Source organism: Caldifermentibacillus hisashii, from assembly GCF_039654145.1.
Taxonomy (GTDB): domain Bacteria; phylum Bacillota; class Bacilli; order Bacillales; family Caldibacillaceae; genus Caldifermentibacillus; species Caldifermentibacillus hisashii.
Genome location: NZ_CP155467.1, coordinates 911,029 through 1,026,371 on the forward strand (window position 1 = coordinate 911,029; position 115,343 = coordinate 1,026,371).

At 37.3% G+C, this 115,343-nt stretch carries 98 protein-coding genes, 1 tRNA gene, 1 pseudogene, 2 riboswitches and 2 other annotated features (2 of these 104 only partly in view); of the genes and pseudogenes, 73 read left to right on the plus strand and 27 right to left on the minus strand.

The window, feature by feature from the left end:
* The 3 genes from sipW to NSQ14_RS04290 all read left to right on the plus strand — a co-directional run.
* Positions 1-32, plus strand: partial view of a signal peptidase I SipW gene (sipW, locus tag NSQ14_RS04280; protein WP_346216916.1) — the 3' end only. It extends 802 nt beyond the left edge of the window; the window shows 32 of its 834 coding nt (coding positions 803-834); the start codon falls outside the window, past its left edge; the stop codon is at positions 30-32.
* Positions 33-97: 65 nt separating this feature from the next.
* A complete protein-coding gene (locus NSQ14_RS04285; protein ID WP_346216917.1) occupies positions 98-775 on the plus strand; it encodes a hypothetical protein in 678 nt (225 codons plus the stop codon).
* Positions 776-874: 99 nt separating this feature from the next.
* On the plus strand, positions 875-1,408 hold the full coding sequence (locus NSQ14_RS04290; protein WP_346216918.1) for a dihydrofolate reductase family protein: 534 nt from the start codon (positions 875-877) through the stop codon (positions 1,406-1,408).
* Positions 1,409-2,100: 692 nt separating this feature from the next.
* Here NSQ14_RS04290 and NSQ14_RS04295 read toward each other — a convergent pair.
* The gene (locus tag NSQ14_RS04295; RefSeq protein ID WP_269919699.1) at positions 2,101-2,826 is read right to left on the minus strand and encodes a type II toxin-antitoxin system prevent-host-death family antitoxin; all 726 of its coding nucleotides are present in this window, start codon (positions 2,824-2,826) and stop codon (positions 2,101-2,103) included.
* A gap of 208 nt (positions 2,827-3,034) precedes the next feature.
* Between NSQ14_RS04295 and NSQ14_RS04300 the strand changes: the two genes are divergently transcribed.
* A complete protein-coding gene (locus NSQ14_RS04300) occupies positions 3,035-3,793 on the plus strand; it encodes a GNAT family N-acetyltransferase (RefSeq protein WP_269919700.1) in 759 nt (252 codons plus the stop codon).
* A 248-nt stretch (positions 3,794-4,041) separates the two neighbouring features.
* Positions 4,042-6,093: a DUF4179 domain-containing protein gene (locus tag NSQ14_RS04305; protein WP_346216919.1), complete on the plus strand. Its 2,052-nt coding sequence runs from the start codon at positions 4,042-4,044 to the stop codon at positions 6,091-6,093.
* Between the two features lie 84 nt (positions 6,094-6,177).
* Here NSQ14_RS04305 and NSQ14_RS04310 read toward each other — a convergent pair whose 3' ends face one another.
* Positions 6,178-7,542 (minus strand): MFS transporter, encoded by a 1,365-nt coding sequence (locus NSQ14_RS04310; protein WP_216405488.1) that lies wholly within the window; start codon positions 7,540-7,542, stop codon positions 6,178-6,180.
* A 214-nt stretch (positions 7,543-7,756) separates the two neighbouring features.
* Positions 7,757-8,461 (minus strand): GTP pyrophosphokinase, encoded by a 705-nt coding sequence (locus NSQ14_RS04315; RefSeq protein ID WP_216405486.1) that lies wholly within the window; start codon positions 8,459-8,461, stop codon positions 7,757-7,759.
* Positions 8,462-8,701: 240 nt separating this feature from the next.
* On the opposite strand from NSQ14_RS04315, the gene NSQ14_RS04320 reads away from it, so the two are divergent.
* A complete protein-coding gene (locus tag NSQ14_RS04320) occupies positions 8,702-8,905 on the plus strand; it encodes a hypothetical protein (RefSeq protein WP_346216920.1) in 204 nt (67 codons plus the stop codon).
* 61 nt (positions 8,906-8,966) lie between these two features.
* On the opposite strand, the gene NSQ14_RS04325 is transcribed toward NSQ14_RS04320, so the two are convergent.
* Positions 8,967-9,890 (minus strand): AEC family transporter, encoded by a 924-nt coding sequence (locus NSQ14_RS04325; RefSeq protein WP_346216921.1) that lies wholly within the window; start codon positions 9,888-9,890, stop codon positions 8,967-8,969.
* Positions 9,891-10,080: 190 nt separating this feature from the next.
* On the opposite strand from NSQ14_RS04325, the gene NSQ14_RS04330 reads away from it, so the two are divergent.
* The 5 genes from NSQ14_RS04330 (at position 10,081) to NSQ14_RS04350 (ending at position 14,242) form a co-directional block, all read left to right on the plus strand.
* The gene (locus NSQ14_RS04330; protein ID WP_346216922.1) at positions 10,081-10,338 is read left to right on the plus strand and encodes a hypothetical protein; all 258 of its coding nucleotides are present in this window, start codon (positions 10,081-10,083) and stop codon (positions 10,336-10,338) included.
* Between the two features lie 47 nt (positions 10,339-10,385).
* Entirely contained in the window at positions 10,386-11,018 is a 633-nt protein-coding gene (locus tag NSQ14_RS04335; RefSeq protein ID WP_346216923.1) for a hypothetical protein, read from the plus strand.
* Positions 11,002-11,868 carry a hypothetical protein gene (locus NSQ14_RS04340; protein WP_251242239.1) on the plus strand — a complete coding sequence of 289 codons (867 nt, stop codon included), beginning with the start codon at positions 11,002-11,004 and terminating at the stop codon, positions 11,866-11,868. The genes NSQ14_RS04335 and NSQ14_RS04340 overlap by 17 nt, the downstream gene beginning before the upstream one ends.
* Before the next feature lie 72 nt (positions 11,869-11,940).
* The gene (locus NSQ14_RS04345) at positions 11,941-12,840 is read left to right on the plus strand and encodes a hypothetical protein (RefSeq protein ID WP_041845286.1); all 900 of its coding nucleotides are present in this window, start codon (positions 11,941-11,943) and stop codon (positions 12,838-12,840) included.
* Positions 12,841-13,189: 349 nt separating this feature from the next.
* Entirely contained in the window at positions 13,190-14,242 is a 1,053-nt protein-coding gene (locus tag NSQ14_RS04350; protein ID WP_041845285.1) for an inorganic phosphate transporter, read from the plus strand.
* Between the two features lie 154 nt (positions 14,243-14,396).
* On the opposite strand, the gene NSQ14_RS04355 is transcribed toward NSQ14_RS04350, so the two are convergent.
* The 3 genes from NSQ14_RS04355 to NSQ14_RS04365 all read right to left on the minus strand — a co-directional run bounded on the left by NSQ14_RS04355 (position 14,397) and on the right by NSQ14_RS04365 (position 17,645).
* Positions 14,397-14,480, minus strand: a tRNA-Leu gene (locus NSQ14_RS04355).
* Positions 14,481-14,732: 252 nt separating this feature from the next.
* On the minus strand, positions 14,733-15,308 hold the full coding sequence (locus NSQ14_RS04360; RefSeq protein WP_227092517.1) for an HAD-IA family hydrolase: 576 nt from the start codon (positions 15,306-15,308) through the stop codon (positions 14,733-14,735).
* 276 nt (positions 15,309-15,584) lie between these two features.
* A complete protein-coding gene (locus NSQ14_RS04365) occupies positions 15,585-17,645 on the minus strand; it encodes a substrate-binding domain-containing protein (RefSeq protein WP_346216924.1) in 2,061 nt (686 codons plus the stop codon).
* Positions 17,646-18,102: 457 nt separating this feature from the next.
* On the opposite strand from NSQ14_RS04365, the gene NSQ14_RS04370 reads away from it, so the two are divergent.
* From NSQ14_RS04370 to glf, 8 genes are all read left to right on the plus strand, one after another.
* A complete protein-coding gene (locus NSQ14_RS04370) occupies positions 18,103-18,813 on the plus strand; it encodes a LytR/AlgR family response regulator transcription factor (protein WP_216405476.1) in 711 nt (236 codons plus the stop codon).
* Positions 18,810-20,132 (plus strand): GHKL domain-containing protein, encoded by a 1,323-nt coding sequence (locus NSQ14_RS04375; protein ID WP_346216925.1) that lies wholly within the window; start codon positions 18,810-18,812, stop codon positions 20,130-20,132. The genes NSQ14_RS04370 and NSQ14_RS04375 overlap by 4 nt, the downstream gene beginning before the upstream one ends.
* A gap of 361 nt (positions 20,133-20,493) precedes the next feature.
* On the plus strand, positions 20,494-22,263 hold the full coding sequence (locus NSQ14_RS04380; protein WP_034768508.1) for a methyl-accepting chemotaxis protein: 1,770 nt from the start codon (positions 20,494-20,496) through the stop codon (positions 22,261-22,263).
* 474 nt (positions 22,264-22,737) lie between these two features.
* Positions 22,738-25,623 (plus strand): glycoside hydrolase family 3 protein, encoded by a 2,886-nt coding sequence (locus NSQ14_RS04385; RefSeq protein ID WP_051988997.1) that lies wholly within the window; start codon positions 22,738-22,740, stop codon positions 25,621-25,623.
* 81 nt (positions 25,624-25,704) lie between these two features.
* A complete protein-coding gene (locus NSQ14_RS04390) occupies positions 25,705-28,152 on the plus strand; it encodes a glycoside hydrolase family 3 C-terminal domain-containing protein (RefSeq protein ID WP_346216926.1) in 2,448 nt (815 codons plus the stop codon).
* Positions 28,153-28,154: 2 nt separating this feature from the next.
* Positions 28,155-28,781 carry a hypothetical protein gene (locus NSQ14_RS04395; RefSeq protein WP_346200620.1) on the plus strand — a complete coding sequence of 209 codons (627 nt, stop codon included), beginning with the start codon at positions 28,155-28,157 and terminating at the stop codon, positions 28,779-28,781.
* 33 nt (positions 28,782-28,814) lie between these two features.
* A complete protein-coding gene (locus NSQ14_RS04400) occupies positions 28,815-29,831 on the plus strand; it encodes a glycosyltransferase family A protein (protein WP_328186165.1) in 1,017 nt (338 codons plus the stop codon).
* A gap of 502 nt (positions 29,832-30,333) precedes the next feature.
* Positions 30,334-31,443, plus strand: coding sequence for a UDP-galactopyranose mutase (gene glf, locus NSQ14_RS04405; protein ID WP_346216927.1), 1,110 nt, complete (start codon positions 30,334-30,336; stop codon positions 31,441-31,443).
* 219 nt (positions 31,444-31,662) lie between these two features.
* On the opposite strand, the gene NSQ14_RS04410 is transcribed toward glf, so the two are convergent.
* Complete coding sequence (locus tag NSQ14_RS04410) at positions 31,663-32,763, minus strand: 5-methyltetrahydropteroyltriglutamate--homocysteine S-methyltransferase (RefSeq protein ID WP_095141431.1); 1,101 nt, start codon at positions 32,761-32,763, stop codon at positions 31,663-31,665.
* 129 nt (positions 32,764-32,892) lie between these two features.
* Positions 32,893-32,996: riboswitch (SAM riboswitch) on the minus strand.
* A gap of 282 nt (positions 32,997-33,278) precedes the next feature.
* On the opposite strand from NSQ14_RS04410, the gene NSQ14_RS04415 reads away from it, so the two are divergent.
* The 3 genes from NSQ14_RS04415 (at position 33,279) to NSQ14_RS04425 (ending at position 35,294) form a co-directional block, all read left to right on the plus strand.
* Positions 33,279-34,436, plus strand: coding sequence for a DUF4317 domain-containing protein (locus NSQ14_RS04415; protein WP_034768519.1), 1,158 nt, complete (start codon positions 33,279-33,281; stop codon positions 34,434-34,436).
* Between the two features lie 229 nt (positions 34,437-34,665).
* On the plus strand, positions 34,666-34,875 hold the full coding sequence (locus NSQ14_RS04420) for a helix-turn-helix transcriptional regulator (protein WP_034768521.1): 210 nt from the start codon (positions 34,666-34,668) through the stop codon (positions 34,873-34,875).
* The gene (locus NSQ14_RS04425) at positions 34,872-35,294 is read left to right on the plus strand and encodes a hypothetical protein (RefSeq protein ID WP_051988998.1); all 423 of its coding nucleotides are present in this window, start codon (positions 34,872-34,874) and stop codon (positions 35,292-35,294) included. The genes NSQ14_RS04420 and NSQ14_RS04425 overlap by 4 nt, the downstream gene beginning before the upstream one ends.
* 328 nt (positions 35,295-35,622) lie before the next feature.
* Here the strand turns inward: NSQ14_RS04425 and NSQ14_RS04430 are convergent, their stop codons facing one another.
* A complete protein-coding gene (locus NSQ14_RS04430; RefSeq protein ID WP_034768523.1) occupies positions 35,623-35,853 on the minus strand; it encodes a hypothetical protein in 231 nt (76 codons plus the stop codon).
* Positions 35,854-36,166: 313 nt separating this feature from the next.
* Here NSQ14_RS04430 and NSQ14_RS04435 point away from each other — a divergent pair, with 313 nt between their 5' ends.
* The 13 genes from NSQ14_RS04435 (at position 36,167) to pulA (ending at position 54,587) form a co-directional block, all read left to right on the plus strand.
* Positions 36,167-37,039 (plus strand): dimethylarginine dimethylaminohydrolase family protein, encoded by an 873-nt coding sequence (locus NSQ14_RS04435; protein ID WP_231553289.1) that lies wholly within the window; start codon positions 36,167-36,169, stop codon positions 37,037-37,039.
* Positions 37,040-37,232: 193 nt separating this feature from the next.
* On the plus strand, positions 37,233-38,138 hold the full coding sequence (metA, locus tag NSQ14_RS04440; protein ID WP_041845955.1) for a homoserine O-acetyltransferase MetA: 906 nt from the start codon (positions 37,233-37,235) through the stop codon (positions 38,136-38,138).
* A gap of 632 nt (positions 38,139-38,770) precedes the next feature.
* Positions 38,771-39,853 carry a sensor histidine kinase gene (locus tag NSQ14_RS04445; RefSeq protein WP_251250568.1) on the plus strand — a complete coding sequence of 361 codons (1,083 nt, stop codon included), beginning with the start codon at positions 38,771-38,773 and terminating at the stop codon, positions 39,851-39,853.
* A 32-nt stretch (positions 39,854-39,885) separates the two neighbouring features.
* Positions 39,886-40,515 carry a response regulator transcription factor gene (locus NSQ14_RS04450; protein WP_251246225.1) on the plus strand — a complete coding sequence of 210 codons (630 nt, stop codon included), beginning with the start codon at positions 39,886-39,888 and terminating at the stop codon, positions 40,513-40,515.
* A gap of 307 nt (positions 40,516-40,822) precedes the next feature.
* On the plus strand, positions 40,823-41,755 hold the full coding sequence (locus NSQ14_RS04455) for an ABC transporter ATP-binding protein (protein ID WP_227092504.1): 933 nt from the start codon (positions 40,823-40,825) through the stop codon (positions 41,753-41,755).
* A gap of 17 nt (positions 41,756-41,772) precedes the next feature.
* On the plus strand, positions 41,773-43,026 hold the full coding sequence (locus tag NSQ14_RS04460) for an ABC transporter permease (protein WP_328186178.1): 1,254 nt from the start codon (positions 41,773-41,775) through the stop codon (positions 43,024-43,026).
* The gene (locus NSQ14_RS04465; RefSeq protein ID WP_346216928.1) at positions 43,023-44,123 is read left to right on the plus strand and encodes an ABC transporter permease; all 1,101 of its coding nucleotides are present in this window, start codon (positions 43,023-43,025) and stop codon (positions 44,121-44,123) included. The genes NSQ14_RS04460 and NSQ14_RS04465 overlap by 4 nt, the downstream gene beginning before the upstream one ends.
* Positions 44,124-44,444 carry a hypothetical protein gene (locus NSQ14_RS04470; protein WP_343190873.1) on the plus strand — a complete coding sequence of 107 codons (321 nt, stop codon included), beginning with the start codon at positions 44,124-44,126 and terminating at the stop codon, positions 44,442-44,444. It abuts the gene before it with no gap.
* Positions 44,445-44,562: 118 nt separating this feature from the next.
* Positions 44,563-45,543: an aromatic acid exporter family protein gene (locus NSQ14_RS04475; protein ID WP_216405470.1), complete on the plus strand. Its 981-nt coding sequence runs from the start codon at positions 44,563-44,565 to the stop codon at positions 45,541-45,543.
* 86 nt (positions 45,544-45,629) lie between these two features.
* On the plus strand, positions 45,630-45,875 hold the full coding sequence (locus NSQ14_RS04480) for a hypothetical protein (RefSeq protein ID WP_034768535.1): 246 nt from the start codon (positions 45,630-45,632) through the stop codon (positions 45,873-45,875).
* 36 nt (positions 45,876-45,911) lie between these two features.
* On the plus strand, positions 45,912-46,124 hold the full coding sequence (locus NSQ14_RS04485; protein ID WP_251250571.1) for a hypothetical protein: 213 nt from the start codon (positions 45,912-45,914) through the stop codon (positions 46,122-46,124).
* Positions 46,125-46,127: 3 nt separating this feature from the next.
* The gene (locus NSQ14_RS04490; protein ID WP_346216929.1) at positions 46,128-47,384 is read left to right on the plus strand and encodes a hypothetical protein; all 1,257 of its coding nucleotides are present in this window, start codon (positions 46,128-46,130) and stop codon (positions 47,382-47,384) included.
* Positions 47,385-48,218: 834 nt separating this feature from the next.
* Entirely contained in the window at positions 48,219-54,587 is a 6,369-nt protein-coding gene (gene pulA / locus NSQ14_RS04495) for a type I pullulanase (protein WP_346216930.1), read from the plus strand.
* A 490-nt stretch (positions 54,588-55,077) separates the two neighbouring features.
* Here pulA and NSQ14_RS04500 read toward each other — a convergent pair whose 3' ends face one another.
* From NSQ14_RS04500 to rsgA, 3 genes are all read right to left on the minus strand, one after another.
* Positions 55,078-55,665 (minus strand): DUF6036 family nucleotidyltransferase, encoded by a 588-nt coding sequence (locus NSQ14_RS04500; RefSeq protein WP_346216931.1) that lies wholly within the window; start codon positions 55,663-55,665, stop codon positions 55,078-55,080.
* A gap of 14 nt (positions 55,666-55,679) precedes the next feature.
* Positions 55,680-55,916, minus strand: a complete 237-nt coding sequence (locus NSQ14_RS04505) for a hypothetical protein (protein ID WP_034768545.1) — start codon at positions 55,914-55,916, stop codon at positions 55,680-55,682.
* A gap of 487 nt (positions 55,917-56,403) precedes the next feature.
* A complete protein-coding gene (gene rsgA, locus NSQ14_RS04510; RefSeq protein ID WP_346216932.1) occupies positions 56,404-56,805 on the minus strand; it encodes a ribosome small subunit-dependent GTPase A in 402 nt (133 codons plus the stop codon).
* Positions 56,806-57,271: 466 nt separating this feature from the next.
* On the opposite strand from rsgA, the gene NSQ14_RS04515 reads away from it, so the two are divergent.
* From NSQ14_RS04515 to NSQ14_RS04550, 8 genes are all read left to right on the plus strand, one after another.
* Entirely contained in the window at positions 57,272-57,640 is a 369-nt protein-coding gene (locus NSQ14_RS04515) for a GntR family transcriptional regulator (RefSeq protein ID WP_346216933.1), read from the plus strand.
* Entirely contained in the window at positions 57,637-58,338 is a 702-nt protein-coding gene (locus NSQ14_RS04520) for an ABC transporter ATP-binding protein (protein ID WP_346216934.1), read from the plus strand. The genes NSQ14_RS04515 and NSQ14_RS04520 overlap by 4 nt, the downstream gene beginning before the upstream one ends.
* A 7-nt stretch (positions 58,339-58,345) precedes the next feature.
* Entirely contained in the window at positions 58,346-59,167 is an 822-nt protein-coding gene (locus tag NSQ14_RS04525) for an ABC transporter permease (protein WP_034768551.1), read from the plus strand.
* 440 nt (positions 59,168-59,607) lie between these two features.
* Positions 59,608-61,023, plus strand: coding sequence for an IS21 family transposase (gene istA, locus NSQ14_RS04530; RefSeq protein ID WP_322107725.1), 1,416 nt, complete (start codon positions 59,608-59,610; stop codon positions 61,021-61,023).
* The gene (gene istB / locus NSQ14_RS04535) at positions 61,020-61,745 is read left to right on the plus strand and encodes an IS21-like element helper ATPase IstB (RefSeq protein WP_108897602.1); all 726 of its coding nucleotides are present in this window, start codon (positions 61,020-61,022) and stop codon (positions 61,743-61,745) included. Before istA ends, istB begins: the two co-directional genes overlap by 4 nt.
* Positions 61,746-62,290: 545 nt before the next feature.
* A complete protein-coding gene (locus NSQ14_RS04540; RefSeq protein ID WP_346216935.1) occupies positions 62,291-63,826 on the plus strand; it encodes an NADH dehydrogenase subunit 5 in 1,536 nt (511 codons plus the stop codon).
* Between the two features lie 20 nt (positions 63,827-63,846).
* A complete protein-coding gene (locus tag NSQ14_RS04545) occupies positions 63,847-66,435 on the plus strand; it encodes a DUF2309 domain-containing protein (RefSeq protein WP_428831590.1) in 2,589 nt (862 codons plus the stop codon).
* Positions 66,436-66,572: 137 nt separating this feature from the next.
* Positions 66,573-66,938: a DUF2294 domain-containing protein gene (locus tag NSQ14_RS04550; protein WP_034768556.1), complete on the plus strand. Its 366-nt coding sequence runs from the start codon at positions 66,573-66,575 to the stop codon at positions 66,936-66,938.
* 339 nt (positions 66,939-67,277) lie between these two features.
* Here NSQ14_RS04550 and NSQ14_RS04555 read toward each other — a convergent pair whose 3' ends face one another.
* The 6 genes from NSQ14_RS04555 to NSQ14_RS04580 form a co-directional block, all read right to left on the minus strand.
* Positions 67,278-67,478 (minus strand): hypothetical protein, encoded by a 201-nt coding sequence (locus NSQ14_RS04555; RefSeq protein ID WP_346216937.1) that lies wholly within the window; start codon positions 67,476-67,478, stop codon positions 67,278-67,280.
* Between the two features lie 131 nt (positions 67,479-67,609).
* Entirely contained in the window at positions 67,610-68,725 is a 1,116-nt protein-coding gene (gene menC / locus NSQ14_RS04560; RefSeq protein ID WP_346216938.1) for an o-succinylbenzoate synthase, read from the minus strand.
* A 246-nt stretch (positions 68,726-68,971) separates the two neighbouring features.
* The gene (gene menH / locus NSQ14_RS04565) at positions 68,972-69,772 is read right to left on the minus strand and encodes a 2-succinyl-6-hydroxy-2,4-cyclohexadiene-1-carboxylate synthase (RefSeq protein ID WP_343190882.1); all 801 of its coding nucleotides are present in this window, start codon (positions 69,770-69,772) and stop codon (positions 68,972-68,974) included.
* Positions 69,762-71,507, minus strand: a complete 1,746-nt coding sequence (menD, locus tag NSQ14_RS04570; protein WP_343190883.1) for a 2-succinyl-5-enolpyruvyl-6-hydroxy-3-cyclohexene-1-carboxylic-acid synthase — start codon at positions 71,505-71,507, stop codon at positions 69,762-69,764. Before menD ends, menH begins: the two co-directional genes overlap by 11 nt.
* 66 nt (positions 71,508-71,573) lie before the next feature.
* Entirely contained in the window at positions 71,574-72,971 is a 1,398-nt protein-coding gene (locus tag NSQ14_RS04575) for an isochorismate synthase (protein ID WP_346216939.1), read from the minus strand.
* 459 nt (positions 72,972-73,430) lie between these two features.
* Complete coding sequence (locus NSQ14_RS04580) at positions 73,431-73,967, minus strand: ribonuclease H-like YkuK family protein (RefSeq protein WP_034768565.1); 537 nt, start codon at positions 73,965-73,967, stop codon at positions 73,431-73,433.
* A gap of 286 nt (positions 73,968-74,253) precedes the next feature.
* Here NSQ14_RS04580 and NSQ14_RS04585 point away from each other — a divergent pair, with 286 nt between their 5' ends.
* Positions 74,254-75,702 (plus strand): MATE family efflux transporter, encoded by a 1,449-nt coding sequence (locus NSQ14_RS04585; RefSeq protein WP_082035165.1) that lies wholly within the window; start codon positions 74,254-74,256, stop codon positions 75,700-75,702.
* 151 nt (positions 75,703-75,853) lie between these two features.
* Here the strand turns inward: NSQ14_RS04585 and NSQ14_RS04590 are convergent, their stop codons facing one another.
* Positions 75,854-76,675 carry a purine-nucleoside phosphorylase gene (locus NSQ14_RS04590; RefSeq protein ID WP_346216940.1) on the minus strand — a complete coding sequence of 274 codons (822 nt, stop codon included), beginning with the start codon at positions 76,673-76,675 and terminating at the stop codon, positions 75,854-75,856.
* Positions 76,676-77,287: 612 nt separating this feature from the next.
* Between NSQ14_RS04590 and NSQ14_RS04595 the strand changes: the two genes are divergently transcribed.
* The 3 genes and pseudogenes from NSQ14_RS04595 to NSQ14_RS04605 all read left to right on the plus strand — a co-directional run bounded on the left by NSQ14_RS04595 (position 77,288) and on the right by NSQ14_RS04605 (position 78,361).
* Positions 77,288-77,518, plus strand: coding sequence for a hypothetical protein (locus NSQ14_RS04595; RefSeq protein ID WP_346216941.1), 231 nt, complete (start codon positions 77,288-77,290; stop codon positions 77,516-77,518).
* Positions 77,519-77,539: 21 nt separating this feature from the next.
* Positions 77,540-77,887, plus strand: a pseudogene (locus tag NSQ14_RS04600) (DUF6230 family protein); the annotation flags it as partial.
* Positions 77,888-77,914: 27 nt separating this feature from the next.
* Entirely contained in the window at positions 77,915-78,361 is a 447-nt protein-coding gene (locus NSQ14_RS04605; protein ID WP_346216942.1) for a DUF6114 domain-containing protein, read from the plus strand.
* Positions 78,362-78,607: 246 nt separating this feature from the next.
* Here NSQ14_RS04605 and NSQ14_RS04610 read toward each other — a convergent pair whose 3' ends face one another.
* A complete protein-coding gene (locus NSQ14_RS04610; protein ID WP_346216943.1) occupies positions 78,608-79,828 on the minus strand; it encodes an EAL-associated domain-containing protein in 1,221 nt (406 codons plus the stop codon).
* Between the two features lie 239 nt (positions 79,829-80,067).
* Positions 80,068-81,141, minus strand: a complete 1,074-nt coding sequence (gene hisC / locus NSQ14_RS04615; RefSeq protein ID WP_041847645.1) for a histidinol-phosphate transaminase — start codon at positions 81,139-81,141, stop codon at positions 80,068-80,070.
* A 226-nt stretch (positions 81,142-81,367) separates the two neighbouring features.
* Between hisC and NSQ14_RS04620 the strand changes: the two genes are divergently transcribed.
* The 16 genes from NSQ14_RS04620 (at position 81,368) to trpA (ending at position 98,957) form a co-directional block, all read left to right on the plus strand.
* A complete protein-coding gene (locus NSQ14_RS04620) occupies positions 81,368-82,264 on the plus strand; it encodes a RimK family alpha-L-glutamate ligase (protein ID WP_346216944.1) in 897 nt (298 codons plus the stop codon).
* Positions 82,257-83,117, plus strand: coding sequence for an ATP-grasp domain-containing protein (locus NSQ14_RS04625; protein WP_328186208.1), 861 nt, complete (start codon positions 82,257-82,259; stop codon positions 83,115-83,117). The genes NSQ14_RS04620 and NSQ14_RS04625 overlap by 8 nt, the downstream gene beginning before the upstream one ends.
* A gap of 83 nt (positions 83,118-83,200) precedes the next feature.
* Positions 83,201-83,301, plus strand: a riboswitch (SAM riboswitch).
* A 68-nt stretch (positions 83,302-83,369) separates the two neighbouring features.
* Positions 83,370-84,095, plus strand: coding sequence for a phosphoadenylyl-sulfate reductase (locus NSQ14_RS04630; protein ID WP_034768579.1), 726 nt, complete (start codon positions 83,370-83,372; stop codon positions 84,093-84,095).
* Between the two features lie 269 nt (positions 84,096-84,364).
* Positions 84,365-86,203, plus strand: coding sequence for an assimilatory sulfite reductase (NADPH) flavoprotein subunit (locus NSQ14_RS04635; RefSeq protein ID WP_346216945.1), 1,839 nt, complete (start codon positions 84,365-84,367; stop codon positions 86,201-86,203).
* A 20-nt stretch (positions 86,204-86,223) separates the two neighbouring features.
* Positions 86,224-87,945 carry an assimilatory sulfite reductase (NADPH) hemoprotein subunit gene (cysI, locus tag NSQ14_RS04640; RefSeq protein ID WP_346216946.1) on the plus strand — a complete coding sequence of 574 codons (1,722 nt, stop codon included), beginning with the start codon at positions 86,224-86,226 and terminating at the stop codon, positions 87,943-87,945.
* A gap of 156 nt (positions 87,946-88,101) precedes the next feature.
* On the plus strand, positions 88,102-88,878 hold the full coding sequence (gene cobA / locus NSQ14_RS04645; protein WP_034768583.1) for a uroporphyrinogen-III C-methyltransferase: 777 nt from the start codon (positions 88,102-88,104) through the stop codon (positions 88,876-88,878).
* A gap of 14 nt (positions 88,879-88,892) precedes the next feature.
* Positions 88,893-89,645 carry a sirohydrochlorin chelatase gene (locus NSQ14_RS04650; RefSeq protein ID WP_328186217.1) on the plus strand — a complete coding sequence of 251 codons (753 nt, stop codon included), beginning with the start codon at positions 88,893-88,895 and terminating at the stop codon, positions 89,643-89,645.
* Positions 89,646-89,724: 79 nt separating this feature from the next.
* The gene (gene sat, locus NSQ14_RS04655; protein WP_043988428.1) at positions 89,725-90,903 is read left to right on the plus strand and encodes a sulfate adenylyltransferase; all 1,179 of its coding nucleotides are present in this window, start codon (positions 89,725-89,727) and stop codon (positions 90,901-90,903) included.
* Between the two features lie 185 nt (positions 90,904-91,088).
* Positions 91,089-91,700, plus strand: coding sequence for an adenylyl-sulfate kinase (gene cysC, locus NSQ14_RS04660; RefSeq protein WP_034768585.1), 612 nt, complete (start codon positions 91,089-91,091; stop codon positions 91,698-91,700).
* 128 nt (positions 91,701-91,828) lie between these two features.
* Positions 91,829-92,072, plus strand: a binding site (T-box leader).
* Between the two features lie 45 nt (positions 92,073-92,117).
* Positions 92,118-92,430, plus strand: a binding site (T-box leader).
* Between the two features lie 63 nt (positions 92,431-92,493).
* Entirely contained in the window at positions 92,494-93,891 is a 1,398-nt protein-coding gene (gene trpE, locus NSQ14_RS04665) for an anthranilate synthase component I (protein ID WP_346217111.1), read from the plus strand.
* A complete protein-coding gene (locus NSQ14_RS04670; protein WP_034768586.1) occupies positions 93,875-94,462 on the plus strand; it encodes an anthranilate synthase component II in 588 nt (195 codons plus the stop codon). Before trpE ends, NSQ14_RS04670 begins: the two co-directional genes overlap by 17 nt.
* The gene (gene trpD / locus NSQ14_RS04675) at positions 94,459-95,481 is read left to right on the plus strand and encodes an anthranilate phosphoribosyltransferase (RefSeq protein WP_034768587.1); all 1,023 of its coding nucleotides are present in this window, start codon (positions 94,459-94,461) and stop codon (positions 95,479-95,481) included. The genes NSQ14_RS04670 and trpD overlap by 4 nt, the downstream gene beginning before the upstream one ends.
* A gap of 1 nt (position 95,482) precedes the next feature.
* Positions 95,483-96,265, plus strand: coding sequence for an indole-3-glycerol phosphate synthase TrpC (trpC, locus tag NSQ14_RS04680; protein ID WP_034768588.1), 783 nt, complete (start codon positions 95,483-95,485; stop codon positions 96,263-96,265).
* Positions 96,266-96,352: 87 nt separating this feature from the next.
* Positions 96,353-96,994, plus strand: a complete 642-nt coding sequence (locus NSQ14_RS04685; RefSeq protein WP_034768589.1) for a phosphoribosylanthranilate isomerase — start codon at positions 96,353-96,355, stop codon at positions 96,992-96,994.
* The gene (gene trpB / locus NSQ14_RS04690) at positions 96,969-98,165 is read left to right on the plus strand and encodes a tryptophan synthase subunit beta (RefSeq protein WP_034768592.1); all 1,197 of its coding nucleotides are present in this window, start codon (positions 96,969-96,971) and stop codon (positions 98,163-98,165) included. The genes NSQ14_RS04685 and trpB overlap by 26 nt, the downstream gene beginning before the upstream one ends.
* A complete protein-coding gene (gene trpA, locus NSQ14_RS04695) occupies positions 98,166-98,957 on the plus strand; it encodes a tryptophan synthase subunit alpha (protein WP_346216947.1) in 792 nt (263 codons plus the stop codon). It abuts the gene before it with no gap.
* A gap of 248 nt (positions 98,958-99,205) precedes the next feature.
* Here the strand turns inward: trpA and pdxT are convergent, their stop codons facing one another.
* Complete coding sequence (gene pdxT, locus NSQ14_RS04700; protein ID WP_346216948.1) at positions 99,206-99,808, minus strand: pyridoxal 5'-phosphate synthase glutaminase subunit PdxT; 603 nt, start codon at positions 99,806-99,808, stop codon at positions 99,206-99,208.
* A 117-nt stretch (positions 99,809-99,925) separates the two neighbouring features.
* Positions 99,926-100,813 carry a pyridoxal 5'-phosphate synthase lyase subunit PdxS gene (gene pdxS / locus NSQ14_RS04705; protein ID WP_034768599.1) on the minus strand — a complete coding sequence of 296 codons (888 nt, stop codon included), beginning with the start codon at positions 100,811-100,813 and terminating at the stop codon, positions 99,926-99,928.
* A 246-nt stretch (positions 100,814-101,059) separates the two neighbouring features.
* On the opposite strand from pdxS, the gene NSQ14_RS04710 reads away from it, so the two are divergent.
* Positions 101,060-102,457 carry a PLP-dependent aminotransferase family protein gene (locus NSQ14_RS04710; protein WP_041847629.1) on the plus strand — a complete coding sequence of 466 codons (1,398 nt, stop codon included), beginning with the start codon at positions 101,060-101,062 and terminating at the stop codon, positions 102,455-102,457.
* 152 nt (positions 102,458-102,609) lie between these two features.
* Here the strand turns inward: NSQ14_RS04710 and NSQ14_RS04715 are convergent, their stop codons facing one another.
* Positions 102,610-103,176: a nitroreductase family protein gene (locus NSQ14_RS04715; protein ID WP_034768603.1), complete on the minus strand. Its 567-nt coding sequence runs from the start codon at positions 103,174-103,176 to the stop codon at positions 102,610-102,612.
* A 228-nt stretch (positions 103,177-103,404) separates the two neighbouring features.
* Between NSQ14_RS04715 and NSQ14_RS04720 the strand changes: the two genes are divergently transcribed.
* Positions 103,405-103,575: a hypothetical protein gene (locus tag NSQ14_RS04720; protein WP_269147483.1), complete on the plus strand. Its 171-nt coding sequence runs from the start codon at positions 103,405-103,407 to the stop codon at positions 103,573-103,575.
* A 39-nt stretch (positions 103,576-103,614) separates the two neighbouring features.
* Positions 103,615-103,893 (plus strand): DUF1292 domain-containing protein, encoded by a 279-nt coding sequence (locus NSQ14_RS04725; RefSeq protein WP_095141545.1) that lies wholly within the window; start codon positions 103,615-103,617, stop codon positions 103,891-103,893.
* Between the two features lie 22 nt (positions 103,894-103,915).
* Here NSQ14_RS04725 and NSQ14_RS04730 read toward each other — a convergent pair whose 3' ends face one another.
* Positions 103,916-105,061 carry a DEAD/DEAH box helicase gene (locus NSQ14_RS04730; protein WP_269919690.1) on the minus strand — a complete coding sequence of 382 codons (1,146 nt, stop codon included), beginning with the start codon at positions 105,059-105,061 and terminating at the stop codon, positions 103,916-103,918.
* 388 nt (positions 105,062-105,449) lie between these two features.
* Between NSQ14_RS04730 and NSQ14_RS04735 the strand changes: the two genes are divergently transcribed.
* The 4 genes from NSQ14_RS04735 to cyoE all read left to right on the plus strand — a co-directional run bounded on the left by NSQ14_RS04735 (position 105,450) and on the right by cyoE (position 109,984).
* Positions 105,450-106,652 (plus strand): MFS transporter, encoded by a 1,203-nt coding sequence (locus NSQ14_RS04735; RefSeq protein WP_269147484.1) that lies wholly within the window; start codon positions 105,450-105,452, stop codon positions 106,650-106,652.
* Positions 106,653-106,793: 141 nt separating this feature from the next.
* Positions 106,794-107,678 (plus strand): DMT family transporter, encoded by an 885-nt coding sequence (locus tag NSQ14_RS04740; protein WP_034768610.1) that lies wholly within the window; start codon positions 106,794-106,796, stop codon positions 107,676-107,678.
* Between the two features lie 102 nt (positions 107,679-107,780).
* A complete protein-coding gene (locus NSQ14_RS04745; protein ID WP_051989004.1) occupies positions 107,781-108,749 on the plus strand; it encodes a cation diffusion facilitator family transporter in 969 nt (322 codons plus the stop codon).
* Positions 108,750-109,075: 326 nt separating this feature from the next.
* Entirely contained in the window at positions 109,076-109,984 is a 909-nt protein-coding gene (gene cyoE, locus NSQ14_RS04750) for a heme o synthase (RefSeq protein WP_034768612.1), read from the plus strand.
* Positions 109,985-110,027: 43 nt separating this feature from the next.
* Here the strand turns inward: cyoE and NSQ14_RS04755 are convergent, their stop codons facing one another.
* Positions 110,028-110,918 (minus strand): TetR/AcrR family transcriptional regulator, encoded by an 891-nt coding sequence (locus NSQ14_RS04755; protein ID WP_346216949.1) that lies wholly within the window; start codon positions 110,916-110,918, stop codon positions 110,028-110,030.
* 181 nt (positions 110,919-111,099) lie between these two features.
* Between NSQ14_RS04755 and NSQ14_RS04760 the strand changes: the two genes are divergently transcribed.
* On the plus strand, positions 111,100-112,608 hold the full coding sequence (locus NSQ14_RS04760; RefSeq protein WP_346207094.1) for a DHA2 family efflux MFS transporter permease subunit: 1,509 nt from the start codon (positions 111,100-111,102) through the stop codon (positions 112,606-112,608).
* Positions 112,609-112,747: 139 nt separating this feature from the next.
* Here NSQ14_RS04760 and NSQ14_RS04765 read toward each other — a convergent pair whose 3' ends face one another.
* Complete coding sequence (locus NSQ14_RS04765; protein ID WP_034768620.1) at positions 112,748-113,368, minus strand: TrkA C-terminal domain-containing protein; 621 nt, start codon at positions 113,366-113,368, stop codon at positions 112,748-112,750.
* A 282-nt stretch (positions 113,369-113,650) separates the two neighbouring features.
* On the opposite strand from NSQ14_RS04765, the gene NSQ14_RS04770 reads away from it, so the two are divergent.
* The gene (locus tag NSQ14_RS04770; RefSeq protein ID WP_034768622.1) at positions 113,651-114,775 is read left to right on the plus strand and encodes an ABC transporter ATP-binding protein; all 1,125 of its coding nucleotides are present in this window, start codon (positions 113,651-113,653) and stop codon (positions 114,773-114,775) included.
* Positions 114,775-115,343: the 5' end (the start) of a glycine betaine ABC transporter substrate-binding protein gene (locus NSQ14_RS04775; RefSeq protein WP_034768623.1), read on the plus strand. The gene runs 1,009 nt beyond the window's last position; only the first 569 of its 1,578 coding nucleotides appear in the window; its start codon is at positions 114,775-114,777; its stop codon lies beyond the right edge, outside the window. Before NSQ14_RS04770 ends, NSQ14_RS04775 begins: the two co-directional genes overlap by 1 nt.

Below are 115,343 nucleotides of genomic sequence, written 5' to 3' on the forward strand. Positions count from 1 at the left end.
ATAATTCAACTGAAGCATCATTACCAAAATAAAAATTTAAGCCGGGAAAAAAATATTAATGGTTCTTTCCCGGCAGGATATGAAAAGGGGGGAAGCTATGAAAAGGAATACAAGTTTCATGGTATTTATATTTAGTCTGATTTGTTTTCTTGTCTTTCCACTAAATATGTACGCTGAGGAAGGTGGGAACCTCCATACAAAACCGAATCAATATTTATTTACCATTAACAATATGAAACCGGGTGATTCTGCAGAACGGACTTTAACGATACAAAACAGAGGGGAAGTAGACTTTCGCTATTCTACAGAACAAAAATTCAAAAAAGGATCTAAAAAATTATTTAATGAATTTTTATTAAAAGTTACTGATGGAAACGGAATATTATATGAAGGAAAATTGAAAGATTTTAAAGGGTTACCTGAGCGCTTTTTAAAAGCGAAAACGGAAGAAGATATCCAATTTTTAGTGAAATTCCCCGATGCTTTAGGAAATGAATTCCAAGGGTTAACATTTGAAACAGCTTTTTTATTTTATATTGAAGACTTAACAACGGAACCAGAACAGAACGAGACTCCTGGTCCAAACCAATCAGACAATAGCAACCAACCGAGACCCATTACAGATACAACTTCACCGCCAAAAGAAGGTGAAATTTTGCCATCTACTGCAACAAACTATTTCAACTTTATGATGATCGGTATTTGCTTTATTTTTATTGGAGGAATTGCGTACTTTCTATATACAAAAGCAAAAGTAAATCAATCTAATTCATAACCTTGATAAAATGATGCGTCACAACAAAGCATTAAGTTATAATAAATATAGTATTTGATTAAGCGTCCCAATGTAAGAAAAAGTGAGGAGCGTGAGGGAGTGGATAGAAACATAATTCTCTATATTGCAGTGAGTTTAGACGGGTATATAGCAAGGACCAATGGAGCAGTTGACTGGCTAAGTGGTAGTAGTGGGGATCCAAATGTAGATTTAGGATTTGAGGAATTTTATAGTTCAATAGATACGGTTGTAATGGGTAGAACAACATATGAACAAGTTATTAATGAATTATCGCCCAATGTTTGGGTATATGAAGCTAAGAAATGTTATGTAGTAACAACAAAAAATTATGAACCTGATAGTAGGGCAGAGTATATATCAGAGGATATTACTGGGTTTATTAAAAATCTAAAAAAACAACAGGGGAAGGATATATGGCTTGTTGGCGGAGCAAAGTTAATTGATCAATTTATTAAACAAAACTTGGTAGATAAGTATATTATAACAATAATACCAACAATTTTGGGTGAAGGGATTCCTCTATTTTTAGGGGAAAATCCAGAAATTCAACTTAAACTTATTGGAACAAAAACGAATGATGGTATGGTTGAACTTATGTACGTGCAAAGATGATATTAAATCATCTTTTGATAGGAATGCAAAGTATTTAAAATCCATTAAAGAGGGTTACTTGAAAAAACTAGGTCTCATTTTAAAAGAAAAGCGAGGAGTATTATGGGCATTAACTATAAGCAGTGTCCAAAATGTGGATCTAAAAATACATTGAAAATTTTGTATGGTATGCCAACCAAGGAAGTTTTCCAAAAGCAGAAGCAGGAGAAATTAAACTAGGTGGATGCAGAAAAATAGTTGGTGGCCCAGAATACTACTGTAAAGATTGTGAGAGTGAATGGAATAAAGAACAGGCTGTTGATGCTGCTTATCATAAAATCAAGGGACTAAAAGCGTCATTTGGCGGTTACTTCGAAGGCTATTACCCCTGATTGGTTTTATTTTTTGATGATTTCAGCGGATATTCCGGCTACAATGACATTTGCAGGTACATCTACGAGGCCACTGAAAAACTTTTTGAATAGATTCACTAACACAATATATAGTATGATAAAACCCGTAAATACATCTAAATACAGTGTTTAGCGAGATTATTTCGCACTTCTTCAGTGGCCTCTACATCCACATCATTAATGTTCCACTCCGGATAAAAATTTTAAAAAGCAGTCCTACATTTTTATTTAAAAAATGTAAAACATCCCATCTTCATTTATTTTTTCAAGAAGATGGGGTTTTTGATAGGAAATATATGTTCATCTAAAAATACGCTGCACCTCTATTTTTAATTTCTCAAATAGATAAGACTGAGCAATTTCGTTCTGTTTGAAGGTCGTGAATTCTTGAATATTCTGTTCTGCAAAAAGATACACAGTGACTTCCTTGTTGTCAGGATTCGCAATCCAATATTCCTTCACACCACAGGACATATAGAGATCGAGTTTCTTAATCAAGTCCTTTCTTCTTGTCCCCTTGGAAAGCACTTCGACGATTAATGTTGGAATCCCTTTGTAATAATCGTTGTCATCCAAATGTTCCTCCAGGTCACAAATCACCATAATATCCGGTTGTACGATATTGATTTGTTCCGATGTTCTTCGCAGTTCAATATCGTAGGGGGCCACCATTGGGATACAGGAAGTTCCTTGTAATAAATTGGAGAAAACTGTAATTAATTGCGTAACAGCATATTGATGGGCTGTCCTAGGTGCTGCCAGAAAATAAATTTCCCCATCAATGTACTCATATCTTTCATCGGACTCCTGCCATAATTGCAAAAATTCCTCATAGGTTGCTTTTTTACCGTAGCCATATAGTGGTACACTTTCATGAATTTGATTTACGGCACTACCGAGTTGATCACCCAAGGCCGTAAGTTTTGCAATTTCAGTACCATTGCGGGTGATAATAATATCTTCCTGTGCAGCTAACATTAAATACTTTCCAAAGTTATTTTGTAATTCAGTGGAGTTGACCTTCATTTTAGCAGTACCTCCAATATTAGTTAAAGTAGCTAATCTAGCTAATAATAATATACAATTAGAATGGCTATGTTTGCAAATGATGTTGAGGAAGTTCTGGAGACAAAATGATGATGGAGTTCCAATAAACGAAACTTGTAACGCTTTTACAACGTATATATTAAGGTGTAATTGATCAATTCTTAACATGAAGATGGAGGTGGAAGAGATGGGATTTATTCAAATAACCAAAAGTAATATTGAAACCGAACATATATGCTGTGCTTTAGGGGCAAAACAATATGAACATGCAGTTAGTGAGAAGAAAAAGTGGCTGACAGAACGAATGGATGAAGGGTTAGTTTTTTATCGCTTAGATGAACGTGCAAAAGTATTTATTGAGTACTTGCCCGCTGAGATGGCGTGGGTTCCTATTGAAGCACCGAATTATATGTATATTAACTGTTTATGGGTTTCAGGAAGACATAAAAATACTGGGTATGCCAAGCAACTGTTAGACTATTGCAGAAATGATGCCATTAACCGTGGGATGGATGGGATTGTACATATTGTAGGGAAGAAAAAATATCCGTATTTAAGTGACGGGCGTTTCTTTGAACATATAGGGTTTGAAATAGTAGACCAAGTAGAACCATATTTTCAATTAATGGCATTGACATGGAATAAACATGTTGTCCCTTCTTTTAAAAAACAGGTAAAAACCTTTTCTGGTGATGAAGGGATAACGATTTATTATACTGTGCAGTGTCCATTTGCTGTTGGTATATTGGAAGAACTAAGAAAAATAGCAGAAAACAAAAATGTGCCTTTTAAAACGATTAGAATAACAACGAAAGAAAAAGCACAAAATTCACCAACAATCTTGACAACTTTTGGTTTGTTTTATAACGGGAAATTTATTACACACGAAATAATCAGTCCAAACAAATTTGACAAATTACTAACAAAATTATTAACACAAGGATAGAGCGATTCCTTTACAGAAAAAGAAATCGGCTGTTGACTTCATTTGCCACAAAGAGGGCCGGAGACAGGTGAGGTCACTGAAAAATGATTTGTATTCGTTCGTTTGCTGGAGTCGGGTAACCTCCAAAGTAATTAGATATAGTATCGGAACTAATCTAATTGATACTTTTACGCTTTTTCGGTGGCTTCGTTTATTATAAATATACAGGGACGCAGAACTTGTTTCCATGTCAAAGGGGGGGCAATCGAATGGTTCCAACAACAAATGAAAATCTAATTATTCCTATAGATAGAAAAAGTGTGGAATCCATAGCTGATTGGTTCGATCAACAGAAAAACCGGTTCTATCCGCTTGGTTGCACCTATGTTAAAACGCAGCGGCAAATGGAAGAATTATTTTACCGGTCTATAATGAAAGTCCACAAAGAATTACATCGATTGAAAGGTGAAACGGACTTCGAATCATGGGTTGCGTCCATTTTTTTACATATTTGCAGGGAGTTTACTACTGATAATAGTTTAAGTTTACTAGCTTCGGAGGAAAATTACCCGCATAATGATTTATTTCAAGCTCTTGACCAATTAAATATGGAAGAGAAAGAAGCACTGGTACTTACATATGTGAGCGGATTCCCATATGAAAAAGCGGCCCACCTTCTCCAAGTTTCAGTGGAGAAGCTGAAAGAGCTTTTGTTTTCCGGCATACAGTCACTTAGAAAAGAATTGGGGTACGGATCAACTTTTCATGGGTGTAAGGAGTATCAAAAGGATTATACCTCTTACTTAGATCGAACGATGGAGCGGTCGAAAAAGATTGAGTTTGAAATTCATGTTTATCATTGTCAAAACTGTCAGGAGGATTTAGGGACTTTTCAGGATGTCCGTATCTACCTTACTGAACAAAGTAAAGAGTTGCCTATTCCCACCGGTTTCATGAAAAATATTAAAGCTAGGCTGGCAGAAGAGGAAAAGAAAAGGCGGCAAAAGATCAAAAAACGTAATAAATGGGTTTTTATTTTTGCAGTTGTATGTACATTAATAATCGGAATCGGTTTTTTTACCGGGACTTTTGCAAAGCTTTACTATACATGGACGGTAGAAGATCAAGAATTGCTACCCTATCTGCAACATGATTTCGGTGAGATGCTGAATCTGGAAGCAGAAAGTAATGGAGTGAAAGTTAAGATTAAAAGCGCAATATCAGATGAGTTCCAGACGCTCATTTTTTATGAAATTGAAGATACCGAAGCAGACAATCAATATGGAATCATGTTTGGCGATGGGGTTATTGTGGAGAACGAATTTGATTTGATGAATACGGATGCCTATCCCATATATTATCCGCCTGACCTTGAATCGGCTATAAATAAAGAAAAAAAGAATGTGTACCATGGAAAAATGGGTTTATTTCCAATCAGAGAGGATAACGGAACAATTAAACTGGTGATTACACAGTTAATGAAATTGAATGATGCCTCATCAAACCCGGATGAAGTTTACGATGGAAATTATAAAATAGGAGAGTGGGAATTTGAAATCCCTGTGAAAAAACTTCCCACCAAACAATATACATTGGATGAAGAAATAGCAGTCGAGGGAGTCCCGATGCGATTTGATAAACTAATTATTGCACCAACAGCAACGATTCTGCAATATAGTATTAATGCTATACAGCCAGAAAAAAATTTAAGTGGTATTACTTTTGACAATCTGGTAGTGAATAATAAAAAGGTGATTGCAGATTTATATGGTGGCGCTTTTATTGATGCGCAGGAGGACATGGATTGGAGTACTTATCAGGCTTTCTTTGAACCATTTTTTGGGAAAAAACCAAAAGAAGTCAAGGCTCAATTGAAAGAAGCTTTCCTAACAGTTGAAGACCAAAAAATCGTTGAATTGGATCCGTCTCAGAATTATCCGCAAACCTTTGCATATGCGGGCAGTACAATCACCATCGAAAAGGTAGAAATTGGAAATCCATCCAAAGTTGTTATAAGTGATGATAATATTGAAAATCGAACATATGAAACGCTGAACCTCGGTATAAACGGTGATGAAAATATTGAAATGGGGATGAAAAACGATAGCGTGATTGTTGATAAAAATGGAAACAAATACGATCCGATTGATGATTTAGTCAAGTATGAAGAAATCGAGCACCCCCGTTATTTCGTAACAAAATATGACATCAGTTTACAAAGTGACAAAGCCGGTGAAGAAGTGGTTCCGAAAAGGCTCGAAATTTATGGCTATAATACGACGAAATACTTGAACGATGTCGTAAAAATATCATTGGATTAACATAGGACAGTTTTGTTGTCTTTTTTTCCAGCTTACTCGTAGACGGTGCATGGGCTGTAACGGGTTATCCGGATTTAAGTAAGTTTATGTAGTTTTCGCGCTCTTTTTCATCTGTTTTATTCCAGGGTATCTTAATGAAAGACCCACAACGATGATACAAAAAATAATGCAAACAATCGCAACAATATGGAGATGTTCCACGTCTAAATGCCTGTTAAAGACAATCCCAAGTAGACAGGATGACAGGATGGAACCAATATAACGGCTTGTTTGGAAAAGACCGGAAGCAGTTCCGGTTTCTTCCGGCTTAACTTGTTCGTAAAGTGCCGTTTGCATAGAAATGTTATTAAAACCATTACTCATTCCGAGCACAGCCATGATGATCAGTAACCATAAGATTGGAGAGGTTTCATTTAAACTAAGTAATAGTCCCGTACCAATAAATAAGAATCCGCTACCCAAAATTAGAGAAGGTTTTGAACCGTGACGTTCAATTAATCGTCCTGCCAAAGGTGCAACAATAACACCAAAACCGGCCAATGCCAGCATAATAAGGCCGGTCTGTTTCTCGCTATAATGGTGTACTTGTTGGAGAAACGTCGGAAAACCATAAAAATAGCAGTAATAAACAAGATTGATACAGATAAATTGTACATAAACTAAAGAAACATTCAGATTCGTCTTTAAGGCAATTATATCGATAAAGGGTTCCTTCCGATTTTTTTCATACATGTAAAAAATAAAACTGAAAATGAAAAATATGAACAATGCCGACCAATGAATTTGTTTCTCTAATGAAAGCAGGAAGAGAATGAGCGCTACTATGGAAATAATAAATAATAAAATACCGCCCACATCAATACGTTCAAGATTAAATTTTCCCCGGCCTGTACTAGGCAGGATGGTTATCGCTAAGACAAAAGATAAAAGAATAAACGGAAAATTTACGATAAAAATCGCCGGCCAATCCCACGAGTCAATGATGAAACCACCGATTGAAGGGCCAAATGCTGCAGATGTGGTAGAAAAAATTGATAGAGTAGATAATGCTTTGGCTTGCCCTTCTGTAATACTTGTTCGAACAATACTCATCCCGCTTGGAAATAAAGCAGAACTTCCAATCGCTTGCAATGCACGGCAACTTAATAAAAAAGCAAAATTCGTTGAAAACGGAGCGAACCCGCAAGCAACAGCAACAAGTAAAAGTCCGGTCAAAAACACTTTTTTCGGACCAAACATATCACTCAATCTCCCCATAACAGGTTGCCCAACCGCACTTGCCAAGTAAAAAACAGAAATCAGCCATGTTGCATCAGCAAATGTTAAACCAAATTCGTGCTGCATTCGTGTTAAAGCTACGGATATCATTGATGAATTTAATGGATTTAGCAATGTGCCCAGACCGATTGTTAAAACAAGCAGCCATGGCTTACGTATTGAATTATTCATTTTAATCACCTAGCATTAAGTTATCCTGAATAAAAAAAACCATACGATAATCAAAAACGAAATTGAGAAAATAAAGTAAAATGACAATCAGTAAGGGCCACTGATTGTCGGATGAAAATCTCAAGCCTACTTTTACAATGCGCCGTTCAGGCCTGCCTCTTGACTCAAATTTTTAATGCGCTAATGACAATAAGTTTGCCTTTACAGGTCCGGCTTAAGAAAGGAACTCGGAAAATTTAGCTAATAATTCTGTTGTAAAATGATGATTGTTTTTTGAGGCATCATGTGCTTTTAAAATATTGATTTCGCGGTTCAAGTCTTCCATTTTTTTATCCAGCTCTGCAGCTTGTTGTGCGGCGTCTCTTAAACTATCCTGTATGTGCTTGGGAATTTCTTTGTTATATTTATAGTATATTTTGTGTTCCAAGCTAGCCCAGAAATCCATTGCAATCGTTCGAATTTGGATTTCAACATAAACATGTTCCATTCGGTCAGACATAAAAATCGGAATTTTCACGATGAGATGTAGGCTGCGGTAGCCGTTTGCCTTTGGATTCTTGATATAATCTTTTATTTGAACAACTTCTACATCTTTTTGATTTTTTAACATATCTCCAATTTTATAAATATCTTCTGTAAAAGAACAAATAATACGAACGCCGGCGATATCTCGAATATTTTCTTTAATATCTGTTAACGAAGAGGTACAACCTTTTTTAATCATTTTATTTATGATGCTTTGCGGTGATTTAATCCGGGACGTCACATGTTCAATCGGATTATATTCATGGATGAGTTCGAACTCTTCCTGTAAAATTTCTACTTTTGTTTCAATCTCTTTTAAGGCAAAACGATATTGTAATAAAAAACGAGTTATCTCCTGTTGTAATTCTTTTAAATTTGGTATATTTTGTATCATTTTTATTCTGATCCTTTCAAGTCCAATTCTTCTTTCAAATTATATCATATCGAAAATCTTGAATCGAAATTTACCCTTATTAACAAAAGATTTAAAAATATCCAATTCAGCTGCTTTCAGGTAGTGTATAATATTCTTACAAAATAGTAGTAAATAGACTTTAGTAATTTTGTGACGGATCACAGCTGAAATGTGGACAAATGCGTATTTCCAAAAACAAATAATATAGAAGGTGATCTGATGAAAATAGGAATGAGAAAACCTAGCTTGAAAAAAAGAGTTGCAGCCAGAACGAGTATAAAAAGGCAACTCGTTCATTGTGCCGGCTTAAAAATGCCAAGAGGTTATGGCTGGCTACGCAACCCGAAAAAATATACCTATAACAAAGTGTATCATAGAACCACTTTTGATATATTTAAGTTATTGAAAAAGCTTTTTAAGTAATGGTTGGGTAAAGGGTTAGATTCTTCTAACGAGAAAACCACGGACTTTGCGGTAGGCTTGGTCAGTGCACCCAAACAATAATAATCGGCAAAAAAATGAATGAAAGCAAAGTTGTCCAAAGAATCGTCTTTGTGACAATTTGAGGTGATGCATGAAATTTTTGGGCCAGTATTCCTGCATTGACAGCGACAGGCATACAGGATAAAACAAATAAAACCGAATGTAAAATCCCGTCTATTTTTAAAAGAAACAAGCAAAGTAAGGAAATGATTGGCGCGATAATCATTCGGATGCCCATCCCGGTCCAAAATGTAACCCGTTCTTTATTTTTAATGGATGAAGTTTTTACATTCATCATTTGCATTCCCAAAATAGCCAAAACAATCGGTGAATATGCAGCTGAAATCATGGAGACTCCTGTATCAATGGGTTCAGGTAAATGAATTTGAAACGACCGTAATAAAAGTGCAAGTAATGAAGCGTAAATAGCCGGTAAGGAAAAAACAGATTTGATCGCTTCCTTTATACGAAAATGTGAGCGGGCTGCAAAATAGATTCCAATTGTATTAACAATCACCATTTGCAAAACAATATAAACGGTGGCTTTGTCCAAACCGGCTTGACCAAAAGCAAGAAGTATCAAAGGGATTCCATAATTCACACTGTTAGTAAACGCGGAGATAAGTGTCAAACCGGCCGTATCACTGGAAGAAAGCTTAAATAGTTTTCCAAATCCATTTGAAACAGCCCAAAGGAATAAAAGGCTTAACAAGGAATAAGCTAATGTCAAATATACATCATGGTACGAAACGTCTGCTTTCATTAATCTCTCGAATATTAACACCGGCGTTAAATAATATAGAACCAATGTCACAAGAGGCCCTATGTCGATTTGTTTATAACGATCTAATAACACTCCTGCAATAACCGGTAGAGATAGTGGAACAATAACATGAAATAGTGTCGTAAAAAGTTCTTGTATCATAAAAATCCCTTTCCTATCGTTATTAATTCGAATCTTGATGAAAAAATATATTTCGATAGTTTTACTTGATAAATACATATATTTCGCTATTTCTATATAAAAATCCTTCTAAGTTTAGATGGTGATTTTTCATCTACAGTTTCTCAACATATTTTTTAAATATAATGCTGAATTGGAGGAAGTGCTTCCTTTGAAAAAATTTGTCATTACGATCAGTCTTGTAATGGTCATCGGATTATTACTTGGAATTTTCTTTTATAATCAAACGCCTAATCAAGCTTTACCGGATATCGATCCACAACCGGAGGAACAAAGCATAGATGAAACACCAACACAACCTGAACAGATTCAAGGAATTTATCTCAATGAACAAATCGGATACTCCCTGCAGAATGACCGGCTTCAATTACTTTTGATAAAGGGAAAAATTGGATCACCGTCCCTATAGAAAAAGATCAATTGTTTGCCGGCGAATATAATGGGAACAAACAGGAATTGATTGATCATAGTTATCTATTGACAGAAAATCGGACTGCCTTTTTATATGCCGAAGAACCGAGTTGGGATAACGAAACGATTCGTATCCTATTTACACTCGATCAAGGGAAAACTTGGATGAACTCGGTCGTTACCGAACATTACATGGGTGTACGTTTCCGAAAAGTAGGATTTGTAGATGATCAATTCGGGTATATTATCATATCCGGCGGGCGGACGATGTCACAAGAAGGTTCCAATGTGTTCTTAACATTTGACGGCGGCCAAAGTTGGCAGGAAACGAATAATTCGGGCGTTAGTCGACTTATTGCAGACGGGGGCTTTGTTGATGCAAAGATCGGTTTTCTGTCTTTTGGGACGATAAATCCGGAAGCACCGGAATTATACGTAACTCAAGATGGCGGAAATACTTGGAAACAAGCAACGGTAAATATTCCATCCGAGTACGACAAAATTTTTGTGCAATCAGAGACACCGTTTATAGAAGATGATCATTTAGCAGTTTTTGTGAATCAAGGTCCGAATGGCGACTATAAAGGTGGTTTAGTGAAGGGAAAATTTATTTCCACAGACAAAGGAAATACATGGACGTTTTCAATGGAGGTGTCCCCGGATGAAGCAAACAAGTAAAAAAATGAATCTAATCGTGGGCTGGATACTGTTTATCTTGTCTATTGGGATTTTTTTCTTGCAAATAGGTTTTTTATTCTTTCATGAGCGACTACAATTTGAATATATAGATAATCGACTTTTTTATGTACTTAACATGATATTTGTTATTTGTTTATTTATTGCCATACTGCAACTTTTGAACTTAGAGAAAAAATGGAAGGTTTTTGGGGCAGTCGTTGTTTTAATATTTATGATTCCCAATATTACGATGATTTCCCAGACGAATAAGGAGATAAAGAATATTATCAGTGTTTCGCCAAACTTTCAACATGTCCTGTCTTTAAAAGAAAATACGAAGACCGGGGAAACATATTACTACCGCTCCTATTTTGGTATTTTGGGACGACCGAAAGAAAAACTGCCCTATCAAACGAACGGCAGGTTTAAAGTGGATTGGTTAACAGATGATATTGCAGCAGTAACCTATAAGGCAAAGGACAAAACTGTACATCAATATATTGGTACATATGGCGATCGTGGAACCGGCATATCTTATTATTATGTTGCGGCCCAAATTTATGGTGTTTGGGAAGGGGAAAATGCCAGAATTACAAATGAAACAGAAGGCCTATCTGTCACGGTAAATGGCAAGACAGAAATTTATAAATGGGATCAAGTCGTCCAGTTCGGAACATTGGCGATTGTGTTAATGAAAAATAATGAAGCGGTTTGGACGGTTGCCTTAAATAAAGACTTCAATGTTGAAGCTGCAGAAAAGGGTGAAACACCAGGTACCATCCTTTTGTACAAAGCAACGATGGGGAAAACGGAACCTATTCTCTTAAAGCGAGTAAGTAGTTCCATGTAATCAAGAATAATATAAAGCATGAAATAAACGATTTTTATACGATAGCATTTGTAACATAGGGGGAGAATTACTTTGCGGTCAGTAGTAACAAAGGTAAAAAAAATCGTTAGCTATATCATTATTATTTTATCGTTTATTACAGGAATCGCTGCGACGGGGGTAGCCGAATGGGATCATCCCTTTATAAGTATTTTTATATATTTATTACTTGGCGGATTACCTTTTACAATCGGAATCATTATGCTTTACGGATTGAAAAAAGTAAAGGAAACTGCGTGGGAAAAATTTCGTTTTTATACGGGAATTTCTTTTTTAGCACCAATTCTATTAAAAATTATTGTGTATTTCAATGATAAAAACACAAACAGGATTTCTACCCCAACTGATATTTACATTACCAATTATCAAGGTTTTATCGGTTTAATTATCATTTTTACCGGATTTTATGCGTTTTGTCTGTTTATAGTGATTTATATCGTTGGGTTTAAGGTTGAAAAGGAGTTGTATATTTCACTGGTCGTAGCTTTTTTGATTAGTGCCGGATTATCGATTTATGGAAAGAATGATTTTTATGCGATCAGGGAAGAAGGGTTGTTTTTATCGTCAAAGGAGGAACAAATTGCCATCCCTTGGGAAGACATAGAAAGCGTCCGAATCGAAGCATCCATTGCTTCGGATATTGGAAAATATTTTTCACAGGATTTTGAATGGGAGTTTATTTTTTATTTAAAGGAGCATGAGCCGGTGAAATTTAGTGGATTTGGATACGATGAGCCTAGTCTGAAATACTCCCACCAAATTAAGAATGTTATTATGGAGAATAAAATATCTATGTCTATTGATTCCATAAGCGAAAAGGAATGGGAATTTTTGGAAGTGGACATGGAAGATGATGAAATAAAACCGGACGACTTTTATAAATTGTTTCAATATAATCCGGAAACAAATGAATACTATGATATAAAATATTAAAAACATAGAATTATAGCATGTGAATGGATCTAGTACTTCACATGCTTTGTTTACATTCGTGATAAATTTTGCGCAAAACCATTTACGTCCTAATTAGCCTATATGTTTAAAAAGTAAGGTTAAGTAGTTAAAATGAGAAATTTGAATTTACGTCCTAATTATCATTATATGTTTAAAAAGTATTAAAACATATTTTTTCAAACTGATGTATAATTGAAAAGGGCATCGGTGAAATTTTGATTTATCGTGTAAAAAATATACAATAATAATGTGAAAGCAGTCACAATTATGAACAAATTTTCAAAAAACGATGTGCTCAATACAAATCGTAATTATAGTAGGTGAGAAAATGTCTTTATCATTCCCAGATTTTATAACAATGATTACTAGTAATCCGATTATGCTTGTGACAGTTCTTTTGACATTAGGTGTCGTTCTTGTAAACGGGTGGACGGATGCCCCAAATGCAATCGCTACATGTGTTTCAACACGTTGCATGAGTGTTCGTCAGGCGATTATTATGGCAGCCTTAATGAATTTTTTTGGTGTAACCGTAATGACTGTTTTTAATGCAACCGTTGCTGAAACGATTTATAATATGGTCGATTTTAGCGGTGATGCTCACAATAGTATTGTCGCTTTATGTGCAGCAATGGTAGCCATTGTTTTATGGGCTACGGGTGCTTGGTATTTTGGAATTCCAACCAGTGAGAGTCATGCTTTAATTGCCGGTTTAACCGGTGCTGCCATTGCACTTCAGGGTGGTTTAGCAGGAGTAAATGGACATGAATGGATGAAGGTTATTTACGGGCTCGTGATTTCAACTGTAATGGGATTCGGACTTGGATTTTTTATTGTAAAAATAATCAATCGTTTATTTAAAAATGTTCCGTTAAGTAAATCAGCAAATTTTTTTCAATATGGAGAAATATTTGCCGGTGCCGGAATGGCTTTTATGCATGGTGCACAAGATGGTCAAAAATTTATTGGTGTTTTTCTATTTGGTGTTTTTCTCTCACAAGGTGTTACAGAAGCTACCGTGTTTACGATTCCATTATGGGTGATGTTAGTTATCAGTGTGGTAATCACATTAGGGACCAGCATCGGGGGTTATCGTATCATCAAATCGGTTGGAATGAGCATGGTGAAACTGCGAAAACATGAAGGATTTGCCTCAGACCTGGCCGGTGTCATTTCACTTTTAACTGCCTCTATTTTTGGTTTGCCCGTCAGTACTACTCATACAAAAACAACAGCTATTATGGGTGTCGGCGCCTCTAAGCGCATTAGAAATGTGAACTGGGATGTTGCAAAAGAAATGATATGGGCTTGGATTTTAACTTTCCCGGGATGTGGAATCATCGGTTACTTTATGGCAAAATTGTTTATGCAAATATTTTGACAAATGATTTATCGCATTTGGGTTTAGAAAGTGACTGGAAGATCATACAGCAGATGTGTTCAACTCGATTTGCCTCGTAAAAAAGCGAAATATAAAAAAAGCCAATACCTTGAGTGTTTCAAAGCATTGACTTTAGTAGTTTTCCAAAAATAAATGCGGATAGGGAGACTCGAACTCCCACGCCGGTTAAGGCATATGAACCTGAATCATACGTGTCTGCCAATTCCACCATATCCGCAAAATCAAAAATGAATCTAAAACATCAACGACAAAGACAGAAACAACGAACAAAATTTATTATATATCTAAGGAAAGGAATTTTCAAGTACCGAAAAATGCCAAATTGTCGATCTCGCTTGTCCGTGTTGGGTACGTTTCAATGTTTTCCTACGACCTTGAAAAATATTTTTCCCTTCCAGAAAGATGATCGTCTTATCATTTTAATAAAAGGTTCCAAGGAAGAGACCGGGTACCCGATCCCTTGGTTCAATTACATTGATAAGCCTTCTAAAACTTGAGGAAAATCTTTGTATGATGATAAATGAAAGTCGGCTTCTTCATTTTCATTTTGAAATAAACAAGTTGGAATATCCAATTCTTTTGCCGGTATAATGTCCAATGCCCGATCCCCAATAACGAGGTCAATTCCGTACTTGTCATGAACGTAGGCATAGGATGCGACGTGGGGTTTGCGTGGAAAACCATCTTCCTCAGGGCAAACAATCTCTTGAAAGTAATGATCCATTTTCCAATATTTTAATAGACGTAAAGTAGATACTCTTGATCGGTGGGTAACAATGATATTTTTATCTGCCATTTTTAAAACATCTTCCACAAAAGGAAACGGTTTTTTGTCCTCATCTTTAAACTGTAAATCAATTTTTTGATATTCTTGTCGCTTGTCTTCGGAAATTCCGTAATGTTTGAAAGCTTGTTTGGAATCTTTTTTTAACCAGCGGATAAGTTCATCCTCATTGATTTGCTTTCCGGCGAGTTTTTGAAAAGAAGCCATTAATTTCGGGTATGTATCAAATAAAGTTCCGTCTAAATCCCATAAAATATTCACCGAGTTACCTCCGAGTTGATTGAAATAATGTTTTCCCATATGTTTATTGTAAGCAAATCCATAGTTTTCGGCAAGTTGATGCGGAATGCTTAAACGAATATTCTGCATAGATATTAATTTTACTTTGTTGAGATGTAGGATTGCAAACGGTTTTATTTATTTTCAATATGTACGAGACATGCTAATTTTACTTTGTTGGGATGTAGGGATAATAAAGAAGCCGGATGCTTAAACGAAATCAGTGGAGGATAGCGCTTCCCCCACTGAAGTGCCCCTTTATTTCGATATAGCGTTAATGTTTGTTTTATTAATTATAAACGTGCTTAACAGGTCATTTTCCTTAATATGTTTTCCGGCTTCCAGATCAAAAATTTTCTTAACCGCTAATTCCGCAAATAGTCTTTGTCTTTGGGAAACAACGGCATCGAGAACACCTTGTTTGATCGCTTGTAAATTGACCGGATTGTCATCAAAACCGATAAATTTTTTATTTGAAATGTCATGTTTTTCGGCATAAAGCATAGCGACTGTTCCAAAATCACTGTCAACCCCTGCAGCAAGGTCGAAACCACCGCATGTTTTAACGATTTTCTCGAAATCCTTCACCCGCTCTTGATTATCGAAGAAACCGGATTGCTCACCAACAACTTTAATATTAGGGTATTTTGCTAAAACATCGTATACACCTTTCACCCGTAATTTTAAATTTTCCTGATTGATGTTGGTTGCACTCAAAATAACCTTACCACTTCCGCCAAGTTGTTTGACAATCAAATTCGCTAAGTTTTTCCCTGCTTCATAATTGTCGGTACCGATAAAGCTAATTCGTTTACTGTTAGGGATATCTGCATCCACACAAATGGTTTTAATTTGCTCACGATACAAATCATCAATAACAGGTGCAAGGCTTTTTTGCTCGGAAGGTATGATAATTAAATAATCCAATCCTTTCTTTTTTACATCATTAATCATTTGAATTTGCTCCGACTTATCAAAGCGATTCATGAATTTAGCGGTAAAATGAAAACCGTATTTCTTCGCTGTTTTTTCTCCGTTTTCTATCATCAGTTCCGTAAAAGGATGCCCCTTTTGCAAATTGCTGATAAAAGCAATTTTTTTAGTAGTTTTTGTTTTTTTATCAACCCGATAATTATGAATGGATTTCTCAACTTCTACCACTACTTGTTGTAATTGTTTCGATAAGTCTAGTAAAATTTCATTGGATTGTTTTTGCTGCATGCTTAAGGTGGCAGCTTCTTGCGTTGAAGCGGCGGATTGTTGGGCGATGGCGGCAATACTATTAATCGCATCAGTTAAGTTATCTTTCGTGTCATTTAACACATTCATATGTCCACGAATATTATTTTGGTCATTGATTAAATCAAGTACATTTGTATCAAATTGATCAAAGACTTGATTGACTTCTTCAAACGATTGCTGTTGAATTTCAAACTTTTGATTAGTCGATTCAACCGATTGAATAATTGCATTGATTTTTTCCTTTAAGTTATCCAATATTTTACCAATTTCTGAAGCTGAATTGTAGCTTTGATCCGATAGTTTCCTGATTTCGCTGGAGACGACAGAAAAACCTCTTCCAGCTTCACCGGCTCTTGCAGCTTCAATTTGCGCATTCAAGGATAATAAGTTCGTTTGTGAAGCGATATCAGTAATAACAGCAGTAATCGTGTTAATTTGTGAAAGACTGTCTTTTAACAGTTCGATCGTTTCAAAAACTTGATTAATTTCTTCCTTTGTACTGTTTCCGGATTCGATTGTTTTTTCCAGACTAAGATTTCCTTGTTCTGTTAATTTTTGTAAAATATTAATCCGGTTTTGCATCGTATCAACTGCTTGTAACACATTTTGAAATCTTGTTGCCAATTCTGTTGTCATTTTACTGCCTTTTTCAGCATCTTCCGCTTGTTGCTGGGCTCCTTGAGATACGGTAAGATTAACTTCCGCCATTAAATTGGATTGCTTCGTTGAGTCACTTGCTGTATCAATGACCACATCAGTAAGTTTTTGAATTTCCTCGATCGATTCTTGAAAATCACGAATCGTTTTCGTAAACACATCCAAAATATATGACAAATGAGGGTTATTCATAGATATAAGATTTTTCTTATTCTGATCCTGTAAATCTCCTTCTTTAATAAATTCAGCTAATATTTTTGAATGGTCTTGTTTACGTGATTGAAGAAGATAAATGAGGATAACGCCAATAATTCCTAATGATAATAAAATATTTCCGGCTATAGGGTAAAATAGTTGTAGGATAAGGGCAACTATCAAAATGAAAAATAAAGCCAACAGTTGTTTTTTTATGGATGTCACATAGACCAACTCCTTGAAATGTTTAATCGGATGAAAAATGTAACGCTATTTTTGCAAAGCGCTTTCAAATTACTATAAGCATATATTACCATATTTATTTCTTTATAAGGTGACAATTTCTAACATATTTTTTGCATTTTCTGGAATTGTAAAAATCATCAATACTGTTTTATCTATGTAAATGGGGGAATTTCCGGAAATCAATCTAGTTTTTTCGGCGAGACCACCCACACGTCTTTAGGATGCGATACCCAATTAAAATTTTGCAATACTAGATTTGGCGTAACTAGAATCATTATAGTAGGCCGTTTGTATTAAAAATGACGGTGTGCTATAGTTACATTAAAAAAGAAATTTTCCTTATTTATTTTTGGTGAGTATTGAAAAGGCTTGCTATTTTTGTCACTTCCGTTAAATTGAAATGTCCATCCGAAACTAAAGTGAGAGGGAGTTAGGAATGATACGGATTGCCATCGTTGAGGATGATCATAATTATAAAGAACAGTTAATTGACTTTCTTCATAAGTTTAAACAAGAACAAGGTGAAACAATTTCAATTGAAACTTATAATGATGGAGATGAAATCGTTGAAAACTATCATGCCCAATATGACATCATTTTAATGGATGTACAAATGCAATTTATGGACGGGATGTCAGCGGCAGAGGAAATAAGAAAAATAGATTCCGAAGTTGTTATCATTTTTATCACGAATTTGGCCCAATATGCGATTAAAGGGTATGCTGTGGACGCTTTGGACTATATTTTAAAACCGATTTCCTATTTTCAGTTTTCACAACGATTAACTCGGGCGATTGAGCGAATGAAAAAAAGAGAAGCCCAATTTATTACTGTACGAATCAAAGGAGGAGTACGGCGATTTCAAGTTTCTGATATTTATTATATTGAAAGCTTTGGACATCAATTAATCTTTTATACAAAAGAAGGCGAGTTCACCTCATCCGGAACGATGAAAGATTTAGAAAAGGAATTGGCTGACTTTCATTTCTTTCGGGGCAATAAAGGTTATTTAATAAACTTAGCTCATGTTGAAGGAATGAATGAAAACTGTGCCGTTGTTAGAGGGAAGGATCTTTTGATCAGCCGTCCAAGAAGGAAAGCATTCATGGAAGCGTTAGCTAATTATTGGGGCGAGGTGATTAAATGACTAATGTCATTCCGGATATACCGAGAATCTATACAGCCTTGGCCGAATGGATGGCCTGCCTCATTTATATCTCATTATTAAAAAAGCGATTAACCGGTTGGAAACTGATAACATTTTCCGTTTGTACACTATTCATCCAATCTATTTTTTTAGTTATAACGAGAGATTTACCGATTGTTTTTTGGATTCCGTGTATGATCATGGCAATCGGTATGATGCTTTTTTTCATTTTTTTTAGTTGTGATATTACGATTTTTGAAGCAGGTTATTTTAGCGTAAGAGCATTTGTCGCTGCAGAACTGATTGCTTCTTTGGAATGGCAAGTGCATTTCTTTTTTTGGAATGCAGAAAAAGCGACTTTGCCAATGGAATTACTATTATTATTTGCCATCTATGGAGTAGCATTTTTATTCATTTGGTTTCTGGAAAAACGTCAAGTTCCGATTGATGGAAAATTAAATATAAGACTGCACGAATTATGGTCAACGGTTGTGATCGGGGCGGCCGTCTTTGCCATGAGTAATTTAAGTTTCATAACGACGAGAACACCGTTTAGTGGGCAATATGCGCAAGAAATCTTTAACATTCGTACATTGGTAGATTTAGGTGGATTTGCCATTCTTTACGCTTACCATATTCAATTAAATGAATTACGCGTCAGACATGAATTAAAAGCAGTGCAAAATATTTTGCAAAATCAGTTTGTTCAATATCAACAATCAAAAGAAAGTATTGAAATGATCAATTTTAAATACCACGACTTAAAAAACCAAATTATTGCGCTTAAAGCAGAAAAAGATGCAGATAAGCGCAATGAGTTTTTAACAAAAATGGAGAATGACATTAAGCTGTACGAGGCACAAAATAAAACGGGGAATCATGTATTAGATACATTGTTAACCAGTAAAAATATGAATTGTATGAAAAACGGGATTACGCTAACCTGTGTAGCAGACGGAACATTACTGAATTTCATGGATGTCGTCGATATTTGTACGATTTTCGGAAATGCGCTCGATAATGCAATTGAATACGAACAAAAAATAGCTGATAAAGAAAAACGATTAATCCATGTTTCTGTTTTTGCACAAAAGGGATTTTTGATGATTCGTATTGAAAATTATTTCGAAGGCGAGCTCAAGCTTGAAGGGGACTTGCCGGTCACGACAAAAAAGGATACGTTTAATCATGGTTACGGGCTGAAAAGTATTCGCTATGCGGTTCAGAAGTATGGCGGTGTCGTTAGTGTAGATCAAAAAGATCATTGGTTTGAACTAAAGATCCTCATACCTTTGAAAAAAGAAAAATCGGATCTTTGAAAGAATTTTCATGGCTTGGATAAGACTCAGTGTCAATCCAGGCCTTTTCTATTTAAAAAGGCTCTTTTATCGTCCAGCAGCATTCGGTCAAGATTTTTTCAAAACAGGAAATGCAATAACAGTTTGTGCAAAAAAATGAACAGTTTATGCAACGTATTTTTACAAACAAAATAACATGATAACATTTGACTATGTTTTAATGTCGGCAATAGTTGCGGCTATCCTAATCAGACCGGATAAGCTTAATAGAAACGAACTACTTTCCAATTAATTTCCAGCTATATAAAATGGGACTTCTATCTCTATGCTGAATCCTTTAGGTCATATTGTCCTTAAATTAAATATTTGGAGGTAATTATCATTGCGAAAATCGATTACATATCGAATTTTGATTATACTCTTTTTTTTATTGTTTCTTTTTCTATTTAATACTGTCATAAGTGGTGTTACGAACAGCCAAGTACAGTTATCATCTGCCCTGTTTTCAAACTACTTTGTAAAAATAGAAGGGGAGCAGGTAAAAATAGCCAAAGAAATAGGGGAAATTAAATTATCAGTTGATCGGTATATTCAAGGAACAGTGAATGATCCAAAAGAAGTGTCTGAAAAGATACAAAATAATATTGAAAAAGTAAGAAATAGTTTAAAGATAATTGCAAATAAAAGCGATGGGTTTTCCGAAAAGGCGATGAATGATGAACTTAAGAATGCTTTTGCTCCTTACTTAAAGAATATGGAAGCGTTTTTGGAACAAGCTACGAATATTGCAGAAGATATTTCAAATGGTGATATTCCATCAGTAAAAGAAAAATATCTAACATATGAGTCACTATTAGAAGAAATGCATGTCGCAGAGACCGATTATCAAACGGTTTTAGATAAAAGTATTGACCACGAAGGTAGTCTCATCCACTCCCGAGTTTACAGATCCACTATTATCGTTTGGGTAATGGGAGTAATTTTTATCGCAGCAGTTGCAATAGCTGTTTGGATTTCAAAAAAGACGATTATATCACCGTTAAAAAACGCAACAACGAGTTTAAATCATATCATTCAAAAGCTCGAAAATAATGAAGGCGATTTAACAGTTCGCATTGAAAACCGTTCTGAAGATGAAGTCGGACAGATGGTTAAAGGTATCAATCAATTTTTAGATGCTTTACAAAATGCTATGATTTCTATTAAATCCGGTTCCAAGTTCATTTATCAATCTACTGAAAATATTAGTCAGCAAATATTAGAATGTAAAGATTCTACATCCAGTATTTCTGCCGGATTAACTGAATTAACCGCAAGTATGGAAGAAATAAGCAGTACGATCCAGAATGTCGATTATGGCGCTCAAGAAGTCCTATCCGCCTCTAACGATATTGCCGATGACGCCAAAACAAATTTAACGCATGTCAGTAGTATTGTTGAACAAGCAGATGTAATTCAAATACAAACGATAGAAAGTAAAAAACAGACAGAAGAGGTTCTTCAAGATATTAACAAATCAATGAGTTTGTCTATAGAGAATAGCCGTTCTGTAAAAAGAATTAATGAACTTACGGCAGATATTTTAGAAATTTCCAATCAAACGAACTTACTTGCTTTGAATGCATCGATTGAAGCAGCGAGAGCAGGAGAATCAGGAAAAGGGTTTGCAGTAGTTGCTGAAGAAATTAGGAAACTATCAGAGAGTACCAAGGAGATTGCAAGTAATATTCAAAATATCAATTCGCTAGTCATTCATGCTGTAGATGAACTTGTAAATAATGGCGAAAAACTGTTGTCCTATATTACGGAAAACGTTCTGCCTGATTATGATGGGTTTGTAAATATCGCAAATAAATATAAACAAAATATTGATACAATAAATGCTATGTTAACTCGCTATCAAGAAAAGTCCGGCGATTTGAGGAGAATTTCAAATAATATGGCTGAAGGTATTGAAGGAATCACAATAGCAGTGGAGGAAAGTGTAAGAGTCATGGTTCAATCAAGTGATGATACCGCTATGTTATTAAACTCAATAACGGTCATTTCTGATGAATCTTCAAGAAATTGGGAAATTGTAGATGACTTAAATAAACAGGTGGATAAGTTTAAAAAAGTTGAAAAAGAGACATTGGAACAACCTGCTAAATAAGTTAGTTCGTTTTATCTTTACCTTGGTTATGTAGTTTGCTAATTTTTATTATGTGAATCAAAAATTGGCTTGAACTAAAGATTTCATACCTTAGTGAATCGAATATTGGATGAATTTTCTTGGCTTGGATAAGACTCAATGTCAATCCAAGCCTTTTCTGTTAAAATATAGACTTTATTATTCAGCATTCATTTCAGAGTAAGATTTATAAATAGAAAACGCTTTTACAGTTTATGCAAAAATCCATGCAGTTCGTGCAAGTAAATTTTATAAGAAAAAAACTGTGTTAGTATAAGAATGTCAAATATGAGGAAGGAAGAAAGGGCTTAAATTTTTTTGAGGATATGGAGAAATTATGAAGCTATTATTATATTTTTGAAAATGAATACGCTTAAAATCCTCTGAAAATTTAAGTTTTCGCAAAGATTTCTTCCACATAAAAAAATACTATATTAAGTGAGGGGGAGTAATTACATGAGTAAAACCAAGAATAAAAAAAGATCTCGCATTATTTGGAGATCGGTTTTGTCTGTTTTGTTGGTAATTGCTATTGGGGCAAATATTGCCTTGTATCATTTTTCAGATGTTATTTCAGCTTATTTTTCTACGATTGACATGGATAGTAAGGAAGCGGTTGCTGCACGTGAGACATCAACAAAATTAGTTGAAAAAATTGCTGATGAAGGTATTGTCCTTCTTAAAAATGATGACAATACACTTCCACTTAAAACTTCACAAGAAAAAAAGACGAAGGTAAACGTTTTTGGATGGAGTTTTACAAATCCAATCTATGGTGGGACTGGTTCCGGTTCAGCGGATGCTTCTACAGCCGTTACACCAAAGGCGGGACTAGAGTCTGCAGGATTTGAAGTGAATGAACAATTATATAAAGCATATGTAGATACAGGTTTAGAAAGACCAATGGTAGGAATGAATGGTCAAGATTGGACGATTCCAGAACCTGAACCAACAAAATTTTATACAAATGAACTTATGAGACAAGCTAAGGAATTTTCCGATACCGCTATCATCTTTATTGCTCGTTCCGGTGGTGAGGGTGCAGATCTTCCGGTAAGTTTAGATGGTGAAGATACCTTTGATCCAGAGGGCGGAGCATTCGGTGCTACGGGCGTAAGATATGGGAATAAAGATGATCTTGACGCAAATAAACATTACTTGGAACTAAGTAACCGTGAAAAAGGGATGATTGATGCAGTTACAGCAAACTTTGATAACGTTATTCTTGTTGTCAATAGTTCCAATACATTTGAGCTTGGCTGGGTTAAAGATTATAGCCAAATTAAAAGTGTGGTCAATATTGCCGGTCCAGGTCAAAATGGCTTCACTTCTCTTGGTAAAGTTCTTGCCGGGCAAGTTAATCCATCAGGTAGGACAGTCGATATTTATACTGCTGATTTGTTGAAAAACCCGGCAATGAGTAGTTTCGGTGATCAATACTATGTACTTAAAAACGAAGATGGATCATATTCTATTGCAACTGATAAACAAAAAGTAAAATTAAATTACGTTGATTATAAAGAGGGCGTTTATTTAGGATACCGTTTTTATGAAACAGCCGCCGATGAAGGTGCAATTAATTATGATGAAGAAGTTGTTTATCCGTTCGGTTATGGTTTAAGTTATACAGAGTTTGCACAAGAAGTTGTACCCAATAGTTTAAAATGGGATGATGAAAATATTTCGGTTGATGTAAAAGTAACTAATACAGGTTCAGTGGAAGGTAAAGAGGTGGTTCAGTTGTACTACTCAGCACCTTACACAGGAAAAATTGAAAAACCATCAAAAGTTCTTGGTGCTTTTGCTAAGACAGATGTGATTAAACCAGGTGAATCAGAAACGATAACTCTATCATTTAAGGTAGAAGATATGGCATCTTATGATTCAAATAAAGTTTATACATCAAATGGTGGATATGTTCTAGAGGCGGGAGAATATTCCTTAATGCTTATGAAGAACTCTCATGAAAAAATTACGGATGTAGCTTCTAAGGAACTCTCTCAAGTTACTTATTATACAGAAGGTCGTTCCAGTGATCAACAAGTTGCTGTGAATCGGTTAGACAACGAACTAACAGGTGAAGGTAGTCTAACTAAGGTTCTTTCAAGAGCTAATGGTTTTGCAAATCTAAATGAAGTACTTACACAAGATCAAACTTATACGGTTAAAGATGCAGAGAACAAAACAATGACGGTAAAAGGTAAAGTTACAACTACTAATTTTGTTAATTATATAAACGGAATCAGATATGATGTACCTGCTGATACAAATGACAAAGCACCAACTACGGGAGCAGAAAACGGAAAGACATTAAAAGACTATGTAGGTGTCGATTACAATGATGAAAGTTGGGATACTTTACTTGATCAATTAACGGTTGATGATTTGGTTAGTCTTTCAACCTTAGGAGGATACAGAACCGTTGAAATTGAATCAGTAGGTAAACCTGCAACTTTAGACTATGACGGGCCAGCAGCTATTAATAATATGAATATGGCTGCAAATGGACAATCTGGTATCGCATTCCCTGCAGAAGTTATGCTTGCATCTACTTGGAATGTTGAATTAGCAAAACAAATGGGCGAAAGTATTGGTGCTGAGGCTCAAGCTTATGGTGTTACAGGCTGGTATGCACCTGCTATGAATATTCATCGTACCGCATTTGCCGGACGTAACTTTGAATATTATTCAGAAGATGGATTACTTTCTGGTAAGATGGCAGCAGCTGTAACGAATGGATTCCAAAGCAAAGGTGGATATGTTTACATCAAACACTTTGCTTTAAATGACCAAGAAACAAATCGTACAAATGGTGTTTTAACATGGGCTAATGAACAAACCGTTCGTGAAGTTTACTTAAAACCATTTGAACTTGCGGTTAAAGAAGGTGGAGCCGGAGCTGTAATGTCGTCTTTTAACAGTATCGGTAATACATGGGCAGGTGCTAGCTCGGGTCTGTTAAAAGAAATCCTTCGTAACGAATGGGGATTCACTGGTTTGGTTGTAACTGATTTCTATATGATTAATGCCTATCCTTATATGAATTATGAACTGGGTATCCGTAGTGGAAATGACTTGTATTTAACAGGTGCTGCCCCTGTTGGTGTTGCTGAAGTAAATACTGAAAGTAATGACACGTTATGGGCGATGAGAGATGCAGCTCACAGTATCTTATACACTGTTGCAAACAGTAGTGCAATAGACAATCCCATGAGCTCAGAAACTCCAACATGGGTTAAGATCACCATTGCGGTTGATGTTCTTGTTGCTTTAGGTATCGGTATCGGTTTCTTCTTAACATTTCGAAAGGGAAAGGAAAAAGGAAAAGAAAATGCTGCCTAAAGTATAATGACTCGAATAAAAGAAAAATTAGGCGGTACTTCATCCGAGGTACCGCCCAAAAAATAAAAAAGAGGAATGACTATGAAATATAAAGACATAATTCGAGAAATGACCCTGGAAGAAAAAGCCTCTCTTATGTCCGGAAAAGATTTCTGGCAATCGCAAAATATTGATCGTCTTGGCATCCCCAGTATGTTTCTTGCGGATGGTCCGCATGGGGTTCGGAAACAGGCCGCTGCAGCCGATCATCTGGGCTTAAATGAAAGTATCCCGGCAACTTGTTTCCCAACAGCAGCAACCGTTGCGAATAGTTGGAATGTGGAACTTGTTGAAAAAATGGGCAAATATCTTGGGAAAGAGGCAGTTGCTCAGAAAGTCAATGTTTTGCTGGGGCCAGGTATTAATATGAAAAGAAACCCATTGTGTGGAAGAAACTTTGAATATTACAGTGAAGATCCATATCTTGCCGGAAAAATGGCTGCCGGGCTCATTCGCGGAATTCAATTGAATGGAATTTCCGCTTGTGTGAAGCATTTTGCCGTCAATAATCAAGAAGAAAGACGGATGGTCATTGACACAATTGTCGACGAGCGGACACTCCGAGAAATTTACTTAACAGCTTTTGAAATTGCTGTTAAAGAAGGAAAAACGAAAACAGTTATGTCTTCCTATAATATGTTAAATGGCACACATACGAATGAAAATATACATTTAATGAGAGACATTCTCCGCGATGAATGGGGGTTTGATGGTGTCGTTGTAACAGATTGGGGTGGAAACAATGATCGTGTTGCTGGACTCCTTGCCGGCAATGAATTAGAAATGCCGACAACAGACGGTGAAACAGATAAAGAAATCGTCGAAGCAATAAAAAGCGGAAAAATTCAAGAAGAAGTGTTAGATGAATGTGTCGACCGCTTATTGGATCTTATTTTCACGACAGAAAAAATATTTGAAAAGCCTCATATCGATTTTGACACGAAAGAACATCATCAAATGGCCCAAAAAGTGGCCGAAGAATCCATTATCCTATTAAAAAATGAAGGAAATATTTTACCATTAAAAAAAGATGCAAAAGTAGCCGTGATTGGTGATTTTGCAGAAGAGGCAAGGTATCAAGGAGCCGGTTCATCCATTGTCAATCCGACCATTTTAAATCATACATTGGATTGCCTTGATGAATCCGGTATTAAAGCTATTGGCTACGAGCCGGGTTTTGAACGATACGGGAAAAAGAATAAGAAAAAAATAGATAAGGCATGTGAACTGGCAAGTCGTGCCGATGTCGTTCTATTATATATCGGATTAGATGAAGTGACAGAGGCTGAAGGATTAGATCGGGAAAATATGAAAATCCCGGAAAATCAGGTCGAATTATTACATGCTATATACGAGGTAAACCGGAATATTGTTGTTGTTCTTTCATGCGGTTCGGCTGTAGAAATGCCTTGGATTGATAGAGTGAAGGGGCTCGTCCACGGATATTTAAGTGGGCAAGCGGGGGCTAAGGCCGTCTTGAACGTACTAACCGGAAAAGTCAACCCATCCGGTAAATTAGCAGAAAGCTACCCAATCCGTTATGAAGATACCCCTTCCTATCATCACTTCCCGGGCAAAGAAGTAAGTGTCGAATATCGGGAAGGACCATACATTGGCTATCGTTATTATGATACAGCGAATGTCCCGGTATTGTTCCCGTTTGGCTACGGGCTAAGTTATACAACATTTGCGTATGCCGATCTTAAGGTAAGCCGCAAAGGAGTAACATTTAACATAACGAATACCGGAAATCACGCCGGATCAGAAATTGCTCAACTGTATGTCGGTTGCAAGTCTGAAGCAATTTTTAGACCAAAAAAGGAATTAAAAGGATTTAAGAAAGTTTATCTTCAACCGGGTGAAACAAAGGAAGTTACCATTTCCTTTGATGATAAAACATTTCGTTATTTTAACGTAAAAACTAACCAATGGGAAATTGAGGATGCTGAATATGAAATAATGATTGGTGCTTCAAGTGTGGATATAAGATTGAATGGAAATCTACATGTCGAAGGAACCGCAGCACCCGTACCGTATGAAAAAGAAAAACTGCCATCTTATTATTCTGGAAAAGTAAGTAATGTAAGTTTAGAAGAGTTTGAACATTTGATTGGCAGAAAAGTTCCTGATCCGAACTGGGACCGTTCAAAGCCGCTTGGATACAATGATACAATTGCACAATGCCAATATGCAAAAGGTGGTTTTGCAAGATTTGCCTTTCATCTTATAAAATTTGCCCATTGGTTTTTAAGAAAAATTGGAAAAAGAAGCACGGCCAATCTCATCATCATGTCTGTTTATCATATGCCATTTCGGGGGATTTCCAGAATGACCGGCGGCATGATTAACATGCCAATGCTCGATGGCCTTTTAATGATTGTAAACGGACATTTCTTTAAAGGACTAAATTATTTCTTAAAGCAAAGAAAATTAATGTTAAAAGAAAAAAGTTCTTTAACCCGTGAAACTGACGCAGTTAAGGAGATGTAATCATGGCGAGTGGTAAAATCAAACAAAATAAAATGGTTGCGGGAATGATTGATATATGGGTAAAATACAAAGAGAAGCACCCGAATATTGCGCAGTTTCTAGTGTTTTTTATGTTAAGTAACGGGGTAACAGTTTTACAATTTGTATTAATGCCTTTATTAAAAAGCATTTTTGGGCAAACATCATTGGTAGACACAAATTTTCAGATTATGCAATTTGGGCACAATTTTGATGGTAGTCCTTATTATGTTTTTGACTATGCAGCGGGGTCCCTATCTAATGGTGGCGGTGGCGGTCTTGCTTATTTCCTTGCCGTACAAATTACAATCGGTATTGCACAAGTCATAAACTTTTTTGCCCAAAGAAATATAACATTTAAGTCGAATAGTAATATTTGGAAAGCTGCTTTTTGGTATGTCGTTGCTTATATTTTAATAACTATCGGTGCTGCAGCAGCTCAAGGTTTCTACAAAGCGCCAATCTATAACTATCTCATGAATACATGGGGATGGGGATCTGCTGGTGAAACGACTGCCGATATTATTACAATGCTCATTAACAGCGCAATTTCCTTCTGGGTATTTTTCCCGATCTTTAAAATTATTTTTAAAAACGAATCGGAAAAGTAGAAACCTAGGTTCAAAAAAAAGGTAGTGTGATAGATGAAATTATTATCAGTCGTTATTCCTTGTTATAATTCACAAGAATATATGAGAAATTGCATTGACTCCCTGTTGCCCGGGGGGGAGGATGTGGAATTGCTGATAGTAAATGACGGGTCCCGGGATCAAACAGCAGTAATTGCCAATGAATATGCAAAAAAATATCCAACTATTGTGAAAGCAATCCATCAAGAAAACGCCGGCCATGGTGGGGCTGTTAATACCGGTATTCGTCATGCTTCAGGTTTATATCTAAAAGTTGTGGACAGTGATGACTGGGTCGATTATCCATCGTATATGAAAATCTTGCACAAACTGAAAACGATGGCGAGAAATCATACGGTTGTTGATATGGTGGTCAGCAATTTTGTATTTGAAAAAGAAGGAAAGAAAAACAAGAAAGTAATGAAGTATGAAAATGTCTTTCCGCAAAATCGGATTTTTTCATGGGACGATATCGGTCGTTTTCGTAAAGGGCAATATATCATGATGCATTCCCTTATTTACAGGACGAATTTATTAAGAGAATGCGGCTTGGAATTACCGAAACATACTTTTTATGTTGATAATTTGTTTGTTTATCAGCCGCTCCAATATGTGAAAAAAATGATTTACATCGATGTGAATTTTTACCGTTATTTTATTGGCAGAAACGACCAGTCGGTAAATGAGAAGGTTATGATAAAACGAATTGATCAACAGATAAAGGTAAATAAGCTTATGATTGAACTTGTAAAATTGGATACAATTGAAAATCCAAAGCTACGGGAATACTTGCTCAATCATATTGAAATCGTGACGGTTATTTCGGCAATTATGTTAATTCGTTCAGGTACCCCGGAAAACTTGGAAAAGAAAAAGGAATTATGGAATTTTATTAGAGAAAGAGATTTTGAACTATATCATAATCTTAGATACGGAATGTTAGGTCAGCTCATGAATTTGCCCGGGCGAGTTGGTCGAACCATTTCTGTCGGAGCCTATAAAATCTCGCAAAAAATTGTCGGCTTTAATTAACAGATTTACTTGTAAAAAAGATGGCAAGTTGAATGCACATACCTTTCAATGGTAAGATAGTTGAAAGGTATTTTTTTTACAGATAAAACCAGCATGACGGTTATAAGGGGCTGAAAAAAGTATGGATTGAGGCTACTGAAAAACTACTCGAAATAAGTTCATGACCCAAAAATATAGTATGGTTAACCGCAAAAGTATTTCTAGTTATGGCGTTCGGAAAAATTTTTTCGCACCTTTTCAGTAGACTAGAGTGCCTTTCACGGACAAAAAGGGAAGCCAAACAGCGAGAACTGTCCAATAGAGCAAGCTCTCACCGACAAAAAGGGAAGTTAATCAGGAGAAACTGTCCAATAGAGCGGCTCTCGCGGACAAAATCGCAAGTCAATCCGTAGAAACAGAGGCTGTCCAAAAAGTCACTAATTTTGACTTTTTGGACAGCCGCTTCTTCATAAAGTGAGAAACGATTTTTGTTAGTGAATTTAAATAGCAAGGTGGAAGAAAGATGAATGAGGATTATTTAGTGGTAGGTTCCGGGCTTTTTGGCAGTACTTTTGCCTATGAAGCTGCCAAACGAGGGAAAAGGGTTAAGGTCATTGAAAAGCGGGACCATATCGGTGGTAATATTTATACTGAAACTTTGGAAGGGATTCAAGTTCATAAATACGGGGCCCATATTTTTCATACAAATAATAAGGAAATTTGGAACTATGTAAACCAGTTTGCTGAATTTAATCGATACACAAATAGTCCAATAGCCAATTTTAAAGGGGAAATTTATAATCTACCTTTTAATATGAATACATTTAATAAATTATGGGGTGTGATTACCCCGGAAGAAGCAAAAGCGAAAATTGAGGAACAAAGAAAGGCTGCCGGGATTGAGAAGCCGACGAATTTGGAGGAGCAAGCCATTTCCTTGGTCGGCACCGATATTTATGAAAAATTAATTAAAGGCTATACAGAGAAACAATGGGGAAGGAAAGCGACGGAACTGCCTGCTTTTATCATCAAACGGTTGCCGGTCCGCTTTACATATGACAACAACTATTTTAATGACCGTTATCAAGGTATTCCAATTGGCGGGTATACGCAAATTGTTGAAAAAATGCTTTCAAGTGAACGAATTGATGTGGAATTGAATACCGATTTTTTTGCAAAACGTGAAGAATATTTGCAGGAATTTCCAAAAGTTATTTATACCGGAATGATTGATCAATTTTTTGATTATCAATTTGGAGAATTAGAGTACCGTAGTTTGCATTTTGAAACGACGATTTTAGACCTAGAAAATTATCAAGGAAATGCGGTAGTCAATTATACGGATGCAGAAACACCTTTTACGCGAATTATTGAACATAAACATTTTGAATTTGGCAATCAACCAATAACAGTCATTACAAAAGAATATCCGCGAACGTGGAAAAAAGGTGATGAACCTTATTACCCGGTGAATGACGAAAAAAATAATGAAAAGTATCGGAAATATAGTGAACTTGCCGGACAATTTCCAAATGTTATTTTTGGCGGCAGACTTGGTATGTACAAATATTATGATATGCACCAAGTCATTGCCGCAGCCTTATCAGTCGTGAAAAAAGAATTTCATGAATGAGATTTTTCATAGAAAGTGGCTCGGAACAGTAATTCCGAGTCACTTTTTCCTAAAAGACACAATCCTGGAATTTTACAGTGTTCTCGTATTTCTTTGGCGATACCGATATGTTTTTATTTAGCATATGGTGAATGAACCTATAACCTGTAGTGTTCCGCAAACTTCTTTGGCGGTATTTACTTATTTTTTCTTTGCCATATGGTATAAAGAACCTAATATCTACAGTGTACCCCAGACTTCTTTTGCGATATCAATAATATATTTTAATTTTGCCCATTGCTCTTCTTCCGTTAACTTATTGCCGTGGTGAGTCGAAGCAAAACCGCATTGTGTACTAATACACAGTTGTTCAAGCGGAACATATTTGGCGGCTTCTTGTATCCGTGCTTTAATTACTTCTTTGTCTTCTAGTTTTCCGGACTTCGATGTGAAAATACCAATAACGACTTTGGGTCCGCCCTTTGGTATATATTTTAAAGGTTCAAAACCACCGGACCGTTCATCATCGTATTCAAGGAAGAAGCCGTCTACTTTTTCCTTAGCAAAAAAGGTGGGGGCGATATAATCATATGGACCCTCAAATGCCCAAGCCGATTGATAATTCCCGCGGCAAAGATGGGTTGTTACGATTAAGTCATCCGGTTTTCCTTCCAGTACACCATTTGCCACACGTAATGCCAAATCAATTGATTTTTGCCGTTCATCTTCCGGAATATCCGGGATACAGTAACCGGCAATCGCAACATCATCTAATTGCAGGTAACGACAGCCGGCATTATAGAATGCTTGAATCGCATCACGGTATGCTTGAATTAGATCTTTTGCAAAATCTTCAACATCCGGATAAACTTCTTCGTTTAGAATTCCCGGATAGAAAAATTGATTCGGACTCGGAATTGTCATTTTCGCAATGGCCCGGTCGCCGACAATTTCTTTAAATTCGATAAAATCTTGCAAGTGCGGATGGTTCGGATTAAAGCTGACTTTTCCAACAACGCGGACATTATATTTTTCGGTTTCGACGCCAACAAATTGATAACCTTGTTCAGGGATATACCCTTCAACCCCGTTTAAATGCTCCATAAAATCCGTATGCCAAAATCTCCGTCTGAACTCGCCATCCGTCACAGCTTTCAGACCAATTTCAATTTGTTTATCGACAATTCGTTTGATTTCTTCTGTTTCAATGGCTCTTAATTCCTCAGCTGTAATGGTTCCTTCTTGAAAGTCCTTTCTTGCTTTATGGATTCGCTCCGGACGAAGTAGGCTCCCTACTTGATCAGCTTTAAAAGGTGCTTTTGTAATTGTTTTTGTTGTCATGATGTTTCCCTCACTTTTTTTATTTTTTTGTTAAGCTTGTCAATATGGTAAGTCACCGGTATTGACAAATGAAAAACCTCTCTTCAAGAAAGAAGAGAGGTAAACATAACGATTATAGTTTTCGATCTCTTCTTATCTTCAAGCCAAAAGCTTTCTGGAATTGGCACAGTACTTTTAATAAGTCCGCTGCCGAGGTTTCTTCGGGCCAGTCCCTCCACCTCTCTAGATAAGAATATTTGAAAATATGAAATTAATCTTGTTTATTAATATATACGTATTATTCCTATATGTCAACTATTTTTTTAAAAAATTTGTTATGGACCTTTCGCAAATAATTTTCACCCACGTATGAACTTTCTTCAAATTTTAAGCAGATGTATGAGTAAAAATAGAGAAAAATTTTTTATCCCTTCATTAGTGATCGGCTTTATCATACGTGTTGATTGTCTTCTTCCAAAATGGTGAGCATTTGCTTATAATTAGTTAGGTAGACTAATAGAGTAGGGGAAGTTCTTATGAATGTAAAAGACATCGCAAATATCCGAAAGCAATTTAAGTTAGATAATCATCTTTTGCAAGTGAAAGATATTTTTAATGTGTATATTCGAAAAGAAAGCAGTGAAATTTTTTATCAAGAATGTCATCCGTTTCCGATGTTGGACCGGGAGCAGCAAGAATTATTTATGTTGAACTTCAAAAAGGTGTTAACCGGCCAGCTGGATGTAAAACTGTTTGAGCTAAAGTTTCAGGCGGAAGCAGAGGCGCATAGCAAGGACATTCTATACGAGGCAATCCAAAACGATGATGTTGAATCCTGGAAATCACAAATGCTTCTGCTTGTTGAAAAAATGGTCAAAGATATTCAGTATGAAAAAGATATCGTAATTACGTTCATTCGCGGCGAATATTATAAACCAACCAAAAGGACGAATGAGGAGACGGAAGAACACGCAAATGATTCCGTATATACCCATCCATTTATCCTTTGTAGCATAAATCGTACCGAACAGCCGAAAAAATCACTGCTTTTTGATTTTGTTGAGCTGGAGTTTAAAGCAAATGTAGTCGTCGATTCAATTATTAATTTAACATCACCAATGTCGGGATTCCTCTTTCCTTGTTTTACGGAAAATTACACTGATATTAATCATATTTTATACTCGACAGGGAAGGCAAACCAACCGGACTATCATATTATTGAGGATGTATTGAATGCGGAACCGGTGATGACCGCTCAAGACGATAAAGCAGTTTTTGAAGAAATTGTTAAAGAAGTGGTTGGTGAAGAAGTAGAATCGTCAACACTTTCGAATGTATATGAAGAAATTAATCGAATGATGGAAGAGGAAGAGGAACAAGATATTCCAAAACTCGATTATAAAGATGTTGAGCAGGTTTTGAAAGCAAGCGGAGTTGAAGATGTAAATCCGGAAAAAGTCGAAATGGCGTTTCAAAAAGTAATTGATGATGAAAAATATGAGCTAAAGGCAACAAGCTTAGTACCAAAATCGATAAAAATTCAAACAAAGGTTGCCAATATCTCAATCAGTCCGCAAGATTTGAAGTATGTTAAACAAGTAACCGTCAGCGGCAAACGTTGTATTTTAATTGAAGTTGATGAAGATGCCGTTATTGAAGGCTTTAAGCTCATACCGGAGACGTTGTTGAGTTGAAAAGGAATCGACTGGAGTAATGAATAAAACGAAGGGTGTCCAAAAGATGTTTATCTTTATGTTCACCCTTTTTTGTTGAATGCAGCTTAGTGAAAGATAACGGTTGCGGCAATATAGATTGGATTATCGTGAAAAAATACCGATGGAGTGTAAAGATACCTTTACATTCTATCGGTATTTTAGTATTATATATGTAAAGATATCTTTACTTTTTACGGAGGTTTGACTAATGCCGGTGATTAACCATATTCGAGAAATCCGTCAAAAAAAGGGGATCTCGCAAATTAAAATGGCTGAGGATTTACAAGTTACACGTCAAACGATAAATGCCATTGAAAAAAACAAGTATAATCCCAGTCTGGAATTAGCATTAAAAATCGTTGCGTATTTTAATATGCCGATTGATGAAATTTTTATTTTACAGGAGGATGAAAAATGAGTGTAAAAGACAGGAAAAAATGGGAAACGATTTTAACAAAGTGGACGCCATTCTTTATTATTGCTTGTGGTCTTATAGGTATTGTTCTGGGCTCATTTCTTGCTTATTTTTTTCAGGGTGAATTTCCATATGATGTATTTGCCGGTGGTTTGGTTGCAACTATCATTTTGACAATAATTCAAGTGATTAAACAGAAACGCAAAAAGGATAATTTGCCAGAAGCAGATGAACGGGTTATTCACAATGTTTTTCGTTTTTTTGCATATGCTTCACATCTTTCCTTAGCTATTTTATTTATAGCTTTAGCCGTTTTCACACTTTTAGGAAACGAGTCGATTTCCATTCTTTACCTATGGATCTTTTTCTTTTCATACATTTGGATTTTCGGGATAGGTGCTATTCTCATTAAAAGAAGGTAATCGGTTATTTAAGCAGTACACATAAGCTGTTCAGGGTCTAACCGATTTTCGGTCGACCCTTTTTTACTAATAGCAGGAAAGTATAAATTTTTCAATTTCTACTTTCCTAACACATAAGTGCACAAGGAAAGCTTCACTGGAATACATCGCAGCCGAAAAAATTTTATATTTTTTCGGTGATTAGAGAGACTTCGGTAGCATTACCTCGCAAGCGAAAATGTTTTTCCACTGAACTACGGCTCTGCCAACGCCTGAAGGCTCGGCAGTCACCGAGTTTTCTTTATAAAAATATTGATGACTGCTCAAAAATATAATAATTTCCATAATATTAAGAGGCTAACTCCATATATTCCGCAACAAACCGAAAAACATTTTGATAGTCCAATTTTCCATTTTTATACAAAAGTTCTGCGCGTTGAATTTCTGCTTCTGCAACCTGTGATTTTACCTTTACCTCCCTTAAAGTAATCGTACCGTTTAATAACTCCAGAGCCCATTTTTTTAAATTTTCATTATGAGATTGATATAAAACGTAGGATATATAACTAATCCGATCCAATGCAAACTCCCCCTAAAAAGTTTTTATTCTCTTAAATATAATTCTTCAATAGGATAGCTTCTTCCTTCTAAAATTTCGAATGTTTTGTCTACAAATATCTACATGTTTTTACATGAATTACATCCAAAAAGGTACTACAAAATATTGTCCGTTCGCTTATCTTTTTTAATAAAAGAGCTTTTTGGCTGTACCCTTACATAAATTTCACAGTAAATTGGAAAAATAAAACGATACTACGGATAAATTAAATATCTTTCATGCGATTTTTTAAGATAAAATTGCTACTTTTACGATCATAATGGGAGGGTTATAATTGGAACCGTATGAAACAATTCCACCACAAAAAATCCACTGTTATACGGAATACGATGTATTGAAAAAAGTAATTGTATGTCAACCGCAATATATGACAATTCGAGATGTTATTAATGAGACCCAAAAGCATTTTAAGAATGAAGGGATACATATTGAAAAAGCTTTGGAACAACATAACCAATTTGTTGATACATTAAGGCAAAATCATGTTGAAGTCTATTTACTCCCCTACCATCGGAAATATCCTGAGCAAGTGTTTACAAGGGATATCGGTTTTGTTCTCGGAGAAACAATATTTGTTGCTGATATGGCAAGTAAGGTTAGAAACGGAGAAGAAGAAGTCTTGAAACGGTGGTTAGAGGACGAAGAAATTTCTTACTATAATATTATTGGTCATCAAATTGAGGGTGGCGATGTCATTATTGATCGTGACCGCATATATATCGGGTTAAGTGACAGAACCAAAAAGGAAGCGATTGAACAGATTCAAAAACTGTTGAATAAGCAATTTGAGATTATTCCGGTTCACTTTCATGAAAAATATTTGCATCTGGATTGTGTGTTCAATATTGTCTCACCTGATGTTGCTTTAATTTTCCCGGGAGCATTGGATCAAGAACATATTGGAAAATTAAAAGAGCGATATGAATTAATTGAAGTAACAGAGGAAGAACAATTTACACTAGGAACAAATGTTTTATCAATTGGCAACCGGAAAATTATTAGTCTCCCGGTTAATAAAAAAGTCAACGAAGCTTTGAGAAATCACGGTTTTGAAGTCATCGAAGTCGATATAACAGAAATCATTAAATCAGGTGGCTCATTCCGGTGCTGTACATTGCCGATTGAGAGAGAAAGTACAAAAAATTAGTAATAAATGGACCGGGTATAGAAATAACTTGGTCCTTTTTTATATATTTACTAATACCTAATGGTTTTAAAAAAGAGTATCAAAATACTGCATAAATTTAATATTTAAAGAAAAATAACGTTGCCATAAATAATAAATAAATTTTATAATAGGTGATACATTATTAAAATTGTGAAATGAAGGGGGAATGACAATGCCGATTAATATACCAAAAGATTTGCCTGCGGGAGAGTTGTTAAGAAAAGAGAAGATATTTGTTATGGATGAAGATCGGGCAAGAACCCAAGATATTCGCCCATTAAATATTCTTATTTTAAATTTAATGCCGGAAAAGGAAAAAACGGAACTGCAACTTTTGCGCCTGCTCGGTAATACACCATTGCAGGTAAATATTACTTTTTTAAGGACATCTACATATCAATCAAAGAATGTCAGCAATTATCACTTGGATAATTTTTATACAACTTTTGCGGATGTGAAAAACCGCCGATATGATGGCATGATTATTACGGGGGCACCTGTAGAAAAAATGGCTTTTGAGGAAGTGGACTACTGGGAAGAATTGGCAGAAATTATGGAGTGGACAAAAACAAATGTAACATCAACGCTACATATTTGTTGGGGTGCCCAAGCAGCTTTGTATTATCATTATGGCATTGGTAAATTCGAATTGCCGAAAAAATGTTTTGGTGTGTTCAAACATCAATTATTTGAACCAAAGTTGAAGCTTGTCAGGGGATTTGATGAAGTTTTCAACGCTCCTCATTCCCGTTATACTGACGTTTCCAGGGAGGCCATTGAAAACCATCCGGAATTGAAGTTAGTATCTGTATCAGAGGAGGGAGCACCATTTATCATTATGTCTGAAAATGGAAAAAACATTATGATTACCGGACATTTAGAATATGATGCTACTACTCTTGCAGATGAATACGTTCGTGATCAAAAGAAAGGACTTGGGACGGCAATCCCGAAAAATTATTTTCCAAATAATGATGTGAATGAACGTCCGCTTCATACGTGGCGGTCACATAGTTATTTACTGTTCTCCAATTGGCTGAACTATTATGTCTATCAAGAAACGCCTTATCAATGGTGATCGGCGATTTCGAAAAATTATTCTCGTGATGATGAGGTGAACGGACCCTTTATAGGTATGTTCGTATGACTTTTTTCCATTAGCTGAACAATTTTGTATATCAGGAAAAACGCTATTAATGGTGATTGGCAGTTCTGAAAAAATTTCTCTTTATGATGATGAGTTGAACAGGCGCTTCATACGTGGCGGTAGCGTGGTTATTAGTTTTCTCTAATTGGCTGAACGATAATATTTTTAGGCAGGAATTTTCTATTTTTGACGACGAGCCTGAATCTCGTCACCATTTTAAGGTGAAAAACGTTCTTTTTTGACGACGAAACCGAATCTCGTCGCCATTTTAAGGTGAAAAACATTCTTTTTTGACGACGAAACCGAATCTCGTCACCATTTTGAGGTAAGAAATGCCCAATTTTGACGACGAAACCGAATCTCGTCCCAAATTTTATGCGGATGACCCTTCTTGTGACAAGAAACTGGACTTATGTATATTTTTTCCAAGAGAACCGCTACAGCCGAATGAGAAAGCCAATTCTTTAGAGATGGGGGTTGTCAAAAAGCTGATTTGATGATTTAGAAAGCTTTTGACGGATTTTTGGTATAGTAGTAATATAAAGAAAAACTTGGAGCGTGTTATGAAAGCATTTCTTATCCGTACTTCAGTATTAATCGTACTTTGGGGTTTGTTCTTTTTTTCAGAAGGGACGGTACCATCTGTTCGATCATTATTAATTTGTGCCGCAGTCATGGCCGTGTATTTTTTTCAGAATTCTACAAAAAGACAATTTATGCTCTTCCTGTTAAATCTTTTATTATTGCTGGCCCTTTACTTTTTTACAATAAACCCGTATGTGTTGGCCTTGCTATTCTATTTTTCAGTAATGGCGATTTTTGATTTAGAAGAAAATAAATTCAAATGGTTATCGGTACTTATTTGTATATCTCTTCTTAGCTTTTTAATCATTGGCAAGCTTTCAGGAGTATGGTTTATACTTTCTCTACTATTCTACTATATTGCGAACCGGACGAACGGCCTTGCCTCGGGGCTAAAAGAGCAAAGAAAAATCTATGAAGAACTGCTGGGAGAGTATCGCCGCTTAAAAAGGGTGGCCGTTCTTTCTGAAGAGGAGGCAAGGTTTCAAGAACGGACAAAAATTGCTCGTGAAATTCATGATTCGGTCGGACATAAGCTTACTGCACTCCTTATGCAATTGGAAATTTTATCAATGGAGAAGGGAGAAGAAGAATATACGGAATTAAAAGACTTGGCAAAAGATTGTCTAGCGGAGACAAGATTTGCCGTGAGAACGCTCACTACGGGAGAGCTTGAAGGAATGGCAACGATTTTGCAACTGATAAAGAAATTAGAGTCGGAAAGCCATATTCTAGTTCAATTAACAACGAAGCGAGGAATTTTATCTGTTAAATTGACCAATGAGCAAAGTGTTGTCCTTTATCGTGTCATTCAAGAAGGGCTAACAAATGCCATGCGTCATGCACAATCCAGGGAAGTATATGTTGAATTGGGAAGAAATGCGGTAGGTGATATTGAATTTTCCATTAAAAATAAAGTACACGAGAACAAACCGTTCCAAGAAGGTTTTGGTTTACAAAATATGCGGAGGCGGGTTGAAGAATTGGACGGTAAACTTTCAATCCAGCAAAGGGAAGGACATTTTATTGTAAAAGGAATGATTCCGGTGACAGAACAAGGATAAAAACGGGCTTTGAGAAAAAGGAGAAGGCAAATATGTGGAACATTTTAATCGTGGAAGACCAATCTATCGTCAGGCAAGGGTTAAAATTAATGCTTGAACAGGATGGTAATATTCGCGTTGTAGCAGAAGCAAGCAACGGCCAGGAAGCTATAAAATGTGTTGAGGAACAAATGATTGATCTTGTTTTGATGGATATCCGCATGCCGGTAATGAACGGAATTGAAGCAACTCGAATCATAAAAGAACGTATTCCACAGGTGAAAATATTAATTTTAACAACATTTAATGATGAAGAGTATGCGATTCAAGCATTAAAATACGGAGCAAATGCATTTTTATTGAAAACTTCCGACAGCCAAACTTTGATTGAAGCTGTTTATAGCTGTTTTCGTGGCGGGTTGCCTATTCATGAAGAAGTAGCTGCAAAAATGATGCCGCGACTTTTACACAAGGCTGAGAAAAAACTAGACATTCCCCTTTCGTCTCGTGAACTTGCCATTACCAAACTAGTCGGTGAAGGAAAAACAAATAAGGAAATTGCCGCAGAACTTTATTTATCCATTGGAACGGTGAAAAACCATATTACACAAATTCTTCAAAAATTGGAGTTGCGTGATCGCACCCAACTGGCGATTTTTGCTGTTAAAAATGACATATCATAAGGCTGCCTTACACAAGTGCTAACGTAAGCCTTATGGACTCATAACAGTTGTCCTATTTATGCTGATAGTTATTTCACTGACAAAGTAAAAACGACATATCATAAGAGCTGCCTTACAAGGTCTCATGCACAAAGAGTTGCATCGGCCTTAAATAAAGGGTAGCTTTTATTTTTTCAATAGAAAAGTGACGTATTTTAAGCCGTTTTACAAAATGACTTAAGTCATCTTTTCCAACCTAAAAAATGACTACCGACAGTGTTGCAGTTAAAAATGTTCTTTTAAAATAAAGAAAACGGGAGGGGATTCCATGTTACAAATAATGGATTTATCAAAAAAATATAAGAACGTTCAAGCTGTTTCCGGTGTGAATATGTATTTGGAAAAAGGTGAAATAGTCGGGTTATTAGGACCAAACGGTGCAGGAAAATCAACGACAATCTCAATGCTATCTTCACTAATTACACCTTCATCCGGTGACGTTCGCTTGCATAATGAAAGTATCGTGAAACAACCTGAAAAAATTCGGCATATCCTTGGTGTTGTTCCTCAGGAAATCGCATTATATACCGATTTAACCGCTGAAGAAAATTTGCAGTTTTTTGGCAAAATCTATGGCTTACAAGGAACAACATTGAAACTGCGAATAAATGAAGTTTTGGAACAAATTGGTTTAACCGATAGAAGGAAGGATCTTGTAAAAACTTTTTCAGGCGGTATGAAAAGAAGATTGAATATAGGTGTCGCATTATTGCATACACCGGAGATGATCATTATGGATGAACCGACTGTAGGAATCGACCCGCAGTCAAGAAATTATATATTGGAAACAGTTAAACGACTCAATCGGGAGCAAGGGATGACCGTTCTTTATACGAGCCATTACATGGAGGAAGTCGAATTTTTATGTGACAGAATTTACATTATGGATCAAGGTCATATCATTGCTTCAGGAACAAAAGAAGAATTGAAAAATATTCTCTCATCGGAAAATACAATTATTATTAAAGTTGAAAGAATAAAAGATGAATTAACTCGAGTGTTAAAAGCAGATCCCCATATCAGACAAGTACAAGTTCAAGATCAAAAAATTTCAATCATCGTTCCAAAAGAAGAAAATCTATTTCAAGCGATTACCCATTACGCAGAAGAAACGAAAACAAAATTAATCTCGATAGAAGTGAAGGCACCAACGCTAGAAGATGTATTCCTTCATTTAACGGGAAGGGCACTTAGGGATTAGTGCAGGGGGTGATATTGATGATTTTTCCTTTTATAAAAAAAGATTTATTAGTAATGATAAGAAATCGCCAAGAACTATTAGTCCTTCTTTTAATGCCTATCGTCTTAATTGCAATACTAGGCTTTGCGCTTGGTGGGGTTCTTAAAGGTGATTCACCAAATATTCACGCAAAAGTAGCCATTATAAATAATGATAATGAACAGGAAGATTTACAACAATTTATAAAGGATATAGAAAATGCCGGGCTACCGACAGAAGCGGAAATGTCAATGAAGACCGGTGCACAAAGTTTATTACCCGTTGCGATATTAACAGAAGATGTTTTTGACAGTGAGGAATTAAAAAAGTACATTGAAGTTGAAATAATCAAACCGGAACAAGCTGAGAAGGTGAAAAAGGACGATAACTATGCTGCGATTATTGAAATACCGGAAAAATTCACCTATCATCTTTTATCGAAAGTGTTTCTTGACAAATCGGCAGAAATTTCTTTGCAGCTTTATAAAAATGAAGGAAAACAAGGCACCTCGAACCTTGTTGAAGATGTTATTAGACAATTTCAAAAACAGCTTACAACGATGACGATTGTTGGAAAAAATGGCATTCAATTGGATACTGAACCGATAACCGGAACGATAGAAACGGTGTCTAAAAAAGAACCGATCAATTCGATGCAATATTACACGGTTGGAATGAGTGTTATGTTTATCATGTATGTGGCATCAAACATTAGCTCCTTTGCTTATCGTGAAAAACAGTTACACGTATTTAATCGGATTATTTTATCAAATACATCGAGATGGTCTTACTTCATCGGTATCTTTTTCTCGACTATGTTAATTGCGTTCATTCAACAATTGATTTTATACGGGGTATCTGCCCTTATTTTTCATGTATATTGGGGAGATTTAGCCGCATTTCTTGTTCTAAATTTATCATTAAGTTTTGCCATTGGTGGTGTTGCGGCACTTTTGACAGCTGTAAATTACCGAATAGACAGCGAGTCAGCATCCGGTTTTTTCAGCAGCATTATCGTCACATTATTTTCATTACTTGGCGGAAGTTTTACACCATTATCGGAAGTTTCACCAATTATTGAGTTTATTGGGAATTTAACGCCGAATGGAGCAGGAATGACTGCATTATTGAAAGTGTTGCAAGGCTCCGGTATAACGGGAATTTTTGAGCATGTGTTATATTTAATCGTTTTTGGAATAGTCTTATTGTCAGTTGCCGCGTTTAGTTTTCCGAAGAGGGGGGAAGCGATATGATCAGTATTTTACAAACTAAGTTTCGTTTATTTTTCAGGAAGCCGTTACTGTTTATCGGAATGACGGCTATGAGTATGCTTTTTGCTTTTTTCATAGGTGGTTCGCAATATTCGAGAATAGCAGTCCCTATTTATACGGATATAGATCATTTTGAGACAACTGATTTATGGAAGGAGCTCAAGGATTCAAAATTATTCCAATTCACCATAGTGACGGAAGCCGAGGCGAAAAAGCAGGTAAGTGAAGGGGACCGAGGGGCAGCCGTGAAATTGATGGAAGATGGGTACGAGATTGTCATTGCCGCAAAAACATCAGACTTACCGCTGATTAGAAACTATTTACAATCCGTCTATTCCGATTTCTCAATTGAAAAACAGATCAATGAGCAAGTTGCCGACAATGAAAAAAGCAAAGAGATCATCAAACAAATAAAAAATGATAACTCTCTTTTTACTATTCATACAGATTCCTTCCGGGGAAAAGGGACGGTCATTATCGATAACCAATTACAAATTCTCTTTGGAATGTCCTTGTTTTTTGTCATTTATACGATCTCCTATAATGTGCTTCATATTTTGCAAGAAAAACTGGAGGGGGTCTGGGACCGGCTGATTTTATCCCCGTTAAAAAAATGGCAAATGTATGCAGGAAATCTTGCTTATAGTTTTTTACTTGGTTACATTCAAGTCGCTTTATTATTTTTTGTATTTCGTTATTTTGCCGGGGTAAATTTTTATGGAGGATTCGGTAAAACATTGATTGTATTAATACCATACGTATTTTCAATTGTCTCGTTATCTATGTTTCTTGTAGGTGTTGTAAAAAATATCCAGCAATTCAATACCCTTATCCCATTGATTTCGGTCTGTATGGCAATGATTGGCGGTGCATACTGGCCGCTTGAGATTGTATCCTCACCGGTTTTATTGAAATTGGCGGATTTCATGCCGATTAAGTACGGGATGGAAGCTTTAAAAGGAGCCACAATTTATGGAGAGTCTTGGGGTGAATTGTTGCAGCCGATGAGTATTTTAATCTTAATGGGCGTTGTTTTTGTTGGAATTGGCATTAATGTAATGGAAAAGAGAAGTACTTAAATGCTTGGCTTTAACAGTAGAAAAAAAGGGCAACCGGTATATTACTCTGGTTGCTTTTTGGATTTTGGCGTTGTCTTTGTTGGGTTTGGTATTAATGTAATGGAAAAGAAAGTACTTAGATACTTGGCTTTAACAGTAGAAAAAAAGCAACCGGAATCATACGCTGGTTGCTTTTTGGATTTTGGCGTTGTCTTTGTTGGGTTTGGTATTAATGTAATGGAAAAGAAAGTACTTAGAAGCATGGCTTTAACAGTAGAAAAAAAGCAACCGGAATCATACGCTGGTTGCTTTTTTGATTTGAGGATTTATAAAGAATTTTGAACCACCGGTAAGTTCATTGGATATTGAGCCATATGTTGATAATCTGTTATCATAGTAAAATAAAGCTTCCACAAAAACCAATCGGGAAAGACTTTTTTAATAGGAAGAAGGCGTTTGGATGACTGGGATGGGTTATCGAACATTAAAAACAGCCGTGGGTGCAGGACTTGCCATTTGGTTGGCTGATTTATTTCAATTACAATTTTCTACATTTGCCGGGATTATTGTGATTATGTGTATTGAGAGAACTAGGAAAAGGTCGTTGGAAACAATTAAAGGCAAGTTTTTTTCATGCCTGTTGTCTTTACTTCTTGGCGGATTGTTTTTAGAGGTCTTTGGTTATAATCCAATTGTTTTTTCAGTTTTTATTCTATTATTTGTTCCTTTGCTGGTCAAATTTCATATTCAAGGTGGCTTTGTCACAAGTATGGTCGTTTTCCTCCATCTCTATGCATTGAAGGAGACGAATTTTCAAATTATGCTAAATGAATTTTATATCATTTTAATTGGAATCGGGATTGCTATTTTAGTAAATAGCTACATGCCAAGTGTCAAAGAGGATATCCAGAATTTTAAAGAAGAAATTGAGCAGCGGTTCAGTGTTATCCTTTATGAGTTTTCAGCCTATTTGCGAAACCATGAGCGAAACTGGAATGGAAAAGAACTAATAGAAGCGGAAGATATTATCAATCAAGCAAAAAATATGGCTCTGAGAGATGTCGAAAATCATTTGATTCGGAAACAATATGAGGACTTATTTTATTTGGAAATGCGGGAAAGGCAATTGGAGCTGTTAAAACGAATGCTTCCGATTGTCTCATCATTGGAGCTCCAGGTAAAACAAAAGGAAATGTTTGCTGACTTTTTAGCGTTTTTGAGTAAAAATGTGCACTCCGGCGATACAACTGAACTGTCTTTGCAAAAACTGGAAGATTGTTGGGAGATGGTACGAAAAACGGAATTGCCAGCAACAAGAGAAGAGTTTGAGACGCGAGCAAACTTATTTTACTTAATGAACGAAATTGAAAACTATTTAATGATTAAAAGAAAATTATTTCATACTCGAAGTGGGATTTTGCTTAGCGATAAGAAAAGTTGAATAGGGATTAGAACAGGCATCTATGACTGGAATTTTACAGAAAATTAAATCAAGATTGAATGACATGCAAAGGGTGGATAATTAAGATGAATGCTGAAATGCAGGTAATCCTCGACCAATTGGAAGAAGAAAATTTAGGAATTCGAAAAAAAGCTATAGAAGCTTTGAAGAAATGGGAATATCAATTGGAATTGGAAGATGCGTGTTTGCTTCTGGAAAAAGCAGCCGAAATAAAACCGTTATGTGAGGATGAATGGGACAATCCATCATATGCTCTAGTTACAGCTGCTTGTATTTTTATACATGAAGATATGGTTCCGGTTATTGAATAGAACATTCTACGCTATTCACTAAGAGCAGCGATAAAAGTGTTAAGTTTTCTATTGGTTTTAAATACAGAATCAGCTATTTCCCTTTATAAGAAGACTTTTCATCAGTTTTATGACCATGTTTCGCTTGTACCGGAGTATGAGGAACGAAACCGAATCCTTGAAGAAAAGGAGCCTACTATCATATTACTTGATGTTTTGCTGGAACATCAAGTGTATTTTCATCCTTGGTATGAGTGGTGTTATCATTAGTTTGTGGCAATGGGTATTGAAAAACAATACTTTAAAGCCGAGCATTACCCTCTAAATAAAGAATATATTCACAATGAACTTGAGGAGCTTTTTGCCATTTATTTAGAAAAACACGAAATCTATACACAAGAATTGGCATATGAAGTTTGGAAGGATTCGTATTTAAAAATACGGTATAATTTAAGATTTTTATTAACGTTATATTTTTCGTTTTGCACGGATAAAGAGGCATATGCCTTACAGAACATTTTAAAATGGAAAGATAATCAGATTCGACTAATTTACATCGAATTAATGTGGAAGCGTGGTCTTGAAATAGGGATAAAAGAAATAGAGGAAATTTTAAAAAGTACAGATGGTTCACAGGAAGCCTTTATAATTATTAATGAGAATAAGCCTGAACTTTTACCAAGAGATCCCGTTTTTCAAAATTATTTTGTGACTGAAGCGGCGAGGTTTATCTTTTACAACCATGAAGATGGAATTGAAAAATTTCCGAGTGAAGTGGAAATTATGGGTTCTTTTGAATGGAAGGAATATGAATTTGATGAGAACTTGATGTACTATGTGGTTCGGTTTAAGTCCGCAGACCCTGTATTTAAAAGTAAAGGTTGGATGCGAATGTTAATAGGAGCTTATCATACAGGATCTATTCCAACCTCTTACAACCTCGTCGGACTTGACGATCATTATACAGATTTTGAAACTTGGGATAATAAAACTTTCAATGAACACGTAACTGATTTTCAAAACTTCCTTCGCGAAAAACATCAGAAGAATATTGATGAAATCTTCTATGACTATATTCCGATTTTTGACAAAAAGAATAATACAATAGCATTGATATCATTTATATCTTCGTTTTTTTTAGTATTGGTAAGTGATTGGTTTATAATTCCAGTTATCCTTGCACCAATATGGCTTTTATTAAAATATTTTCAAGTTAAAAAGATTAAAAAAAATGTGCGTACAAGAATAAGAGGTTACTATTTGGATTATTTTTGGTTTAACGAAGGGGAGTACATCGATTTACAAAGCATTGCTGAAGTAAAATTCGAAAAGAAAGTGTTGGCAAAGCAAGACAGGTTCTTATTTCTTCCGTTAAAAAAATGGCATTTTGTATTTTATGATTATGGACAAGAAGTTATTTTCAGTATACCGAGGCATTATATAGAAGCAGAATACTTTTTTCCAATCTTTAAAAGCAGAATTGCCCATTTTGTTAATAAGCCAAAAATTACTTTCGAGGAATCTGTATAATTGATGTTTGAATATAAATAGAAGTGGACGCTTAAGATGAAAGCTTAATTTTTTATACATCTTGATTCATCTTAATAACGTCCTTTTTATTATAGGCTCTTTTCTAATCTTTATAAATTTTAATGCCAAGAGATTCAGATAATATCAGGAAACTTAACAAAATTATAATAATATATAAGTAGGAATATGGGGAAATAAAAAAATTGGATTTCATCAAGATTTGCAAGATCAGATTAACCAAGCTATAAGCAATAATTTCATGTAATTTAATTTCATCATAAATCCCCAAAAAAATCACTTTCCTTTGCTTTTATTCTTGATACAAATTTTTTGCTACTCTTAAGTCATTTTCTGCATCAGGTGTCTGTAACGATCTAAAGCATTGTTTCACTTTGCTGTATGCTATGGCTCTGACCTTATATACCAAAGGATTTTCTACCTGTGCTTTAGAAGTTGTTTCTACTTTAATTTCTTAAATAGCCCATTTTTTACCACAAGATATCTTACATTAGTTATAGTAATCCGAAGCGAAAATCTAATCATTTTAAGAACATAAATATATTGATTGTTTACTTTATACAATTTTGAAATCGAATTTTAGTTCATGAAATAAAAAACAGTTAATTCCAAGTTACTAATATGACAAATATAACAAATTAATAATTTTTTTTAAAAATAGAATTGCCATAAATCAAAAAAAAATGGTAATCTAATATATGTGGGGTAGTGAAAACGTTTGCAATAGTTTTCCTAATTAATGTACTACTATGTTTTCTGTTGGAAATAGGCAAACTTATCACTCAATCAACATTAAAACAAGGAGGAGGAGCCGATTTGTGGAGAAAGAGATTAAAACTATTTTCTTTAACAATGATTTTCACCTTAGTGCTACAATTGTTTTCAAGTGCAATAATTAGTGCAAACGTTAGCACAGAAGCGTTGGGTGTTCAAAGCCCAATCATTAATTCAGACGGGAGTGTGACATTTAACTATTCCCCGAATCAAGGGGAGACCCGTGCATTTGTAATTGGTTCATTTAATAACTGGGATTTAAATACCGCCGTTGAAATGACCTTGGAAAATGGAGTATTTACAGCAAACCTGAAGGACTTGTCATATGGGGAACACCAGTATAAGTTTATCTTAAATAACAGAAGTTGGGACCAATCAACAACAGATCCGCTAAACCCTAATCAAAAAGATGGAAATTCTGTTTTTAGTTTAGTAGATAATGTAGATAATGTAAAAATAGAAGCTGCTTTAATGGATGCAAAAGATACGATCCATTTAACAGTAAACACAGATTTAAAAGACAGTGATCAATTTAGATTAATAGAAAACGAAACGAATCAAGAAATTCCTACAACTTTTACAAAGACTTCAAGCACACAAGGTACACTGACCATCACAGATCCAACACAAGTGAACGTTCAGAATATTTATCGTGTTGAAGCAGATCGTTATAAAGGTACAACAGTTATTATGCGTAATATATTGAATGATGATTCTTTCTACTATGAAGGTAACGATCTTGGATATACATATTCACCGGAGAAAACAACATTTAAATTATGGGCACCTACTGCGAAAAAAGTAAGCGTTGCCATTTATGAAAATGCCGGTAAATATGACGGCGCATTCGTAACCGATCATACGGACGGAAGAGAAACACCTATGACACGTGCGGAAAATGGCGTTTGGTCTGTAACAATGAAAGATGACCTGAAAAATAAATATTATATGTATAAAGTGGAATTTGCAGATGGTACAACAAATTATGCTGTAGACCCTTATGCCAGATCTACATCTGCAAACGGTCAGCGAGGAGCAATCATCGACCTTAACAGTACAGATCCTGAAAATTTCCAACCTGACGTGAAGCCACCATTCGTTTCTGCCACTGATGCAGTCATTTATGAACTTCACGTTAGAGATTTTTCGATTAATAAAAACTCCGGAATAAGCGAAGAAAATAAAGGGAAATATTTAGCGTTTACAGAAACAGGAACAACCGGAACGAACGGAATAAAAACGGGAATCGATTCGTTAAAAGAATTAGGAATAACTCATGTTCAACTACTTCCGGTCTATGATTTCGGATCTGTGAATGAGCTAACCGTGGATAATTCTAATTCAAAAGATCCAAAATTTAATTGGGGATATGACCCGGTTCATTTTAATGTTCCGGAAGGCTCTTACTCGACTGATCCTACAAACCCGACAGCACGAGTACAAGAATTTAAACAAATGGTCCAAGCTTTACACGATCAAGGAATCCGTGTCATTATGGATGTCGTTTATAACCATACATATATTCCGGAAAGTTCTCAATTACAGGGAGGATCACCTTTTGATCTTATCGTTCCGGGATATTATTATCGTACGGATGAGAAAGGGAAAATTACGAACGGTTCCGGTACTGGGAACGAAGTAGCATCTGAAAGGCCGATGGTTCGAAAATACATTAAAGATTCTGTTAAATATTGGGCTTCAGAATACGGAATTGACGGTTTCCGCTTTGATTTAATGGGCCTAATCGATAAACAAACAATGACTGAATTAACGAAGGAATTAAAAGAGGAAGTTGATCCATCTATTCTAATATATGGGGAGCCTTGGACAGGAGGAACTTCAAGCTTAGATTCTTCCTTACAAAACTATAAAGGAATACAAAAGGATCGTGGATATGCTGTTTTCAATGATAATTTTCGCAGTGCAATTAAAGGTGGAAGTGATGATGCAAGTGCAGGATTTGCCACCGGTGCCGTAGGAAGAGAAGGTGATATTGTCAAAGGAGTAAAAGGTGCCATTGACGATTTTACGAACCGGGCATCTGAAAGCATTAACTATGTTACAGCCCATGATAATTTAAATTTATGGGATAAGATTATGAAAGTTGCAAATATCGATGTTTCAAAGAGTCCTCATGAAATCATTACCGAAGACAATGTTTTAGATAATGAATACGTAAAACGTAGTCTACTTGCAAATGGCATTGTACTTACATCACAAGGTATTCCGTTTATTCATGCCGGTGAAGAAATATTAAGAAGTAAGTATGGTGACCATAACAGCTATAAAAGCCCAGACAGCATTAATATGATTCGCTGGGAACTAAAAGATCAGTATAAGCCTGTATTTGATTATTACCAAGGTCTGATTGAATTAAGAAAATCTCACCCTGCCTTTCGTTTAGATACAAAAGAAGCTATTGAACAAAATCTTCAAGTGATAAAATCAGATGGTAATATAGTTGTATTCGAATTGAAGAATTTTGCCAATAACGATTCTTGGAAAAATATTATCGTTATTTATAATGCTAATAATACTTCAAAAGAAATTGCCTTGCCTTCTAACTCTGAATGGAAAGTGGTCGTTGATGATCAAAAGGCAGGTACAGAAACAATCCGGACAATTAATGGCAATCAAGTATCTGTTGCTCCGCTCTCAATGATGGTTCTATATGATGACGCGGAAGAAGAATACACTCCGGAAGTTTCATCCATCGATTTTAACATCGATCAAATCGCTTTAAACCTAGGCGATACGAAAACAATCGTGCCCTATGTAAAAGATCAAAAAGGCCGAATCTTAACAGGCGAAAAAGTTACTTGGTCTTCGTCTAATGATGAAGTAGCCAAAGTTGTAAATGGAAAAATTGTTGCGTTAAATGAAGGAGATGCTATCCTTACAGCAACTGCAGGAAATGTCGAAGCAACTATTAAGGTTTATGTCACTAAATTAGTACCGAAAACGATAACAATTCATGGAGATTCATCTGTTTTTGAATCATACAGTACACAATTATCTACTGTTGTACGTGACCAATTTGATCAAGAAATGTTAGGAGAAAAAATAAAATGGACATCATCAGATGAATCCGTTGCCGTTGTTGATGGGACAGGTAAAGTTACCGGTAAAAAGCCCGGCACTATTGTTATTACAGCCACATCCGGTGAAGCTAAAGCAACGTTGACCTTTACTGTAAAAGAAGACGTGAAGCGGTATGTCCGTCTTAAATATGTAAGACCTGATAAAGATTTTACAGATTGGAACATTTGGGTTTGGAACACCGGAGTTAAAAATGACCAAATTGACTTTCAAAAATATGAAGGTGACACGGCAATTGCAGATATTGAAATTTCTCCTACAACGGAATCAATCGGTTTCTTAATCCGAAAAGGAACGGATTGGAATACGGCAAAAATTTCACCTGACAGCGATGATCACAATATAAAAATTGACAAGGATTCTATTATAACAAAAGTTACCGTTGTTACAGGAGTTCCCGGACAATATGTTGTTCCGACAGTAAAAGGGCCAATTTTAGAAGATGGAAATGTAACCTTTTATTATCGAGATGAAACATTATTCGCTAATGATGCAATGGATACCATTGATGATGTAAAAGTAAAAATTGCTGGAAAAGAATATTCGATGGTTTATGATAAGAAAAATGAATATTTTTCATACACATTACAAAATCTCGAACCCGGAAGTTATGAATACAGCTTCCTGGTTACAAAAGATGGTACGACTAGCGAAGTGACAGATCCGAAAAATACAATTGATGGAAAATCAACCATTACGTACACGATTCCTAGCGTATCCATTAATGCAAAAACTAGTCCAAATAAGATTACATACAATGAAAATGCAGTTCTTTCTTTCGATATTAACTCGGAGGAAAAGATTGGTTTTCAAGAAATGTATGCTGATCTCACAGCTCTAGGAGGTCAACCGAAAGTAAATATTGACCCCCAATTACAAGCATTAACTATTGCTGCGGCTGATACCGTTGTTGCCGGTAAAAAAGAAATTAAAATAACTCTTGTTGATGAATTTGGGAATAAACATGATCAAACTGTTGAAATTGATGTGGCACCAAGAACATCGGTAGGGGAGCTGGACTTCGATTGGGATGAGGCTCGGATTTACTTTATGTTAACCGATCGTTTTTATGATGGGGACAAGAGTAATAATCCGGAGCACGGTTATGACCCTACCCACAGTGAAGCTTATCATGGAGGGGATTTCCGAGGAATTATAGAAAAGCTTGATTACCTTGAAGATTTAGGGATTAATACAATTTGGATTACACCAATTGTTGATAATATTGACTTTAATAAAGGATTAGATTTCAAAACCGTCGATGGATTAGAGGCTAAACAATTTGCTTATCACGGCTACTGGGCAAAAGATTTCACATCATTAGACCCGACATTAGGTGATATAGATACCTTTAAGGAACTTATTAAAAAAGCCCATGACCGTGGCATTAAAATTATGGTGGACGTCGTCTTGAATCATGCCGGTTACGGAATGAAGGATATTGAAGAAACTTGGAAACAAGATGCACTATATTTACCGACTGATGTGGAAAGAGCTCGTCTTGAAGGGATGCTTCGTGATGTTGATGAAGACCCGGTTGTTCGTGGTGAAATCGATCATTTGCCTGACTTGAAAACAGAAGATCCTGCCGTTCGTGCAAAAATCATTGAATGGCAAACCGCTTGGTTGGAAAAGGCAAGAACGGATCGGGGAGATACAATCGATTACTTCCGGGTCGATACGGTAAAGCATGTCGACTCAACGACTTGGATGGCGTTTAAAAACACTTTAACAGCAATTGATCCCGGCTTTAAACTAATTGGTGAATATTGGGGAGCAAGTATAAATAATGATGGAGGTTACCTCCGTTCAGGACAAATGGATTCACTGTTAGATTTTGATTTTAAAGAAAAAGCGAAGGAATTTTTAAACGGGAATATTGAAGGAGTAGAACAATATCTGAGGGAGCGTAATGCAAAAATAGACAATACTGCAACATTCGGACAATTTTTAAGTAGCCATGACCAAAATGGGTTTTTATCAGAATACGTTAACGGTGACGTAGGTAAACTCTTAGTAGCTGCAGCCTTGCAAATTACTTCTAAAGGACAACCGGTCATTTATTACGGAGAAGAATTAGGAAAATCCGGAAAGGCTGATTGGGAAAAAGAAGGCGATGTTATAAAACAGTTTGGCCAAAACCGAGGTTCCATGCCGTGGGATAAATATGAAAGTGGCGATCAAACAGCAGTAGCCATTCATGATCATTACAAAAAACTATTAAACATTCGAAAAGACTATTCAAAAATATTTTCTAAAGGAACAAGAACATTTGTTAGAGGTGGGAACGAAGAACAATATTCTATTTTTAAACGGGAGTATTTAGGGGATTCTCTCTATGTCGGATTAAACACTTCTAAGAAAGCTAAAGAGGCAACTTTTAAGATTGATTATCCTGCAGGTGCTTCTGTAACGGATTTGTATAGCGGACAAACCTATACAGTAAATGACAAAGGTGAGATAACGGTTAAAATGCCTTCAAGAGACCTTGGAGGAACGATTATTTTGGCACGTGATCAATCTGAACAACCTGAGGTTCCGGGAGATACAGACCCGGGGGATTCTGATCAAACAGATCCGGAAAACCCGTCGGATGGTGGACAAAAACCGATAGATCCTGATCAACAAACACCTGAGTCAGAGTTAAAGGAAAATGTTAAAGTGAATGCAACTGTGAAAAATGGTAAGGTGACAATCGACGATAATTCAATTACAATATTAAAACAAAATGGCATATTAATAGTTGAAGTAACCGGTAAAAATATTGAATTCGTTTTAACAAAAGAACAAGTTCGCTTATTAAAAGAAAAAGGTGTTAGTATCCTATTAACTAATGAAGATGTTTCACTTCAAATGTCGGCTTCGGTCTTTCCTGACAGCAAGGTTAAAGTTCAGATGAAGCGGATGAAAGATATAAAAGAAGCAGTGAGTGCCGTATATGATTTTAACATATTAGATGAAAACGGAGCGAAAATTACTAATCTAAGTGCACCGGTTACCATTACGTTTGAGGTAGGAAATGATCATTTGAAAGAACTAAATGTTTACTACTTTAACGAAACAAAAAAACAATGGGAATTAGTTCCGGGTGCTGTTTATAAAGAAGGAAAAGTAAGTGTTAACACAACACATTTTAGTACTTTTACTGTATCTGACCAAGATTTAACTGCAAAAACAGTTTTGCCGGAAGAAGGGTATGTACTTCCAAGTACAGCAACAAACGAATACAATTTGTTGGTGCTGGGAGTAATCCTCTTGGCATTCGGTTGGATGGCACTCTATATGAGAAGATATATTAAATCAATTCGTTAATAAGAAAAGCGCAGAGCGCCCGCTTAGCGACGTACAAACTGGAGCGCCCCGCAATGAGAACAGACTTGCTTCCTCGAATAGACACCGCACGAAGAAAAAGCGATTAGCTTTTTCGAGGAAAAGGAAACACGGCGAGGGACGAGCCGATGTTGACTTATCGTAGTGAAGCTACTCCTAGAGTGAACTTCATGAGTAATCTTCCTTGATATACTTCATGAAGCTTTGCGACGAGCTGAACATCCGCTTCCTCGAATAGGCTATGGCGCAGGAGCACATTAAAGGGGAGTTAGTTTCTCAGTCGCTGGCGCTCGTAGCTAGACAATAAAACTAATCCCAAGTTAATTGCTTGTATTTTTATACTTTCTTATACTAGAACGAAAAGAGATCCCAACTTAAACGGGATCTCTTTTTCACAAATCAAAGGAAAAATAAATGTTTTCCTTTTTTTCGTCATAAAATGGCACGTTTTTTCTATAAAAAAAACCGAAGTTCATTCGGATGTTGAAGGAAAATCTCGTTCTAATTGTTCAATCCATTCTTCTAATACTTCTCGTTCTGACTTTGTTTCTGTACGATTCCGCAAATAATCTAAGTCCACATGCGTGAAATTTCGGGATAACAAACGAAATGCCCATATGGAATCCTCTTCCGAATGCCAATGAACCGCCGCATGTAATCTGTCTAAGATAATATCTTCCGCTGAAATTAGGTAAACATAATGCCCATCATCATCAATTTGGACTTTGTTAACCTTGGAATAATCCCCGGCTAAATAGTTATCTGGAATCTCAATGGCAATTTCAATATCATCCCGATAAAAATGTCGACCTTCTTTTTTAAAGTCCAAAGAAAAAAGGATATCCGTTATTTTCTGATACCCGTCGGAAACAAAGTCTATATCCCTAGTTGCATATTCTTGCTGTGTATAAATTTCAACAGACAGCCCCCCTACAATAATTGGTTTTATACCAAAGGGAGCTAATAATTGTGTGACAACAGAGGCTGTATAAATCATTGCTTCATATTTTGGCTTGTAGATTAATTGAGCTAAAATTTCTTTAGCTTGAATGATGTCCATTACTTTGTTCACTCCTACCTTTTACTGAAACGGGCTAAAATTTTTGATTCAGTAGGATCTTTAGGACGAACTCTACCTCTTCTTAGGTTCTTTTTCTGAATCTCTGAAAGAACTCTGTTGGATGTTTCAAGATAGGTTCTGGAGTTCTTTTCTACTCTCAATTCAATATCCCTTAATTTTACTGTATTCATACTTCTCGCATCCTTAATTGTTTTCTCAAATTCAGTGGATTGATTAAACAAATTTTTCATAAAGACACCTCCATTAATAGGAGATTATGTCTAGTTTACCCTTATTATAACACAGTTATGCGAAAGAATGAACGGTTGTTCACTTCATTATTTCAGGTTTTGAAGTTTCTCCAAAAAAATTTGTTTTATTGGAACTAGATCTCTCTAACAAAGGGCGATTGATATATCAAAGGTGCTCCAAATCAAGGAAAATGGAAATTAGCGCTAAAACCAAAATACTTTTAGTTTGTAATAGCACCAATTCCATTTTTATTCAGTTGAAAAACTTGACTGAAAGCTTCTTCAAATTTTCTTTGGGTCACTCGCATTTTCCAATTTACCAATTCTGTTAGGTAAAGCAATTGGTGGCTTGCCAATTGTATCCAACCTTACTGCTATCCAGACCAAAATGTTCACAAGTTTGGCCATCCAATCCATGTACTTTTTAGAGCAAAATTATGAAAATAACTTAATTATATTGGCTTTTTTCTATGCTTATTCTGATTATTTATTTTTTTCCACTTATATTTTTCTTCCACTTGGGCAAGCTTATCATTTTTTCGTTCCGATAAGCGAGTTCCCTCTGTAATTTAAAGTAGCTTTGCAATCTTTTTTCATCTAAATCACCACTTTGAACAGCAGCTTTCACAGCACAATTTGGTTCATTATGATGTGAACAATTTCGGAATTGGCATTGTTTCGCAAGTTCCTCAATATCTTTAAAACTTTCGGAAAGACCGGAATCTGCTTCCCATAACTGGAGTTCCCGCATTCCGGGTGTATCAATAATTAATCCGCCATTAGGTAACGAGATTAGCTCGCGGTAAGTGGTAGTATGTTTTCCACGTCCGTCTCCTTCATGAATTTCTTGTGTAAGTTGTTTTTCTTCACCTAAAAGATAATTTGTCAAAGTTGATATTCGACTCTTAAGGAAAAGTAAAGTGATTTAATAAAATTTTTTGTCATTCTACTTATTATATTGGGAGTACAGCGCAAATAAATGAACTATACAAAAGGTGTCGATCGGAAATGGTCGGCTCTTTTTTAATACGTTAAGAAAGTATAAATTACCAGCAAAGAAGCGAATTCGACGTAGTTGGAAATTTTAAGAATTAAGTATAAGTGCATAAGGAAAGCTTCACTGGAATACATCGCAGCCGAAAAAATTTTATATTTTTTCGGTGAACTACGGCTTTGCTTTCGCCTAAAGGCTCGGCAATCGCCGAGTTTTCTTTATAGTTTGGCAAACAATAAGGTCAAGGAATAAATAAAAAGTGGACTTTGGGAAAAAATGACTCGATTTTCTTGACATGGAAATTGTCTTAGTGTACCATTTGATTAGGACACTAAGACACGGAGGTATTGGGGGTGAAAAAATGGAATTCAATAGTAATTTACCAATCTATATTCAAATTATGAACCTAATAAAAACAAAAATTGCATCGGGCGAACTAAATGGGGGTGATAAATTGCCATCTGTCCGAGAATTTTCAAAAGAGTTGAAAGTAAATCCGAATACGATTCAAAGGGTTTACCAGGAACTGGAGCGGGAAAAACTGGTTTTTACACAAAGAGGCATGGGGACGTTTGTAACTGAGGATACAGATATAATAAAAAACTTGAAAAAGGATCGAGCAGCCGAACTGATAAATCAGTTTTTCCTCGATATGGGAAGTCTTGGTTTTAGAATAGATGCTATAAAAAAAATGGTTTCAGAATGGACCAATAAGGAGGAGAGCATATGAGCAATATCGTGGAAATAAACAATCTGACAAAAAAATATGCAAACAAAACAGCATTGGACAACGTTAACTTGAATATTGAACGAGGAAAAGTGGTCGGTATCCTAGGACCGAACGGCAGCGGAAAAACGACGCTGATAAAAATTTTAACAGGACTGTTAAGGCAAACGAGTGGAGAAGTTTTGATTGACGGAAATAAAGTCGGGGTGAAAACGAAATCTGTTGTTTCCTATTTACCTGATCGAAATTTTCTGTATAAATGGATGCGAATTGAAGATGCCTGCCATATGTACAAAGATTTTTACACAGATTTTGATGAAGCAAAGTTTAATGAATTGCTGGCTTTTATGAATTTGAACAGAAGTATGAAAATTGACAGTTTATCAAAAGGGATGCATGAAAAATTAAATCTTGCTCTTGTCTTGTCGAGAAATGCAAAGTTGTATATTTTGGATGAACCGATTGCCGGTGTTGATCCGGTAGCTAGAGACCAGATTTTAGATGCGATTATTAATAATTATAATGAAGATAGCTCAATGATTATTACGACACATTTGGTCAGAGATATGGAGAGCATGTTTGATGAAGTTGTTTTCTTAAAAGATGGACAGATCGTTTTAACTGGAAATGCAGAAGCACTTAGGGAAGAAAAAGCTAAACAAATAGAAGAAATTTATAAAGAAATATTTGGTGAGGGGTGAGTTATACGTGGTTAAATTAATGAAATATGAAATTAAAGGCACGTACAAAATTTTATTAGGGATTTTAGCATTGGTTTTGATATTAATTACCGGAATTTATATGTATTCAAGAGATAGTTCAAATTTCTTGAATTTCGGAGCGATTTTCATGACACTTTCTGTACTCGTCCTGTTTGGTACGAGCTTGGCAACCTTTTTATATATAGTCAGCTCTTTCAAAAATGAATTATATGAAGATCGTGGTTACTTAACCTTTACGCTTCCTTTAACGGGAAATCAAATCGTTGGGGCGAAGTTACTTGTTGCAATGTTTTGGTTTTTTATTTTAGGGCTGGCCATCTTTTTATATAATTTAATGATGATTTCTATTTTTAGCACTTCTGAGTTTGATTTTTCCGAACTGTTCAAAGCTGTAGGTCAAGTCGTTTCAGTGAAGGAAATAATTATCGGTGTTATTGGTGGAATCTTCAATTTAGCTAATTTCTTTATTCTAATTTATTTTTCAATGGCACTTGGCCGAGTAACGTTTAGAAATAAAAAAATTGGCGGCTTATGGTTTGTTATCTTTTTAGTTTTAAGCGGACTTCTAGCATTTATCCAAGTCCAAATTATTGAGCTGTTTCCTTATTATTTTGATATTAACACATTTAAAATGGGAACGATGGAAGAGTTATATAATTTTGAAATAAGTATAGGTAACGAGGTGAGCATTAGTTCAGAAACAGGCATATTCAAGCTTAATATTGCATCAAGTATATATAATATTATTGAATTGATTGTACTCTATTTAGGAACAGCTTACTTAATTGAAAAGAAAATCGACTTGTAATCCTAATTTTATTTATGTTCCGGTTAGCGGGTGAGAAGTTTTCGCCCGGCAATCGGCTATTTGCGGAACTTAAGCGGATTTTATCGAAAATATCAATAGTATTGTAAATATTTGGATGCTTTTATGAAGAAAATATAAAAGTTGAGTTTCGCACCTTGTCAAACAAATAAATCAGCGAAACCTCATCTCGTCGACATTTTGGGTGAGAAACTCTCAATTTTTGACGACGAAATCCCAACCTGTCTTTGGGGCGCGAAACTCAAGTAAAAATCTAATCCTGTGTATGGCAAAATAAAAGTGCAGAGCTTTGCAAAGGAAAAATGCAGAGTCCTGCACTAAATTTTTGTGCATAAACAAAAAAAGACTTGCCAGTCACCCCAAGTCCCACTACAGTAATTGTGTCAAGCAATTGGTAGTGGAGGTAAGAAAGGATGCTAGCAATGTCTGATATTAATTGTATCAAACATTTAAGAAATAACAAAGGTTTATCTATTTCAGAAATACAAAGAACAATGGGAATTAATTGGCGAACAGCTAAGAAGTATGCGGATGAAGATCAACTCCCTAAACAGAAATCATTTAAAAAGAAAGGGATGATGTATGAGGAAAAGTGGGGAGTAATTGTTTCAGATTGGCTTTTTGAGGATTTAAAGTTAAGGAAAAAATTAAGAAGAACAAAGAAACAAATATTTGAAGAACTAAAGAAAATGGGTTTCCAAGGTTCTTATCGTACTGTTTGTTACTTTATCTCTGAATGGATGAATACTCACCAAGAAGAAAAGGATAAAGGGTATGAAAGATTAGAACATCCTCCGGGTGAAGCTCAAGTAGACTTTGGAGTAATGGAAGCTGTACAAGATGGAGAAATTGTGGATATTCATGCTTTAGTTATGACGTTTCCTCATAGTAATGCTGGATTTGCAGTACCGTTACCAGCTGAAAATCAAGAATGCTTCTTACATGGTCTCAATATTCTTTTTAAACAGGTTGGGGGAGTACCTAAAAGGATAAGAATCGATAATTTGACCCCCGCTGTGAAGAAAAAAAGGACAAAAAATGAAGAAGCACAATTAACTGATGAATTTGTTCAATTTCAGAATTATTATGGCTTTGATGTGCAGGTATGCAATCCAAGAAGTGGCCATGAAAAAGGAAATGTTGAGAATAAAGTTGGATATATACGCTATAACTTTTTTACTTCAGCTCCAATAATGGACAGCTATGAGGGTTTAACTGATCAATTATTTCATAAATTAGAGGCGGACAGAAATAGAATTCATTATGCCAAAAACGTACGTATTGAGGACTTATGGCAGGAAGAACGGGATTATCTTCTAGCATTACCGGAAAAGCCCTATCCTGTATTTAAAGAGCATCTTGTTAAAGTAAACAAATATAATGAAGTGAAAGTGGATCAGACGTTGGTTCATGTCCCTAAGGGTGGCAACTATAGTCAATTACAAATGATATTAACATGGGATCAATTAAAGATTGTTTCACCTAATGGGGAGATATTATTGGATGACTATCGGCCATATATGAAAAAGCGAAAAGCTTTACCATGGCTTTCAATAATTAAAACATGGATTCATAAACCAAGGGTTGTAGAATATTCGCGCTATAATAAGTATTTACCGGGAAGAATTAAAGAATTTTTGTTGGTAGATAATTTAATTATTCGACGAAAACGATTAGAAGCTCTAGCTAGTTTATTAGTTTCTCATGACATGAAGAAGATTAATGAAGAGTTCTATGAATTAATTGCACAGGATAAGCTACCTAGTGATAATAATCCTTATGAAGTGGACTGGAGTAAATACGATTCATTAACTCCTAGAGAGGAGGCTGTCAATTGAAACAGGACATTAAAGAATTGTGTAAGTCATTGAGGTTAGCTTATGTTGCGGATGTATACGAGCAAATACCGTTTGAAACTCCGGAACAATTCTTGTATAGGCTACTTAAGGAGGAAATAAGATTAAGAGAAAAAGCGAGAGCGATCCGCTTGATAAAAAAGGCGAAGTTCTTAGATAAAAAGAGTTTACATGATTACGAGTGGACCGAACAACTTCGGTTCCCTCCTCACTTAACCAAAGAGGATTTGTGTAGCCTACAATTTATTGAGAATCGAGAAAATGTAGTTTTAGTTGGTTCACCCGGGACAGGGAAGACTCATTTAGCCACAGGACTAGGGAGAAAAGCTTGTGAACTAGGTTTTGAGGTTCGTTTTTACCGTGTTGCCCACCTAGTTGAGGAATTAGAGCAAGCTTTACGTAACAACCGTTTATCAGCATTTAGAAAACGGATGGAGAAGGTTGATTTGGTCATTTTAGATGAAATGGGATACTTACCATTTAGTAAAGAAGGAGCTGAATTATTATTCCAAATTATATCGGAGTTTTATGAACAGAAAAGCGTAATTATTACATCTAACTTAGAATTTAGTCAATGGAACCGGATCTTTACAGATTCTCGATTAACAGCAGCGTTAGTGGACAGGCTAATTCATCACGCCCATATCATCTCTTTTCATGGCGAGAGCTATAGACTGTCCCACGCATTGTCGAAAAGGAATTAAATGGGTGGCAAACCTCTGCATTTTTAATTGCATTTCTCTGCACTTTTCTATTGCAAAATACAATCTAATCCGGTATGGAACATGTTAATGAAATAGAGTAGCTGCAAAGAAACTTACAATAAAAAATGATTGTAATAAATTACTTGACAGATGATTTTCGAATTAGTATTATAACTTATAAAATTATGTTTTAAATGTAATGAACCTTTAGCATATCGTTAATGATGAATTGGCGGTATGAAAAAGGATGTAACGGTAATTACATTTTTGAACGGTGTACTTTATTTGAAATAATATTATAGATCGGGTCATTTTTATTGCCCAGATTAATTGAATAATAGGTAGACGGATTAAAAACCGAGGACCGGTTCGTTAATCGTAAACCGACAATTTCCACGTTTTATGGTAATTGAATGCCATACAACGGATGAAATTGTCGGTTTTTTATTTGTCAAAGTTGTGTTGGAAAGGAAAGAAATAAATGAGGATGAACTGTAAAGATAGACAGCTTCGAAAAAAATTATATCGCAACAGGGGGGATTTCCATGCATGCTCAAATTGAACCGAATTTCATCATGAACGTCTTTTTTATCATGATTGCATTCCCAATTATAAGCGGAATGATCCTGTTGCATCCAAAAATACCATTATCGTTTTTACAAATCCACCTGTGTTTACTTGTACCGGGGCCGATCATTGCTTTCTTGGCAATATTTTATCTACATGAAAGTATTGTCATAGGACCGTGGCGACTAGACTCTTTATCGTGGGTTTTAGCCTCATTTGTTCTAACAATTAGCCTTATTTTACAAAAGTTCTCTGTCCGTTATTTATTTGGAGACCGGTCTTATCGAAAATACTTCATTCTTTTTACACTGACGACTGTTTCCAATGCACTTGCTTGGTTTAGTGATGATCTCCGTCTGTTGTTGTTCTTTTTTGGCGCCACTTTATTCGGGTTATTTTTACTAATTGGTTTGAAGCGGGAATGGCAAGTAGCGAAAAAAGCAGCACTGAGTTCCGGTCGAATGTTTTTGATTAGTTGGCTTTTCCTATTGGCAGCGATCATTTGGCTAAGCGAAAAAACCGGTGAATGGCATTTATCAATGGCTCTTAGTGAGACAGAAATTTTACATTCATGGGAAAAAACCGGGATGAACTTGTTATTGGTTACAGCGGTTCTTATACCGGCAGCTCAATGGCCTTTTGGGAAATGGCTACTAAATTCCGTTGTTGCACCGACACCGGTTTCGGCAATCATGCATGCGGGGATTGTCAATTCAGGGGGAATGTTGTTAACCCGTTTTGCCCCCCTTGTTCAAGAGAATCTTTCCCAAACCGTTCTAATTGTTATTTCCAGTTTTTCTATATTAATTGGAACGGGTATCATGCTGGTCCAAGTCGATTACAAGCGGCAACTTGTCGGTTCTACGGTTGCCCAAATGGGATTTATGCTTATTCAGTGCGGCTTAGGGGCATATGCGGCAGCCATTACCCACGCGGTGCTTCACGGATTATTTAAAGCAACCTTGTTCCTGCAATCGGGTTCTGTTTTTGATCAAAATAAAGATAAGATAAAGCTGGCAACCGGACATCATTCACCGGTTTTGATTTTTATCGGAATTATACTTGGTTTAGGTTCAGGAATTGCCATTTGGTTCTCTTCTCCTAATCACTCTTATCAATTGGTTAGTGCCATTATTTTAGGTTGGTCGGTTTCATTTTCATGGGTTCAGCTTGTTGCAAGGAGCAACGAACAAATGGGTCGTTTTGTTGGCGGGTTGCTGTTTATCGGAACGGGAGCGGTATATTTGATTGTACAAGGGGGATTTCATGAAATTTTGCGTGAAGTTCATGAATCGGTTGCCGGGACATCCTCATTTATTGCCGGTGTTTTCGTTTTACTCATTTTAACACTTGGAAGTTTATTTAGTGCTTGGTTAATGAGCCACCGTTCTTCACCGCTTTATGCAAAAGTTTATTTTTGGTTGCTTCGATTAGGGGAACCGGATCAAGAATTAATTGAAAGCCATCCAAAATATTTAGCACAAATACCTTTGCAAGGAGGGAGCTTCCGTTGAGTACAACATTAGCTAAACGAATGACAGTTGAAAAAGAAGCGGATTTACTGAGTCTGAATCTTGTTGAATTGGTAGGTTCTGCTGCAAAAGTAATTTCCCCCTACGGCCCGATTGATAAATTCGCGGCACGGAATCCTTGGGACGGTATGGAATCTCTTCCTTTTGAACAAGTGGCAAGGAAATTAAAGGGGATTGTCGATGTAGATATTTTACCCGATAAACAAATGATTAAATCTGCTTGGGAATCCGGGAAAATTAATAAAGGTCATTTAATTGCAAAGCTTGATCAATGGCTTGAGAGGAATGTCACAGAATTACCCGATAATCTAGCAAAGAAATTTTGTTTGCCAGCATTAATGGATTTCAGTGATGGCAAGAAAAAGAATATGAGCCCGGAAATAAAATCAGTGGCCAAGAAATTAGTACGGCTCGGTCATGATATAGAAGAAAAACTATTTATTAAAACTTTGAGTCAGCAACTGGAACAAATTGGCACCCTCAAAGCCGCAAATTTATTAAATCAATATATGATAAAGTGGTGTAAATTGTATTTAGATCGCTCTCAAGCGGTTTTGCCAATGCCTTACCGGGAAAATGGATTTTATTTTGCATGGAGAAGTTCTGCGCAATTAGATCCAAATTTTAAACAATATCGTGATGAATTATTACAAACCCCTGAAGCTGCAACGACTGCACTTGAGGAAGCCTTGTTAAAACTTGGCATTCCTTATTCTGAAATTCAATCTTATTTGGAAGCTCATTTGCTCAGTTTACCGGGCTGGGCGGGGATGATGCTTTGGCGAGCAGAAAATGTTCAAGGTGAGGAAAATTTGCTTACCGAATACTTGGCTGTTCGACTTACGACCGAATGGCTATTAATCAAAAAGTACCTTCCTTTACCAGAGCAAAAACAAAACCAATCAGGGATGATGGAAGAACTATTACAATCATGGGCGAATTGGGGAGAATTGCCTGCCGATAGTTGGTTTCATTTGTCTTTTTCTGAAATAAAATCGAGGCTCTCGTTAGCACTTCATTTTGATGAAATTGTCCGTAATCAGTTATGGTTACAAGCATGGGAGGAAACGTATGAAGATGAGCTGCGGAGAATCATTACTGGAAAAAATCCTTTTAATAATCATGTAACGAAACCGAATGCGCAATTTGTCTTTTGTATTGATGTTCGCTCGGAGCCGTTCCGACGTAAATTGGAAAAAGTCGGTCCGTTTGAAACAATTGGAACTGCCGGGTTTTTTGGCCTACCGATCGAAACATGTGAACTTGGGAGTGACCATGTTCATCCATCTTTGCCGGTCATGTTTAAGCCACAATATAAAATTCGGGAAACGTCAGCTGTTCCCGAGTTAAAAAATTATTTAGAAAGACAACAGGTAGCCGGTTCCTTTTCACATACCTTTAAAAACTTAAAACAGCAATTAATGTCAAGTATGTTACTTCCGGAAATTAGCGGTCCTTGGTTAAGTTTACAAACGTTGGCGAGAAGTTTTATGCCACGACGAGCCGGAAATAGTTTACGAAAAATGCGAAAATCATGGGCAAAGAAACCTGCCACCCAACTTACTTTGGATCGGAAAGACAGAGCCACACAGTCTATACCAACAGGATTTTCTAAGGAGGAAAAAATTCATTTCGCCCGGCAAGCATTAGTGACGATGGGACTCACGGACCAGTTTGCGCCGCTTATCGTTATTTGCGGCCATGGAAGTATTAGTACGAATAATCCATATGCGGCAAGTCTCGATTGTGGTGCTTGCGGGGGAGCGTCAAGCGGGTTTAATGCAAGAGTATTAACTTCAGTGTGTAACGATCAGGAAGTTAGAAAAGCATTAGCTGAAGAAGGAATTGTCATACCACATGACACGGTGTTTGTGGCTGCCGAACATATTACATCACTTGATGAATTACGCTGGTTAGATGTACCAAATCTTTCAGAGAGAGCAAAGGAGGCTTTTGAACAAGTTCAAGCTGCACTTCCTCAAGTTCATGAAGAAGCAAATGCAGAGCGAATAATTCAAATACCGTCTTATAAACGCAATGATAGAGACCCAAGTAAGGAAGCAAGACGTTTGGCGGAAGATTGGAGTGAAGTTCGTCCGGAGTGGGGGTTAGCCAAAAATGCCAGTTTTATTATCGGTGAACGGAAATTAACTGAAGCTTGTAACCTGGAGGGGCGCTCGTTCTTACACAATTATGATTGGCGGAAGGACCAGGACGGCACCATCCTTAATAACATTATATCCGGTCCGGTAACGGTTGCCCAGTGGATAAATTTGCAATACTATGCTTCAACCGTTGCACCCCATTATTATGGAAGCGGAAATAAAACAACCCAGACTGTAACTGCCGGTATTGGTATCATGCAGGGGAATGCCAGTGACTTACTGACAGGTCTGCCATGGCAATCGGTTATGCAGTCAGATCGTGAATATTTTCATGAACCATTACGATTGCTTGTTGTTATTCAAGCTCCAAGAAAATACATCGAGCGTTTACTTGAAGGAAATTCTTTATTGAAACAAAAACTGACTAACGGTTGGATTCGACTTGCTTCTATCGATTCTGACGGCCAATGGATAAGCTGGACGTGATGATTGAAATTTGAGCATTGCTCCTTTTGCAAAAATGTAGTAAAAAGGAAGTTTGAAAAAAATTATGGATACATTTCGTTATTTGATATAATTTTATCATGATGGTTAGAGATATAGATAAAGAAAGGGAAAAGATGATGGAGAAAACAAAAGGAGCGCTTGAGGCAGAGATCAGCAAAGCTTTAACACATTGGGAAAAAACATATCTAGGACGCGGGTCCATTTCTGTAAAATCAGATATTTTACGTGATATGATTATTGTTTCGTTGCGTGGTATTTTAACCCCTGCCGAATATTCACTTTGTAAAGATAAGGAAGGATTGCTGTCTGTCAAAGAGAATCGCAATAGTTTGGTAGAATCGGGTGCAGATGAGTTAAAAAAAATCATTTTTGAAATTACCGGTCATGAAGTTACAAGTTTTTACACAGATATCAGTACAAACACCGGCGAACGAATCATGGTTTTTAAATTAGCGGAAGACTTACAAAGTAAATTTGACTAAAAAGAAAGGCTGTTCAAAAGTGGATTCTTCTATTGAACAGCCTGTTTGTTTTGTTCTATCTTGGTTTCGCACTTAGAAGAGCATATAAATTGATGAAACTTATTCTCGTCGCCAATTTTGGGTGAAAAATGCTCATTTTTGGCGACGAGCCCTGTTCTCGTCACCATTTTTGGGTGGAAAACATCATTTTTTGGCGACGAGCTCCGTTCTCGTCACCATTTTGCGATGAGAAATCCTCAATTTTGGCGACGAGACCCATTCTCGTCGTCATTTTGAGGTGAGAAATGCTCAATTTTGGCGACGAGACCCATTCTCGTCGTCATTTTGAGGCGGGAAACTCTATTTTTTGGCGACGAGACCCGTTCTCGTCACCATTTTTGGGTGGAAAACATCATTTTTTGGCGACGAAACCCATTCTCGTCGTCGTTTTGAGGCGGGAAACTCTATTTTTTGGCGACGAGCCTCATTCTCGTCGTCGTTTTGAGGTGAGAAATGCTCAATTTTGGCGACGAGCCCTGTTCTCATCACTATTTTGGGCAAAAAATCCTCTTTTATATCGATGAAACATCCCAGCCGTCTTTAAAATATGCGAATCTCAAATAAGAATGAAAATAATGATGAACAGCCTTTGCCAACCAGTTTGTACGTCGCGCACAAAGCGGCCCTGTTTCCTAAACAGCACGTTTTTGATAAATTTCCCTATGTACTGTCACTGCATGCAATCGTTTTTGATTTATGGAAAAGCCGATTCCCGCTTTGTCGGGTACAGAAATCCACCCGTTGTTTACTTCAATTTCCGGTTCGGTAATATCTTCCTCCCAATAGTTTGTCGAAGCCGGTATATCGCCGGGAAGGGTAAAGCCGGGTAATGAGGCGAGTGCAAGGTTAAACGCTTTTGAAATCCCAAACTCAATCATGCCGCCGCACCATAATTGAATTTGATTTTTTCTACATAAATGATGGATGTCCAGTGCATTTTGCAATCCGCCGACACGTCCAATTTTCACATTCATCACTTGGCAGCTGCCTAATTGAATCGCACTTTTTGCATCATGGAAACTGACAATACTTTCATCTAAACAAATCGGTGTTTGGATTTGTTTTTGTAAAATCGCATGTTTGACTAGATCATCGTCCCCCAATGGTTGCTCAATCATCATCAACTGAAATTCATCAAGAGCCTGCAATTTTTTTACATCATCCAATGAATAAGCAGAATTAGCATCGACCATTAACGGAAGATCGGGAAACTGATGGCGAATCTCCTTTATATAGGAATAATCAAGCCCCGGCTGAATTTTGATTTTTATTCGCTGATATCCAAGGTCATGGAATTTTCCTATTTGTTCAATCGCTTCTATCTTGTTTTTAGCGGCAACGACTGCTCCGGCGGCAACTTGCTTTCGTTCTCCCCCGATCATTTCTGCAATGGATCGGTTGTTTCTTTTTCCATATAAATCCCATATCGCTGTTTCCAGTCCCGCTTTTGCCATATGATTTCCTTTAATCTTGGCAAATAATTGAGATACGTTTTGCGGCTGTTCAATTTTTGTGCGAAATAGGATTGGAATCAAGAAATCTTGCAATATATGATAGGTGGTTTGTACCGTTTCTTCTGTATACCATGGGGAAGAAAAAGCCACCACTTCGCCAAATCCTGATAACCCGTCTTTATCAACTACTTCAACAATAATCGACTCCCTTGTTGTGACTGTTGCAAGATGAGTTGTAAAAGGCTTCTTTAACGGCATCTCAATAACCCTTAATATTACTTTTTCAATCTCCATGTAATTTACCTTCTTATGAAATTTATTTTATAAAAAACCTAATTAAATTAGCTGAAAAAATCGTTTGAACGAATGATAGTTGAAACGAGTAATAACCAATTTTTGGTACTCTAAATGCATAAAAAACGTAAAACCGATTGGTCAAATGATAGCTGAAACAAGCAAAAAACATTTTAGGCACTTCTATTTATTTAAAAAGTGAAAACTGTTTTGATCGAATACTATATGAAATGAGTATTAGGCACTCTATTTACTTAAAAAGCGTAAAATTGATTGCTCGAATGATACTGGGTCTTCCAAGTGCACTGCATGTCCGACATTCGGGAAGACAATGCGCTGACAATTAGGTAAGTCAGCTTCCATTTCTTTGGCAATTTGGCAAAACTTTTGATCAATTTCACCGGTTAACAAAAGTACAGGGAGTTCGCATTTCTGGAGACGATCCCACCAAGAAGGTTGTCTCCCTGTACCCATTCCCCGTAAACTGTTTGCCAATCCAAGCGGGGAGTTCTTTAAGCGTTGTTTGCGGATCGATTTTTGCACTTGTTCCGGCAACTGGGTTTGACTTTTAAATAGCGGTATGTTTTCCCAATAATTGACAAAATGCTCGATTCCGTCCTCTAAAATAGTATTTGCCAAATGCTCATCTTGCCGGATGCGGTTTTTTCTTTCTTCCTCGGTTTTTAAACCAGGGGAGCTACTTTCAAGAATTAATGTTTTTACACGTTCCGGATAGAACATGTTAAAACTTAGAGCAAGCCGGCCGCCCATTGAATAACCCAGCAAATGAATTCGGTTGATGCCCAGAATATTTAACATGTCGCATAAATCTTTTGCCACAGCTTCCATTGTGTATCTATTCGGATCGGCCGGTGCGTCCGATTTACCATGACCAATAATATCAATTGTAATAACTTTAAAGGAATCCGATAACCGGGACAGCTTCCAGGTTGAAACATCTCCGGTAAATCCATGCAATAGCATTAGAGGTTCCCCATGACCGGCTATTTCGTAATAATAGTTGACACCGTTTAGATTAATGACCATTTTTCATCACCTCAAAATACCGGTCTATTTCTTCCCCGATAAGTCGCCACATATTGCGATGGGATTCAAGATTCGCTTGCCGATTGGTTTGAACTTCAATAACACGAATCCCGCTTTTTTTGGTCGTTGCTGCAATTGCTTGGTCAAATTCTCCCCAATTCGTTATTTTACAATATTCTCCGCCATACATTTTCATCGCATAGGAAAAATCAATGCCGATTGGTGTCCCAAATAACAGTTCATAATGTCTATCAAGCTTGGATTGCGGGAGAAATGAGAATATACCTCCACCGTCATTGTTAATTAAAATAATATTGATGGAAATATCATTCAATTTTGCGGCAAGCAGCCCGTTTAAATCATGGAAAAACGATAAATCCCCAATCACAAGATAAAGCGGGTTTCTGTATACAGCGGCTCCGATTGCCGTGGAGACGACACCGTCAATTCCGTTTGCTCCGCGATTTGCCATTAGATGTATATTTTTTCTCGTTTGATGGAAAAAAGTATCCACGTCACGAATCGGCATACTGTTTCCGGCAAAAATGGTACTGTTTTCCGGGATCACTTTTGCTAGTTCATAAATAACTTTTCCTTCGTCAAGATCATTCATTGATTTTAAGTAAGAAGCGATAGTTTCCTTCGCGATATGATTTAAGTCTTTCCAAATTGAAAAATATTGTGTCTGCCGTGCTTCTGTAAAAAACGCCTTGATTGTGTGACAGAATATTGCTTCATCACATTGAACCATCATTGTTCCCAAGTTTTGCGGGTCACGCCAACCGGAACCGCCATCGACAATAATATGCGGTGTTTGCCGCCATTTTTTTAGGAATAGAGTGAGCGGTTTCGATACAGGCATACTCCCAAAGCGAATAATAAGGTCCGGTCTGAGCAAGTTTACAGCTTGTTCATTTTTCAAAATCGCATCGTAACTATCAATGACTTGAGAATCGGCAGTTGTGCTTCCACGCAATTGGGACAACGGATCTGCAACAATTGGGTAACCGGTTAATTGGGCGAATTGATGGATCGCCTCGGCCAATTCAGGTTTATCGATATCACCAACAATGATCAGACCGTTTTCAATTTGTTGGATTTGCTCGGCTATTTCACGTGCTGTTTCATTGGATATAGTAAGATTTCCTTGACTAATCTTCAATTCTTTTATTTTTTCAGTGAAAGGATATGGTTCTAGTATTGGTAGGAGCGGTTCACGCAATGGAAAATTAAGGTGAACCGGTCCTTGTAAATGGCCTGTTGCTTCTTTTATCGCCCGTACAGCGGTATTAAATGCGTACTGTTCTTGTCCAAATTCAGGTAAGGCCAAGTCAGTAAACCAACGAACATGATTTCCGTATAGATGGATTTGGTCAATGGCTTGCGGGGCACCGACATCCCTTAGTTCATGAGGCCGGTCTGCCGTTAAAATGATTAGCGGAACTCTTGATAGATTTGCTTCGACAACAGCAGGAAAATAATTGGCTGCTGCGGTTCCGGATGTACATAATAAAGCAACCGGTCTTTGGGAAGCTTTTGCCATACCGAGTGCAAAAAATCCGGCAGACCGTTCATCGATATTCATATACACATTTAAATCGCGATTTTCTGCAATTAGTAAAGCAAGAGGGGTTGAGCGAGACCCGGGACTAATCACAACATCTTTTACTCCTGCTTGAACAAGACCGGAAACGAATGCGGCTAAATATTCGGTTAGTGCTTCTTGATGATTCATTGTTTTTCTCCTTCCTCAAACCACTCATAAATCAATTTCATCGATAAAATAATGCTTCTTGATGATTTATTTTTCTTCTCCTCCCAGCGCATGCAGCATAGGGCGAAACTTTATTCGTGTTTCGATTAATTCATCTTGCGGATTTGAATCTGGGACTAATCCACAACCTGCATATAATATTGCATTGTTATTTTGAATTAAGCCGGAACGTATGCCAACGATAAATTCGCCATTGCCTCGAAAATCTGTCCAACCGATTGGACCGGCATAGAGTCCGCGATCCATTTTTTCTTTTTCACGGATTATTTTCAATGCTTCTATCGTAGGTACTCCTCCTAAGGCAGGAGTTGGGTGAAGCCGTTCGACCATTTTGAAAATCGATTGTCCTGCTTTGGCCCTTCCTGTAATTGGTGTATATAAATGTTGAATGGCCGGTGTTTTCATTAAAATCGGCTCTTCCGGGACAATTAAGTTCGTACAAATGGGATTTAGTGCATTTTTGATCATGTTTACAACCAGCTGATGTTCATATCGGTTTTTTGCGTCATTTAATAAATTCTTACCGAGCCATTCGTCTTCACCCGGATCTTTGCTTCTTGGTGCAGATCCGGCTAGACATGTGGATAATACTTCTTCACCGGTTTTTTTCACTAATCGTTCCGGCGATGCCCCCAGAAAACAGCTGGAACCGGATTCTAATGCAAACGTGAAACTACCGGGTTGGTTTCTTCTTAGTTGTTCCAAAACTGTTGCAATGGAAGGCGATTTTGAAAACTCAATGATCATTTTTCTTGCCAAAACGACTTTTTTTATATCGGTGGATTTTAGCAGGTTTACAATTTCTTCAACTGCTTTCACCCATTCGGCTTGTCCTATTTCCGTACATGAAGTAATCGAGACTTGTTCAACAGCAACAGTCGATTGCCGGGCCAATAAATCGTTCATGTATTCCTCTATATGTTTATATTGGGAAGTTTTGTTTTCCCCAGCTGGATCCATGATTTGGTTAAAGGTTAAAAAGTGTTGACCATTTACGACTGTCAGCATGTATTTTGGCAAATAAAAGAAGGTGTCTCCAAAATCGCTCCATTCTTGTTCTTTTCCTGTATCCGGGTCAAAAGAAAAGCCGCCGAAAAGAAGCGGTCCCGTTCCGATTATGGAGGAACCTTCTATTTCAGCATTTTGAACGATATCTTTCCAAAATTGATGAATATCATCAAAACGATTTTTTTTAGCCAGGTTGGAAAATAGTAAAGCAGCTCCAACGCCAACTAAATAAAAATCTTCATTAGCACTCTTCCAGAAAAATCGTTTTCCTTCTGTATTTGGAGTGCCCTGTTTATAAAAGACAACCGGATCAAATGGATCAATCGGTGTCGTTAAACTAAATAGTGTTTTTTGTTTTGTTTCAAGTTGTTTGATTATATTTGAATGTGCAATAGCTTGATTTTCCGCTCGTAACATTTCTCAAGGCTCCAATCTAGAATTATTATCGATAATATTATATCTTAAATCTGCTCATAATTGGAGGTTTAGCTCTTATTGGAAAGTTGAAAGTAAAAGTGGCGGATTCCGGGGAGGCATCTCATTGTAAGAAAAATCATTCGTTGCACACAGAAATTTTTTGGTAAATACATTGGAGCCTATCCGACTTTTTAATGATAGTTGACTTTTGGCCACTCTCGTCCTCTGATTACATCGGTGTGTACTCACAATGGCGATCGGATAGACTCCTGATAAGCATGATTTTTATATCAATTGTAAAAACCTCATCAATCTAGGTACAGCAGATGTTATACCGCTATTTTTTATATTAATTCGCAAAACTGCTTGCAACTCCAACAATCCCGGTACACTAGATGTTTCATACAGTTATCTGTATAGCGACTATTTAAAAACTCACCAAGTCCAAGTACACTACCGTTATTTTGTATAGCGATTCGCATAACAGCTTGCGACAAAGCTTTCCGGTTTTATTTTCGGTTCCACCCCGATCGATTCCATACGGGAAACCATTTCTTTTACAAACTTTCTTGTTTTATTTTTCCGACCTGCACCTATATCGATATGTCCTTCAATGATCAAACTGGCTCCTCTGTATATATTTGGCAAGATAATATCAATCAATCGGTTTTTCTTTTCTTCAGTAAATAACGAAACCACTTCCTCTGTTAAAGTTGTTTCAAAAGAGATCCGTTCGTGTAAATTTGTCATTTTCCTTGGAACAATCACTTTACGAATACATGCCCAGACTCCTTTTCTTTCACGCTGAATGACAATTCCGGTAATGAATCTCGTGTCATCTTTATGAACTTGGGAATCTGTACCGAACATAAGTCGATAGTTTCCGGTTGGATCACTTTGCATAAACCGGATAATATGTTGAAACACATCTTCAAAAGACATGTTTTTTTCTGTCAAATTCTGAAATTTGTCATTGAAAACAGGGAATTTTCTCATACTCCTTTCATATATAAATAGCCAGTTCTATTTTTAGTATATTCAACAGGAACCTGATTTTTCATTTCAGTAAAGTAAACTTTTGATAAACTACATGAAAATGTTTTATCCAGTAAGGAAAGATGATTTACGGAACGGGGAGCTCGATTTTTTGAAGACAAAGCTTACGAAATTTTTCATAAAAACCCCTGTAATCCATAATAGAACATGTTATAATTAATAGTCCATGTTCTATTATTAAATTAATGATTTTATTTATAAATACGTGACAAAGAAGTGTTGAATAATGAATAAAAGAAAATTGATTCAAAAGAGCCGACGTCAACTGCCGGCTCAAAATGAAAACCGTACGCGAACAAAATTAAAACAAAAAACGATCTATTTACTAAATAAATACTTTACCGGTGACTCCATTCGCTATCAAGAAGTTATCTCGATCATTATTCCGATTTTAGTCGACCAAGCCTTTTTAATTTTCATGAGCTTACTGAACACGGCGATGGTTGCTTCAGCCGGGGTTGCTGCAGTTAGTGCCGTTAATATGGTTGACTCCCTGAATATTTTTTTAGTAAACGTATTTATTGCTATTGCTACTGGTGGTACGGTCATCGTTGCTCAATATAAAGGTATCGGGAATCGGAAAATGGTCACCAAGACTGCGACACAAGCAGTATCAGCGGTAACCATTTTTTCCGTTTTACTTAGTGTCCTCGTTATCATTTTTCATGGACCTACATTGAATTTGTTGTTTGGGGATGCAGAAGCAGATGTTTTGCATAATGCGAAACTTTATTTAATCGGGAGTTGTTTTTCTTATCCTTTCATCGCCATTTATCAAGCTGTTTGCGGCGGATTAAGAGGAGTTGGGGAAACGAAACCGGTTCTGGTGCTTTCTTTACTAATGAATCTTGTTAATACGATTTTGAATGTTATTCTAATCACAATTGCTGATTTAGGCGTCTTAGGTTTAGTTATTTCTGTTATCACGGCAAGAATCATAGGGATGGCCGCTTCCTTACTTTATATTATAAAATATAATCACACGATCCGGTTTCGAATCAAAGAGGCTTTACACTTGGATTTTTCCATTTTAAAAAAGGTGATGTTTATCGGCATCCCGTTTGCTGCGGAGCAATTATTTTTCAATGGCGGAAAGCTGATCACTCAAACATTTATCGTTAAATTAGGGACGCTGGCTTTGACTGCAAATGCAATTGCCGGTTCGATTACGTTACTGTTTCAAATCGGTCCGAATGCACTCAGTATTGCGATTGTTACTGTCGTTGGGCAATGTATCGGCAGGAGAAACATTCGCGATGCAAGGCGATTTACTATGTCTTTCATTGGTTTGTCATCACTGTTTTATATTGTAACATCCGCCGTGTTAATGCCACTTTTCCCTTTGTTGATGAAAATGTTCAGTGCACCGAATGAAATTATTCATACGATTTTTATTATCGTACTTATGTCAGCTATCGCTCAACCGATATTATGGTCAGGCGCATTTATTATGCCTGCCGCATTGAGGGCAGCCGGGGATTCGAATTTTACTTCGGTAGCCGCATTGCTCTCCATGTGGTTTGTCCGGGTTGTTCTTGGCTATATTTTAGGAATAACGCTAGGGTTTGGGATTATCGGTGTGTGGGCTGCTATGATCATTGAGTGGTCTGTCCGCGGTATAGTCTTTTACTTAAGATTTCGTGGGGAAAAATGGTATCAGCATAAGTTAGTGTGAATGAAGAGGCTAGCGGGCAAATCTTTTTTTCAATCGCATTTGATTTTATTGGTGAGAATAAAAACGAAAATAAAATTTTGAAAAAAGGGACCCATAGACAAGAACTCCTTTATTGAAAGGAAGTTTTCAAAACGGGTCCCGCGGCAATTCCTTATTTCATTTCTTTTAAAATCTCTTTTATCAAGGAAATAAATTTTACCTTCACTTTCCCTGCTACATCAATAACTTCATCATGGCTTAACGGTTGGTTCAAAATTCCGCTGGCCATATTGGTTAAACATGAAATCCCCAATACTTGCATATGACTGTGCCTGGCAACGATTGCCTCAGGAACGGTTGACATCCCGACGGCATCTGCTCCCAACGTCCGTATCATACGGATTTCTGCCGGAGTTTCATAGGTTGGGCCGCTCCACCATGCATATACACCCTCCTGAATAGGGAGGTTTAAATCAGCGGCTACCTTTTTTGCCAAATTTCGAAGTTCAGGTGTATACAATTGAGAGAGATCCGGAAAACGTATACCGAGTTCATCATTATTTGGTCCAATCAACGGGTTTGTCCCAACCAAATTAATATGATCGGAAATGAGCATAAGATCTCCCGGTTGAAAACTCGTATTAACTGCTCCACAGGCATTGGTAATAATTAAAGAATCTACACCAAGTGCTTTCATAACCCGAACGGGAAAAGTAACCTCATCCAAAGTAAATCCTTCATAATAATGAAATCTCCCTTTCATCGTAACTACTTTTTTCCCCATCAATTCTCCAATAACAAGTTCATTGGCATGTCCAATGGCGGATGACTTTGCAAAATAGGGAATTTCATCATATGGAATGGTTACCGCATGTTCAATTTCTTCGGCAAGCACGCCAAGTCCGGAGCCAAGAATGAGTCCGATTTCCGGCTTGAGATTTATTTTTTCCATTATGTAATTTTTGGCTTGTAAAATATGTTCCGTTTGATGCATGGTCCATCACCTCATGTCAAAATTTCTTTACGTGATTCAAAAAGTAAAAAAAGCGAAAAATTTTCTGGAGTTTATCATGTACGAAAAAATATGCTCCGTTACCTAGACGCCAGTAGCTTCCGAGAACTTCCAGACTCATTGTTTTTGAACCAAAGCTATTATTAAATACCGATATTTTAACCTAGGACGAGGTGACTGTCAAAAAAAGCAAAAATGTAGTATGTGTAACTTTATGATGTTCGACAGAAGAAAGTATTTTTCGGCTAATAGGAAAGTATAAATTTTTCAATTTCTACTTTCCTAACGCATAAGTGCACAAGGAAAGCTTCACGGGATACATCGCAGCCGAAAAAATTTTATATTTTTTCGGTGAACTACGGCTCTGCTCTCGCCGAGTTTTCTTTACCTTTATTAACCTATTTATATCATATTCATCATTTTTTGGTACAGTAAACGTTTTTAGTTTTTGAATTCACGTTTATCCTGATCGTTTCCTACCTTTGTAGGTCCAAAAAATAAATTACCGACAAAGTTAGGAATATATTTTTATAATAATTATAATAAACTGAAAACATAAAGCGGTTTCATTTAAAAGAGGGAGGAGGTATTCAAATGAGTGAGACTATTTTAACAGGAAAAACTTCTAAAAAATGGTTTTTCTCCGCTTTATTGGCAAGCTTCATTTTGTTAGGGGGGGTGTTCTTTACATTAGGAATTAACGGTGTGGTTTACGCAGCAGGGGTAGGCGGAATTGGTAAGTTTAATGTTTCCTTTACTGAGATGACAGGTACCGGCTTTAAATTATATGGAGACCTGTATGGTGATCCAAGTAAAAATTCCTAAGCACATGTAAAACCGGTATTTGTCAATGATATTCAAAATGCAAAAATTACAGATCTGGTCATTTCGAAAAATGTGGATATTCCAATTTTAGGGAAGTACACTGTCAAAATTTCCGCCGGTAATAAAGGTACCCCGGTAGAAATTAAAGGGTTAATCCAAAAAGCTGCACTCGTACAAGGGGATGCAGTGTTTACTAAAATGGATATTTCGGAAAACTATGTAGAAGCCAATGATCCTGAAGCAGTTAAGAAAGGGTTTACGCAAGGGGCGAGTACGGTGACAATTAAAAACGGTAACATTGAAACCCATTATTTATTCCAAGAAATGGTCACATTGCCGGGATTAAAAGTTGAGTTTGTGAAAAATTAATAGCCTGTTTGTCTGGGAGTGTTAATGATGGACAAATTTCATAACTTTAGAAAAAAATTTAAAAGATGGCGGATGAGCAGGCCGTTTTGGGGAGCGACATTTTCGCTCCTTGCTGGCTTAATTATTCTGTATATGCCGATTCATTTGCTTGAAGTGGCATTACGCCCGGGAAATTTTGTCGTGTTAGGTCTTCTGTTTGGGGGACTAATGACGATTATAGGAATTCTGAGTTATTTTTACACAAGATTAAACATTATTTTTGGTATTATTACGATCTTTTTATCTATTGCATCGATTTTAGGTGCCCTCGGGGGATTATTCGTAGGTACATTACTGGGGATTATCGGGGGCTCATTATTATTGTCATGGAGAGTTGTCGATCAATCGGTGAAAGAGGGAGATAAGGATTATACAAATTATACGCTGTCTGAAGTGGCGGCAAGTTCCACTGAGCATAAGCTGCAGAATGAATGAAGGGGCTGTCCAGAAAGTCAAAAATTAATCCAATTTGTATAGGCTAATTGAAGTGAGGGTGGCGGCGACTCCTGCGGGAACAGCGCGAGCCGAAGACCCTGCAGGAGCGAGGAAACGAGCGACGAAGCGGCTGAGGCCGTGCCCGCGGAAAGCGTCCGCCACCAAAACGAAAGTCAACCGAACCTATTCTTTTAGCAATAAAATTATAGAAGTTGTACTTTTAGGACAGCCCCAAGTTTCATCATATTACAATAGACCTTCTTGCTCATATAAATAGGCATAAGGAATATCAAGGAAAACATATAGTGTATCGGATATTGGATAGGAAAATGTCCGGATTTGTTCGTTTTTCTCGATATCTGTATATAAATCGGATAAAATGCCTTTTTTCTCTATGTTCATCCGGGCGATATTTTCAAAAAAATACGGTCGCCAGCTCCAGTTTTTATTACGGATTTCCTCTTTTAAACTCCAATTGCCGTCATTATCTTTCTCAGCATTGGCGGAAAGTTGCAAACCCTCTTCATTACATATATACACACGAAATGCATAATCGGAGCATGCCTTTCCGATTTTCAAGATCGTTTCATCAAGCGGATCATCCGAATGAATAGACGTTAAAATTGATTTTAATTGTTGATTGATTGCATTTGTCAACGTCATTTGTGCCTTAATTTTTTTTCGCTCATAATTAACAAATAACTGGAAGTCTTTCTTCATTTTTTCTTGACAACAATCAATGGGAACATAATCTTGTCCGCTTCTGATTAAGTAATTGCCTTGATAAAATCGCCCCCCATTACGCCAAGCATGATTTAATTGATGGTAAGTAGATATATTTTTGAACATTAAAGTTGCCCCGATTTTTTGGGATAGTAATGATAGTGAATGATGTACATCTCTGTATAGATGCGGCGAATCATTATCTTTTAAAAATCCAACATCAATTTTTACCACATTGGGTTTCAAATATGCTAAGCGATCAAAACTGCCGCTCCGTTCACCGATATCATCAAGAGCGATTCGAATACCTATTGACTTTAAATAGTTGAACAAAATTCGGACTGAATCTATTTCTTCTGTTTTAAACTCTTCCTTTAACTGGATGATTAGTTTATTTATATCGAATCCTTTTTTGGTATATATGTCTAGAAATTTTTCTAAACATTCGCCTCGATCTTTCATAAGCAAGTTCGTATCATAATTGAAAAATATGTACATGGAAGGATCTGTTTTCATTTGATATTCGATCGCTTTTTCCAGTAAAAGGCGACTTAGTTCCAGACGAAATTCATCAGGAATGGACAAATCTTTGAAAAACCAGTCAATACTTTGTACGGTACCATCCTCTTCATGAAAAAATGCTTCAATTTCGTAACCAACCACCAATTGTGTTTCGGCACTAATGACGGGACGGTAATAGGGAACAACATGGTTTTCATGTAACATAATTTCAACCGGATCCATGGCCTCACCTCCGCAGTATTCTCATAAACACATTTTATTACAGTATGGAGGTGGATGCTACTTAAACGAAATTTTCCTGAAAATTCATAAGGTTGTCCATTTATATTAATGAATTTCAACAGTTAAATAGGAAACCTCGACATACAATGATCTTTTTTTATCGAGCACATGCAAAAGCTGCTGAAGTCCAATCAGCAGCAAGTTTTATTATCAAAAAATATGATTGCAAAAATTCCTTTCTAGTTGAAAACATGGCCTTTCACATAATCTTCAAGGGCGGCTAAAACTTCTTTGTTTTGCTCTTTTGTCCCTATGGTGATTCGAACCCCGTTTGGAAACGGACGGACAATATAACCTTTTTTCAAGAAAAAGTTGAACAGTTCCATTGGTGAAGCCATTCGAACAAAGATAAAGTTAGCTTGGGACGGGTAATATTCAACATTCAGTCTCTGTAAAGTTTGTTCAAAATCTCTCAGACATTCAGCGTTTTTCCGGACACATTTTTTGACAAAATCTTGGTCTTCAAGTGCGGCGAGGGCTGCTTGTTGAGCAAATGATGAAGTATTGAACGGGAGCCGGGCAATATTGATTTTTTTGATTAGTTGAGCATTGCCGACTGCATAACCGATTCGGAAAGCGGCCAGACCGTAAGCTTTTGAAAATGTCCGTAAAACGATTAAATGATTAAAATGCGTTAACAAAGGGATAGAATTTGGATAATCATCGGCTGTTACATATTCATAGTATGCTTCATCAAGGACGACCACAATTTCCGGGGGAACTTTTTCCAGAAACCGGACCAGTGTTTCTTCATTTAAATAAGTTCCGCTCGGGTTATTCGGGTTGCAAATCCATACGATTTTTGTACGATCATCAATCGCTTGAAACATTCCGTCCAAATCGAAAGAACCGTTGACTAGTGGGATTTCCCGAACTTCCGCACCTTCAATGATCGCATGATGTTTGTACTGGGGAAAGGTTTCATTGGCTGTTATTATATTGTCCCCTTCACATAAAAGAACACGGCTGATGATTTGAATAACTTCATCAAGCCCGCTTCCAAATAACAACTGATTTTCATCAACATGTAAATGATCGGAAACCTTTTTCCTAAGCTCTGTTGCATAACCGTCCGGATAGGTGGCTGTATCATGAAGTGAACTTAAAACAGCAGTTTCCACATGAGGCGAGCAACCATATGGATTTTCATTTGAAGCCAATTTAATGACTTTATCAATATTATATTCTCGTTTTATATCTTCGGGTGATTTTCCCGGTTTATAGGGTTGCAAATCCAATATTCTTTTTTTCACTGATTCTTTCCCTCTCTCTTCATTCCGTTTAAAAAATAAACCTCCACTGATCCAACAGCAGAGGATTAGTTACAGGTTATTTATGATTATAGGTTTTGAATTTATATATGTCAATATTTTTAAAAAATATCCGCTCATCCGATCAAGTAAAAATTTGCGGATTACTTTGTGGTATTTTTTCTATATAATGATTTCAGATGGCTTGAACAGATAAGGTGATGTATTTATGAATAAAAAAGGTTGGTTAATATACAACGGTGGTTTAATTTCTAAAAAATTTTTGGAAATTAACCACATGTACATATCCGCTGCAGCAAAAAAAGGAATCGAATTACAACCGGTTAAAAACAACGAGATATATAGTTTCGTCATGGATAATTCTTTGCATGTAAAAAAGGATGGTTTGTTTCAGCCTGATTTTATCCTATTTTTAGATAAAGATATCCGACTGGCCAAACAATTGGAAGGATTAGGTTATCAACTTTTTAATAATGCAAATGCCATTGAAATATGTGATGATAAAATCGCTACATTTCAAACATTGGCAAATAAACGAATACGAATGCCGAAAACGTTATTTTCACCAATGATGTTTCCCGGTACGATAGATCCAAATGACCAATTTATTGATCGAGTGGAAAAGGAATTTGATTATCCGATTGTTATAAAGGAAGCATACGGTTCGTTTGGGGATCAAGTTTATTTAGTGAAAAACCGAGAAGAATTGGTCGTCAAAAGGCACCAGCTGCTATACCGGCCTCATCTTTACCAACAATTTATTTCATCCAGTACCGGTAAAGATGCCCGATTGTATGTGGTTGGGGATCAAGTTGTGGCTTCCATGCTCAGATTCAATGAGATAGATTTTCGTGCGAATGTAACAAATGGCGGGATGATGCAAAAGTTCGATCCCCCGCGAACTTTTAAGGAGTTGGCCATAAAAGCATCACAAGCGGTGGGAGCGGATTTTTCCGGTGTTGACCTTTTATTTGGTGATAATGATGAACCGATAATCTGTGAAGTGAATTCCAATGCCCATATAAAAAATGTGTTTGATTGCACCGGCATCGACGTGTCGGAATATATTTTTGATTACATATTGGAGAGAATTGGTAATGCATAGTGGTTTACTGATTTACGGACGGGATGATTATAAGAAAAATCAATGGTTTGCAGAACAATTTATCGAAAGGGCACAGGAACATGGGTTAACGATTGGCCTTGTTTTAACGGATGAACTTTTCCTTGGAATTGATGAACAATTTTACGCAGAAGCTAGAAGAAAGCGATTAGTGACACCGAATTTTGTTATTAATCGGAGCCGGAATAGTATCATTGCAACGCATTTTGAAAAGATGGGGTGCCGAGTGTTTAATTCTGCTTTTATAACAGAAATTTGTAATCATAAAGGGAAAACCCATCAATTTATCAACTCACATGGCATTAAATCTGTGAAAACTTGGATTGGAAACCGGCATGATTTTTGTGTTGAGCAGTTTGGCGGTGATTTTCCGCTCATTTTAAAATCAGTTGCCGGACACGGAGGTAGAGAAGTATTTTTCATTGCTAACGAAAAGGAATTGACAGAAAAACTAGCCACATTTTCCGGTGACGAGTTTATTTTGCAGGAAGTTTGTACAAATCCCGGCGTTGACATTCGTGTGTTTGTTATGGGAAACGAAATTTTGGCAGCTGTCAAAAGATATTCGGAAAAGAGCTTTAAAGCAAATTTTTCTTTAGGTGGGAAGGTTGAACCGTATTCACTGAGTGACGATGAAAAGAGATTGGTTAAGAAAATCGCACAACTTGCACAGTTTGATTTTGTCGGGATTGATTTTATTTTAGATGAAGAGGGACGTTTTTTATTTAATGAAATAGAAGATGTGGTCGGTTCAAGAGTTTTGTATAAATGTTATGATATGGACGTTGTCGGCAAGTACTTAGCCTATATAGAAAAGAGTCAAAAAGGGAAATAGGTCATATTTTCAAAAAACTTATTGACTTTTAAAATAACACAGTTTAAACTTAATTCATACTAAAATTATAGGAAAAGATGATATTCTTATCAAGAGAGGTGGAGGGACAGGCCCGAAGAAACCTCGGCAACAGGTTTAAAAACACTGTGCCAACTCCTGCAGACAAATGTCTGGAAGATAAGAAGGAATATGATTAAATCTATCCCTTCTTATTTATCAAAATGAAGAAGGGATTTTTTTAGGGGTGAAATGATGATTGAACAGCGGATTTTATATGATAACTTTACAGATGATCCTTTCAAGAATCAACGGTTTACAGATGAAACAAAAGGGGCGTTGCCTGTTTTACAATGGGCATATGAGACATATGGAAATTCCGTTGTTTACGCCTGTAGCTTTGGGGCAGAGGGAATTGTCTTAGTGGATCTGATTGCAAAAGTTCAACCGGAAGCAACGATTGTTTTTCTCGATACCGGCGTTCATTTTAAGGAAACATATGAATTGATTGAAAAAGTAAAAATCAAATACCCGAGTTTAAATATTCAACTAAAAAAACCGAAGCTGACTTTGGAGGAACAAGCAAAAAAGTACGGGCCGGAGTTGTGGAAAACAGAGCCTGATTTATGTTGTTTTTTGCGAAAAATAAGGCCGTTGGAAGAAGTTTTGTATGGAGTCCCGGCTTGGATTTCCGGACTTCGCAGGGAACAGTCTCCAAGCAGAAAGAATACAGATTTTGTCAATAAGGACGAAAGATTTAAATCTATTAAAATTTGTCCATTAATATACTGGACTTGGGAAGATGTTTGGTCATATATCCGTCAAAATGAGTTGCCATATAATATTTTACATGATCAAGGATACCCGAGCATTGGTTGTGAGCCGTGCACATTGCCGGTTACAGATCCAAATAATCAACGTGCCGGAAGATGGGCCGGTTTTAATAAAATAGAATGCGGTCTACATACCCCGGCGAATTGAGGACCGGTTCATTGAAACAAAATGGGAATCAAATTGGGACTAAATTAATTTGTTGGAAAATTGGGAAACCAGAATTAAAGATCCGGTTCTTTGAAACAAAATGGGGAACCGAATGGAGGACCGATTTGATTTGTTGCAAAATTGAAAAATCCAAATAAAGACCCGGTTCATTTGTCGCAAAGTTGGATAATCATAATTTAAAAACATACTATTTTAATATGAATACTGTTTTATAGATTGTAACATAAGAAATGATGAGGTGAAACGTTTTGCAATTTAACGTGAATAACAGCCCATTTAATGAAGAACAACGAGAATATTTGAACAGGTTAATCCCGACATTAACCGAAGCACAAAAAATATGGTTGTGCGGGTTCCTGTCCTACCCGTTCATTGCCGGGTATGAACAAAGCGTGCAAGTTGATCAAACAGCTGCCCCGAAAATGGAACAATCCATTCAAACTCGTGAAGTAACCGTACTGTTTGGTTCTGAAACGGGCAATGGGCAATCGTTGGCAAGTACGATTGTTGAAAAATTACAAGCAAAACAATTACCGGTGCAATCATTTTCGATGGACGACTTTAAACCGCAAAATTTGAAGAAAGTTCAAGATTTATTAATCATCACGAGTACCCATGGGGAAGGGGAGCCCCCGGAAAATGCCCGGTCTTTTTATGAATTTTTACATAGTAAGCGGGCACCAAAATTAGAAAATGTCCGATTTTCTGTGCTTGCATTAGGTGACGAGTCATACGAATTTTTCTGTCAAACCGGGAAGGACTTTGACAAACGTTTGGAAGAATTAGGAGGAGAACGGCTCTATCCAAGGGTTGATTGTGATGTTGATTTTGAGGATCCGGCAGAACAATGGATGAGCGGAGTAGTTGCCGTCTTACATGAAACAAGCAATGCAAATGCATCGGCCATATCTGTTTCGGAAAAGCAAGCGGCGGCTACTCTGTTGGAGGAAAAACAGTCGGTTTATTCGAAAAAGAATCCTTATCCGGCTGAAGTACTTGAAAATATTAGTTTAAATGGTCGTGGTTCGAATAAAGAAACCCGCCACCTTGTGTTATCGTTGGAAGATTCCGGTCTGACTTTTGAGCCGGGAGACAGTTTAGCCATCTTACCGGAAAATGATCCGGAACTTGTTGACAGTTTAATCAATGAACTCGGATGGAACCCGGAAGAATCGGTGCAAATTAACGAGGAAGGTGATATTTATTCATTGCGAAAAGCCTTGCTCTCCAAATTTGAGATTACTAGACTAACGAAATCATTTATTCAGGCGGCAGCTGAACTGTTTCATAATGAAGAGTTAAAGAAACTTGCAGCACCGGGCAATGAAGAAAAAGTAAAAGCTTATTTAGATGGTCGGGATTTACTTGATTTTGTCCGGGATTTTCGACCGGTACAACTTAAACCCGTTGATTTTATTCATATTCTAAGAAAATTGCCGGCGCGCCAGTATTCAATTGCCAGCAGCTTAAAAGCAAATCCGGATGAAGTACATCTCACCATCAGTGCCGTCCGTTTCCAAGCCCATGGTCGCAATCGAAAAGGTGTATGTTCCTCTCAAATTGCCGAGCGGATTCAACCCGGCGATATGTTGTCTGTCTATGTGGATCAAAATCCAAACTTTAAACTGCCAAGTAACCCGGATACACCAATTATTATGATCGGGCCGGGAACAGGTGTAGCACCATTTCGGGCATTTTTGCAAGAGCGTGAAGCAGAAGGAATTACAGGGAAAAGTTGGTTATTTTTTGGTGATCAACATTTCTCCTCAGACTTCTTATATCAAGTTGAATGGCAAAAATGGTTAAAAAATGGGGTGTTAACGAAAATGGATGTTGCTTTTTCGCGGGATCAGGCGGAAAAAGTTTATGTCCAACACCGAATGCTTGAAAAAAGGAAAGAATTTTATCAATGGCTGGAAGACGGGGCTGTTGTTTATGTGTGTGGAGATGAAAAGCATATGGCTCGCGATGTTCATCAAACGATCCTGACGATTTTAGAAAAAGAGGGTGGTTTGACTAGTGAACAAGCCGCTGTTTATATCGATCAAATGCGAAAACAAAAGCGTTACCAGCGAGATGTTTACTAAAACAGGGGAGGCGACAAAGCGTGGAACAAAATAAAACAAAACTTAGTGATAATGAGCGGATTAAACGGGAGAGTAATTATTTGCGAGGGACAATTGCGGAAGGATTAAAGGACCCGATCACCGGAGCCATTTCTCCCGATGATAATCAATTATTAAAATTTCATGGAAGCTATCAACAAGACGACCGTGATGTGAGAGATGAACGCCGCCGAAAAAAATTGGAACCGGACTATCAGTTTATGATTCGTGTGCGGATGCCCGGGGGACTGGCAACCCCAAAGCAATGGTTGGAAATGGATCGACTTGCAACTACTTATGCGAATGGAACTTTGAAACTGACGACAAGACAAACGTTCCAATTGCATGGTGTCTTGAAATGGAACTTAAAACAAACAATGAAAGAAATCAATGAGGCACTTTTTACAACACTTGCCGCATGTGGTGATGTAAATCGGAATGTTATGTGTACTCCGAATCCAAATTTATCGGATGTTCATTACGAGGTTTATGAAGCGGCAAAAAAAATAAGTGACCATCTACTGCCGCAAACACCTGCCTATCATGAAATTTGGTTGGACGGAGAAAAAGTAATCGACACAAGCGTTGGTCAAGAAATTGAACCGATTTATGGACCTACGTATTTACCGCGAAAATTTAAAATTGGGATTGCGATTCCGCCTTCCAATGATGTAGACATTTACTCCCAAGATTTAGGCTTTATTGCGATTGAAGAAGATGGTGAACTAAAAGGATTCAATGTTGCGGTTGGTGGCGGGATGGGGATGACCCACGGCGATTATCGTACGTATCCGCAAATTGCCCGTGTGATCGGTTTCTGCCCAACGGATAAAGTAGTCGATGTGGCAGAAAAAATTGTTTTAGTTCAACGTGATTATGGAAATCGTTCCAACCGGAAAAATGCCCGTCTCAAATATACGATTGATTCCAGAGGCATTGAATGGTTTAAAACCGAGTTACAAAATCGGTTAGGTTGGGAATTAGAAGAGGCAAGACCATTCCATTTTACCCATACTGGAGATCAATTTGGCTGGATAAAAGGAAATAAGAAATGGCATTTAACGTTATTTATTCCAAGTGGCCGGGTAAAAGACGATGAAGAGACCCAATTTCTCACCGGATTAAGAGAAATTGCCAAAATCCATACCGGTGAATTTCGATTAACCCCGAATCAAAATGTCATTATTGCTAATATAACAGCAAAAAAGAAAAAAGAAATTGAGAAACTGGTAGAACAATATCATTTAGCTGGCGGAACATATGCATCTCCTTTATGGCAAAATTCCATGAGTTGCGTCGGTTTCCCAACTTGCGGATTGGCGATGGCCGAGTCTGAACGGTATTTTCCGACTCTGCTCAAAAAGATTGAAGCCATTACAAAAGAAGTCGGGCTCAAACAGAATGAAATAGTCATTCGAATGTCAGGCTGTCCAAACGGCTGCTCAAGACCGGCTTTGGCAGAAATCGGATTTATCGGGAAAGCACCCGGAAAATACAACCTGTATCTGGGTGGCGGTTTTGCCGGCAATCGTTTAAATAAATTATACAAAGAAAATATTGGGGAAAAGGAAATTTTAGAAGCGTTATATCCAATTTTTCAGCACTATGCAAAAGAACGAAAAGAAGGAGAGCGGTTTGGTGATTTTGTCATTCGAACCGGTTATGTGGAAGAAGTTCATTCCGGATTAGATTTTCATGGTTCGAAAACGGTCAAAAACATATAAAACACATGCACTAAACGAAAAAATATATTGTTAATTTCTTCATTGATAAGTGGATATTTCATCACTTGAAAATCAGCGAATACGACAATTTTTATCAGCCTTAAAAGGTCTATAAAAAGTTAGCGGATGCCAACAAAGAAAGAATGAGGTGGAACGATGGGGAAAGTTTATTTAGTCGGAGCGGGACCGGGTGATCCTGAATTAATTACTGTTAAGGGTTTAAAAATTATCCAACATTCAGATGTAATCCTTTATGATCGTTTAGCTAACCAAGAATTACTTGCATATGCTAAAAAAGATGCCAAATTAATTTATTGCGGGAAAAGCCCGAACCAGCATACGTTATCACAGGAAAAAATAAATAGCTTGTTATGTAAGTTCGCTGCTCAAGGTAAAGTTGTTGCGAGATTAAAAGGTGGAGATCCTTTTATTTTTGGACGCGGAGCTGAAGAAGCAGAAGCGTTAAGGAAATGCGGGATCCCATTTGAAATTGTTCCGGGGATTACTGCCGGTTCTGCTGTCCCTGCCTATGCAGGAATTCCCTTAACCCATCGAGATTACAGTTCCTCGGTTACTTTTATTTCCGGTGTTAGACAAGAAGGTGCCGATACGGAACAATATTGGCGATATTTGGCACAGGGAACGGACACAATTTGTGTCTATATGGGTGTAAAACAATTACCAAGTATTTGTGAACGACTAATTCGCTATGGAAAAAATCCATCCACACCAATCGCCATCATCCATTGCGGAACAACGACAAAACAAGAAACCGTAACAGGAACGCTGGAAAATATAATCGAGAAGGCAAAACATATTCAAAATCCGGCAATGATTGTCATTGGTGAAGTGGTCCGGTTAAGGGAAACGATTCAGTGGTTTGAATGGAATGCGGTTCAACAAGCATTTCCAATTCAGGCAGCACTCGGTTAGTGAGGAGAAAGTGTATGCTGGGAATTTTATATGTTTGTCACGGGAGTCGTGATTTAGCTGCAATAGCGGAAGTTCAGGATTTTATTGCTTCGGTGATGAATGAGGTCGATGTTTCGTTTCAGGAATGTTGTTTTTTAGAATTGGCTCAGCCTGATATCGACCAAGGGATTGCCAAACTCATTGAAAAAGGTGTAACGAAAATCGCTGTCATTCCTGTGTTGCTATTAAGTGCCGGCCATTACTATATTGATATACCTAGAAAGCTCGAAGCAAACAAAGAAAAATATCCGAATATATCTTTTGCATACGGGAAACCCCTTGGTGTCCAAGATCGGTTAATTGATATTTTAGTAGACCGGATTAACGAAACAGGTGTACCAATCAATCATCAGGCGAAAATCCTGTTGGTTGGAAGAGGCAGTACTTATCCGGAAACGAAAGTAGATATTGAAAGGCTTGCAAAAATGTTGAGCGAAAAAATCCATTTTAAAAATGTAAACTATTGTTTTTTGGCAGCTTGTAAACCGTCTTTTGCAGAGGAATTTGCATTGTCATTAAAAGGTAACTATTCACAAGTATGGGTTGTTCCTTATTTATGGTTTACCGGATTTTTAATGAACGACTTGCAAAAGACCATCGTTACGCATAAAGATGTAAAAAAGCAAATTATATTAACAAAGCAACTTGGAAGCCATCCAAACATAAAGGAAGCATTAAAGGATCGTGTTTACGAAACCGTTCAATCATTATCCTTTATTCGGGGATGACGTTGTGCCAAGAAGTGCCTTACATGGAGCAAAAATCCAGTTATAAAAGGTTTTTGTTGATTTTACGGGAGGGGTATTAATGGCTGTTACAATGAAGGAAGAACAAAAAGGAATTCCGGCCCATGGTGGAAAACTGGTTCAGCGAGTTTTGTCGGGTCAGGAAAGAGAGTTTTATTTAAATATAGTAAAATCGTTAAAATCATTAAAATTGGATCGTTGGAGTTTATCAGATTTAGAATTGATCGCGATTGGCGGTTTTAGCCCGCTTACCGGTTTCATGGGGGAAAAGGATTATTTACGGGTGATAGAGGAAATGCGCCTTAGTGATGGTACGCTTTGGAGTATTCCCATTACTCTCCCCGTGTCCAACGATGATGCGGATCTATATGATATTGGTAAAGAGATAGCCCTTAAAGGGGAAGATGGTATTGTCTATGGAATTCTACGGTTGGAGGAAAAATATTATCCTGATAAAGAAAAAGAAGCACAACTTGTTTACGGGACGACCGACCTAAACCACCCGGGTGTGAAAAAATTATTTGAAAGAGGTGATGTTTATTTTGCCGGCCCGGTCTATTTATTAAACCGGATCGACCACGGCCAATTTGAAGACTTCTATTTCGAACCGGCTGAAACAAGAAAATTATTTGCCGACTTGGGCTGGAAAACAATCGTCGGTTTTCAAACGAGAAATCCCGTTCACCGGGCCCATGAATATATTCAAAAATGTGCCTTGGAATCTGTCGATGGTTTGTTACTCAACCCGCTCATTGGTGAAACAAAATCCGATGATGTTCCGGCTGATATAAGAATGGAGAGTTATCAAGTTATTTTGAAAAACTATTTTCCTAAAGATCGGGCCAGGCTCGTGATTTATCCTGCCGCTATGCGTTACGCCGGACCGAAAGAAGCCATTTTGCATGCAATTGTCCGGAAAAATTACGGGTGCACGCATTTTATTGTCGGACGTGATCATGCCGGTGTCGGTGACTATTATGGAACATATGAGGCGCAAGAATTAATTTCCAAATATGAGGATGAATTAGAAATCCAAATTTTAAAATTCGAGCATGCTTTTTATTGCACAAAATGCGGGAATATGGCGACAGCAAAAACTTGCCCTCATGACAAGTCTGCACATGTTCATTTGAGTGGCACAAAGGTGCGGGAAAAACTTCGCAATGGGGAAGACTTGCCTAAGGAATTTTCGCGTCCGGAAGTTGCTGAAGTATTAAGAAAAGGATATGCAACAAACTGATTGAAGGAAAAAAAGCGCGTGGCAAACCTATTTGCGATGTTTAAACCGGCCGGCTAAAACTAAAGTCGTCCTGTTACTACTCATGTCTACCTTCATCCTGTGGACCAAGTGCCCCGCAGGAGAACAGATTTGCTTCTTTTACTCAAATAAGTCAACGGTAACAATTAGAATTTGGGGGAAATGGAATGGGAAATGCAACGAATATTGTTTGGCATGATTCAAAAGTGACGAAGGAAGACCGCCAAATATTAAAAAAACATAAAAGTGCCGCTGTTTGGTTTACCGGTTTATCCGGTTCAGGAAAGTCCACACTTACCGTTGCCGTGGAAAAGGAACTTCACCAACTGGGCGTCCACACTTATCGCTTAGATGGAGATAATATTCGGTTTGGCTTAAACAAAGATTTAGGTTTTAGTCCCGAGGATCGGGCAGAGAATATTCGCCGGATTGGAGAAGTAGCAAAATTAATGGTTGATGCCGGATTAATTACATTGACAGCCTTTATATCTCCTTACCAAAAAGATCGGGACAAAGCAAGAGAGATTATTGGTGAAGCGGAATTTATCGAAGTTTATGTAAAATGCAGCTTGGAAACTTGTGAAAATCGCGATCCAAAAGGGCTGTATAAAAAAGCCCGTGCCGGTGAAATTAAGGAATTTACGGGCATTGATGCACCGTATGAAGAACCGGTAAACCCGGAATTAATCATCGATACAGAAAAACTGTCATTGGCCGAGTCTGTTCAAACCGTGATTCACTATTTACTTGAAAAAGGTTTTATTCCAAAAACAAATTAATGAAATCCATTTTACAATGAACAAAACAGGATGCGCTTGGCGTTTTTTCAACAAACAAATGAATAAGAAAATTTGTTGTTGACATATGATTTGAATTGTTTTATTATTAATTTAAATAAATCGAAAATTTTCAGGCGATGAAGAAGAAGAGTATTCTATTTTGACACAAAAAGAGAGCCGGTGGATGGTGCGAACCGGTGTGATCGGATAGAAGAATGGGCTTCTGAGCTTCCAAACCGAACCAAAATTTCGCAGTAGGCTTTGGCGATATTGTCTTGTCGTTATCTGAGACAGTTTAAGTTTATAATACTTAAACGCTAAAGTGAGCTGTTACAGCTAATAAAGGTGGTACCGCGGTCCCTCGTCCTTTACGGATGGAGGGACTTTTTGCATTTTGTAAAGAAAAAACAGAACATGAATAAATCGATGAGTAAGAAGAGTAGGCAGTTTTGAAGCGTTGCAGAGAGCCGGTGTTGGTGGGATTCCGGTACGTGGATAGTTGCTGAATGGCCTTACGAGAGGTGGGCTGAACAACAAAGACGGGATGTGGATTTGCAAGTTAGATCGAATTTTTCCCGATGTTAAGTAGGTAAACCCGTTTTTCCGGCGTTACACGGATAGGATATCAGATGAATATAATGCAAATATTTTCATCCCGTATCCGAAAAAGATGAAAAGTATTTAATGCTTTTCAACAGAGGTGGCACCGCGGTAATCAATCGCCCTCTGCAGACATAAGTCGTTTGTGTTTGCAGGGGGCTTTTTATTTTTGAAAAAGAAGGGAGAAAAAATGATGGGAGAAACACCGCTTTATAAATTTAAACGAATAAAAAATTTAACATTCACGCCAACGGATATCTATCTCCGTTTGACCGGGAAGAAAAAGTTTCTCTTGGAAAGTACCTTTCAGCACGAAGAAAAAGGCAAATATTCGTTTCTTGGGGAAGATCCTTACTTGGAATTTATCGGCATAGGAAACGAAACAACTATGATGAATCATGAGACCGGTCGTTCAGAAAAATTAACCGAAAATGCCTTAACGGTCATCAAAAAACAATTACCGAAAATCGATGTAAATCTCCCGCTTCCGTATTACGGAGGGGCAATTGGCTTTATTAGTTATGATACCATTCGGCAGTATGAGTATATTGGTGAAGATCTTCCGGATGATATTGGAATGCCGGATATTCATCTGATGGTTTTTAAAAATACGATTGTCGTTGATCATAAAAATCAAGTGATTTATTTAATCGTGATGAACCTGGATTATGAACCGGAAGAGCGATTAAATGAACGATTACAGCAACTCCAAGCCGTTTTAGTGAATCCGTTCCAGGAGAAGGTTCCGGTAATGGAGCCAATCCAATTTTCCCCTGATACAACAGCGGAAGAGTTTAAGAGAAATGTAGAAGTGGCTAAGGAGTATATACGAAAAGGTGATATTTTTCAGATCGTTTTGTCACATAGGTTTACCGCCGAGTTGAGACAAAACCCGTTTCACCTGTATCAAAGACTGAGAGAAGCCAATCCGTCCCCGTACATGTTTTTTATCGATTTTGAAGATTATATTGTTCTTGGCGCATCTCCGGAAAGCTTAGTACAGACGAAAGGGAGGACCATTATTACCAATCCAATTGCCGGAACACGTCCACGCGGAAATACCGAAGAAGAGGATGCCCGGCTTGTCCAAGAACTGTTGGCAGATGAAAAAGAACTGGCCGAACATCGAATGTTGGTCGATTTAAGCAGGAATGATCTAGGGCGTGTTTCCGAAATAGGTACGATTGAATTGCCAACCTATATGAAAATTGAAAAATATCAACATGTGATGCATATTGTTTCAGAAGTAAAAGGCAAGCTGAGAGAAGAATTTACTAGCATTGACGCTTTAATTTCATGCTTGCCGGCAGGAACGGTTTCCGGAGCACCGAAAATCAGAGCCATGCAAATTATTAATGAGCTCGAGAACAAGAAACGAGGCGTATATGCCGGCGGGATTGGGTTTATCAATTTTAATTTCGATATGAATATTGCCCTGGCCATTCGTTCCCTCGTTGTCAAGGATGGAAAGGCGCATTTACAAGCCGGAGCGGGTATTGTTTATGACTCGGACCCGGAAACGGAATACATGGAGACGATGAATAAAGCCAAATCATTAATGGAGGTGGCGGGAAATGTACTTATTGATTGATAACTATGATTCTTTCACATATAACCTATACCAATATATTTCCGAGCAAAAAGTGAATATAAAAGTAGTCCGTAATGACCAAATTTCAATAGAGGAAATCGCTGCATTAAAACCGGAAGCGATTATTATTTCTCCCGGACCCGGTACGCCTGAAGAAGCGGGAATTTGTATCGAAACAGTGCAACGTTTTTACCAATCTGTCCCGATTTTAGGTGTTTGTTTAGGACACCAAACAATTGCCGTGGCATTAGGGGGCAAATTAAGGCAGGCCAAGGAAATTAAGCACGGAAAAACTTCTTTTATATCTCATAATGGTCAAGGGGTATTTACGGATTTGCCGGAGCCGGTGGAAGTCATGCGCTACCATTCTCTTGTCATTGATGAACAAGTTATCCCGGACTCACTGGAGATTGTTGCCAAATCCATTGATGATCATGAAATCATGGCTGTTCAACATCGACATTTTCCAACTTACGGAATCCAGTTTCATCCGGAATCGATTGGTACAGAAGTGGGCAAACAAATGATTCGTAACTTTTTACAAAAAACAAGAGAGGAGATTATAAGATGAAAGCTTATTTGGAGAAGTTGATCAGCGGTGAAGATTTAACTTTTGAAGAAATGAAAGAAGTAACGGAATACTGTCTGGAAAAAGCGACTGATTCGGAAATCGCCGCCTTACTGACCGCCATGCAGGCAAAAGGAGAGACGGCTGAGGAAATTGCCGGAATCGTTGATGTCATTTTAGCAAAGTCTACGTTTAAAATACCTGTCATTACCGACGCAATCGATAATTGTGGCACAGGTGGCGATAAATCTTTCAGTTTCAATATTAGTACCACGTCCGCATTTGTCATTGCCGGAGCCGGGATCAAGGTTGCCAAACACGGAAACCGCAGTATCACAAGTAAATCAGGCAGTGCCGATGTGCTGGAAGCCTTAGGAGTTTCCTTAACCCTTTCAAAAGAACATGTTGAAGAATTATTGCAGGAAAATAACATTGCTTTCTTATTTGCACCCAATGTTCATTCGTCATTAAAACCATTTACAAAAGTAAGAAGGGAACTTGGTATCCGCACGGTTTTCAATATTATCGGACCTTTAACAAACCCGGTTCATTTGAACGCTCAATTACTTGGTGTTTATGACAAAACATTTTTGAAAATGTTGGCAACAGCATTGAATCGATTAGGCAGAAAGAGAGCGGTCGTGATTAATGGGGCCGGCAATCTCGATGAAGCAACCCTTGCCGGTGATAATCATCTTGTTTTTTTAAACAATGGAGAAATCACTTCCTTTACGTTGTCACCGGACGATGTCAATTTGCCAACCTATGCAAAAGAAGAGATTCGTGGGGGAACTGCACAGGAGAATGCAGACATTTTATTGAGCGTACTAAAGGGGAAAAAGAGTGCTTATTATGATACGGTTTTGCTGAATGCCGGACTGGGAATTTTTGCGAGCGGAAAAGTTAACTCAATTCAGGATGGAATTGAGAAGGCAAGGGAAAGCATCGAGTCGGGTGCCGCATTGAAACGATTGGAATACTTAATTGATTACAGTAAAAAAGTTCCGAGCGGGGTGTCTTAAGTTGACCATATTAGATGAAATTATTGCAAAGAAAAAAGACGAGATAAAGACATTAACCGGTCAAACCTTTCAACCGGTTGCCTATGAACCAGTCCCGACTTTTCAAAGTTTAGTAGCTGCTTCTTCACAAATGAATATTATTGCTGAAATTAAGCGGTCATCACCATCAAGAGGAGCGATAAACACAACTGTTGATCCTGCCGATCAAGCGAAAAGGTATGAAGCACTTGGAGCAAAAGCAATCTCTGTTTTAACGGACCAAGCTTTTTTTAACGGTTCAATAGAAGATTTGATTCAGGTGCGGAAAACCGTCCGGCTACCGATTTTATGTAAAGATTTTATGATTGATCCGGTGCAAATAGATCGGGCAAAAGCAGCAGGGGCAAACATTATTTTATTAATCGTCGCTGCCCTATCGGATGCCCAACTGGCTGAATTGTACCAATATGCAGTTGAAAACGACTTGGAAGTGCTTGTGGAAGTGCATGATGAGGAAGAAATGGAACGGGCATTACGACTGGAACCGGAAATAATCGGCATCAATAACCGCAATTTAAAAACGTTTGAGGTAAACTTGGCAACAACGGAAAGGCTTGCTTCGATGGTTCGCGGCATGAAGACGATTTTAATCAGTGAAAGTGGTATGAAGCAACAAGGAGATGTTATACGTGTTCGGAATGCCGGGGCGAATGCCGTTTTAGTCGGCGAAACGTTTATGCGGGCGGAGAATTTGGAAGAAACTTTTAAATCGTTCCAGGTTTCATTATTTCAAAATATAAACTGAAAAGCATTAACCGACAGGAAGACCCCCATTGATGGAAGTGTCACTTTATGAAAACAAAGATTTTACAGGAAAGGAAGTGAGCCATACATGCTTGTGAAAATATGCGGTATTCAAACTTTGGAAGCAGCCCGGACAGCTGTTCAAGGGGGCGCTGATTTTATCGGATTCGTTTTTGCTGACAGCCGGAGAAAAATCACCCCTGAAACGGCCCGGGAAATTGCTAACGCATTGCCGAAACAAGTAAAGAAGGTAGGTGTATTTGTTAATGAAACGGTTGAAAAAATGACAGAGATTGCGAATATGGTGGGCTTGGATTTTTTGCAACTTCATGGCAATGAGCCGGCAAGTGTAGCCGAAAAACTACCATTACCGGTGATCAAAGCATATTCAGCCGATTTAATCAATCATTCTGAAATAAGGTCCTATCCTTGTGACTATTACTTGATTGATAGTCCAAAAGGAAAATATCACGGTGGTACCGGGAAAACATTTGATTGGAAGATTGCAAAGGATTTCGAGTTGGACCGTCGCAAACTTATTTTGGCGGGAGGTTTGACACCGGATAATGTCCGGGAGGCAATTACGGTTGTTGGTCCGGTTGGGGTTGACGTTTCCAGTGGTGTAGAGACAGATGAAAAAAAAGATACGGAAAAAATTCGTGAATTTATTAAACAAGCAAAATCGACGGGAAAGGATGAGTCCATTGACAACTTATACAATGCCAGATAAAACAGGGCGATACGGAAATTTTGGTGGGAGATTTGTACCGGAATTATTAATGCCGGCATTATTGGAACTGGAGGAAGTCTATGAAACAGCAAAAAATGATCCTGCATTTTTACAACAAGTGGAATATTATTTAAAACAATATGTCGGGAGGGAAACACCGCTTTATTTTGCCGAGCAATTGACGAAAAAGCTCGGCGGACCGAAAATTTATTTAAAACGGGAAGATTTAAATCATACCGGTGCCCATAAAATTAATAATACAATTGGTCAGGCGCTGTTGACACTGAGGATGGGCAAGAAAAAAGTGGTTGCTGAAACAGGTGCGGGACAACACGGGGTAGCTACTGCAACGGTCTGTGCCCTATTTGGCTTAGAATGTATCGTGTTTATGGGTGTTGAGGATATTGAACGGCAAAAATTAAATGTCTTTCGCATGGAAATGTTAGGGGCTGAAGTAAGAGGCGTATCCAGTGGCAGCGGGACATTGAAGGATGCCACCAATGAAGCGTTACGCTACTGGGCGGCTCATGTGACCGATACCCACTATATACTAGGTTCTGCAGTTGGTCCGCACCCGTTTCCGCTGATCGTTCGTGATTTTCAGTCAGTGATCGGTAAAGAAACAAAACGGCAAATCGTTGAACAGACAGGAAAGTTACCGGATGCTGTCGTCGCTTGTGTCGGTGGGGGAAGCAATTCAATCGGTATGTTTTATCCGTTTATTGAAGACGAGTTCGTTAAACTATATGGGGTTGAAGCGGCAGGAAAAGGTGTGGATACCGATTTGCATGCGGCTACTCTAACAAAAGGGGACGTCGGAATTTTGCACGGGACCTTGTCAAAACTTTTACAAGATGAACATGGGCAAATAACAGAAGCCTTCTCAATATCGGCAGGCCTGGATTATCCGGGAGTCGGTCCGGAACATAGTCATTTACATGAAACGAAGCGAGTCACATATGAAGCTGTAACTGATGAAGAAGCACTGGACGCCTTTCAATTTTTAACAAAAACGGAAGGGATTATTCCGGCGTTGGAAAGTGCCCATGCAGTTGCTTATGCGATGAAACTGGCAAGAACGATGTCGCCGGATGAGACCATGGTTATTTGTTTATCCGGTCGGGGCGATAAAGATGTGGAACAAGTAAAAAGCCGATTGGAGGAAAGATAAATGGGTAAGGAACGGATTGAGCAAAAATTTGCCCAAAAACTTGCGAGTGGTGAAAAATTATTTATTCCTTACATTATGGCGGGAGACGGTGGCCTTAATGTGTTGGAGGAGCGGATTTGCTTTTTAGCTGAATGCGGGGTTGCGGCGATTGAACTTGGAATCCCATTTTCTGACCCGACCGCCGATGGACCAACGATTCAAAAGGCCGGGGTTAGAGCATTAAAAAATGGTACGACTTTAGCGGGTGTTTTGGAAATACTTGAAAGTTTTAAAACAAGAAGAGAAGTTCCCGTCATCCTTATGACATATATAAATCCGATATTTCATTACGGTTTGGAAAGATTTGCCAAAGCTTGTGTGCGGGCCGGTGTTGATGGTGTGATTATTCCGGATGTTCCATTAGAAGAGGAAGATTTGATTGCTGGGTTTTTGCATCAACACGGGATTGCGTTTATCCGACTTGTTGCATTAACGAGTCCAAAAGAGAGAGTTGTTGAAATTGCTCGCCGTTCAGAAGGGTTCCTGTATGCAGTTTCGGTTATGGGGACAACCGGTGTGAGACAACATCATGATGAGCATGTAAAAGAGTATTTGCAAACATTAAAAGAAGTAAGTCCTGTCCCGGTTTTGGCAGGATTCGGGGTTTCCAAAGGGGAACAAGCCCGTGACCTAGGCGAATATTGTGACGGGGTTATCGTTGGCAGTAAAATTGTTGATTTATTCAATGAAGGAAAAATAAAGGAGATTCAAGAATTGATTAAAGACAGTTTGATGACCCGGTCGAAAGCTTAGCAATAAGAAACAAGGCACGGTTGCCATAAATCCAACCATCGCTGCAGTTGCTGCGTCGAAAGCTTAGTAATAGGTAACATGGCACTACATCCATATCTTTCGCAGGTCGTTAAGTTAAGGGCACCAACCTCATACAAAAAATAACCCTTCTAAAAGTTATTTGCCAACTTTTAGAAGGGTTAAGTTTTGTTTGGCTAAGCTTTTTGTGATGTATTTGTTTTCCAAAATCCCGGAAGCGTTTCGCAAATCTAAGCCTTTTGGAATGTTTTTGTTTTGCTTTCATTAACCATTTCCACAAAAAGCTCAAGAAAGCGGGAATCCTCTGTCAATTCCGGATGAAAGGCCGTCGTTAATAAATGGCCTTGTCTGGCAGCAACAATATGACTATCTACCTCTGCCAATACTTCTACTCCACCGCCAACTTTTTTAATATACGGTGCACGAATAAAAACAGCATGGAAAGGGGAATCAAATCCGGCAACTTCAAGGTCGGCTTCAAAACTTTCCCGCTGACGACCAAAGGCATTTCTTTTAACAACAATATCCATGAGGCCAAGATGGACAACTTCCGACCCTTCAAGCTCTTTTGCTAAAAGAACCATCCCGGCACAAGTACCGAATATCGGTTTCTGCTCTTTGGAAAATTGTATCAACGGCTCAAAAAATCCGTATTGGTCAATTAATTTTCGCATGGTGGTACTTTCTCCGCCGGGGAAAATAAGCCCGTCAATTTCATTTAGTTGAGAAGGCCGCTTCACAATGATTGCGTGAATTCCTAATGATTCGACTTGTTTCACATGTTCTTCAACGGCTCCTTGTAACCCTAAAACACCAATTGTTAAATCACTCATTTATCTCACTTCCTTTACATTAGGCTATAATTCAGTTTGTTTAAAAATCATAACCGGAGATTTTCCAGTTGAGTAAAATTCGTTATGAAAGGGATCATTTGGCACCTTTAAGTAACCTTACCAACCGCGTTCTTGCATTCTTTCTTCGGCAGCCAATGTTGAAATTTCAATTCCTTTCATAGGTGTGCCAAGATCTTTAGACAATTTGGCAATTAAATCATAGTCTTGATAATAAGTCGTAGCCTGAACAATGGCACTGGCAAATTTCTCCGGTGTTTCCGATTTAAAAATACCGGAACCGACAAATACACCGTCAGCACCTAATTCCATCATCAATGCTGCATCAGCCGGTGTTGCCACGCCCCCTGCTGCAAAATTAACAACCGGAAGTCGACCGGCCTCTTTAATTTGTTTTAACACTTCAAATGGGGCACCGAGATTTTTTGCCTCAGTCATTAGTTCATCGTCGTTCATATTTACTACTTTACGAACCTGTGCATTAACTTTGCGAATATGACGAACGGCTTCAACAATGTTACCGGTTCCGGGTTCACCTTTTGTCCGAAGCATGGCAGCCCCTTCACCAATCCGGCGGGCTGCTTCCCCCAGATCACGGCAGCCGCAAACAAACGGAACGGTAAACTCACTTTTTAAAATATGAAACTCATCGTCAGCCGGAGTCAGTACTTCACTTTCATCAATGTAATCAACGCCCATAGCTTCCAAAACTCGTGCTTCAACAATATGACCGATTCGAGCTTTAGCCATAACCGGGATTGATACGGCATTCATTACTTCCTCAATAACCCTGGGATTTGCCATTCTCGCTACACCACCTGCTGCACGAATATCCGATGGAACCCGCTCTAAAGCCATTACGGCAACCGCTCCGGCAGCTTCAGCGATTTTTGCTTGTTCCGCATTGACCACGTCCATAATGACGCCGCCTTTTTGCATTTGCGCCATCCCTCTTTTTACTTTATCTGTACCAACTAATTTCTCCATTTTCCCCACTCCATTTCTTTTAAGTATTCTTTTGCATTAACGGTCACTAAATCTTCCCCATAAGGCTTAGGAAAATCAAAGAAGCAAAGGTAGATGATAAGCGCCCGTAAAATGCCCGATTGGTTTGAACCAATACAATGTTTTAATATATTGCATTTTTAGAAGTTTACTATATTATAGAAAGTATCTGATACCATTAAAAGTGTCAGTTTTTATAAAATTGACCATGCCAGTGAGGTGTTTCAAATGGATATGTTATCCATTCACATTGAACGTACTAGTGATACCCCCATTTACGAGCAGTTATACATTTATATAAAAAAAGAAATTGCTTCTGGAAAAATAACTTTTGGTGAAAAATTACCTTCCAAACGTAAATTGGCCGAGTTTCTAAAAATTAGCCAAAATACGGTGGAAACCGCTTATGAACAGTTGGTGGCAGAAGGGTATGTGGAAAGTGTTCCGAGAAAAGGTTATTTTGTCCAAGCCTATGAGGATTTAGAGTATGTTCAAAAGGAAATGACGAATACATCCCGTGAGCAACAACCCATTATACAAATGAAGTATCACTTTCATCCGGGCTGGGTCGATACCGAACATTTCCCCTTTGAAAAATGGCGCAAATATGCAAAGCAAACAATGGAAAAAGAAAACCGGCATTTATTGTTAGCAGGAAATCAACAGGGAGAATATGAGCTGAGGAAAGAAATTTGTCAATATTTATTTCAAGCAAGGGGTGTTCATTGCAGCCCGGAACAAATAGTCATCGGTGCCGGTTTAGAAATTTTATTGCAACAATTAATACTATTGCTTAATAAACGAACAGTCTATGGTGTGGAAGATCCGGGTTATCATGTCATTTCTCATCTCTTGAAAAAATATGAGTACCATGTTCTGCCGCTTGAGGTTGATGAGGAAGGAGTGAATGTGGGAGAAATTGAAGAAAAGAATATTGATGTCATTTATGTTACACCGTCCCACCATTTCCCATACGGGTCGATTCTTTCCGTAAACCGGCGTACAAAGCTGTTGAACTGGGCGGCTGCAAGACCTAATCGTTTTATTATTGAGGATGACTATGACAGTGAATTTCGCTATAGCGGAAAGTCCATTCCGTCACTGCAAAGCATGGATCAAAACGGGAAAGTGATTTATTTGGGAACTTTTTCAAAATCATTAATGCCATCTATTCGGATCAGTTATATGGTCCTGCCTGATTCTTTATTGCAAAAATATAAAAAAGAACTCACCTTTTATCAATGTTCCGTTTCGAGAATTGATCAGCATATTCTAACCGAATTTATGCGGAACGGGGACTTTGAAAAACATTTGAATCGAATGCGGAAAATATACCGGCGAAAATTAGAGAAGGTACTTGATTTACTTAAACCGTATCAAGAATTAACGGTGTCCGGTGCCCATTCCGGATTTCATCTCGTTTTAGAAGTGAATAACGGGTTAAAGGAAAAAGAACTTGTCGATCGCGCGCTTCAGGCTGGTCTTAAAGTGTATCCAGTTTCGGCATACTCCATTATTAAAAGGGAGGAAACCCTGCCAAAAATTGTTCTTGGATTTGCCGGAATTCCTGAAAAAGAATTGGGCACGGCCATTAAGTTGTTGCTAAAAAGTTGGAAGATATTTTAAGAGAATGATTTAAGCAATTTTGTCCGGTAACAAAAATATTAAGGAAAATTCATAAAATACGGGTGATTTTCCGTTATAGAGCGATTTAAAAACTGATATTAAATGGTAATAAGAAAAGCAGACTCATAAGCAAGAGTCCGCTTTTTCTTTCGTTAGTCAAACCAAATTGTTTTTTCCTCTGCCGGTGTCCGAACGGCTTTAATTTCGAAATCCTTTTTCGGATAGCCGAGATAAATGAGTCCGATTATTTTATCATTTTCCTCTAACTTCAAGTAAGGCCTCAATTCCGGTTCATGGGCGATGTCGCCGGTTCTGACAATCGTGGCTAATCCTTTTTCCGTCGCAGCCAAGAGGAAGTTTTGCAGGACACAACCACAAGCGGCAATTTCTTCAATTTCCGGAACTTTTCCTGATGGACTAACTGCCAATGCAATAATAACCGGTGCACGCAGCGGACCTTTTGCCGCTTTTTCAATTTTTTGTTTGGCTTCTTCTTCGCTTAAACCTGTTGATTTTTCCTTGGTAATACGTGCCATTTCTTCACCGAGTTTAACCCGGCCTTCCCCTTTAATGACCCGGAATTTCCATGGTTCTGTTTTTTTATGATTCGGTGCCCAGACGGCAATATCGAGTAATTCTTTAACCACTTCATCCGGAACATCTTTTTCATCAAGTGCACCAATGGAACGGCGCGATTTAATTAATTCAACTAATTCCATTTGTGATTCCTCCCTGTATATTCCATTACCCTTTAAGTATATGATTCTCAAGGATTTCATTCAATTTATGTGATTTTAAAAATTTTTGCAGTACATTTAGTCAAAACGATTGTTAAATCTGTATTTACTAAAAACTGATTCATTCCGCCCATTCTGTTTCAGAACATGTACCTAATAATGAAATGAGCCATATAATGCGATTGAGAAAAATTGAAAGGGGAAAGGAAAATGGATGGTATGTCCCGACAAACACTTGCATGGCATGAAACAATGGGACTTCATGAATTAGTTGCTTCTCAATCGATTGGCTTAATGAAGTTAAAAATGGGATTACGAAATATTGATGACATGCGAAAAAATAGGAATAAACAGCAAAAAGAGGGGAATATTAACATCTAGTTTGAACAACTGTTAAATCGAAAAAATGTGGTGGATTTTGTGGAAAAAGTTGAAGTAGGCGAAGTTTTTACAATTAGTGATGAAGCAGGAGAAGAAAACGAGGTTGAGGTTTTAGCTGCATTTCCTGTTGATGGAGTTGAATATGTAGCGGTTAGTTTTACTGAGGACTTACAGGAAGAAACCGATGAGGGTATCGACATCTTTTTCTTGAAAGTAGACGAAGAGGGAGATTTAGCGGCAATCGGTTCCGATGAAGAATTCGATAAAGTTTCACAAGCATTTGACCAGATTATGGAAGAGGAAGAAGGCGGAGAATAACATTTTCTCCGCCTTCTTTATGCTATTTATGAGGATTTTTTTTCACATCCACCATTTTCCCTTTATACAATTCTTTCCTACTTATTTTCACATTCAATTCCTTGCTCATCTTTTTTAAAAAACTTTCTTCTCGTGCATTGACGAGCGAAATAACCGTTCCTGTTTTACCCATTCGCCCGGTGCGTCCGGATCTGTGCAAATATTGCCCCTCTGTACTTGGAAAATCGACATGAATGACAGTAGCAATATCAGGAATATCGAGACCTCTTGCCGCTACATCGGTTGTTAGGAGGAGAGGGGCAGCGCCGGAGCGGAATTGAGTCAGTGCCGTTTTTCGTTCCATTTTATTTCCTTCACTCGTTAAAACCGCAAGCTTTAATCCATGATAGGTAAGTTTTTCAGCGGCTTCCTCAACTTTAACGGTATTCTTGAAAAAAGCAATGGTTCGCCCCGGATTTGTATGCATGATTTTTCGGAGCAAATCGATCTTTTCCCGCTGCTCACATGTTATATATTGATGCTGAATAGTTGCATTTTCAGGTTGTGTTTGAATCCGAATCATTTCCGAATTATTCATGAGCTCACGGGCGATTTCTTCTGTTTCTTTCGTAATGGTTGCTGAAAAAACGAGCAGTTGTCGGTCTCTCAAAGTAGAATGAATGATATTTTTTACTTCAGCTAAATGCTCCCGGGAAAGAAGTCTGTCCGCCTCATCAACAACCACGGTTCTCACTTCATGCATTTTCATTTTTTTCATTTTAATTAATTCGTACATCCGACCGGTTGTACCGATAACAATTTGTGGTCGGCTTTTTAGCTTTTCTACTTGTTTCTTTAGATTTGCCCCGCCAATGAAAGAATAACTTACGATTTCGGTTCCTTTCGTAAATTTTCGAACCTCGTCCAAAATTTGCATCGCCAGTTCACGGGACGGGACAAGAATGACCGCTTGGATGTCTTTTTTGTCCTCATTTAATCGCTCCAGTATCGGAATTATGTAGGCTAATGTTTTCCCGGTTCCTGTCGGTGATTCTGCAATTACATCTTTTCCGGCTAAAATAAGTGGAACAGTCTGCTTTTGGATCAATGTTGCGTCGGTAAAGCCCGATTTCTCCCAATTTTCCTGTAAAAATGGTTTCATTTGTTGCAAGGCAGTCCAGTTTGCCATGATAATCATCCTTTTTCATGTTTCTTTTCAGTGTCTTCTATTGTATAGGATTTATAAGGAAAGTACAAAATTTGCATTAAATTGTTCATCTTAAGGAAAATTGGCTATTGTTTTAAAGGCGAATTCAAATTATACTTAAACTTACAATTATTATATATTGGTTATTCTATTATTATATGGAAAAATTATTTTGTGCCGCCAAATGAGAGCCGATCGCCGGATCAGGTAATTGGCACTTAAGTCCCATATAAGTTACTAACCTTGAAGATACCATCTTCAGGGATTTTAACAATTTATCATCTACCGTAAAATTAGTAAAGATAGCCTTTTTAAGGGGGGAGTTTAAATAATATTTTTTCAATTTCACCGGACGATTAAAATTCGAATTATTGAATCTTTCTTAAGTACGGCAATTAGTAATATGATTTTTCCATTCATGGCCATCTACTTGTCGAATCACTTTGGCGTAAAAATTACCGGAATTCTTCTTCTTGTCAATGTTTTTATCGGCATTGCTTTATCGTTTTTTGGCGGTTATGTTTCTGACCGTTTTGGCCGGAAGAAATTAATCGTTTTTGCGGAAATGTTACGGTTTTTCGCTTTTACAGTTATGATGATTTGTAATTCCCCTTGGTTTACGTCACCGCTAATTACCTATTTCATGATGACGATTAACACAATTTGCTGGTCATTGGGTGGTCCGGCAAATCAAGCAATGTTGATTGATGTCAGTAAACCCGATGAGCGAAAATATATGTTTTCCATTATGTATTGGGCGAATAATTTATCGATTGCAATTGGAGGGTCACTCGGCGGATTTCTTTTTAAAGATTACCTTTTTGAATTGTTAATTGCTTTGTCAATAACTGCACTTATTACTGTTATACTTATTGTCTTTTTTATTGATGAGAGCTATGTTCCGGAACAAGTTGCAGATCAGAAAGTTTTTCAGCATATATGTCAAATGTTGCGCAATTATCGGGAAGTTTTCCGGGATCATCTGTTCATTCTGTATTGTATGGCCATTGTTTTCGTTATGTCATTAGAGTTTCAATTGAGTAATTATGTCGGAATTCGATTAGAAAGCGAAATGCCGGTACAACGATTTCTTTGGTGGGAACTTGATGGCATTGAGATGACCGGTCTTTTGCGGACGGAAAATACTGTACTTGTCGTATTAATGGCTTTATTTGCTGCAAAAATGGTTTCACGCTTCAAAGATCGTCATGTGATTATTCTCGGATCGTTCGTCTTTGTCGCTGGGTATGCTTATATATCCTACTCGAACAATATTCCATTTTTATTTATCGCAATGGTATTAGCCTCTGTTGCCGAGGTTGTCCGTGTTCCGGTTGAGCAAAACTATCAAGCAAGTCTCCCGCCGGTTCACGCCAGAAGTTCCTATTTAGCTGTCAGCGGGATGGGATATAATTTGGCTCAATTGATCTGTTCCATCACAGTTATGATAAGTGCGTATTTAAATAATTTGGCTACAACTGTTTTTATTGCCGCTATCGGATTTTTTGGTGTGTTTATTTTCATGAAAATCGGATCGGCACTCGATCATCGTGTAAAAAAATCCGCTGCCTAAATTAGCTCATACTAGACTTGGGACATCTTGTCTTGGGTCTAGTTTTATAAAAAGTTATATAATACCTTGTTCGTTTTATTGTAAAATAATAATTAACCGCTAAATTGCAAGATTATATAGAATAAGTTGGAGGAAGTATATATGCCGGGGAAACTAAAGATGATTACCGCCATGTTGATTTTCGGCAGCATCGGTTTATTTGTAAAAAATATTCATCTTTCCTCCAGTGAAATTGCATTGTTTCGGGGGATCATCGGGAGTATATTTTTACTTGTTGCCAGTTCCGTCTTAAGGAAAAAAATCCGTTTTCATACATCAAAAAAGAATATCGCACTCCTTATTTTGTCCGGTGGGGCAATCGGTTTTAATTGGATTTTTTTGTTTGAAGCTTATCGTTACACAACGATATCCAATGCAACCTTAAGTTATTATTTCGCGCCAATCTTTGTCATGATACTAGCTCCGTTAATTTTAAAAGAGAAATTAACATGGATGAAGGTAACGAGTATCGTAAGTGCCATGGTTGGATTATTTCTTATCGTCGGGACGGATACCGATGCCGGAGAAGGATATGATCATGTAACAGGGATTATGTATGGTTTACTGGCGGCTGCCTTTTATGCAAGTGTGATAGTAATGAATAAATTTATTAAAAATTTACCGGATTACGAGACGACGGTTGCTCAATTGTCCCTCGCTTCTCTTGTTTTGCTGCCCTATGTTTTCCTGAATGAAACGGTTAATATCGGTTCACTGGATGGAAAATCAGTTTTATTCATGATTATTGTTGGGATTATTCATACGGGATTAGCCTATGTTCTCTATTTTTCAGCTTTAAAAGAATTAAATGGTCATACAATCGCTATTTTCAGCTATATTGATCCGATTTCCGCAGTCATTATGGCCGCCATTTTCTTAGGAGAAGGGATGAGCTTTGCCCAAATGATTGGTGGGATATTGATTTTAAGTTCGACCTATTTAAGCGAAAGAAAAACAATTTCCTTTCCGGCAAACGGCAAAAAATGAGTCATAGGTTAAATTGCAAAAATTCATTGTTTTTGTTTAAAAATAACTGGTTTCGTGCCATAATAAAGTTGTTGTTTAATTGTTTTAGTTAGGAGACTTTACATGATAAAGCTCATTATCAAAAAATTTATTTCCGACTATGAAAATATAAAAGATAATAATGTACGTAAAAACTACGGTATTCTTTCCGGAATTCTGGGAATTATTTGCAACTTGATTTTGTTCTCTATTAAAATTGTGACAGGGATTTTGATGAATAGCATTGCGATAATTTCGGATGCTTTTAATAATTTGACGGATTCCGGTTCTTCCTTCATTACAATCTTAGGGGCAAAATTTAGCAGTAAGCCGCCGGATAAGGAACATCCATATGGTCATGGAAGATTTGAGTATGTCGCCTCATTAATTGTTTCTTTTATTATTTTCGGAGTGGGTATTGAACTATTGCGGAATTCGATTAATAAAATTATTCATCCGGAAGCCATTCAAATCAATTTGTTTTCAATAATCATTCTATCCCTGTCGATTTTAATTAAATTGTGGATGTACTCGTATAATCGCTATATTGGTATTTTAATCAATTCAAGTATGAATAAAGCAACGGCTAAAGACAGTTTAAATGATGCGATTGCAACAACAGGCGTAATTGCAGGTACGGCTATTGGAGCTGTACTTGAATTTCCGGTTGACGGAATATTAGGGGTTATTATTTCTATTTTAATTATTTATACGGGGTTTACAACCGCAAGAGACTCGGTCAATGTTCTGTTAGGCACTTCCCCGGATCCGGAATTACTTGACAAAATTCAATATCTCATTGATCAAAATCAAACCATCAATTATGTTCATGATTTAAAAATTCATGACTATGGCCCGGGGAGATTAATGGCCTCCATGCATGTCGTTGTACCGCCGGAAATGACCGTGGCAGATGCCCATTTTATCATTCATGGACTGGAACAAAAAATTGAACAGGAATTAGGAATTGAAATCGTGATTCATATTGACCCGGTAAAAGATATCGACGAAAATCCGGATTTATTAAAAAAGGATTTTCGATCACCTCAGTAAAGTGAAACTTCCATCAGTGGGGGGTCTTCATCCTTCACTGATGGTTAGTTGAACCAATCGGACATCATCCCCACCTATCACTCGAAAAACTTGAAGTAGTTATCTTACTACCTGTTAAGGCGGGATAAAATTTCCCGGGGAATCTGCTTTATCTCAGTTTAAATAGGGAAAAGCCCTTGTCCAGACACATCCAGGTAAGTTTTCCTTATCATCCCAAGCAAATCAAAAGCATTCACAAAGTTTAATATTCCATGTTATGATAGTAAAGTAGCTATGCATTCTTACTTTATAACAAAGAATAAATTTATAAAAGGATGATATATTTTATGGAGGAAAGAGTAGTTCTTTCTAACAAAGGAGTGGGTAACATCCTTCAATTCCTGACAGATGTTAAGTATCTATTAAAGGGAAAAGTACTTGTTGCTAATGTTTTACCGGTTTTTACAGCATATTGGCTGTCTTTATATTTTGCAGGAGAACGTTTTCGTGACCATATATCGCTATTTCTGTTAACAATGATCGGGAGTACGCTGGTTATTTCCGGCGCCCTTATTATTAACAATTGGTATGAAGTTGACCTTGATCGGAAAATGGTACGCACACAAAAACGGCCAACTGTTACCGGTCATTTTTCCATGAGAGCAGTATTGTGGGCCGGAATTATGACAACAATCTTAGGACTGGTCACTATGTTGGCTACTACGTTGGAGGCAACCGTTTATTCATTGTTGGGCTGGTTCGTCTATGTTGTTCTCTACACATTTTGGTCAAAACGAAAATATACACTAAATACCGTGATTGGGAGTATCTCCGGCGCCTTTACTCCACTCATCGGTTGGGCAGCCGTTCAGCCTGCTGATCATATTGTTCCGATTGTCCTGTTTGCCATATTATTTATTTGGCAAGTACCGCATACGATGGCCGTTGCCATAAAAAGATTTGATGATTATCAAGCGGCAAGTGTGCCGATGTTACCTGTGGTCTCCGGAATGGGTACGGCAATAAGACAAAATTTATTATATATTATTTGTTTACTGCCGATCCCATTTTTCTTATACCATTTATTCGGTCCGATACTTGTGATTGTTTCGTCTTTATTAACGGTCGGCTGGATTTTTTTAGCCGCCAAAGGATTCAGTACAAAAAACTTGGAAAAATGGGCACAGATGAATTTAATCTATTCATTAAACTATTTAGTTTGGCTTTCTTTCACCATGATTTTGCTTACTGTGTAAAGCTGCAAATGACCGGGAGAGGGATACCCGGTCTTTTGCATTTTCACTTCTTATTAAAATTCACTACAATTTTTTCCAATTTTTCCAGTTGAGCTTGATCAAAGAGCTCTTTACTTTCTTTTAATGAGCGAATGGCAAGAGAAATTAAGAATTGTCTCGGCTCTTCTTTATTTAGTAATTCATCATAAATAAAATCTAACAGTTCTATATAGTTTGCCACTTCTTTTCTATGGACGAGCTGTTTTTTTAAGGATAAAATCGTCCGATATAAGATTTGTTGGTCGTCCATGCTATTAATGTTCGACTCGGGAAGCCATTGATCGAGCAGCTCGGGGGAAAATAAACTTTCCTTTGCCTTTTCCACCTCATCGACGACACGGATAATCCGATTTAAACTATAACGAATGACGTCTTGTATACGCAGTTCATCTCTTCCTTCATAGGCCATCGCATAATACTTCAAATTATTGTGTAAAATACCGATAAACATAATCGCACAGTCTAAAAGATACGGTTTTTTATCTTCACCAAAAAGATCAATAAACCGATTGTAATACCATTTTAAAATTCGAAGTTGCCCTCTTTTAAAAAATCGCATTAATTCCTCGTCTCGGGAAACGATAATCTCCTCAAAAATAGAAATCAATTTATTTTTCTGGTTCATATATATTTGTATTTCAACTTGTTTAATAAAAATTTCAAAGTTAGCCGGATCTTGTCCGATTAATAAATCGTTACGATCTTTTTCCAATTGTTTATAATTGGTTTTAAAAAGTTCTATTATTAATTCGTTTTTTGAGGAAAAGTAATTATAAAATGTGCCTTTCGATATACCGCTATATTCGATGATGTCATTAATGGAAGTAGCATGAAATCCTTTATCAATAAATAATTGATGAGCCATTTTTATTACTTGTTTTTTCCGCTCATGCATCCAAATCACCTAGTCATTAGTTAGTTTACCTACACAAAATTCTATAGGAAAGTCTTTATGATTACAAATAAAAATAGGTAAAGTTTTTTTATTGCAAAAATCAAATTGATGGTATATGATATTCATTATGTGAAATAAAGGTATAAAAATATGAACTGCTAGTATAAAAGGAGGAAGGTTTATGGACGATTCCATTACGAAAAAACCACCTTATGGGATCATAGCGATATTAATGGTCGGAGCATTTATTTCTTTTTTAAATAATACATTTTTGAACGTCGCACTTCCTTCTATTATGAAGGATTTAGATGTAAAAATGTCAACCGTACAATGGCTGACAACGGGATTTATGTTAGTAAACGGAATTATGATCCCGACAACTGCTTTTCTAATCCAAAAATACTCTGTCCGCCGTTTATTTTTAACAGCAGTAGGGTTGTTTACGGCAGGGACAATCGTTGGGGCAATTGCACCTACCTTTTCAATTTTATTATTGGCACGGATGACCCAAGCATCCGGTTCAGCCATTCTCATGCCATTATTAATGAACGTATTATTGGTTAGCTTCCCTGTTTCAAGACGGGGTGCTGCAATGGGAACACTTGGGTTAATCTTAACTTTTGCTCCGGCAATTGGACCGACATTATCCGGTTGGATTGTCGAACATTTTAACTGGCGTGCATTATTTTATTTAATTGCGCCTATTGCAGGGGCTGTTTGGATTTTTGGTTTTATGATGTTAAGAGATAAAAAGGAAAAAGTTGATATTCACTTGGATTTTCTTTCTCTCGTATTATCCACGTTCGGCTTTGGCGGGCTGCTTTACGGCTTCAGTACGGCCGGTAATTCCGGTTGGAATCATGTACAGGTTTATGCAACTCTAACTGTGGGTGTCGTTTCCTTATTCATTTTTATTTTGCGTCAATCGAAGCTCGAACAACCGATGCTTAACTTCCGTGTATTTCAGTACCCGATGTTTTCATTGGCTGCTGTTATTACAATGGTTGTAAACATGGCCTTATTCTCCGGATTTATGCTTATACCAATTTATGCTCAGTCGGTCATTGGACTGACCCCTATGCAGTCCGGATTGATGTTACTGCCGGGTGCCATTATCAACGGTTTGATGTCCCCTGTTACCGGGCGGTTGTTTGATAAATTTGGCGGACGAATATTAGCAGTGACAGGATTATCTATTTTAACGATTACCACATACTTCTTTAGTAAATTAACATTTGATACAACATTTACGCATGTAGCCATATTGCATATTTTTCGGATGTTCGGTATGTCGATGGTTATGATGCCGACATCAACCAATGGATTAAACCAATTACCGCCACGCCTGTACCCGCACGGAACAGCGATGAACAATACATTTAACCAAGTATCAGCTGCTATTGGTACGGCATTTTTAATTACCGTTATGTCTAATCGACAAGAAAGCCATGCTGAAGAATTGATGAAAGCAGCCATGACAAAAGCACACGGGGCATTAACCCCTGAACAAATCGGACATATTCAAATAGAAGCTTTATTGGAAGGGATTAATCATACATTCCTAGTTTCTACATTTATTATAGTCATCGCATTAGTGCTGGCCTTTTTCATTAAACGTGCCAGACCTATTGAAGAAAAAGACAGAAAACAGAACGATCAATCTTTTCGTGAGGCAGTTGCCGAGAATTAAAAAATGAGACCATTCTTGATACCTTTATGGGATGTCAAGAACGGTCTTTTTTTAGTGCTTGTTTTGTGTTTTTAATAACTATGTCAAGAGGAAACGGACGATTTTTTTGGTTTTGCAGCAATCTATACAGATATGCATCTTATTCATTAAAAAAATGGGTGACCCGCTGTAAAACTTGTTCACTACCAATGATTAGGAGAATATCTCCCGGTTGGAATGTCGCAAAAGGCCCCGGAGAAATAATTAATTGCCCGTTTCTTTTCATTCCCACAACAGTTCCGCCTGTATTTTGCCAAAACTTCACTTCCCCTACGGTTTTACCAATATGCCGACAAGTTTCCGGAATCTCTACTTCTATTGGAATTAAAGGATTTGTATTCCGCAACTTCCCGGAATAATCAATGATCTTTTCAATTGTTTCAAATATTTTCTTATCAAGTGTTTCTCTATCTCGTAAATATTCCTTTGTCTTTTTCTCTAAATCCTTTAAGCTTTCCATATTTGAAAAGCGGTGGATGAACTTATATGCATTTTCTTTTGAAGTGATAACAACACCGCTTCCTTTTGTTGATTTTACAATTTCGACATCTTCCAATATTTTAATTGCTTTTCTAATGGTTTCCGGGGAGACATGATATTCACTAGCCAGTGTTGAACGTCCGAATATTTTATCTCCAACTTTTAATTCGTCATTGTAAATCCGGTTTGCAATATCAAGCGCAATTCTCTGATAAGCCGGCATTTGAGTTCGTATTTGCATGTCTTTCATCCTTTACAAAAATCTTTTTGCCTATTTACCCTTATCTTACCATAAAATGAACCTTCCATTCTTTTCATCCTTACTCAAAGGTTTTTTCCGACAGTAGCCACATGTATCAAATGCTGGGAAAAATGTTATAAAGAAGCTCGCTTTGTCGGAATTCAAATGTTATTGTAGCAAGGGACAGATCCTTCCAAATCATGGAAAAAAGTATTTTCCTTAGACAAGTAACAATCTATCTGTTATAATTGGATTGTTACTTTTTTGTTAGGGGGGAATTTAATGATTCGATTTGAAAACATTACGAAACAATATAATCAAAAAACAGTTATACGTGATTTCAATCTTGATATTGAGGAAGGACAGCTTGTCGTCTTTATCGGGCCAAGCGGATGCGGGAAAACGACTCTATTAAAGATGATAAACCGTCTTTTAGAACCGACGAGCGGAAAAATTTATGTCAATGAAAAAGATATTTCGAAACAAGACCCAATTGAGTTAAGAAGAAATATCGGCTACGTGATTCAAAGTACGGGACTTTTTCCGCATATGACTATTAAGGAAAATTTAGAGTTGATTCCGAAATTGAAGGGGGAAGATTCCGATTCAATTAAACGGAAAACGAACGATCTTCTTGAACTGGTTGGTCTGGCACCAGATGAATATTTATACCGATATCCAAGTGAGTTAAGTGGTGGGCAAAAGCAGCGGATCGGTGTAGCCAGAGCCTTTTCAACAGATTCAGATATTATTCTTATGGATGAGCCGTTCAGTGCATTGGACCCCGTCACAAGAAACTCCTTACAAGACGAATTATTTTCCATGCAGAAGGAATTAAATAAAACCATTGTCTTTGTTACCCACGATATGGATGAAGCAATTAAGATTGCTGATAAAATATGCCTCTTGAATGAAGGTCATATCATCCAATATGATACCCCAGATCAAATATTGAAGAATCCGGCATCAGAATATGTTGAAGAATTTATTGGAAAAAGGCGGGTTTGGAATAATCCTGAAGTTTTAAAGGCAAAAGACATTATGATTTCAGACCCGGCTAAAGTTTCACCGCGAAGGAACGTTTTTCAAGCCATTGAGATTATGAAAGAAAATAAAGTGGACAGTTTGTTGGTGACGGATAAACAACAATCTTTAATTGGCCTGGTTACGTTAAAATCAATCCAATTACAAAACCGTGCAACAACGGTTGGAGAAATAATGGAGAAAAATATTTTATCCGTAACGGAAGATGAAAATTTGATTACTGTATTACAAATTATGAACGAAAATAAAATCGGCTACCTGCCAGTGGTCAGTGAAAAAAATCAGCTAACGGGATTAATTACAAGAAGCTCGATCTTGTCCGTATTAAGCGGTCAATTGCTTGATTTGGAGGTGGCATTTTAATGAGTGAGTTTTTCCAATATGTAGGAAATAATAGTGGGCAAGTTTTAAGTTTATTATGGGAGCATATCTATTTAACAATCTTTTCCGTATTTGTTGCAACGGTAATTGGTGTACCTTTGGGTATATTTATCTCTAAAAATAAAAATTTAGCAAAACCAATTATTGGGTTTGCTAATGTGATGCAGGCGATACCAAGTCTTGCTTTACTTGGTTTTCTTATTCCGTTTATCGGTATTGGAAGTACGCCGGCAATTGTGATGGTTGTCTTATACTCATTACTTCCCATCATAAAAAACACTTATACAGGTCTGGCCAATATTGATAAGGATATACTGGAAGCAGCGAAAGGAATCGGGCTAACAAGCAGGCAAACAATGACGAAAATTCAGTTACCGTTAGCAATGCCGGTAATTATGGCCGGTATCCGTATTTCGGCTGTGACGGCGGTCGGATTAATGACGATTGCAGCTTTCGTTGGTGCCGGTGGTTTAGGTTATCTCGTTTTTTCCGGTGTCTCATCAGTTGACAATAATATGATTTTGGCCGGTGCAATCCCTGCCTGTATTTT

Coding starts and splice junctions, on each gene's coding strand:
- NSQ14_RS04285 (WP_346216917.1), top strand. CDS start 98: ATGAAAAGGAATACAAGTTTCATGGTATTTATATTTAGTCTGATTTGT.
- NSQ14_RS04295 (WP_269919699.1), bottom strand. CDS start 2,826: ATGAAGGTCAACTCCACTGAATTACAAAATAACTTTGGAAAGTATTTA.
- NSQ14_RS04300 (WP_269919700.1), top strand. CDS start 3,035: ATGGGATTTATTCAAATAACCAAAAGTAATATTGAAACCGAACATATA.
- NSQ14_RS04305 (WP_346216919.1), top strand. CDS start 4,042: ATGGTTCCAACAACAAATGAAAATCTAATTATTCCTATAGATAGAAAA.
- NSQ14_RS04310 (WP_216405488.1), bottom strand. CDS start 7,542: ATGAATAATTCAATACGTAAGCCATGGCTGCTTGTTTTAACAATCGGT.
- NSQ14_RS04315 (WP_216405486.1), bottom strand. CDS start 8,461: ATGATACAAAATATACCAAATTTAAAAGAATTACAACAGGAGATAACT.
- NSQ14_RS04320 (WP_346216920.1), top strand. CDS start 8,702: ATGAAAATAGGAATGAGAAAACCTAGCTTGAAAAAAAGAGTTGCAGCC.
- NSQ14_RS04325 (WP_346216921.1), bottom strand. CDS start 9,890: ATGATACAAGAACTTTTTACGACACTATTTCATGTTATTGTTCCACTA.
- NSQ14_RS04340 (WP_251242239.1), top strand. CDS start 11,002: ATGAAGCAAACAAGTAAAAAAATGAATCTAATCGTGGGCTGGATACTG.
- NSQ14_RS04350 (WP_041845285.1), top strand. CDS start 13,190: ATGTCTTTATCATTCCCAGATTTTATAACAATGATTACTAGTAATCCG.
- NSQ14_RS04370 (WP_216405476.1), top strand. CDS start 18,103: ATGATACGGATTGCCATCGTTGAGGATGATCATAATTATAAAGAACAG.
- NSQ14_RS04375 (WP_346216925.1), top strand. CDS start 18,810: ATGACTAATGTCATTCCGGATATACCGAGAATCTATACAGCCTTGGCC.
- NSQ14_RS04385 (WP_051988997.1), top strand. CDS start 22,738: ATGAGTAAAACCAAGAATAAAAAAAGATCTCGCATTATTTGGAGATCG.
- NSQ14_RS04390 (WP_346216926.1), top strand. CDS start 25,705: ATGAAATATAAAGACATAATTCGAGAAATGACCCTGGAAGAAAAAGCC.
- NSQ14_RS04395 (WP_346200620.1), top strand. CDS start 28,155: ATGGCGAGTGGTAAAATCAAACAAAATAAAATGGTTGCGGGAATGATT.
- NSQ14_RS04400 (WP_328186165.1), top strand. CDS start 28,815: ATGAAATTATTATCAGTCGTTATTCCTTGTTATAATTCACAAGAATAT.
- glf (WP_346216927.1), top strand. CDS start 30,334: ATGAATGAGGATTATTTAGTGGTAGGTTCCGGGCTTTTTGGCAGTACT.
- NSQ14_RS04410 (WP_095141431.1), bottom strand. CDS start 32,763: ATGACAACAAAAACAATTACAAAAGCACCTTTTAAAGCTGATCAAGTA.
- NSQ14_RS04415 (WP_034768519.1), top strand. CDS start 33,279: ATGAATGTAAAAGACATCGCAAATATCCGAAAGCAATTTAAGTTAGAT.
- NSQ14_RS04420 (WP_034768521.1), top strand. CDS start 34,666: ATGCCGGTGATTAACCATATTCGAGAAATCCGTCAAAAAAAGGGGATC.
- NSQ14_RS04425 (WP_051988998.1), top strand. CDS start 34,872: ATGAGTGTAAAAGACAGGAAAAAATGGGAAACGATTTTAACAAAGTGG.
- metA (WP_041845955.1), top strand. CDS start 37,233: ATGCCGATTAATATACCAAAAGATTTGCCTGCGGGAGAGTTGTTAAGA.
- NSQ14_RS04445 (WP_251250568.1), top strand. CDS start 38,771: ATGAAAGCATTTCTTATCCGTACTTCAGTATTAATCGTACTTTGGGGT.
- NSQ14_RS04450 (WP_251246225.1), top strand. CDS start 39,886: ATGTGGAACATTTTAATCGTGGAAGACCAATCTATCGTCAGGCAAGGG.
- NSQ14_RS04455 (WP_227092504.1), top strand. CDS start 40,823: ATGTTACAAATAATGGATTTATCAAAAAAATATAAGAACGTTCAAGCT.
- NSQ14_RS04460 (WP_328186178.1), top strand. CDS start 41,773: ATGATTTTTCCTTTTATAAAAAAAGATTTATTAGTAATGATAAGAAAT.
- NSQ14_RS04465 (WP_346216928.1), top strand. CDS start 43,023: ATGATCAGTATTTTACAAACTAAGTTTCGTTTATTTTTCAGGAAGCCG.
- NSQ14_RS04470 (WP_343190873.1), top strand. CDS start 44,124: ATGCTTGGCTTTAACAGTAGAAAAAAAGGGCAACCGGTATATTACTCT.
- NSQ14_RS04475 (WP_216405470.1), top strand. CDS start 44,563: ATGACTGGGATGGGTTATCGAACATTAAAAACAGCCGTGGGTGCAGGA.
- NSQ14_RS04480 (WP_034768535.1), top strand. CDS start 45,630: ATGAATGCTGAAATGCAGGTAATCCTCGACCAATTGGAAGAAGAAAAT.
- NSQ14_RS04500 (WP_346216931.1), bottom strand. CDS start 55,665: ATGGACATCATTCAAGCTAAAGAAATTTTAGCTCAATTAATCTACAAG.
- NSQ14_RS04505 (WP_034768545.1), bottom strand. CDS start 55,916: ATGAAAAATTTGTTTAATCAATCCACTGAATTTGAGAAAACAATTAAG.
- NSQ14_RS04515 (WP_346216933.1), top strand. CDS start 57,272: ATGGAATTCAATAGTAATTTACCAATCTATATTCAAATTATGAACCTA.
- NSQ14_RS04520 (WP_346216934.1), top strand. CDS start 57,637: ATGAGCAATATCGTGGAAATAAACAATCTGACAAAAAAATATGCAAAC.
- istA (WP_322107725.1), top strand. CDS start 59,608: ATGTCTGATATTAATTGTATCAAACATTTAAGAAATAACAAAGGTTTA.
- NSQ14_RS04540 (WP_346216935.1), top strand. CDS start 62,291: ATGCATGCTCAAATTGAACCGAATTTCATCATGAACGTCTTTTTTATC.
- NSQ14_RS04545 (WP_428831590.1), top strand. CDS start 63,847: ATGACAGTTGAAAAAGAAGCGGATTTACTGAGTCTGAATCTTGTTGAA.
- NSQ14_RS04550 (WP_034768556.1), top strand. CDS start 66,573: ATGGAGAAAACAAAAGGAGCGCTTGAGGCAGAGATCAGCAAAGCTTTA.
- menC (WP_346216938.1), bottom strand. CDS start 68,725: ATGGAGATTGAAAAAGTAATATTAAGGGTTATTGAGATGCCGTTAAAG.
- menH (WP_343190882.1), bottom strand. CDS start 69,772: ATGGTCATTAATCTAAACGGTGTCAACTATTATTACGAAATAGCCGGT.
- menD (WP_343190883.1), bottom strand. CDS start 71,507: ATGAATCATCAAGAAGCACTAACCGAATATTTAGCCGCATTCGTTTCC.
- NSQ14_RS04575 (WP_346216939.1), bottom strand. CDS start 72,971: ATGTTACGAGCGGAAAATCAAGCTATTGCACATTCAAATATAATCAAA.
- NSQ14_RS04580 (WP_034768565.1), bottom strand. CDS start 73,967: ATGAGAAAATTCCCTGTTTTCAATGACAAATTTCAGAATTTGACAGAA.
- NSQ14_RS04585 (WP_082035165.1), top strand. CDS start 74,254: ATGAATAAAAGAAAATTGATTCAAAAGAGCCGACGTCAACTGCCGGCT.
- NSQ14_RS04590 (WP_346216940.1), bottom strand. CDS start 76,675: ATGCATCAAACGGAACATATTTTACAAGCCAAAAATTACATAATGGAA.
- NSQ14_RS04595 (WP_346216941.1), top strand. CDS start 77,288: ATGAGTGAGACTATTTTAACAGGAAAAACTTCTAAAAAATGGTTTTTC.
- NSQ14_RS04605 (WP_346216942.1), top strand. CDS start 77,915: ATGGACAAATTTCATAACTTTAGAAAAAAATTTAAAAGATGGCGGATG.
- NSQ14_RS04610 (WP_346216943.1), bottom strand. CDS start 79,828: ATGGATCCGGTTGAAATTATGTTACATGAAAACCATGTTGTTCCCTAT.
- NSQ14_RS04620 (WP_346216944.1), top strand. CDS start 81,368: ATGAATAAAAAAGGTTGGTTAATATACAACGGTGGTTTAATTTCTAAA.
- NSQ14_RS04625 (WP_328186208.1), top strand. CDS start 82,257: ATGCATAGTGGTTTACTGATTTACGGACGGGATGATTATAAGAAAAAT.
- NSQ14_RS04630 (WP_034768579.1), top strand. CDS start 83,370: ATGATTGAACAGCGGATTTTATATGATAACTTTACAGATGATCCTTTC.
- cobA (WP_034768583.1), top strand. CDS start 88,102: ATGGGGAAAGTTTATTTAGTCGGAGCGGGACCGGGTGATCCTGAATTA.
- NSQ14_RS04650 (WP_328186217.1), top strand. CDS start 88,893: ATGCTGGGAATTTTATATGTTTGTCACGGGAGTCGTGATTTAGCTGCA.
- sat (WP_043988428.1), top strand. CDS start 89,725: ATGGCTGTTACAATGAAGGAAGAACAAAAAGGAATTCCGGCCCATGGT.
- cysC (WP_034768585.1), top strand. CDS start 91,089: ATGGGAAATGCAACGAATATTGTTTGGCATGATTCAAAAGTGACGAAG.
- trpE (WP_346217111.1), top strand. CDS start 92,494: ATGGGAGAAACACCGCTTTATAAATTTAAACGAATAAAAAATTTAACA.
- NSQ14_RS04670 (WP_034768586.1), top strand. CDS start 93,875: ATGTACTTATTGATTGATAACTATGATTCTTTCACATATAACCTATAC.
- trpD (WP_034768587.1), top strand. CDS start 94,459: ATGAAAGCTTATTTGGAGAAGTTGATCAGCGGTGAAGATTTAACTTTT.
- NSQ14_RS04685 (WP_034768589.1), top strand. CDS start 96,353: ATGCTTGTGAAAATATGCGGTATTCAAACTTTGGAAGCAGCCCGGACA.
- trpA (WP_346216947.1), top strand. CDS start 98,166: ATGGGTAAGGAACGGATTGAGCAAAAATTTGCCCAAAAACTTGCGAGT.
- pdxT (WP_346216948.1), bottom strand. CDS start 99,808: ATGAGTGATTTAACAATTGGTGTTTTAGGGTTACAAGGAGCCGTTGAA.
- pdxS (WP_034768599.1), bottom strand. CDS start 100,813: ATGGAGAAATTAGTTGGTACAGATAAAGTAAAAAGAGGGATGGCGCAA.
- NSQ14_RS04710 (WP_041847629.1), top strand. CDS start 101,060: ATGGATATGTTATCCATTCACATTGAACGTACTAGTGATACCCCCATT.
- NSQ14_RS04715 (WP_034768603.1), bottom strand. CDS start 103,176: ATGGAATTAGTTGAATTAATTAAATCGCGCCGTTCCATTGGTGCACTT.
- NSQ14_RS04720 (WP_269147483.1), top strand. CDS start 103,405: ATGGATGGTATGTCCCGACAAACACTTGCATGGCATGAAACAATGGGA.
- NSQ14_RS04730 (WP_269919690.1), bottom strand. CDS start 105,061: ATGGCAAACTGGACTGCCTTGCAACAAATGAAACCATTTTTACAGGAA.
- NSQ14_RS04740 (WP_034768610.1), top strand. CDS start 106,794: ATGCCGGGGAAACTAAAGATGATTACCGCCATGTTGATTTTCGGCAGC.
- NSQ14_RS04745 (WP_051989004.1), top strand. CDS start 107,781: ATGATAAAGCTCATTATCAAAAAATTTATTTCCGACTATGAAAATATA.
- cyoE (WP_034768612.1), top strand. CDS start 109,076: ATGGAGGAAAGAGTAGTTCTTTCTAACAAAGGAGTGGGTAACATCCTT.
- NSQ14_RS04755 (WP_346216949.1), bottom strand. CDS start 110,918: ATGCATGAGCGGAAAAAACAAGTAATAAAAATGGCTCATCAATTATTT.
- NSQ14_RS04760 (WP_346207094.1), top strand. CDS start 111,100: ATGGACGATTCCATTACGAAAAAACCACCTTATGGGATCATAGCGATA.
- NSQ14_RS04765 (WP_034768620.1), bottom strand. CDS start 113,368: ATGCAAATACGAACTCAAATGCCGGCTTATCAGAGAATTGCGCTTGAT.
- NSQ14_RS04770 (WP_034768622.1), top strand. CDS start 113,651: ATGATTCGATTTGAAAACATTACGAAACAATATAATCAAAAAACAGTT.